The organism is Candidatus Amarolinea dominans, assembly GCA_016719785.1.
In the GTDB taxonomy this organism is placed as follows: domain Bacteria; phylum Chloroflexota; class Anaerolineae; order SSC4; family Amarolineaceae; genus Amarolinea; species Amarolinea dominans.
Window position 1 is genome coordinate 285963 of sequence record JADJYJ010000001.1, and the last position, 110794, is coordinate 396756.

Genomic DNA, 110794 nt, shown 5'->3' on the forward strand with positions numbered 1-110794 from the left:
GGCCCAACGCGCCCATTGTCCAGCCCGCAACAAGCTGGCGGAGTATGCCCCCAGGTAGCTCGGATAGCCTGCAAGAATTTCGTCGGCGCCTTGCCCATCCAGCAGAACCGTCGTGCCATCCTGGCGAGCAGCTCGCATGACGCAGTACTGGGCGTACATGCTGGTAGACTGAAACGGCATCTCCTGATGCCAGACCAGAGACTCCAGATCAGCCAACAATCCGGCGCCATCGGGATAAGTGTAGGTTGGCTTGACGGCACGAGTGCCAACCAGTGTCTTGACATAGCGCCGCTCGTCGTAACGCGCATCATCGTAGCACGCAGTATAGCTGCGCTGTGGGGTTAATGCCGTTCCAGCGGCATCTTGCCGAATCTCGTCCATCAGGACTGCGATCGTCGTCGAGTCCATGCCGCCGCTGAGGCACGTGCCGACCGGTACATCGCTCCGAAGGCGGATGCGGACTGAATCGGCTAGCAGCGCGCCGAGAGTCGCCACCTCATCCGCAGTGGCTCCCCGGCCGCTGGTCGGCACCGGATCAAGATGCCAGTACTGATGGGCCTGGGTTGAATCGGCGGTCATAATCATGGAATGGGCTGGCGGCAGTTCGTCTACATCCCTGAAAAAAGTGTGACGTGAATGATCCACCAGACCATAGACCAGGAAATCGCTTAGGACGGACCAGTTTGGCTGCATCTCCCTCGGAGTATATGTCTGAATGGCCTTGATCTCAGAGGCGAACACAAATCGGGTCGTAGTCCGATGGTAATAGAACGGCTTGATCCCGAAATGATCCCTGCTGCAAAACAGTTGGCGCTGCTCATTGTCCCAAAGCGCAAACGCCCACATGCCGTTGAAACGCGACACGCACTTCTGGCCCCACTGTCGGTATGCGGCGAGCATCACCTCGGTATCGCTTTGGGTATGAAACGTGGCCCAGCCCCTTCAGTTCCTCGCGCGGCTCAACATAATTGTAGACTTCACCATTATAGGCCAGCCACAGTTTGCCGGCCGCGCTCACCATCGGCTGATGACCAGCAGGCGAAAGATCCAAGATGGAAAGCCGACGGTGGCCAAGAACTAAGTCGAATACCTCGCCGGCAAACTCCTCAATTCGTGGCAGGCCAAGGCGTTGATCGGTGTCTTTGCCGCCGCATGACACGGCCCGTCCGGTCTGCGTGTTCACCAGCAAGTAACCTTCATCGTCCGGGCCGCGGTGGCGGATACTGGTCGTGGCGTTGCACCGCGGCCAGATCCACCGGCTTTCCATCGAGATACCAGACGCCGAAAATGCCGCACACGGGATTATTCGCTCCTCTGGACAATCAATAGGATCATGTCGTCACGGACTTGTGCCCGCTGGCCCGGCTCATGCGCAACATGCTCCGGACCTGCATTGGCGTGACAATGCGCAGTACGAAGGCAGCGGGGACAAACAAGGCAACTAAGACCAGCTTCACGAAAATACCCTCCCATAAGGTCCTAAACTGCAATTGGCTTCCAAGAACGATCAGTATAAAGGACAACCCAAAGACGCCCACGGCCGGACCGAAACGATAGGGAATCGGGTACAACTTTTGCGAGCGATAGAACAGATAAAGCGGTACGATGGCCTGAGATAGCAGCGTCGCAACAGCCGAGCCAACCTTACCCATGCGTGGCACGAGCAAAATGTTGAGAAGCACGTTTGCCATCGCTGCGACAACCACTGCTATCCCGGTAGGCGTCGTAACCTTGACAATGGCGAGGCCGACTCCGGCGATGTATCCCAGGCCAATGACCACGTAGCTGAATGCCAGGATACCCACGACCGGGCTGGCCCCGACGTATCGTTCAGTGGCAATCAGGCGAATCGCCTCGGGCGACAGCAACGCCAATCCCACGCTAATAGCCGACATCAGCCACGTGTAAGCCAGAAAGGTGCTGGCATAAACCGTGCGCGCATCGAGACGCTTATGGATGGACAGCGCAAAGGGTGCCCAGGCTTGTTGAAAAGCCCCAGTGGCCAGCGCGACCAGGGCCGCCACCGACATCCCTACCTGGTATAGTCCTACCTCAGCAGTGTTGGTGTAGTACTGCACGAAATAGCGATCGGCGAAGCTGACAACCCAATACGCCAATGCTGCCGGGATGAGAGGAAGTGCGTAACGCAGCATGGCGCGCAAACGCGTCCAGCGGAAGTAAGCCGGGCTTATCCAATCACGCAAAATCAGACCCGACACAATTGTGATGATAAACGCAGTGATGAGTTGCGCTCGATACACGCCCTCCAGTCCCCAGCGCAACATCACCACGAAGACAGCGGTGAGCAGGATGGTCAGCAGGCTTTGCCCCAGGGCAAAAGTCATTGTGGCCCACGGCCGGCGCTGCATGCGCAGCCAGTTGGTCACCACGCCGTTCAGAACAGACAACGGGAGTGCCAGGGCGGTCAAGCGAAAGTAGACGCTGGCCTCGCTGCGGCCTACGATTATCAAGCCCAGGCGATCTGAGACGGCAAAAATCGCTGCTGCAAACAGCACGGAAATGCCGATTTGACACCAGGCCCACGAAGCCAGGGTGGACTTGCGGTCGGCGGTATCCTCGGCGTCCCAGTACCAGCGGTGCGCCGAGTTGTCCAACGCCAGGACGACAAAGATCGCCACGACCGCCATCGTGGTGCTCACCAGGCTCATCACCCCGTAGTCCTCCGGCGAGAAGATGCGCGTGTAAAGCGGCACCAGAAGGATGCTCAGGAAACGGGAGATGATGCCGGATAAACCGTAAACCAAACTTTCACCGGCGAGCTGGCGGAGATATTTAAACATGGCGGCGTTTTTGCTCGATCAGTTCTTGATAGACGGTAACCAGCCACTGTGCGTATTTGTGCGCGTCATGATGCTCTTCGGCATAGACACGGCTGCGCTTACCAATCTCATAACGGAGCTGTGCGCTCTGCAACAATGGTTCCAACATCTGTGCCAAGTTATCTTGGTTTGCGTTGATAACGGGTATATCCATTGGCCAAAGCGGTACCGCTGACGGCTTGATATAACATACTACTGGCTTACCTAGCGCCATAGCCTCCGTCGCTGCTATCCCATAGCCGTTTCCATCCACAAACTGATCCAAGAATATGTCACATGTCTGTACCATCTCCAACGCTTGCGCACGGGGCACATTGTGGATCAAACGAAACTCAAAATCATACTGTGACTTGAGTGTTTCCACTGCAGCAAGGACGGCCGCAGTACCTTTCGCTACCTTGGCCGTTGGACTATGAGCCAGGATGGGATGCGGGTTATCCGGTGCCGGATAACGAGGCTGAAATTCTGACATGATGACTCGCCCGCGGCTCCAATAAACCTTGGCAAAGAGGCCAGGTTTAAGATACCGGCTGAACGGCTTTATCGCAAGACACGCACGCACCCCATGTTTGGCGAAGCACTCCTGACGAGTATAGGAAAGCGCGCGACTTTCAACTGAACGGTATTCATAATCCGGGCCGCGCCGGGCATAGTAAGGATTATCGCGTTCATCCTCTTCTGGAACGCGAATGTCCGAACCCCAAAACTCGACTATGCCAGGCTTGCCTAGCCAACGCGCCCATTTCAAATCCAAGGCTCTCGGCAAAGCAGGCAGGGCAAAATGCCAATGAATGACATCGCTGCGCCATATCTCGTAGAGAACCGAATAATCCCAGGCAGTCCGGCGAGTTATCCATTGCAAAGGCTTCTTGCGGGAGCCAAGCGAAAAGACTTGGATCCCCGTGGGACTCTGCACTATTGTACTGCCGAGCACCAAGCCACGGGCATCTACACCAACATCACGCAAGGCCCGCACCGTGATACTGATTTGAGAAGCGATATTCACAGGCAGATGAAGAACACGCATTGGGCTCAAGTCACTTGGCCTCTTGTGCAATCACATCGCCCAATGCGCCAGCAGATGCTTCTGCTCTGCCAGTTCACGGGCTGGAGAACCGAGGACAGTCGTACCGTCTGGCACGTCTTTAGTCACTAAAGATACTAAATCGACCACAGACATGCTATCACAACTTGCGCGTATGTAGCAAGTGCTCGAAATAGTACAACTATACCCATCGATATATGATACTACCCCACGTCCAACCGCTACCGATAGCCGCAAAAGCCAAAATATCGCCAGGCTTAAATTTGCCTTCTTCAAAAGATTCGTTCAAAACGATCGGTATGGTTCCCCCCGATGTGTTTGCGTAACGCTCCATACTCGTGCAAAACTTTGAGAATGGAACGCCAAGGAGTTGTGCGCTGTCCTGCAGGATTCGAATACTGGGTTGGTGGGGAATAATCCAATCAATATCATTGCACGTCAGCCCGACCTTTGATAGCGATTCAAGTATCGTTGCCGGTACCTTTTCAATCCCGTTTCTATAGACTTCTGCTCCATTCATCTCGAAATAGTGCTGCCCCATTTGAATAGTCTCTAGCGAAGCTGGTCGCTCGGAGCCTCCGCCTCTAACCGTGAACGCATCTTGTCCACGACCATCAGAGTGCAATGAATATGACAAAAAACCTTCATCGGGGCGGCCAGGGCCCAGAATTACCGCCCCAGCTCCATCCCCAAAAAACACACAATCTCGTCTAGTCCAGTCTGTAATCCGTGAAAAAGTATCTGCCCCTATAACCAATGCATAATCAACAACGCCTGTTGATACGAACTGCGCAGCTGTCGCCATGCCAAACAAAAAACCAGAGCAAACCGCAGCAATATCAAATGCAAACGAAGAGAAGAAGCCTAGTTTTCTCTGCACAATACACGCGGTTGACGGCGCAATGCGATCGGGCGTTGCCGTGGCAACGATAATTAGCCCAATGGACTCGGCGTTCCCACCCCACCGATCGATAGCTTGACGAGCCGCAGCAGCGCCCAAGTCTGACGTGCATTCACTAGAGAGGGCAATGCGACGTTCGCGAATGCCAAGTTTAGAATAAATCCATTCGTCACTCGTAGCAACTCTGGTTGCCAGATCGGCATTCGTAACGATTGTTGTCGGCACATACATGCCAGTGCTGAGAATTCTCGATGAACGCATGGTCAAGCGCCTCCGTTTACGCAAATGGCAATTATGGATTAAGAGTGTATCTATCTTCTAGCGGGATCTCGCCAACTATCTTTGCAGGCACACCGATAGCAATCACGAATGGTGGTAAACTCTTTGTTACAACAGCACCTGCTGCTACCAAAGTTTCTCGTCCAATTTCGATCTCAGGAAGCAAACGAGCACCAATACCAATTTTTGCACCAAATCGAATTACAGGGCCTGAATCAGCCACGCGATGGCTATCGTCCTTCCAGCGATGATCAGTGGGCACAACTGAATTATGCAAAGGCTTTGGGTTGTTTGCGGTAACGACACCTGGTCCAATGAACACCAGATCTTCAATGACCATGTTGCCGCCCAACTCACATAGAGAGTAGATCCTAGCTTGTTTACCAATATCAGTATAACCTTCGCACATAACATGGCTTCCAATGGTTGTGCCATCGCCAATAACGGTATTCTCACGCAATATCGTATAATTGCCGATCCAAATCTGGTTACCCAGGGCGCATGAACGATAAACAATCGCGCCAGTGCGAATTAGACAATCATTGCCTATCACAGTAGGATAATCTTGATAATACTGTTTGCGCCGCGTCATGCGAGCATAACCTATTTCAACATTGTTCTCGATTTGCGTTCCACTTCCTATTCTGGTCTCATCCCATACTGTTACATTGTCACCAATAACTACACTATCTTCAATCACAACATCTCGTCCAATCCGCACATTAAAACCAATAGAAACCTGGTTTCCAACTGAACTCCTATCACCTATTCGCACAAAATCATCTACTTTCAAGTCATGCCCGAGCATAACATCTTGCCCAAGACGAACTTCGTGATTGGCTTGCAACGGATTTAACGTGGTCATTTGCGCCTCGCTTTGAGTTGCCTACAAAAATAGGCCGCCATTGATAGAAATGATTTGCCCCGTTAGATAATCTGCGCCTGAGCCGCAAAGAAACTCGACGGTAGCAGCAACCTCTTGGCCCCGGCCCAATCGCTTCATTGGAATATTCATAGTAATTTGCTCTTGAACCTCTGCTGGTAGCTGCAGCATCATGCCTTCAGCAAAGTAGCCAAGTGCCAGGCAATTTACGGTTATCCCTGATTTGACCACTTCTTTAGACAAAGTCCGAGTAAGACCAAAAAGACCTGCTTTAGAAGCAGCATATGCAACTGTTCCAGGCACACCCAGCTGCGCAACTACCGAAGACAACAAAACGATCCGGCCCCAGCCCTGGCTACGCATCAAAGGCACAACATGCTTGCAACATAGAAATGCACCGGTCAAATTGACTGCAATAACTTTCTGCCAGGCGTCAAGCGACATCTTCCAAGTAATGGCGTCAATGGAGATGCCGGCCGCGCCTATCAGTATATCAATTCGACCAAATCGCTCCTGCGCTGATGCGACCATTGCCTGTACCGCTTTTTCATCTGAAACGTCAGCTTGTAGAACCGTCGTGTTGACATTCCACTGCGCTGACAGCTGTGAAGAAAGCTCAACAGTGTCCTCAAGACGGGAATAGTAATGAAGAACCACGTCTGCGCCATTGTGTGCCAGCTCATGGGCAATGTGGCGTCCTAATCCACTTGACGCTCCGGTAATCAATGCAACTTTTCCACGCAGCTCTTGGAACTCCATGTGCTTGCCTCTCTTAAGTTTTGTGCTGAGACGTTGGGAGTGATTATAATGCGCCGATAAGACTCGTTACACGTGTCTTGATGGACTGCACCAATTAACTAACCAACTGAGTGAGATCATCATATTTGCTATCAGAAGCGATCTCTTGTTTTGACATGCGTTTCAAACTAGTCGCCGCTTTCAGGCCGGCTGTATGCAACTCCACCACCGGACGCGGGCCTAACCAAGCCAAGGTATGAGCCATCCGGTGTGGTGTCAATTGAGATGCTGGATACACAAGTATCCCATTGCGTTGTAGTCCAGGCACGTCGATACAACCTGCAAATTGTATAATCACAGCGGACGGATTGATTTTTGCAATCATGTCAGCCGTCATGTCTCCATCCGGGCCAATGATCCAATCTGATCGAGTGTAGTCGGCTATAACAAGAGCATCAACGGCAGCTAAATCAATGTCCATCGTGTCTTTTAAGCTAGCTGTCATGGTAGCAGTTGCTCCTGCTTTCGTCAGCTGTCGCTCAATAACTCGGCCAAATTTGTCCGTACTTATCACTATGATTTTGCTTTTATGAATCTCGATTTGGACCTCGAACAACATTTTTAAACATAACCACCCGCTATAGTCAAAAACCTCCAACCCAGGAAAGTCTTCGTTGGTCGCCACTATTGGAATGCCACGAGCCCGACAGGCCTCAAGATCAACATCACCGGGGCGAAATTCCCAAGCTTCGCACATTAGCGACACAACCGCCGTCTGTCGCATCGCTGCGACAGCCTCAGCATCGATAGGGCGCACAAACCCCAAGTTAGTGACGATATCGGCCTCGGCAAACAAATCTGGCGTCCGCCGCGCGTGGATTTCCACCGCGTTGCTGACACCACACAAGATCTCGAACGCCCGCGTTTGAGCTATCACTTCATTAACGGTGGCAAAGGGTGAGTCACGTGTCACAGCGATGACGCGCTGCGCCCCAGCTAAGGCAGCGATGACTGGTGTCACAACATACGGTCCGCTGGCGGCTTCAGTCAGCACCGTTATATCTGTCAAGTTCAACTCGAAGAAAGAAATCGTGTCACGAATCAACTTAACCAAACGGACTGGATTGGCAAGCCCCGCCTTCCGCAGTAGCTCGACTGCTTCATCAGCAGCTTCCGCGTGGGGTTGAATCGCTATGCTCATGCCTTCATGGCCTGCGAGAGGGCGTGAACCACCTCCCGCTGCTCTTGCTCTGATAACCGTTCGTGCAACGGCAACGTCAGGGATCTCGCGAAGACCTGATCCGTCGCGGGGAAATCACCCACTCGATAGCCATAGCGGCTGCGGAAGTAAGTTGTGAGCGGCATATGCCAGGTGCCGATATTGGCCTCGATACCTTGACGCTTCAGATCCTGGATCAGGTCGCCTCGTCCCGCCGCCGCGTATTCAGGCAACAATGCTACGTAAGACTGGTAAACAGGTTGGCTGTCGGGACTCACGATCGGCGGCTGCAAGGACGTGTTGGCTAACAGCGCATCGTACCGAACAGCCAGGCGTCGTCGGGCTGCGATGATCCGATCCAGCTTTGCCATCTGGGTCACCCCCAGGGCAGCCTGAAATTCGGTGATTCGATAGTTGAAACCAGGCATGATGAAGTCGGCCGCTGGTGCATCGGGGGCTTGACCGTGATTTCGCAACGCACGCAGCTTGCGGGCCACCACAGGGTCATTGGTGGTAATCGCTCCGCCCTCGCCGGTGGTGACCGCCTTACGAGGATGGAAACTGAAGCAGCCCATGACGCCCCACAGGCCTGCCTGCTTGCCGTGCAGGGTGGCACCCAACGCACAGGCTGCATCCTCAATCACCGGCAGCCCATAGCGCTCCGCAAGCGCTATGATCGTGGGCATGTCGGCCAGTTGGCCGAAGGTGTGAACGGGCAGGATCGCCTTCACCCGGCGCGCGGTCTCAGGCGTTGCCATCATTCGGCGCAACGCATCATCCAGGCGAGCCGGATCCATATTGAATGTGTCCGGCTGGATGTCGATGAAGACCGGCTGTGCTCCGCACAACTCGATCACGTTCGCGGTGGCTGGCCAGGAATAGGTGGTGACAAGCACCAGATCCCCCGCACGGACATCCAAAGGCCAAGAGCGCGAGGTGCAATGCAGCCGTACAGTTACTGACGGCTACCGCGTGTTCGGCGCCGACATAGCGAGCCACGACTCCCTCAAACGTCGCGACGCGCGCCCCCTGAACCAGGAAGCCCGAAGCAACTGCCTCGCGCACTGCCAGCAAGTCATCTTCCTCAATGGAAGGAATGGTCAGCCGGATCATAGTCCCAGACTCCTGTAGTACTCGGCCGTGCGGCGAATGCCATCGTCCAGATCCACTTTCGCCTCGAATCCCAGCACATCGCGAGCCTTGCTCACCGATGGGATGCGTAATTCCACATCAGCGTAATCTTTGCGGGTAAAGACTATTGGCGAGCGCGACCCCAACACTCGGACCACCGCGTTTGCTAGACCATAAATGGTTACTACGGCCTTTTGATTGCCGATATTGAACGATTCACCAACCGCTTTGGGATGCTCCATGGCCAGCAACACGCTATCCGCCATATCATCCACATAACACCAGGCCCGAATCTGCGTGCCATCCCCATGGATTTCGATCGGCTCATCCTTCAGGGCGCGCTGGATGAAGATACGCAAAGCGCCTTCCCCTACCTGTCCTGGTCCATAGACGTTGAAGGGACGCACCACAACAGTTGGCAACTGCTTCTCGTGGAAGTAGGCGATAGCTAGGTGTTCTTCGGCTAGTTTGCTCACTGCATAGGTCCACCGGGCCTCGCCTACTTTGCCCATCACCGCGTTGTCCGTCTCAGATGAGCGGAAAGCCTGCTGCCCGAAAACCTCGCTGGTCGAGAAGCACACGACTCGCTCGCAATGCGGCAGCCGCATGGCCGCTTCCAGGACGTTGGCCGAGCCAACCATGTTGACCCGCATCGTCGTCACAGGGCTTATAATCACGGTGTCAATGCCCGCAATCGCGGCGCAGTGAACGACAATGTCTGCGCCGGTCATTGCTTGACACAACCTCTCGAAGTCAAGCACGTCACCCCGAATCAGCGTCAGATTGGGGTGGTCATGGTATGGTTTAGCCGCCAGCGAGTTGCGGGTCAGATTGTCATATGCCACAATCTGGTTGTTTTCAACTAAGCGGCCGATCAGGGTGGAGCCGATGAACCCGGCGCCCCCGGTGATAAAGATCGTCTTTCCAGAGATATTCATTGAGGCACCTGCATGAAGGAAGATAGAATCGGCACCGTTACCCAGGACGGCTCGCGGCCACCCGAATGACGTGCCAAGCGGAAACGCGTACTCAGACCAATAGCGCGATAGATTGATGACACCCGATCCGGAATTTGCGTGACATACTCCGATGATTGATTAGCATCCAACTCGCCATTCTCCCAAATAAACCAACGAGGCGCCACCAACAATGAGCGCATTTGATCAAAGTAGCGACACAAGCTGGTTTGCCAGACAGGCGAACGAGCCGCAATTGGATCCGCTGAAAAAAGCGTCAATTCCTCTAAAGGATTGGAGTAAACTAAGGCCGATACCCGCTTGTCAACAACAGTCGTGACAAGAGCGGCAACGCCTCCATAGGAGATACCATAGGCAGTAACCCTGGCTGGGTCCACATTTGGTAATCCCAGCAGGTAATCTACACCGCTCATATACAGCGGCGCCAAGTAATTCCAAATCGTACGCCGACCAGCAGACTTTGCCTCGATGACAGCAGCCCAGGGGTCAACCAACCCACTATTCACATAGGGTACGAATATTATATAACCGGCCCGTGCTAACTGATCGGCATACGCGTTTAGGTAGGGCTGTAACTCCGCTTCGAGACCAAACGGCCGATTGAGGCCGTAGTTCCCATCGAAGCTCAACACGGCGGGCATTTTTTCTGGCCCATTGATAGGTGTAGCCAAATAGCCGCCCAACTCCATATCCGGAAAACGTCCCTTGAAGCGCACCCATTCCAACGTGTAATCCGTGTTGCGCAAGACCGTCCTTCGCTCGATGACAGAGATCGGTTGCTGTGGTAACAGTTCGCCGGCTAATGATGCGACGACCTGTTGTCGCAAAGGCTCGACAGACTGGAGAAATGCGTCTACAGAACTGATATTGTAGGTGGGAACCACTGTCGGGCAAGGGCCAAGCTGTGCTAGATATGTGGCGATCTCTGCTCGCTGCGCGTCGTAAGCTTGCTGTGGATAGGGCCAATTGGCTGGCGGCGGCGGCGCGGCCACCTGGGTCGGCAGTGGCCTGCCTGCATACTGGAAGACCTGCCCCAACCACTGGATTGGAACCTGGACCGCCGCTGCTGTTTGCGTGTCGCTTTTCTTTCGTTGAACCAAAGAGTAGCGCCCAGGCTTTGATGCACCTGCGCAATTCGGTCATGAACTGACTGCGATACAAATACTGACTGACGAGCAAAACGCGGATCAGCGGGCGAGTAGGAGGACAACAGTGGCCGTGGCGCGATCAATGCAGCAAGCTCGGCCTGGCCAAAAGAGCAACCAAGTAAGCTGACCGCAGACCCATAGCTCACTTGGTCAGGGTTTGCATACAGAGCCTTTTGATCCAGGAGCGGATCCAACCAGATCGTGGCTGCAATGCGGTCATCCAGCGCGGATGTAACTCCCGCGAGGGTCGCCCCTTCCGCCCAACCCATCAACGCGATTTTGTCATGCGCTACCTGGGGCTGAGCCTGGAGAAAATCCACCGCGGCCATCACCTGGGGTACCAGCAGGCCGAAGGCATCCCCTTTACCTTTTGCGTTCAGCAGCGCGCCCCAGCGTGCAATCTCGTGCCAGGGGAAGAAAGGCCAGGTACTTGCCGCAGCGATGTCATCGCTGATCGAGGGGGCAAACACTGTGTAACCCGACTCCGCAAACGCAATTCCCGCGGTGCTCATCGGAGATGCCTCTGGATATCCCACAAACGACTCATCCCCTGGCAACCGCCAGCCAAAAAGTGTGTGTGGTGGCACACCGGCGCCGTGTAACAGAATGATGGCGGGCGTGGGATCGCTGGTACCCTGCGGTGTAGCAAGGAAACCGGTCACGGATACCCCTGGCAGACGGCCAGCAAACTGCACCCATTCGATGGAATAACGGTCACTCATAAAGAGCATCCGACGATTGACTATCTTGCCATTGGGCGCCTGGGGCATCGCCCCGGTACGGGCAACCAACTGCTCACGTAGCGCCTGCACGGAATGCTGGTAGTTGAGCGGTGAGGTGAAGTCCGGGTTCCACTTTGGCTGTGGACACTCGATCTGGGCAAGATAATTCCTCACCTGGTAATCCAACGCCGAGAGGTCTGTCCTGGAGGGCTGCCATTCAGGGATAGGCAGAGGCGTCGGCGTGACGACCTGGACTGGTGGCTGCGTGGGGAGCGGCGTGCGCGTTGGAATTGGTGTAAAGGTTGGGGGCGCCACCCAGGCTGTCGGGATTGGTTTGGCTAAGATCGCGTTACGCCGAATAAGACCGAAATCACCGACTGTGATCTCAATGAGCAGGAATAAGGCTGCCAGTCCGCCAAGAGGTATAGCCAATTTGATCCAACCGGACGCCTCGAAATATCTCTGCCCAAGTGATTGTCGTCTGGTTTGTTGGTTCCATGGGTCTGGTGTCATCGGCGGGGCACCAATTGTACAAGCTTCTGCACAATTTGGTCTGCTGCAAGCTCCGGCGGAGGCATCGAGGGCCGAACTACCGGGAGACCATACTCACCAATGGCACGAAGAATGCGTTCCTTATCGGCACCGACAAGGATGTTGAAACCGGCCTTCACCGTCTCAATCCACTCGGTCTCATCCCTCATTGTGATGCATGGCACACCGAGCCAGTACGCTTCTTTTGAATCCCGCCAGAGTCAGTCAAAATCAGGCTCGCCTGTTGTTGAAGAGCGAGCATGTCGAGGTACCCCACTGGCTCGATTAAACGAACCCCACCCCGTCCAACGTGTGTGATCGTGATGCCGTACTCTTGGATTTTCTGGCGAGTCCGTGGATGAACAGGAAAAATGATGGTCTCCCGACTTTGTGAAAACGCTTCAAGGATGCTGCGCAAATTGCTTTCGTTGTCAGTGTTATGGGGGCGATGCACGGTTGCTAACAGATACCGTTTCGGTTCCAACCCTAAATCCCGTAAGATAGTTGAGCCTTGGCGGGCAATCTCGGCGAACTGCAATACGGCATCGTGCATGGGATCGCCCACCAGATGCACTCCCCGTGTGATCCCTTCCCTCGCTAGGTTATCCACAGCGGTTTGCGTCGGACAGAAAAGTAGATCAGCGCAATGATCCGTTAACACCCGATTGTGCTCTTCGGGCATCTCCCGGTTGAGGGAGCGCAGCCCGGCCTCCACGTGCGCCAGCGGAATGCGTAACTTACAAGCCGCCAGTGCGCCGGCCAGCGTCGAATTGGTATCGCCGTAGACCAACACCCAATCCGGCTTCCCCTGCTCCATCACCTCTTCCAGCCGGATCAACATCTCGCCGGTCTGCCGGCCGTGCGAGCCGGAGCCTGCTTCCAGGTTGTAGTCCGGTTCGGGTATTTCCAGCTCTCGGAAGAACACTGCCGACATGTTGTCGTCGTAGTGTTGGCCGGTATGCACCAGGATTTCGGTGTGTCCGGCCGCGCGCAGCGCCTTGCTCACCGGCGCGGCCTTGATGAACTGCGGCCGCGCGCCGACTACAGTCAGTACCTTCAAGATGAAACCTTCCGAGACAATTCGAATGAAACAACAGCGTCCACAACCGCGGTGAGCATGACGTCAGTCAATTCGGGGTAGATCGGCAGCGCTAGCGTTTCGGCCGCCGCCCGTTCGCTGGCCGGAAAGTCGCCTGTCCGGTAGCCCAGATCAGCGAAACATTCCTGCACGTGCATTGACACGGGATAATAGATCTCCGTGCCGATCTGCCGCGCCTTCAGGTGCGCCATCAGCGCATCCCGCCGCGCGCTGCGGATGACGAACTGATTGTAGATGTGCCGGCCGTACCCGGCATCGTAAGGCAGGCTGACTCCTGCCTCCTGACTCCTGCCCTCTGACTCCTGCCCCTTGACTCCTGACGCCTCGCCATCATCCGTCGTTCGTCCTCCGTCGTCCGTCAATCCCGCTTCGGTAAACAACTTGCGATAGATCACAGCGTTGCGCTGGCGCCCTTCGGTCCAACTGTCCAGGTATTGCAGCTTCACCCGCAGCACCGCGGCCTGCAGCGCATCCAGCCGGAAGTTCCCTCCCACTATCTTATGATAATACTTTGGCTTGGCGCCGTGGCCGCGCAGCAGACGCACCTTCTCGGCCAGTTGGGGATCGTTCGTGGTCACCATCCCCCGTCGCCGCACCCACCCAGGTTCTTCGAGGGAAAGAAGCTGAAACAGCCCAGGTGACCGATGGAACCTGCCCTGCGGCCTTTGTACTCGGAACCGATAGCCTGCGCGGCATCCTCGATGACATACAAGTTGTGGCGCTGGGCGACCGCCATAATCGGGTCCATGTCCGCCATCTGACCGAAGAGATGTACGGGCATGATGGCCTTCGTGCGCGGCGTAATCGCTGCCTCGATGCCGGCCGGGTCAATATTGTAGGTCAGCGGGTCAATATCCACAAACACCGGCTTCGCACCCAGGCGGACGATGGATCCGGCTGTGGCAAAGAAAGTGTACGGCGTCGTGATCACCTCGTCGCCTGGCTTGATCCCGATCGCCATCAGGCTGACCAGCAACGCATCGGTGCCCGACGACACCCCGACGCCGTACTGGCACTGCGAATAGGCCGCCACTTCCCTTTCCAGCGCCTCGACCTCTGGCCCCAGGATGAAATACTGTGATTCCAGCACCCGATCTATCGCGACCCGTACCTCGTCCTTGATCGTTGCGTATTGGGCTTGGAGGTCGAGCAGGGGGACGGGAAGTGTTTGTTGAGTGGTCATTCTCTCTCCGTTGGACGCTAAGGTTGACAAATCGTTAGGGTAGTGGCCGATCGTCCGACCAATCCAGGCATCGCAACGCGCCCGGTTCAACCTCCTTGTAGCGCCAGCCGCTCTCCGGGCAGGCCATCATACCATCGGCGTCCGGTTTCGGCAAGCGGTACCCATGGCGGCTCATCCATCCCTGCCGGCGCGCCGGCACCCCCAGCATCAACGCGTAATCGGGCACGTCCCCCCGCACCACCGCGCCCGCGCCGATGAACGCGTAGCGCCCGATCGTTGCGCCGCACACAATAGTTGCGTTGGCGCCAATCGTGGCGCCGCGTCGCACCAACGTGCGTTGATACTGGCTGTGGCGGAGAATCTGCGAACGGGGATTGATGACGTTCGTGAACACGCACGAGGGGCCGCAGAACACGTCGTCTTCCAACTCAACGCCGGTGTAGAGCGAGACGTTGTTCTGAATCTTGACGTTGTTACCAATCACCACATCGTTAGCCACAAGCACGTTTTGCCCCAGGATGCAACGCTCACCGATCCTGGCCCCGGCCATGACATGACAAAAATGCCAGATCTTGGTTCCGGCGCCGATCTCGCACGGCTCGTCCACATAGGCGCTTGGATGAACAAAGTAGGGTTTGTCAGACACAGTCAAATGACTCCTCGTTGATCGTTTGTTTGCACCCTCGCTTATGCGAACGCCTCAATTGCCAGACTGACCGGCTCGCCATTGGTCACCAGGGAACGTTGAGCCGCCTGGAGCACCTTCAACACTCGCACCCCGCTCAGCCCGTCCGTCAACGGCGCCCGCCGGGTGACGATCGCGTCCAGGAATGCCTGACACTCCAAACGCAACGGCTCATCAGCCGGATAGGGCACTTCATGTCCATCACCTTTGACCGGAACAGGCTCGCCGTTGAGAATGTCCACATGTTGGTCGTAAAGCACCAGCTTCTTAGCGACATCGTCAAAACTTGCCATCTTGCGCGATCCGACCACTACAAGCCTCTGCTCTTTGAAGGGGTGGAGCCATGAAACGAAGATGTGCGCCCGCACCCCATTATCGAACAGCAAGTTGGTGATCGTCACGTCGGCGATATTGGGCTGGACGTAGCTGCCGCCGCATGCGACTACCTCGAATGGCATGTCGCCCATCAGCCGCAAAATGATCGCGATGTCATGCGGCGCGAAGCTCCAAAGGATATTCTCTTCACGGCGGATCTTGCCCAAGCTCAGGCGGTTGGAGTAGATGTAGCGTACCTTGCCCAGCTCGCCGTCCTGCACCAACTCCAGCATGCGTACTATTGCTGGGTGGTATTCCAACACATGGCCCACCATGAAGATGCGTCTCTGTCGCTCCGCCAGTCGCACCAGTTCAACGCCTTGCTCATAGGTCAGCGCCAGTGGCTTCTCCACCAACACATCCTTGTTTGCCTCCAAGGCTTGCCGAACCACTTCGTAATGCGTCTCGGCCGGCGTTGCAATGACCACCCCAGCTATGTCCGTATCCCAAACCTGGAGCGGATCGGAGAGCACAGGGATATCAGACACCAGCTTTTTTGCATTTTGGCGTCCAGCCTCAGTCACGTCACAAACAAGGCTCAATGCGCCCAGTTGTGCAAAGTTGCGCACCAGGTTCTTGCCCCAGTAGCCGCAGCCAATCACTGCGATGTTTGCTTCCGAGTTACGCATTCGGCTGATTCTCCCACAAGACCGCCATTGCCCACGGTGTGCCGCGTATCCACAATCAATCGCACCTGTCGGTAGATCGCCGGCCAATCGTAACTCGAATGATCGGTGACGATCACTGCGCAGTCCGCCGCAGTCAACGCCGTGTCCAGGTCGGGCTCGCCGGCCATCGCGAAGCCGTTATACCGGATGATCGGCACGTAGGGATCATGGTAATGCACATCGGCGCCCCGCTGCCGCAGCAGCTCGATCACGTCCAGCGCCGGCGACTCGCGCACGTCGTCAATGTCCTTCTTATACGCCACCCCCAGCACCAGCACATTGCTGCCCTTGAGCGGCTTGCCGGCCTCGTTCAGCGCATCCACCACCTTCGCCACCCAGTAGCGCGGCATGTCGCTGTTGATCTCGCCGGCCAACTGGATGAAGCGGGCGTTGTAGTTCAGCGTCTTCATCTTCCACGACAGATAGAACGGATCCAGCGGGATGCAGTGCCCGCCCACCCCCGGCCCCGGCGTGAACTTCATGAAACCGTAGGGCTTGGTCGCGGCCGCCTCGATCACTTCCCAGGGATCCAGCCCCAGCTTGTCGCACATCACCGCGATCTCGTTCACCAGCGCGATGTTCACCGCCCGGAAGGTGTTCTCCAGCAGCTTCACCATCTCCGCCGCCTGGGTGGACGACACCGGCACGATCCGCTCGATGAACCGCGGTTTGATCATGAATCTTGGAAAGAAGTTGGTCCTTCATCGAGTGACTTTTGTGTCATGCTCCAGCACAGCGAGTAACCGACTCACCGTAATCGTCGCAATTCCCCGTATCTCCAGTTGCCCCTGCAACTCCAGGTCACGTCACATCCTCATCGCGGCTGACCACGTGGGTCGCTCCGCCAGCCACCGCCGTCTCCAACACCCAATCGTCGTCAGGATCGCGACACAGGTGCAACATGCCTGAAACCGGAACCAACCGGGCCACAGCGGCCACACCGCGCACGTAGGCTTCAGCGTCATCCACCGTGGTCTGGCGCACCTTCATAATCCGCGGGCGGCGCAGTACTTCCAACAACTCCTCCAAGAGCGGCAAAGAACTGACGACCGTGAAACGTCCGGCTCTCCCAGCGCCAATCAAGCGCCGGGAAACCGTGCGGCGTCAGAAACGCCGACACCCAAATATTCGTGTCAACGACTGCGCTGACGGCCACGGTGTTCCTGGCGGACTTCGGCTCTAGCAGCCGTGATTTCGGCTTCGATCTCCGCCGGCGTGTAACTGCTTGGACGGCTATGAACCTCCGCCAAGAGATCGGATAGCGCAGACCAATTGGTCTGCCGGCGCGCTTCATCATTAGACTCAATCGCCCGCAGTCGCCGATATTCTTCGAAAGAAATCAGCACCGCCAATGGCTGACCTTCGCGCTCCAGGATGAGCGGACGCTGCAGGTCGGCCACGGCGCTGCCGTAAGCCACACTTGCTTCTGCGATCCGGTTTGCGTCTGTCATCAGTTCACTCCCCGAACACGCTATACCACCGACGCTGGCACGCAGATGATCGCCGACGGCATATCCTGCACATACGACTCGCCGCGGTTCAACGCGGCCACCTTGCGGCCGTCCACTTCGATGCCGACGACGGGGAAGCCCTGCTCGGCGAAGGCCACGGCCAGCGGCAGTCCCACGTAGCCCAGGCCGATGACGGCCACAACCGCGGTGTGATCATGAATCTTGGAAAGCAGTTGGTCTTTCATCGAGTGACTCTGTATCATCCTTCGGCCACGAATGGGTTTTTTGCCACGAATTTCACTAATTTTCACGAAGGGTTTTGATTCGTGGTAATTCGTGTCATTCGTGGCAGAGATTGGTTTTTTTGCCACGAATTTCACTAATTTTCACGAAGGGTTTCGATTCGTGGTCTGACGCTGCGTCAGGCGATCTCGGCGGTCAGCTCCAGGGGTTGCTCCGCGACCGGTGATACCGGGGTGTGCTTATGCACGCGCCAGATAGTGATCTCGGTGTCATCGAATGGCTTGTTACGCCAACGAAGGCTCATGTTTACCCGTATCGAGGCCAGGGGGTGCTGAAACTTCAAGCTCGCCCACGCTGGTTCAACGAACGACTTCTCAGGCGCTTCGATCCAACCGTGATCCCTCATGATGCGTCGAAACCAGGAGACTGTTTCTTCAAGTGACAGCGTCACCTTGAACATTCCGCTCAAGGCGTCATAGGTGGCGTCTGAACGGAAGGTGAAGCGCCATTCCGGATAGACAATCAGTTCGTGATTCTTGCCAAAACCGATAAGCGCTGTGTTTGGCGGCAAGGGAACATCGCTTGCCCAATCCTCGAATTCGAGACGCAACGAGACACCATCGTCATTGCGAGTGATTTGGCGAATACCGGTCAAAATACCCATGCGGCAATTCCCAAAGTTTCCATCAGCGCCCGAAGCAGAGTAACCGTCTCTGAAGTGACGCCATAACCCTGCATGCTACGCGCGACAACTTCTATCTCGCGCAACGCATCGAGGAAATTCTCAATCTGCGATGCATTCAACCTTTGCTTCTGCAAAATCTCTTCCAGCGACATGCCGGGATTCTTCTTGACGATCTGGCCGAGGAAGTTGTTGATCTCCTTGACCCAGTAGTTGACTTCTTCGGCCGTGTACGACCTTTTCTCGATCTTGCGTCGGTACTTGTCGTCATCCCCCGGCGGCTCGAAGCCCGGGAAGCCGCCGACACTGGCTCCGCCCAGCATCTTCGAGAGATGGCTGGCGGTCTGCCGCAGCAGTCCTTCCGTGCCCGGCGCCAGCGACGCCTGCGCAACGCTCGCCGGCGCCGATGCGGTCAGCTCCACAAGCAGCGTGTTGGACATTGCCATCAGACCAACGAGGGCTATCCCCACGACGACAAGCCACACCAGCGCGGGATTGAGCCGCGACGCTTCACGATCGAGAGAGTGATTCATGGATTTCTTTCTCTGCCACGAGTTTTTACGAATTGTTTTCCTGTTCGTGGTAATTCGTGGCATTCGTGGCAGAGATTGGGGTTTTCTTGCCACGAATTTCACTAATTTTCACGAAGGGTTTCGTGGTAGCGCACGTCCGCGCCTTTGTGGCGCAGCAGCTCGATGATGTCCAACGCCGGCGACTCGCGCACATCATCGCCGAGGGCCGATGGTTGATGGCTGATGGCCCTCCATCGTTCGTCGTTCGTCGTTCGTCAGCGCTGCCAGCCGCTCCGACGGAATATCCTGCACATACGACTCGCCGCGCTGAACCGCGGCCACCTTGCGGCCGTCCACTTCGATGCCGACGACGGGAAAGCCCTTCTCAGCGAAGGCCACGGCCAGCGGCAGTCCCACGTAGCCCAGGCCGATGACGGCCACGACCGTGGTGTGATCATGAATCTTGGAAAGAAGTTGGTCTTTCAAACCGTTATCTTTCTTCTCAGTAGACTTCATCGTGTGTGCCCAAAGCGAGAAGATGGATCGCGTTCTCCTCAGAGCTGGGATCGGCTACGAATTCAAAGAGAATACGATTGTCGTAGTCAACCGTGCATGCCCATGCTCCTGCCAGGCTACCCTTCAGCTTATGGCTGTGTAGCGAGGGATGGAATGGATCATCGGCAAGCTGGCGAAGGGTGATCCCGACCAACTGGTGTAGCTGAGGATTCTGGCGGATCGTTCGGCGCAACGTTCGAGTGAAATGCGGACTCCAGATCAGCGCTCTCACTCGTCCAACTCCTCCAACTCCTTCAGCAGATCTTCGGGAGTGCCTCGACGCACATTGCCGATCCGATAGGCTTCACGCGCTTCTGCGATCACGGTCGTGAGCTCGGCGCGACGATGCTGAATCAGTCGGCGCTTCACGATATCGACCAGCAACAGTTGGTCATCAACCGGCAGTCTTTCCACACCCTCAATTGCTTTCTGGAAAACGGATGAACCGATCGCTGTCTGCACACTCATTTGAGTACTTCCTTTCCGCCTGCTCCCAGTCCCCTGACCTCCGCCAGCCTGGCCGATGGAATATCCTGCACATACGACTCGCCGCGCTGAACCGCGGCCACCTTGCGGCCGTCCACTTCGATGCCGACGACGGGAAAGCCCTTCTCAGCGAAGGCCACGGCCAGCGGCAGGCCCACGTAGCCCAGGCCGATGACGGCGACAACCGCGGTGTGATCATGAATCTTGGTGAGCAATTGGTCTTTCATCGAGTGCTCTGGTACCATTCAATCGTCCGCCGCAGCCCGTCTTCAAAAGGGGTCGTCGCCTCAAACCCGAACACCATCTTCGCCCGGCTGGTATCCAGCTTCCGTCGCGGCTGGCCGTTCGGCTTCGTCGTATCCCAAACGATTCTACCATGAAATCCGCACAGGCGTGCAATCGTCTCGGTCAGGTCCTTGATGCTGATCTCGAACGCACTGCCCAGGTTCACCGGCAGGCTGTCGTTGTAGCGCTCCGCCGCCAGCAGGATCCCTTCGGCCGCGTCTGCCACGTACAAAAACTCCCGCGTCGGCGAGCCGTCGCCCCAGGCCACGATCTCCGGATCGCCCCGTTCCACCGCCTCGACGCATTTGTCGAAGATCCTCTTCAGAGAGCGAATCAGCGCCGGGATCACGTACGAGGTCTGCAGATCGAAGCCTGTCCTCAACCTTGTTGCTCCAGAAATTCGGCAAAGGCCAACATTTCGCCGCGCACCTGGGCCAAAGTCTCGGGCAGGTCTAGCACTAACTTCTCGATCTTGGTCGTCTCGAAATTGTACGCATACACATGACGCACCACGTGACGAAACCCTCGATAGCCATCCAGGCGATGATAAGTACTCTGGGAGATGACTGCCGGTCGTAGGCCGGACGTCTCAACGCTCATCTGGCGCAAGAGGACCTGGTGCCAGTTTTCGCCCTTTGGCTTTGCAGCATCAATGGTGGTAGCGATCAACTCGAAGATGCGCTCCAGTCCGCTGTAAAAGCCATGCAGGTTGAGCGCGACACCATCGAGATAGTAGTCATCCGCATTTCTCAGCGCACGTCCCCAGCCCTCCGTCACGCGCCCGGCGACTCGATCCAGTTCTGCAAGCTCATCTCGGATTCGCGTTGCCAGACGGAGCAGTCGTTCACTCACAACTCGATGCCCTCGCGCTCCACGGCTGCACGTAATGAGGGCCGGCAAGCATCAGGATCAACCAGGTCAACCCGGAAGATTGGACTGAGGCCAGTGATCGCCGCCACGGCGCCATAGAAACGTGCGGCCGGTATCCCCCAGGCAGCCAGGTCAATATCAGACCAGGGCGTGAACCAGTCGTCATGGATCAGGGAGCCGAAGACGGCCACTTTGACCGCGCCGTATTGATCCCGCAGCAGCTTGGCGGCTTGCCGTGCGACGCGCCAGGCTTGTTGACGACGACGTTCCGCGCGCCTCAACTGATCAGGGCCATGACCTTCAACCGCTTGACCTGGCCGATACGATCGCCACTGTTCGGGAGAGAGGTCAAGAGCTGTTTGTGCCATTATCGAGACCTCCGATACCATTCAATCGTTTGCCGCAGCCCCGTCTCGAACGGCGTGGTTGCCTCAAACCCGAACATCGCCTTCGCCCGGCTGGTGTCCAGTTTCCGCCGCGGTTGACCGTTGGGCTTCGTCGTGTCCCAAACGATTCTACCATGAAATCCGCACAGGCGTGCAATTGTCTCCGTCAGGTCCTTGATGCTGATCTCGAAGGCGCTGCCCAAATTCACCGGCAGGCTGTCGTTGTAACGCTCCGCCGCCAATAGGATCCCCTCGGCTGCATCTTCCACGTACAGGAACTCCCGCGTCGGCGAGCCATCGCCCCAGGCCACGATCTCCGGATCACCCCGCGCCACCGCCTCGACGCATTTCTTGATCAGCGCGGGGATCACATGCGAGCTGTCGGGATTGAAGTTGTCGCGCGGGCCATAGAGGTTCACCGGCAACAGAAAGATGCTGTTGAAACCGTACTGCTGGCGATAGGCTTGCGACTGCACCAGCAACATCTTCTTGGCCAGGCCATACGGTGCGTTGGTCTCTTCGGGGTACCCGTTCCACAAATCCTCTTCACGAAACGGCACCGGCGTGAACTTGGGATAAGCGCACACCGTGCCCAGCGCCACGAACTTGCTCACGCCGGCCTTCCACGCTTCGTGCAGCAACGGCGCGCCCATCATCAGGTTATCGTAGAAGAACTCGGCCGGATGCGCCCGGTTGGCGCCGATGCCGCCCACCCGCGCCGCAAGGTGCAGGATGATGTCCGGCCGCGCGTCCGCCAGCAAGCGCCGGATCGCGGTCAGGTCGCGCAGATCGTAATCCTCGATGCGCGGCACGAAGACCTCTCCAGCGCCGCGGGCCTGCAGCTTCTTGGCGATGACCGATCCCAGGAAGCCCGCGCCGCCGGTCACGACGACCGCTGGTTGCGCCAGAAGGTATTGCTGTCGGGCCAGGGTAGGGTTGCAGGTTCGCCATAGATGGTTGGCTGTTGGTTGCTCATGGCTGCGATGCCTTACGCCGCATCTCCATTCGGTCGAAATCCACGATCGCTCCTACCTCCAACAGGAAATCAAAGCCCAAGATTGCGTCAAACTCGTAACCATAGTCAGTATTGCCGGCTTGTATTACGAAGTTCGCCACGTGCAATTCCCCAACCGTAAGCGCATCCACATGAAATTCAACGACGCTTTCTCCACCCGCACCGATTCCTGTCATCTCGCGAATGCGTGCATTGGGTGGTGGTTGAATACCCTTTTCACGCAACCTATCAAACGGAAATAGTGTTCCGGCCGATCCTGTGTCCAATAGCACCTTGTCAAATCTCAGACTGACCCCACCATCATTGAGTGTGGCAGTTATCATGGGCAAGTTGTCAGCGATTCGTATCTTCATCACTTGCCCCTGATTCCGACCCAATACTGGAGCTTAATTTCTATTTTGTCATTGCTCGTGTGATAGACATACAGTCGTTGTGTTGGCGCTTTTTTGTGTAATGCGTTGTAATGCTCCCAAGCCTCGTAAAAATCAGTGTAGGCGTGAATAGGGGCCAACTCGTCAACAATGCGACGCCGATCTTCAGTTACATGTGATTCCACTGCCGCAAAGAGCAACCACTTGTCCGGGAACTGCTCACGGACTTCTTGCCATTTCATTTGATCCTCCAAACGCCGTAACCCACCCTCGAACGATGTTCTCGCTTCGAAGCCAAACCGCTCCCGCGCCCCTCGTAGCCTTTGGTCAGGAGGAACGTCGAAGCATGTCCTGAGTTGAGCCGAAGGGGGCCGCGTCCGGGTCGGTCTCGCCGGCCATCTCGAAGCCGTTGTGTTGGATGGTCGGCACGTAGGGATCGTGGTAGTGCATATCGGCACCCTTCTGGCGCAGCAGCTCGATCACGTCCAACGCCGGCGACTCGCGCACATCATCGCCGAGGGCCGATGGTTGATGGCTGATGGCTGATGGCCCTCCATCGTTCGTCGTTCGTCGTTCGTCAGCGCTGCCAGCCGCTCCGATGGAATATCCTGCACATACGACTCGCCGCGCTGAACCGCGGCCACCTTGCGGCCGTCCACTTCGATGCCGACGACGGGAAAACCCCTTCTCGGCGAAGGCCACGGCCAGCGGCAGGCCCACGTAGCCCAGGCCGATGACGGCGACGGTGGCGCTGTGATCGTGGATTTTGGTGAGAAGTTGATGTTTCATTCGAGTTACCATGCGGACGAAGCTTTCAGTCAACGTCCGCCAGTCACGACGACGCGCTGGTCACGCCAGAAGGTATTGCTATCGGGCCAGCTATTGAGCATGGGGTGAATCTCCTAAATCCTTTCAAATCCCTTCAAAAACCCTTCATTCGACCAGGGTGTAGTACGCGCCGCGTCCCTTACCCTGACGGATCAGCAACCCTCTATCAGACAAGTCCTTCAGATCCCGATAGGCTGTCACATCCGCAACACTTACCAGGGTTCGGTATTCTCCTGTTGTAATCCGCCCATGTTCACCCACACATAATACGGCTTCAACTTGCCGCTCGTTCAGGCTCTCTGCCCAGGCCGGTCGCGCCTTTATCTCCTGCATGAAGCGTTCACCAGGCCCGATCAACATCACCCGAAACTCGCTGCCTACTTCCTCGAACTGGGGGCGGGGTAAGCCGTGCTCTGTCATGGCCTGCGCTATGCGCCGAATGCCCGTGCCCAGCCGCTCGATATAGCGGCTGCCCAAATCCCGCAACACGCCAACAATGATGGGGTTGCGCTGTACGGATTGCGGCTCCAGCCGCCGCATCTTTTCTATGGAGACCCCCGGTGGCAGCGTCCCCGGACTGAAGACTTCGATGCGGTCGTCGAACATAAAGATACGGATGCTCTGCCCGCGCCGGCTGTAGTCCCGATGCACCACGGCGTTGACAATGGCTTCCCGCACTGCGGCCTGCGGATACTCTCGGTACTCCACACCGACAAAACCCTCGATGCGCCGCCCGATCTTCATGTGGCGGTAAATGAACTGCTCGGCGTCGTCCACCAACTGGTACAGAGGGCCATGCAGGTCGCGCCGGTCAATGTAACTGATCACGTCCGTGCCTTTGAAGCGTACACACGCTACTTCGGCTTGCCCAATCAGGCGTTGCGGATCTTCAGCAAAGAGCAGCACGCCGGCATGGGTTGGAATCCACTGCCCATCATCGCGTATCAGACAGCCCAGATTGTGCAGCATCTCCTCGGCTGACAGGCCCAAAGGTTGGCCGCTCGTCTCCTCGCGCCGCCGCACGTAGCCTGCAATCAACCGTTCCGACAGATCGGTCAGTTTCGCTCCCCGGCAGGCCAACGCCTCAAAGCCGCCCTCGCTGCCCTCGATGTAGAGCCGGCGGACTTCCTCATCCTGGGCCTCTCGATTGCTGGATCCTACGCGCACATAGGGGCGTGTCTCGCCATTGACCAGATAGGGCTTGTGCGCGCCTTGGAGACAGGTCACCGTCACGAATTCCATGCCCTGATAAGCGACAATTTCGATGCTTGGCATCACGTCCAAAGAACAGCGAGAACGCAGGATATTGACGATACCTTCCTCGATTCTCTGAGGGGCCATCACCCCGACCGGTCTTCCGGTTCCGTCCTCCACGCCAAACACGATGACGCCGCCCCGCGTGTTGTAGAATGCCGTGACCAGTTTCGCCAGATCAGACGAGGAGGGCATCTCTCGTTTGAACTCCAACGTCTCCCTTTCTTGTTGGCTGATCAACCGCTCGAATTCCTCAGGTGTCAACTCGGCTCTCCTGTGTCGAAGGTTCTGGCCCGGCGGATGATGCCGTGGCCCTCTCAGCCCTGGGCCAGGAAGAACTCGGTCATATAGGAGCGTCCTGGCCGGTGATGCCGGTGATGAGTGCAACCACGAATTTGCGGCCACGAATTTCACTAATTTTCACGAAGGGTTTGGATTCGTGGTAATTCGTGCAATTCGTGGCAGAGATTGGTTTTTTTGCCACGAATTTCACGAATTTTCACGAAGAGTTTTGATTCGTGGCAGGGAGGGTGTCGCGCTCAGCGCCCGTATCCCTGGAGATGCGTCAGGCGATCTCGGCGGTCAGCTCCAGGGGTTGCTCCGCGACCGGCGACCAGGGATGCTCGATGATGCGGCGGATGAAGGCGTCTGACACTTTTCGCTCTGGCCAGTCGCGCAAGCCAACCACAACGCGGACCTTGCTCGCTGGATGCTCAAAGTGCAGCGCCGCAGATGCAGGCATTCTGTAGCCTTTTTTCGGTCAGCTCGATCCAGCCGCATTTTGCCATTTCGCTCTGATACCAGGCGATTGCCGCGTCTAACGAGAGTGGAAAGATGAACCAGCCCACGACAGACTCGATGGTGCGGTCGGATTTGAGGATCAGATCCCAGTATGGATGAAAAGGACCTTCGCCTGTCTTAGCCACGGTTGTCTCTGCCGGTAAAGACACATCCCCAGGCCATTCGTCAAAGCGCAAGTGAATCATAACGCCACTATGCATTCGCTGGAACTTGCGAAAACTGTTAACTGCTACCATGGTACAACTCCCAGTATTTCCATCAGAGAATCGAGCGTCAGAACAGTTTGAGGGTTGACCCCATGACCCGACATGCCTTTGGCGGTATAATGGGCCTGTTGCAACGATTGAACAAACTCTCTGATCTGAGTCTGTGATAACCCCTGCCTTTCCAATAGCTCCTTAAGCGATAGACCGGGATTCCTTTTGGTGATCTGATTTAAAAAGTTGTTGATCTCTTTGACCCAACCGTTGAGGTCTTCAGCGCTATAGTCCTGGTCTTTGATCTTGCGGCGATATTTTTCGTCGTCATCAGGCGGCTCGAAGCCCGGAAACCCGCCGACGCTTGCCCCGCCCAGCATCTTCGAGAGATGGCTGGCGGTCTGCCGCAGCAGTCCCTCCGTGCCCGGCGCCAGCGACGCCTGCGCAACGCTGGCCGGCGCCGATGCAGTCAGCTCCACAAGCAGTGTGTTGGACATTGCCATCAGACCAACGAGGGCTATCCCCACGACGGCAAGCCACACCAGCGCGGGGTTGAGCCGCGACGTTTCACGATCGAGAGAGTGATTCATGGATTTCTTTCTCTGCCACGAGTTTTTACGAAGTGTTTTCTTGTTCGTGGTAATTCGTGGCATTCGTGGCAGAGATCAGGTTTTCTTGCCACGAATTTCACTAATTTTCACGAAGGGTTTCGTGGTAGCGCACGTCCGCACCCTTGTGGCGCAGCAGCTCGATCACGTCCAGCGCCGGCGACTCGCGCACGTCGTCAATGTCTTTCTTGTAGGCCACGCCCAACACGAGCACGTTACTGCCCTTGAGCGGCTTGCCGGCTTCGTTCAGCGCATCCACCACCTTCTCGACCCAGTAACGCGGCATGTCGCTGTTGATCTCGCCGCCCATTGTCGTTTGTTATACGGTCAGCGGCGCTCTCACACCCTGCGCTCCAGCGCCAGCGACCAACGACCACCGGCCGACCCTTCAACTTCGCTCAAGGTGGGCTGTAGGGCCGCGGCGACACGAATGGCCACCCGCAGGCCCTCACGGCGGAATAGTTCGCTTAGGTGCAAGGCCAGGTCATCCATCGCTGGCTGCCGGGCTTGAACCACAACTGTCGCATCAATCACATCCGGGTTGAAATGCACCACCCGGACGTCCTGAACTACTGATGGCCCGTACTCATCGGCAAAGGCATGTTCAAGCGCCCGGCGGAGCTCGCCGTAATCCACTTCCTGAACCACATACGGCACGGTCAATTCTCGCAGCTTCATAGGCTCACCCCCCGCTTCCGTAACTCCTCGCGACACGCCGTCAGTAACAATTCGGCATCGCTCACCGCGGCCAGCGCCTGTTGTCGTAGATCGCCCGGCGGATAGGGCGAATAGTCTACCTGATTGCGTGCTTCTCGCCATCGGCCGAGCATATCTCCGTATGGCCGGCCGAGGATCTGCCCCAACGCCGCCGGCAGCCGCTCGTGATCATCCAGATCGGCCCGCCGGACGTGCAGCACCACGGCTCGCGCGGCGTGATACATGGCATAATAGCAACGGGACACGATATGCGGCAGATTCAATGTTGCACTGGCATCCAGTTGTCCAGCAAAAGCCAGATACTCCTGCGCCTTGATCAAACGCTCTCTGACCAGTCGGGTGATCAGTTCGTCTACCTGTGCTCGCGTCAGATAGCCCAAGTCCACCAGGCGGTAAAGCAATACACCCTGGGAGGCAGTCAGGCGCTGAAGATCGTCCATCTGCTGCATATTCATACGTTGTGTCAAATTGCCGCGTACCGCGTATCCACGATCAGCCGCACCTGCCGCCGGATCGCGGCCCAATCATAACATGAATGATCCGTCACCACCACCGCGCAATCCGCCGCAGCCAGCGCGGCGTCCAGGTCCGTCTCGCCGGCCATCTCGAAGCCGTTGTGGCGGATGGCCGGCACGTAGGGGTCATGGTAATGCACAGCCGCGCCCTTCTGGCGCAACAACTCGATCACGTCCAGCGCCGGCGACTCGCGCACGTCGTCAATGTCCTTCTTTATATGCCACCCCCAGCACCAACACGTTGCTGCCCTTGAGCGGCTTGCCGGCCTCGTTCAGCGCATCCACCACCTTCGCCACCCAGTAGCGCGGCATGTCGCTGTTGATCTCGCCGGCCAACTGGATGAAGCGCGCGTTGTAGTTCAGCGTCTTCATCTTCCACGACAGATAGAACGGATCCAGCGGGATGCAGTGCCCGCCCACCCCCGGCCCCGGCGTGAACTTCATGAAACCGTAGGGCTTGGTGGCGGCCGCCTCGATCACTTCCCAGGGATCCAGCCCCAGCTTGTCGCACATCACCGCGATCTCGTTCACCAGCGCGATGTTCACCGCCCGGAAGGTGTTCTCCAGCAGCTTCACCATCTCCGCCGCCTGGGTGGATGACACCGGCACGATGCGCTCGATGAACCGCGGTTTGATCATGAATCTTGGAAAGAAGTTGGTCTTTCATCGAGTGACTTTTGTGTCATGCTCCAGCACAGCGAGTAACCGACTCACCGTAATCGTCGCAATTCCCCGTATCTCCAGTTGCCCCTGCAACTCCAGGTCACGCGTCACATCCTCATCGCGGCTGACCACGTGGGTCGCTCCGCCAGCCACCGCCGTCTCCAACACCCAATCGTCGTCAGGATCGCGACACAGGTGCAACATGCCTGAAACCGGAACCAACCGGGCCACAGCGGCCACACCGCGCACGTAGGCTTCAGCGTCATCCACCGTGGTCTGGCGCACCTTCATAATCCGCGGGCGGCGCAGTACTTCCAACAACTCCTCCAGGAGCGGCAAAGAACTGACGACCGTGAAACGTCCGGCTCTCCCAGCGCCAATCAAGCGCGCCGGGAAACCGTGCGGCGTCAGAAACGCCGACACCCAAATATTCGTGTCAACGACTGCGCTGACGGCCACGGTGTTCCTGGCGGACTTCGGCTCTAGCAGCCGTGATTTCGGCTTCGATCTCCGCCGGCGTGTAACTGCTTGGACGGCTATGAACCTCCGCCAAGAGATCGGATAGCGCAGACCAATTGGTCTGCCGGCGCGCTTCATCATTAGACTCAATCGCCCGCAGTCGCCGATATTCTTCGAAAGAAATCAGCACCGCCAATGGCTGACCTTCGCGCTCCAGGATGAGCGGACGCTGCAGGTCGGCCACGGCGCTGCCGTAAGCCACACTTGCTTCTGCGATCCGGTTTGCGTCTGTCATCAGTTCACTCCCCCGAACACGCTATACCACCGACGCTGGCACGCAGATGATCGCCGACGGCATATCCTGCACATACGACTCGCCGCGGTTCAACGCGGCCACCTTGCGGCCGTCCACTTCGATGCCGACGACGGGGAAGCCCTGCTCGGCGAAGGCCACGGCCAGCGGCAGTCCCACGTAGCCCAGGCCGATGACGGCGACAACCGCGGTGTGATCATGAATCTTGGAAAGCAGTTGGTCTTTCATCGAGTGACTCTGTATCATCCTTCGGCCACGAATGGGTTTTTTGCCACGAATTTCACTAATTTTCACGAAGGGTTTTTCTTTGCCACGAATTTCACTAATTTTCACGAAGTGTTTGGATTCGTGGTAATTCGTGGCAGAGATTGACTGCCGTACACTTTTTGAGAAGTTGAGAGGTTGACACTTCTGTAGTATGCTCTGGTTCCATCCCAGAACACGGAGCAAACTCATGAGTGACAACCTGAGGCGTTATCGTGCCATAAGACAGAGCATAAAGCAACTTTATCCCAAAGAACCCACCGGCAATCTCGCCCGCCATCTCAGTACCTTAGCCGATCTCATCAGTGGCATCGTCGGAAGCAAGTCTACCCACCTCCCCCAGGTCGCCAGCAAAGTGCCCGATGCCGCGAAGTTGGATAGTCGAGTCAAACGCTTCACGCGCTGGGTGAGCAACAATAACATTGACGCCGAAACCTGCTTCTTACCCTATGTACGGTAGTCAACGGTTGACAAAGAGATCGCTCTATGATATGATGATTTCAGAAAGGAGCAAAAATGTGTGCTTTGCTGAAACCATTATCGGTCCGCCAGGTGCTTTTGGGAAAAACAACCACCATCTTTACCCCGCAGGACTTCCAACGGATTTTTCACACCACCGGATCGAAAGCCAAATACTTCCTGGAAACATACACCCAGAACGGACTGTTCTTGCGGCTCAAGAAAGGGTTGTATACCTTGCAGAGCGATCTGCCGCCTGAGGAAGAGATCGCCAATCTCCTCTATCGCCCTTCCTACGTCTCGTTTGAGTACGCGCTGAGTACGTATAACATTCTCTTGGAAATGGCCTACTCCGTCACTTCGGCTACGACCCAGCCTACGCGTACCTTTCAGGTCGGCGAGCGGACCTTTTCATACTTTACAATCAAACGGGAAGCGTTTACCGGTTATATCCCCGTCAAGAGGGCGGAACGGACGGTCCTGCTCGCGGAACCGGAAAAGGCCCTCGTTGACTATCTCTACTTCGTCTCCCTCGGCAAGAAACCCAGAAACGACCGCCTGCGCACAACTGAGCTGGATCAACAGAAGATCCGTTTCTACGCCACCCTGTATCAAAGAACAGGGTTAGACAAACTCATCGAGGAAGTCTTATGATCGCCGATCACGTCCTCAAGTCGCTCGCGACCAAATTTCAGACAACGGAATTGAACGTCCGCCGCGAGTATTGCCAGCACCTGTTCCTTTCGTATTTCTACCAACAGCCGCTGACCGACCACATCTATTTTAAGGGGGGTACGGCTCTCAGAACGCTTTACAACAGTCCCCGCTTCTCAGAAGACCTCGACTTCAGCGCCTCGATCACCGATATCCGCGCGCTGGAAGAAGCGCTCTTAGAAACGTTGGCGGCCATCGCCCGGGAGAACATCAACCTCGATCTCACCGAGTCAAAAACAACCACCGGCGGGTATCTGGCGATCATCGCTTTTCTAACGAACCACGGCCCGCTTACGATCCAGCTCGAGATCTCCCTCCGAGAGGGGGAAAAGCGAGGCGAGGCGATGACAGTGGTCTCCGATTTGGTCCCTGCGTACACCGTCGTCGCGCTGGCCAGAGAGCAACTCGTTGACGAGAAGATCCAGGCGCTTCTCTCCCGCAAGAAAGCACGCGATTTCTACGACCTCTACTTCATCCTGCGCGCCAACTTGCTGCCGGCCCACCGGCGAGATGTCCTGGCGCAAGTATTAGAAACGACCAGGCAATCGAGAATTGACTTCCAGAGAGAACTGAAGGAGTTCTTGCCCAGAAGCCATTGGGCGATCATTCGGGACTTCCCCGCGCCCCTCGAGCGAGAGATCGCACGTTTCCTGTAATGAGGGGCACAAAATCTTTACGGTAGTGGCTGATCTTCCGGCCAATCCAGGCATCGCAACACGCCCGGTTCAACCTCCTTGTAGCGCCAGCCGCTCTCCGGGCAGGCCATCATACCATCCCCATGCGGCTTCGCCAAACGATGCCATGGCGGCTCATCCACCCGCGCTGGCGCGCAGGCACGCCCAACATCAGGGCATAGTCGGGCGCGTCACCCCGCACCACCGCGCCCGCGCCGATGAACGCGTAACGCCCGATCGTTGCGCCGCAGCGGCTCCCCTGCTGACTCGATTTCAACCAGGTCAACAGGGCGTTCTTCGATGACATCCTCCACCAGGCGCCAGGCATCCCAGTAATCAGAATTGCCGCCCACCCTGGCCGCCAGGTGGATGATCAGATCGGGCCGGGCGTCGTGCAGCAGGGCCAGCACCGCCTCGTGCTGCACCAAGTCGTAGTCCTGGCGGCGGGGGATGGAGATGTCGGCCGCGCCTCGCTCCCGCAGCTTCTCCACCACGAAGGAGCCGAGGAAGCCTGCGCCGCCGGTCACGGTGACGCGTTGGTTGCGCCAGAAGGTGGCGTTGTTGGGCCAGGATGGTTGTTTGGGCTGGGACGTCATCGCAGAGTGTCCGTTTTCAGTAATCTCAGCCTGTTTTCGACACCCCAATGGGTAGTAGGTCATCAGGCACTTGCCACAAGCCGTCGCGTAGAACGTTTGAGCGAAAACAGGACTGTTCCTACAGGTTGTGTGCGATTTGCCAATGACCACAAACTGTTGTATGGTGTTGTATGAAAACATCTGTTCTGTGTCGAAAACAGGCTCAGTGGGCCGGAACTGGCGAGATGCGATGCGCATCTACTCATGCCAATCCACCCCCACTTCTGATGGGTCATTTGCACCATATTATGCACCACAACGCGACATTATGCACCATCATCCTGCAACATATCGACTCCCTCTCTTGGTTCCCAATCGCTTTACCAAACCTGTTTCCACCAATCTCATTAAATCCCTCGATGCTGTATTCCTGGGCAGATCAAATACATTCTGATACAAACTGCTGGTCATCTCCAATCCATCATTGACCATCAGTCGCAGCGCCTCGATCTGCCGCTCGTTCAGTCCCAACGCTCGCAGGTTAGTCACTCCGGCCCGGGGAACCAGGCCCAGAATTTGGTCGCCTGGTCCCGGAAAGGTCGTCTTGAAAAAAGTGCCGCGCTCCTCGAACACGGGCTCTTCCAGGCCATGTTCTCGCATCAACCGCTTCATCTTTGTGATGCCGGTTCCGAATTGCTCCATTTCCCCGATATCCCGGAATCGGCGACACAGGGTCTCGTTTCGGGTGACGTGCGAGCCTTCCAACTCGCTGAGCGGGATCAGCGCCTTGCCCGGGCTCATCACCTCCAGCCGGTCATCGAATACATTGACTTGGATGCCGCTGCTGTGGTCATAATCCCGATGGGCCATGGCGTTCACCAATGCCTCCCGGATAGCGTCATACGGATACTCGGTCACTTGCGTGCTTTCGAATCCCACCACCTTCATCGCCGTGCGCGTGTTCCGCCGAATGAATCGCTCTGCCTCGTCTAACATCTCCGGCAGTGTTCCGCAAGCGATGAGCCGGTCAATGAAGGCCAATGTCGTCACGCCCTGGAAACGAGCCAACTTGACCTCAGCGCGTGGCAAGAAACGCTGTGGATTGCGGCCGAAAAAAAGCAGGCCAGTGTAGGTGGGCGCCAGTTCTCCGTCCCGTTCCCGTGCTCCTGCCAGCATTTCGGCAATCACTTTTGGCAATGAAGCGCCAGGTGGAGTCGCGTCGGGATAGGCCTCCTGGCGGCGCCGCAGAAAATCCTGTACCTTAGCCTCGTCCAAATCCTCATACGTCACCCCCTCTACCAATTGCTGGTCGAAAGGCAGGTGATGACGAGCGAGAAGCAGCCGTTCGTACTCCGCCCGGCTCATCTGCACATCGGCCGCGCCCACGCGCTTGTACGCCCGGCCTTGCACCAGGTGCGGTTTATCCTGGCTTTCAGGCACTGTCACCAGAATGATGATCTGTTCGCCCAGCTTTACAACCTCCACCGACGGGTAGAGAGTAGGGTCGGTGTTGGCGGTGATGGCCTGAACGACCCGCTCCTTAGTTTGGGCGCCCATCTCCACCCCTGAGATCGTGCCGTCATCCCTCACACCGAACAGCACGATGCCGCCGTCAGCGTTAGCCATGGCTGTCACGCTGCGAGCGCCTGTTTCCAGCTCGGCCAGCGAGCGCTTGAACTCCACTCGCTGTCCTTCACCCTGGGCAATTAAGTCGTGCAGGTTTTCAGGGAGCAAAGAGATCAATGCCATTCAATCGTACGCTTCAATCCGTGGCGAGAATCAACGTTTTCTTTGCCACGAATTACACTAATTTTCACGAAGGGTCTTGATTCGTGGTAAGTTGGTGTGATTCGTGGTAGAGATTGGGTCTTTTTGCCACGAATTTCACGAATTTTCACGAAGGGTTTGGATTCGTGGTAGGGTCTACTTTACGACTCGTTGGTGACCGAGCGAATTGGCGCCATAGTCGGACCGATTCTTACCAGGCCAGGGTCAATAGACTTCGTCGTGCGTGCCGAGGTCAACTAACACAACAGCATCTTCATTGCCGTCTGGGTCTGGCCCGAACAAGAAGATGATCCGGCAATCATATTCGACCCAGCATGCCCACAGTCCATCGAGGCGTCCCTTGAGCTTATGAGTCTTCAGCGTTGGGTGAAATGGGTCAGCCACAAGCTGATCCAACGTATCGAGAATCCTTGTTTGTAGGCCCCGGTCGTTGCGAGTTCGTCCCTTGAGCGCCCGACGAAAGCTGTTGTCCCAAACCAGCTTTCTCATGCTTCTAGTTCTCGACGCAGATCATCCACTGTCCCGTAACTGGCGCGGCGCTCACGAAACGCTTGCAGAGTCATCTGGGCATTTGCAGCGATCTCACGACGTCGCTGTTCAATCATTCTTCTGCGGATAATCTCGATGATCGCCTCTTGATCATCAGGAGGTAGGCGATCAATCACATCCAACGCGGCCTGAAAAGGTGTTACCGATGTTCCATTCATAGGACTAGCGCTCCGAATGCGTCAGAGATTGGGTTTTTTGCCACGGATTTCACTAATTTTCACGAAGATTTTTTTTTGCCACGAATTTCACTAATTTTCACGAAGGGTTTGGATTCGTGGTAATTCGTGAAATTCGTGGCAGAGATCGGGGTGTTTGGCGCCGGGGCGCCCCGGGGGGGGGGGGGGGCGGGCCGGGGGCCCCCGGGGGGGGGGGGGGGGGGGGGCGGGGCCGCCCCCGGGGGGGGGGGCGCCCCGGGGGGCCCCGGGCCCCGGGGGGGCCCGCGCTCCCCCCCCCGGGGGGCCCCGCCGGCCCCCCCCCCCCCGCCCCCCCCCGGGGGGGGGGGCCCCCCGGGGGGCGCCGCGGAGGCCCCCCCGGGGGGGGGGGGGGGGGGGGGGGGGCCGGGGGGGGGGCCCCCCCCGGGGCCCGGGGGCGGGGGGGGGGGGGGGCCCCCCCCCCCCCGCCGGGGGGGGAGGCCGGGGGTTGCCACGAATGACACGAATTTGCACTAAAGTCTCTCTGTTCGTGTCAATTCGTGCAATTCGTGGCGAGAGCTCCGTTTTGCCACGAATTCACGCTAAGATTTCCTTCATGTCAATTCGTGGGACCTGTCCTGAGCGCAGCCGAAGGATTCGTGGTTGGACTGCCGTAATTGGGTCATATAAGTAAGATGCTCCCTCGCTCCTCGAAGACGGGCTCTTTCGGGCCGTGCTATGGCCAATCGTCAGGAATCATCAACTAATCATCAACTAATCATCAACCTAATCATCAACCAGTATGTAGTAAGTCCCTCTTCCTGCGCCCCGCTTCTCGATTAACCCTTTTGTTGTCAGTTCTGACAACTCCCGATGGGCCATCTCATGGCTCACCTTGCTCTGAGGCTCGTAGCTGCTGTTCGTTCAGCCCTAACCGAGGGGCTTAATCGCCTCACTAATCGCCTCATTTTTTCACTAATCGCCTCATTGTGCTGCATATTCCTGGCTCCGTCCCTTTCCGGTCTCCCGCACCCACCCTGTCTCCACCAGTTTCCTCAAGTCTCGCGTCGCCGTTGGACGGGAGACGGCAAACATATCCCGATACGCTCTATTGCTCAACTCAACCCCTTCATTGACCATTAGCCGCAGCGCCTCGATTTGTCGTTCGTTCAGTCCCAGCTCTCGCAGATCAACCACACCTTCTTCGGGGATCAAGTTCAATATCTTCTCTCCAGGGCCGTAGAAGGTCACGGAGAAAAAGCTCTTCAAATCCTCGAAGATCGGTTCCGCCAGTCCATGCTCGTGCATCAGCCCCCGCATTTTCGTGATGCCCGTTCCCCATTTCTCGATGTAATAGATGTCGTACAAATAGTTGGCGATGAGCTTGTTGCGCAGGACGTGCTTGCGGTCGATATTCTTTATCGTGACTCCAGGTGGTAGAGAGCCGGGGCTATTGACTTCAATACGATCATCAAAGATCATGATACGCACTGTCGAGCCGTCCATGAAATAATCCCGGTGGCAGACAGCATTACAGATGGCCTCCCGCGTGGCTTCGTGGGGATATTCGCTGATCTCGCGGCGTTTGAAACCCACCACTTTGGCAGCCGTCCGAGTGTTGCGCCGAATGAAACGCTCGGCTTCGTCAATCATTTCTGGCAGCGTGCCCCGTAGATCAACGCTGTCAATGAAGTGTCCCATGGTTGTGCCCTTGAAACGGGCGATGCGCACCTCGCTGTGAGGGAAAAAGCGCTGCGGATCTCTGCCGAAAAAGAGTAGACCGCCTGCGGTCGGCGTCAGCTCGCCTTTCTCCTCGACCAGGGCGCCAAGATTAATCAGGGTTTCCCGTACTGAACTAGTAGGCGTCCTGATCCCACGCCTCTCAGCTCGCTGGCGGATGTACCATTCCAGTCTTGCCTCATCGAGATCGGCATGGGTTGCCCCTTTCACAAGCTGGTGGTCAAACTCAACCTGCTGACGCTGCAACAATAGCCGTTCGTACTCCCCCCGGCTCATCTGCACATCGGCCGCGCCCACGCGCTTGTAAGCCCGGCCTTGCACCAGGTGCGGTTTATCCTGGCTTTCAGGCACTGTCACCAGAATGATGATCTGTTCGCCGAGCTTTACAACCTCCACCGACGGGTAGAGAGTGGGGTCGGTGTTGGCGGTGACGGCCTGAACGACCCGCTCCTTTGTTTGGGCGCCCATCTCCACCCCTGAGATCGTGCCGTCATCCCGTACACCGAACAGCACGATGCCGCCGTCAGCGTTAGCCATGGCTGTCACGCTGCGAGCGCCTGTTTCCAGCTCGGCCAGCGAGCGCTTGAACTCCACTCGCTGTCCTTCACCTTGGGCAATCAAGTCGTGCAGGTTTTCTGGGATCAAAGAGGTCGCTGCCATTCAGTGGTACGCTGCAACCGTTCTCCCCCAGAATTGGGGGCAGGGGGGGCCGCGCCTCGCTCCCGCAACTTCTCCACCACGAAGGAGCCGAGGAAGCCCGCGGCGGCCGGTCACGGTGACGCGTTGGTCTTGCCAGAATTCGGGGCTGTTTGGCCACGCATTGTGCATTGGTACGGTTCTCCAGAGCAACTACGAATACGGTAACCACGAATTACACGAAGGCGACCAGGTCGGATGCTATCGCACTTGGTCCAGAAGTCGAAAATATTCGTCTCTGGATATTTTTGCTGTCTTCAGATTGTTGCGGATAATTGAAACCGGGACCTCATCATAGGTAGGAATCACAACCGGTCTCAGGACGCCTGGCTTGGTGTAGGCGCGGTGGCTTCCCTGTTGGTGTGCAAACTGAAAGCCGGTCGCCAAAAAGACCTTTTCCAGAAGTCTCCAGGGAACAGGTGTGATTCTCGCCATGCTCAGGCCGCAATCGGGGTGGAGTGCCGCTCCATGGCTACCCAAATGGGGCTGAACCATTCTCCCTGCTTAAACGCATAGCCAGATTCTTCCAGGATCTCGTCCAGGCTATCCATGGCGGCCGCCGTGGCCAAAAAGAGCTCAACGGCCTCATAGAGGGCTGCACGCGCCCCGGCTGGCGTCGGTCCTGAACTCATCACATCCAGGGGCATGGCATGCGCCACGAACTGCTGATCTTCCCTCCAAACCTGAATGGTATAGTCTATGTTCACGGTTTCTCCTTACCTGTCGCGATGCAAAGGCCTGCCCTGCGCCTGTCGCTTGTCTTGAGCCTGTCGCTTGTACTGAGCCTGTCGAAGTGAAGGGTTAGGGTAGCAGCAAATCGTTCCCAGTGCCACGAACTTTTCCACGCCCGCCACCCAACTCTCGTGCAGCAACGGCACACCCATCATCAGGCCTGTCCTGAGCCTGTCGATGGGTTGTCGTAGAAGAACTCAGCGGGATGCTCGCGGTTTGCGCCAATCCCGCCCACGCTGGTGGCCAGGTGGATGACCAGATCGGGGCGGGCGTCGTGCAGCAGGGCCAGCACGGCCTCGCGCTGCACCAGGTCGTAGTCCTGGCGGCGAGGGATGGAGATGTGGGCCGCGCCCCGCTCCGGTAGCTTCTCCACCACGAAGGAGCCGAGGAAGCCGGCCCCGCCGGTGACGGTGACGCGTTTGTTGCGCCAGAAGGTGGCGCTGTTGGGCCAGTCAGGGTTCATGTGATATGCCTGCCACGAATGGTTTTTTTGCCACGAATTTCACTAATTTTCACGAAGGGTTTGGTGGTAGCGCACGTCCGCGCCTTTGTGGCGCAGCAGATCGATCATGTCCAGCGCCGGCGCATTCACTTCGCTCTTTCACACCTTGCTCAGCAACTCGAAATACTCCTCACGCGTCATACCGACCGTACGCATATTATTCTTGACGATGTCCGGATCAATTTCGGCGTACTCGGGTATCACCACGGCGCGACGGGCTTTTGGACACACCAAGATATGATGTGAGCCTTCCTTGCGCTTGTAAAGGCATCCGTATAACTCAAATACCTTTACAAGCGTCTTCCAGTCAACAGGTGTGATTCTAGGCATCAAGCCACCTGAACGGCCTGACGTTCCAGGGCGACCATCTGAGATTGCGCAATGAATGATCCGTTCTGTCGCACATAGCCGCACTCGCTCAGGTAGTCATTCAACGTATGCATGGCGGTCATTTCTTGGCACTGGATATTGATCACTTCGAGTAAGTTAAGCCTGGCCTGTTCACGCGTCGGGCCCTGGGCCATGAAGTCCAATTCGGGACAGGTCGCCACAAACCACTTCCCCTTATCCCACACCTCGATAGTTATCTGAAGTTGCATCGCTGTTCTCCTGTCATCTCGCTTCTCTTGCGCGGCTGCCCATCACCATCCCAGTCACCCAACCCTACCCTGAGTGCAGTCGCCACCTGCCATATCAAAACACTGCGTGTCGTGTGTCAACGATCAGGCGCACGTGTTGCCTGATGGAGGCCCAATCATAGCACGAATGATCTGTCACCACCACGCACAGTCGGCCGCGGCTCAGTAGCCTGTCTCGCCGGCCATCTCGAAGCCGTTGTGGCGGATGCCCGGCACATAGGGGTCATGGTAGCGCACATCTGCGCCCTTCTTGCCACGAATTTCACTAATTTTCACGAAGGGTTTGGATTCGTGGTCTGACGCTGCGTCAGGCGATCTCGGCGGTCAGCTCCAGGGGTTGCTCCGCGACCGGCGACCAGGGATGCTCGATGATGCGGCGGATGAAGGCGTCTGACACTTTTCGCTCTGGCCAGTCGCGCAAGCCAACCACAACGCGGACCTTGCTCGCTGGATGCTCAAAGTGCAGCGCCGCGGATGCAGGCATTCTGTAGCCTTTTTCGGTCAGCTCGATCCAGCCGCATTTTGCCATTTCGCTCTGATACCAGGCGATTGCCGCGTCTAACGAGAGTGGAAAGATGAACTGACCGGCAATGGCTTCGACCGTGCGCTCCGGTTCGAGAACAATGCGCCAATAGGAATGCAACGGGATTTCATGGTTTTCCCCGACCCTAGCGATTGCGCTCTCTGCCGGCAGTGGCACATCCGTCGGCCAGTCCTCAAGCCGTAATCGGACCTGAATACCATCATGTAGCCGCTCGAACGGGCGTAGTCCACCTAGTATGACCATAAAGGCACCCTCAATGTTTTCAGCAGCGATTCAAGTATCTTGACCGTTTCGGGATTCACGCCGTATTCTGACAAAACCTTGGCTGTGTTGTGCGTGCCTTGAAGCGCTTCGACGAGCTCTCTGGTCTCAACCTGTGACAAACCCTGCCTCTGCAATATCTCCTCCAGCGACAAGCCCGGATTTTTTTTGACGATCTGCCCGAGAAAGTTGTTGATCTCCTTGACCCAGTAGTTGACTTCTTCGGCCGTGTACGACCTTTCCTCGATCTTGCGCCGGTACTTGTCGTCATCCCCTGGCGGTTCGAAGCCTGGGAAGCCGCCGATACTGGCCCCGCCCAGCATCTTCGAGAGATGGCTGGCGGTCTGCCGCAGCAGCCCTTCCGTGCCCGGCGCCAGCGACGCCTGCGCAACGCTCGCCGGCGCCGATGAGGTCAGCTCCACAAGCAGCGTGTTGGACATTGCCATCAGGCCAACGAGGGCTATCCCCACGACGACAAGCCACACCAGCGCGGGGTTGAGCCGCGACGTTTCACGATCGAGAGAGTGATTCATGGATTTCTTTCTCTGCCACGAGTTTTTACGAATTGTTCTGATTCGTGTCAATTCGTGTCATTCGTGGCGGAGATTGGGTTTTTGCCACGAATTTCACTAATTTTCACGAAGTGTTTTGATTCGTGGTAATTCGTGTCATTCGTGGTGGAGATTGAGTTTTTTTGCCACGAATTTCACGAATTTTCACGAAGTGTTTTGACTCATGGTCATCAATTCGGGCAGCCAGCTTCATCAGGGCCGCATTCGCGTCACCACGGCTTCATCACCCGCCTTGCATCACGGTCGGTCGTCAATCACTGTGCCTCTACTTCTGGCGACCACGGCTGAATCACGCTGCGCTGGATCATCGCCCGCGTCTGACACAGGTGGGGATTGCATCGGATGCTGATTTCCGCACTGACATCAGTTTCAGGGTGATGATAGCGCAGCCAAGCCCATGTCGGCAAGGTATGCGAGCGTTTCTCCTCCTGATAGCCGCGCTTTTCCATTTCGGCCGGATACCACGCAAAGACCTGTTCAATCGAGATCGGCATGATGAACCAACCGTTTACAGTCTCAACGGTTTTGTCCGGCTCAAGGTAAACTACCTGATAAGGCCACAAGGGCTTGCCATCCATTTCCACCGAGATTGCCCCTTCCGGCAAAGGAATATCCTGCGGCCAGTCCTCCATGCGCAGATGGAACTTGATTTGGTTGTAGCCCCTGACAATCGGGCGCAGACTGTTAGTCATTACCATGGCGCAACTCCCAGTGTCTTCATCAAAGTCTCAAGGGTTCTAACCGTTTCAGGTGTTACTCCATACCCCTCAAGAGCCTTAATCGTAGCGTGCGCGTTTTTCAGCCCCGTCAAGAAACTATCAATCCGTTCGGGTGACAAACCCGCGCGCTGCAGGATCTGCTCCAACGTCAAGCCCGGATTCTTGTCCGCGATTGGCCGCAGAAAATTATTGATCTCTTTCCCCCAGTAATTCGCCTCTTCTCCGCCGTACGATTGATTGCGAATCTTGTCCTTGTAGCGTTTATCGTCGTCTGGCGGTTCGAAGCCTGGGAAGCCGCCGATACTGGCCCCACCCTGCATCTTCGAGAGATGGCTGGCGGTCTGGCGCAGCAGTCCTTCCGTGCCCGGCGCCAGCGACGCCTGCGCAACGCTCGCCGGCGCCGATGCAGTCAGCTCCACAAGCAGCGTGTTGGACATTGCCATTAGACCAACGAGGGCTATCCCCACGACGACAAGCCACACCAGCGCGGGGTTGAGCCGCGACGTTTCACGATCGAGAGTGATTCATGGATTTCTTTCTCTGCCACGAGTTTTTACGAATTGTTCTGATTCGTGGTAATTCGTACTTGCATCACCCTAAATTAAGCTGCGCCGGCCGCCATTGCTTCAGCCGCACGTCGTCTGCCAGGTCGCGCCGGTCGTAGCGGTCACGATCAACGACTGCGATCTGGATTGCGCCGTGCTCGCGCAGCTTCGCCACGCCGTGCCGGCCCAAGCACCCCGCGGCGGCCGGTCACCAGCACGCGCGGGCTGTGCCGCAAGGTGTTGCTGGCGGGCCAGAAGGATTGCAGTTGCGGGTTTTGCGCTGGCGTCATCGTCTCGATGACTTCAAGCCAGTTGCAGCTCGCGTTCGACAGGCAGGGGGCAAAGCAGATACTCCAAGACTTCTGCTTGCATCCGTTCAATCTCCAACCTGTACCCGCTGCTGACCGCCTCGAACTCATCAAGACGCGCTGTTCTGCGCAATTGCGCCAGCCAACGCTGAAATTGCGCAATCCGCTGTTGGCTGATCTCTACTTCGTGATCATTGGATATCATGCTGGTACCACCTCGACAATGCCACGCTTCAAGCCATCTCGTTTGATCTGCCAATAACTGACGAAATCCTCGATCGTCTCACCAAACAGCAGACCTAGCCTGACCCAGAAGATGCTTGCCCCATAACGAGCTTGGGCCGTGGCATGATCAAACAACCCTTTTGCTTCAATGGGACAATGCCCTAAACGAAACTCATCGTCCATGACGAGGATGACATCAACATCATTTGGGTTCAGCTTGTCCGTCACGTAACTTCCAAACACAATCAGACGTGAAAGATGATCGGTTCGCTGCGCCAGAACGAAGATGTGAAGCAAGCGCCTGGTAACCAGTCTGCGCTGCTCCGAACCGTGGCCAAATCGCTCAACAACAACTTCCATCGTCGTACGATGCACGCCTGGTGGCAGATCACCCAACTCATTACTTGGCGGTAATTTCATGGACGTTTCCTGGCAAAAAAACAACTTCTGCGAGCTCGTCTCGGCTACGCAGCGCCAATCGGTCGCGAGCCGTTTGTGCCATCATAAGCCACTCCCGATTAATCACGGATCGGGCCCTTGCGGGCCTGGCGCTTCGCGACGCTGAACGAGCCGACACAAAGCCTGCCCTGAGCTTGTCGAAGGGCCGGTCACAACGACGCGTTGGTTGCGGCAGGTCAGGGTGCTGTTGGGGTATCTTCTCAGCGCACCCTTGCGGTCGCCCACGCGGGCAGGCTCACAAAACACCGGGAGTCAGCGTCAATTGATTGATCTTGGCAAAGGTCGAAAGGATGTCGCATATCTTTCAACATCGTTTTTCTTTTCGGTGCAAGAGCGCCCCAGGTCGCGTTCATCCGCGTGTCCGCATCCATCAATGAGAAGCTGCGTTCATTCGCGTCGCATTGCCGGGGCCGGGCAGGGGGCCAAAGCTCCGCAGTGCCGCCAGCGCGATGCGGGCAGCCAAAATAACCTGCGCTGGGCCGCGCCGGAGCGGAGCGCTGCAACGGGCGCGGACATGTGGGTTTCACACCGCACCGGGCGGCCGCCCGGTGCGGTCCTCAGGTCTGGAGAAGCGTATGAGGACCTTCTTGCCGCGCTCGGCGTTGAGGCGGATTCCGGCTTGGATCGTGCCGGGATCGTTTTCTTGGGCAAGAGGGTGCTATTATAGACTGCGGCGGCAAGAGAAGTCAAACTCAGACGCCCACTCCCTCAGGATAGCATTCCGAATTTGTGTGACCCTGTGGGAAAGCCCCTCTCGGCGAAGGCCACGGCCAGCGGCAGGCCCACGTAGCCCAGGCCGATGACGGCGACAACCGCGGTGTGATCATGAATCTTGGAAAGAAGTTGGTCTTTCATCGAGTGACTCTGTATCATCCTTCGGCCACGAATGGGTTTTTTTGCCACGAATTTCACTAATTTTCACGAAGGGTTTCGATTCGTGGTAATTCGTGTCATTCGTGGCGGAGATTGGGTGTTTTTGCCACGAATTTCACTAATTTTCACGAAGTGTTTTTGATTCGTGGTAATTCGTGTGATTCGTGGCAGAGATTGGGTGTTTTTGCCACGAATTTCACTAATTTTCACGAAGGGTTCTGATTCGTGGTCTGACGCTGCGTCAGGCGATCTCGGCGGTCAGCTCCAGGGGTTGCTCAGCGACCGGCGCCCAGGGATGCACGGCGATGCGCCGGATCAGGGCGGTGGTTTCCTGCTTATACGGCCAGTCGTGAAGACTGATCTCGACGCGGACGCCGGACACAGGATGCCCGAAACTAAGCTCGTGCCACCCAGCCGTTTGCTGATACCCGGTCAGGTCCGATTGCCAGCCCAGTTTTGCCATCTCGTTCACGAACCATTCAGCGGCTTCTTCCACCGGCAGCGACGTCTTGAACCACCCAACAACGACCTCCACCGTCCGGTTGGGTTCCAACACCAGGCGCCAGTAAGGCCAGAAAGGGCCATCTCCTGTTTCAACGACAGCCGCCTCTGCAGGCAAAGGCACATCCGCAGGCCATTCGTCCACACCCAAATGAGCCATGATGCCATCGTGAGTTCGCTGAAATGAAAGGGAGCCAGGCGCGCTTACCACGGAGAGACTCCCAGGGTGTTCATCAAGCCGGCCAAAGCCGCTGTCGTGGTTCCGCTGACTCCAATGCTTTCCATTCCTGCGGTGATCGAATGTATGTTTCGCAAAGCCCTGATGAATGCGACAATCTGTTCTGGGTTCAACCCTTGCTTCTGCAAAATCTCTTCCAGCGACATGCCGGGATTCTTCTTGACGATCTGGCCGAGGAAGTTGTTAATCTCCTTGACCCAGTAGTTGACTTCTTCGGCCGTGTACGACCTTTCCTCGATCTTGCGCCGATACTTGTCGTCATCCCCTGGCGGCTCGAAACCTGGAAAGCCGCCGACGCTGGCACCACCCTGCATCTTCGAGAGATGGCTGGCGGTCTGGCGCAGCAGCCCTTCCGTGCCCGGCGCCAGCGACGCCTGCGCAACGCTCGCCGGCGCCGATGCGGTCAGATCTACAAGCAGCGTGTTGGACATTGCCATCAGACCAACGAGGGCTATCCCCACGACGGCAAGCCACACCAGCGCGGGGTTGAGCCGCGACGTTTCACGATCGAGAGAGTGATTCATGGATTTCTTTCTCTGCCACGAGTTTTTACGAATTGTTCTGATTCGTGGTAATTCGTACTTGCATCACCCTAAATTAAGCTGCGCCGGCCGCCATTGCTTCAGCCGCACGTCGTCTGCCAGGTCGCGCAGGCCTGTCCCGGGTAGCCGTTCCACAGGTCTTCTTCCCTGAAGGGGATGGGGGCAAACTTGGGGTAGCCGCAAATGGTGCCGACAGCCACGAACTTGGGCACACCGGCCACGTAGGCCTCGTGCAGGAGCTGCGTGCCCATCATCAGGTTCTCGTAGAAATACTCGGCCTGATGGGTCAGGTTGGCGCCGATCCCGCCCACCCTGGCCGCCAGGTGGATGATCAGATCGGGTCGGGCGTCGTGTAGCAGGGCCAGCACGGCATCGCGCTGCACCAGGTCGTAGTCCTGGCGGCGGGGGATGAAGATATGGGCCGCGCCCCGCTCCCGCAGCTTCTCCACCACGAAGGAGCCGAGGAAGCCGGCCCCGCCGGTGACGGTGACGCGTTGGTTGCGCCAGAAGGTGTGGCTGTTGGGCCAGGTCCGACATGCGGGAAACCACCACCTCGTCCCCGCAATGCTTGAAGACGAGCTAGTATTCAATCACTGCTGCTATCGCCGCTACGATTGACCGCATGACTGAAGGAGAGACACTGCCCAGTTTCTGGACGAACCGTTGAGTATCTACCCCCCGTAGTTGCAGAGTATCAACCGCTGATATTTTCGTCAGTCCATTCGTGCTATCTGGCGCAACCTTCACGTGCCAGATATTCTGAGCAAGGTAATCCTTCCACTCAGTGAGCGGAGCCACCAATTTAATTGGCAACGCGCCTATGGCATCAGAACTGACAACGACAACTGGACGTGTCTTGCGAATCTCGCTGCCGATGGTTGGATCCAGGCTCACCCGCCAAATCTCGCCACGGTTAATACGCATCGCTGAAGTCTTCCATCTGCCATGCCTGCCGTTCTACTGCCGACTGCTCATAATATGTCACCATCTTTTCTGCTTGTTGTGCCATCAGGTGTCGTCGCTCGGCCAAAGGCAAAAGCATGAATTGGATTTGAGGAGACAATGGTTCAGCTTCTTTCTCCTCAACTAGACTAGCCAATAGATCGTAGGCCAGTGGTAGCTTCTTGACTGGCAGGCGCATGACTAGCTCTTGAACCTGAGAATAAGCGATTGTTAGCATGATTTACCTCCTACCTTTCAGCCTGCTTCCCCATGAATACGCACACTCACGCCCGATCTATGGCTCGCTGATGTGAAAATGCGGGACGCAGATGACGCTGATCTGAATTGATCTGCGTGATCAGTTGTTTCAGCGATAATCAGCGTCCGCTTTTCATCGTTATCAGTGTCCTCAATCGTGTCGCCTGTCCTGAAAATAAGGACATGGATGATACGGATTGTCAGGATTCACACAGATTGAAGCTGACTGCCCTACAGTGGGCCGCGTCGAAATCTCACGGCTACCGTTGATACAGGCGGCGCAGTTCCTCAGGCGTTTCCGCCCGACGCAGACCTGCATGCACGGCCTTGAGCACGCCGACATCCTCGATCTTGGGCACACCGGCCACATAGGCTTCGTGCAGGAGCTGCGTGCCCATCATCAGGTTCTCGTAGAAATACTCGGCCTGATGGGTCAGGTTGGCGCCAATCCCGCCCACCCTGGCCGCCAGGTGGATGATCAGGTCGGGCCGCGCGTCGTGCAGCAGGGCCAGCACGGCATCGCGCTGCACCAGGTCGTAGTCCTGGCGGCGGGGGATGGAGATGTGGGCCGCGCCCCGCTCGCGCAGCTTCTCCACCACGAAGGAGCCGAGGAAGCCGGCGCCGCCGGTGACGGTCACGCGTTTGTTGCGCCAGAAGGTGGTGTTGTTGGGCCAGTCAGGGTTCATGTGATATGCCTGCCACGAATGGGGGGGGTTTTTGCCACGAATTTCACTAATTTTCACGAAGGGTTCTGATTCGTGGTCTGACGCTGCGTCAGGCGATCTCGGCGGTCAGCTCCAGGGGTTGCTCCGCGACCGGAGTCCAGGGATGCTCGACCACGCGGCGGATCATGGCGGTGGTCTCTTGCCGATGATCCCACCATAAAAGACTTATTTCTACCCGAGCGCAAGTCTCGGGATGCTGAAAGCGCAGCAACGCTTTAGGCGGCATATAATAGCCTTCTTTGGGCCCGCGTATCCAACTCTGCTTCGCCAATTCAGTCTGATACCAGACAATGGCATCTTCAAACGAGAGCGGCAAGATGAAATATCCAACCAGAAGTTCAACCGTCTGATCGGGTTGAAGGAAAAAGTGCCATTGGGGGTGAAACGGTATTTCATGGTTTTCGCCCAAATGGACAATCGTGCTTCCCTCCGGCAAAGGCACATCCGACGCCCACTCATCGGGATGCAAAAAGATCAACAACTCGTCGCGGCGTCGCTTGATCGGACGCGGGCTAGGTGCTCTGATCATAGAGAAACTCCCAAAGTGATCAACAGAGATTTCAGCGTCTCTACCGTGATCTCATTCACGCCGTAACCTTCCATACTTTCGGCAGTGCTGTACGTCTGCTGTAACGCCTTGATAAAGTCGTCAATCTCCGCTGATGTCGAACCCAGCCTTTGCAGTATCTCTTGCAGCGTCGAGCCGGGATTCTTCTTGACGATCTGACTCAGAAAGTTGTTGATCTCTTTCGTCCAGTAATTCGCCTCTTCTCCGCTATACGATTGATTGCGAATCTTGTCCTTGTAGCGCTTATCGTCGTCTGGCGGCTCGAAGCCTGGGAAGCCGCCGACACTGGCCCCGCTCAGCATCTTCGAGAGATGGCCGGCGGTCTGGCGCAGCAGTCCTTCCGTGCCCGGCGCCAGCGACGCCTGCGCAACGCTGGCCGGCGCCGATGCAGTCAGCTCCACAAGCAGCGTGTTGGACATTGCCATCAGACCAACGAGGGCTATCCCCACGACGACAAGCCACACCAGCGCGGGGTTGAGCCGCGACGTTTCACGATCGAGAGAGTGATTCATGAATTTCTTTCTCTGTCACGAGTTTTTACGAATTGTTTTCCTGTTCGTGTAGTGTCCACTAACATCTTGAACAGTCCCGGCCGCGGCGCCAGCGGATCGTCGGGGCATTTTCTGCCACAAATGGCCATTAGCGACAGGGGAACACACATCGGATCGACCAAAATGGCGCGCTACGCTTTATGTTAAGTGTTTGACATGTTCGTGGACAGTACAAATTTGCGCTGCATTTTCATCCACGGTTGGCGCAGGGATCCAACGCATGAGCGTCTAGTCTGATTTTGAAAAATCTCATATAATCTCATATAATCTCATACACAGACTATGTGAGAAAGGATGTCTAGCTATGGATCAATTTGACCAACGCTTGCAACTGCTTCCGCCTACCATCCTAACCGCTATTGCCGAGATTGATGAGCTCAAAGGCCGGTGGATAGGCGGCGTTCAACTCAATCCCCAAACTTTAGCCCGCCTCAAACAGTCCGTGCTGGTCACGTCAACTGGCGCTTCAACCCGCATCGAAGGCGCCCGCCTCTCTGATGAAGAGATTGAAAAACTCATGCGTGGCATTGCCATCCAACGTTTTGCCGACCGCGACAGTCAAGAAGTAACCGGCTACTTTGAATTGTTACAGAACGTCTTCGAGAATTGGCAGGAACTTTCTGTGCGTGAAAGCATCATCAAGCATTTTCACAAAGAACTGCTCAAGTACGTTGAAAAAGATGCGTTGCACCGCGGCGACTATAAGAAAATCGACAACAAGGTGCATATGATTGATGCAGCCGGTCAATCGATCGGCATTCTGTTTGACACGACACCTACCTACCTAACGCCCACTGCCATGCAGGAATTGATTGCATGGACCACACAAGCATTGCAGACCGGCGCCTTTCATCCATTGTTAGTGATTGGCAACTTTCTGGTTGAATTCCTGCAAATTCATCCTTTTCAGGACGGCAATGGTCGCCTATCGCGTATTCTGACCAATTTGCTATTGCTCAAAGCTGGCTATCTTTACATGCCCTATGTCTCGCACGAAAAGCTGATTGAAGACAACAAACCAGACTACTACCTGGCCTTGCGCACTAGCCAAAAGACGCTCGGCTCTGAGCAAGAAAACATTGTTCCCTGGCTCACTTTTTTCTTAAAGATCGTCCGATTACAGTCACAGATGGCGGTTGCCTTACTCTCTGACGCAAATTTTGAGAAGACGTTGTCGCCCAATCAACTGGCAGTCTGGCGTTATCTGCAAACTGTGCCCGAAGCATCACCTTTACAGATTGTCCAACACACCCGAGTTGCTCGTCCCACGGTGAGTCAGGTCATAAACAAACTATTAGACCTGCAAAAAGTTGAACGGATAGGTCAGGGTCGCGCCGTGCGCTATCGCCTCGCACGTTCTGCTCCATGAGGTGTCCAGGGCGATGAAACCCATGCGGTAGGCAATCTCCTCAGGACAAGAGATCATCATGCCAAGGACGGAGATTCTTGCCACAGATTTCACTGATTCTCACGAAGTGTTTTGATTCGTAGTCTGGCGCTGGGTCAGGCGATCTCAGCGGCCAACTGGATGAAGCGCGCGTTGTAGTTCAGCGTCTTGAGCTTCCAGGAAAGATAGAAGGGATCGAGGGGGATGCAATGCCCGCCAACCCCCAGCCCCGGCGTGAACTTCATAAAGCCGTAGGGCTTGGTCGCGGCCGCCTCGATCACTTCCCAGGGATCCAACTCCAGCTTGTCGCACATCACCGCGATCTCGTTGACCAGCGCGATGTTCATCGCCCGGAAGGTGTTCTCCAGCAGCTTCACCATCTCCGCCGCCTGGGTGGACGACACCGGCACGATCCGCTCGATGATCGCCCCGTAGAGCGCCTCGGCCACCTCCCGGCAGGCCGGCGTGGTCCCGCCCACCACCTTCGGCGTGTTCTCCACCGTATACCGTTGGTTGCCCGGATCAATGCGTTCCGGCGAGAAGGCCAGGAAGAACTGCTGGCCGACCGCGCAGCGCTCGACCCCCATGGCCTGGCACAGCATCGGCAAGAGCAACTCCTCAGTCGTGCCCGGATAGGTCGTGGACTCCAGCACCACCAACATGCCAGGGTGGCTGATGGCCCTCCATCGTTCGTCGTTCGTCGTTCGTCAGCGCTGCCAGCCGCTCCGATGGAATATCCTGCACGTACGACTCGCCGCGCTGAACCGCGGCGACCTTACTGCCGTCCACTTCGATGCCGACCACGGGAAAGCCCTTCTCGGCGAAGGCCACGCCAGCGGCAGGCCCACATAGCCCAGGCCGATGACGGCCACGACCGCGGTGTGATCGTGAATCTTGGAAAGCAGTTGGTCTTTCATCGAGTGACTCTGTATCGTCCTTCGGCCACGAATGGGTTTTTTGCCACGAATTTCACTAATTTTCACGAAGGGTTTTGATTCGTGGTAATTCGTGTGATTCGTGGCAGAGATTGCGTCTTCTTGCCACGAATTTCACTAATTTTCGAATTGTTCTGATTCGTGGTAATTCGTGTGATTCGTGGCAGAGATTGGGGTTTTCTTGCCACGAATTTCACGAATTTTCACGAAGGGTTTTGATTCGTGGTCTGACGCTGCGTCAGGCGATCTCGGCGGTCAGCTCCAGGGGTTGCTCAGCGACCGGCGCCCAGGGATGCACCACGATGCGCCGGATCATGGCGTCCGTCTGCAGGATGTGCGATCGTGCTCGCAGATCAATCATGGCGCGGAGACTGGTGGTCAATTGCTCGAAGCGCAAAATCGCCGATTCTGCAAGTCGCGAGCTTTTGTCTGCTTGATATGCCCAATCCTGTTTCGCCATCTCAACTTGATACCAGGCAATCGTTTCAGAAAGCGCCAGGGGTATAATGAACCAACCAACGATTGCTTGAATCGTTTGGTCGTTCTTGAGAATCAAGTCACAGTAGGGGGAGAACGGCCCTTCACCCGTCTCCCCTAACATTACGCCCTGTGGCATTTGATTCATGCGTTTTCTTGGTTCGTGTCAACCGATTGACTATGGCTGCCCATCGCAGATTCTCCCAACTCCCCCACGATCGGTTTCGAGCACTCATAGAGCGTTTCAGGAGCGATATCAATGTCGCCAGGCCAAACGACTGTACCATATTCGACCCGCGCCCAACGAAACAGTGACCAAGTCGCCAGGGTTGTCCAGGGGCGGAGCGTCAACAAGGGAGTTGTATCGAATTGGCGTCTCTCTCCATTAGCATACTCAAGTTCCAGGGTAAAGTCTGGATAAGGCGCCACCTTCACGACATCAATCAACATCTTTTGTATTCCTACTGTAGTGGCGCGATCCTGAAAGGCGGCTCACCAGAGACTGCCAAATCCCAGTTGAGCAGGAGATCCTCGCTCAGCGCCCGTATCCCTGACGCTGCGTCAGGCGATCTCGGCGGTCAGCTCCAGGGGTTGCTCCGCGACCGGCGACCAGGGATGCTCGACGATGCGGCGGATCATGGCGGTGGTTTCTTCTTTATACTGCCACCATTGGATGCTTGCTTCTAACTGCACATGTGTCTCCGGATGCTGAAAGCGCAACAATGCCTTCTCAGACATTACGTATCCATCTTTTGATCCATTTGTCCAACCCAACTCCACCAACTTGGTCCGATACCAAGCAATGGTCTCCTCAAAGCCAAGCGGTACGACAAACCATCCGACTACCACTTCAATCGTCTTGTCGGGTTCCAGAACGATGCGCCAGTATGGATCGAATGGCCCCTCGCCCGTTTCGGCAACCCGCGTCCCTGGGGCAAGAGGAATATCTTTGGGCCATTCCTCCAGACGCAACCAAATTAGTAATCCGTTCTGTCGCCGCCGGAACTCGCGATAACTACCTAATAGCCCCATGTGGGAACCCTCAACTTTTCCATCAGCGTCTCTAGTCTCGCGACTGTTTCTGCACTCACGCCGGAGCCCTTCATTCCATCCGCTGTATAGTGTAGGTTCTTCAAGGCTCCGACAAAGTCGTCAACCTGAAACTCCGACAATCCCTGTTCCTGCAATATCTTTTCAAGTGACATGCCAGGATTCTTTTTCACGATCTGGCTCAGAAAATTGGTGATCTCTTTGGCCCAATCGTTGACGTCTTGAGCCTTGTAATCCCGCTCTCTGACCTTGCGCTGATACTCTTTGTCATCTTTCGGCGGTTCGAAGCCTGGAAAGCCGCCGACGCTGGCCCCGCCCAGCAGCTTCGAGAGATGGCTGGCGGTCTGGCGCAGCAGCCCTTCCGTGCCCGGCGCCAGCGACGCCTGCGCAACGCTCGCCGGCGCCGATGAGGTCAGATCTACAAGCAGTGTGTTGGACATTGCCATCAGACCAACGAGGGCTATCCCCACGACGACAAGCCACACCAGCGCGGGTGTTGAGCCGCGACGTTTCACGATCGAGAGAGTGATTCATGGATTTCTTTCTCTGCCACGAGTTTTTACGAATTGTTTTCCTGTTCGTGGTAATTCGTGTCATTCGTGACAAAGATTGGGTTTTTGCCACGAATTTCACTAATTTTCACGAAGGGTTTCGTGGTAGCGCACGTCCGCGCCTTTGTGTCGCAGCAGCTCGATCACGTCCAGCGCCAGCGACCGAAGAAGGTTGACTACCTCAAGCGCTTGCTTCCCATTCTTGGCGTGTCACACCGGCTTCATCCAGCAGACGCACGAGCAGGTCAACGCTGATGTCACCGCGATGCGGGTTCGGGACGATCAACCGGCGATCAGCGCGTACAAGGAACTCGTGGCGCCCGCTAGATAACGGACCCTCGAAGCCCAGTCGCAACATGCGTCGGATGAACTCACGACGCGACACCGGCACGAGACGTCCAGGCATCAGACGGCCACTCGCTGCGGAAGCCGAATTGCGACGTCGCCCAGGCTTGGCAACTCCATACCTCGAGCGATACTGAAGAGCACCCAATCCTCTAACGCCGCTGCCAGGCGCCGGCGGCAGTCCTCCAACGTCTGACCGACCGCCCAGACACCTTTCAAGGCCGGAATGTGACCGTAGTACGGCTCTAAGTCGTCAATCAATTCGTAGTGCGCAGATTCCAAAGCTGTGCCCAGATATTCTGTCAACATGTCGTCAGCTTCCTCCCGTTTGCCCTCGTCGCGATACAGGCTATTACTCCCGTCCTACCACATGTCGCGTATCTACGATCAACTCCATCCGCTGCCTGATCGCCGCCCAATCATACCACGCATGATCCGTCACCACCACCGCGCAGTCGGCCGCGGCCAGGGCGGCGTCCAGGGCGGTCTCGCCGGCCATCGCGAAACCGTTGTGGCGGATAACTGGCACGTAAGAGTCATGGTAGCGCACATCGGCGCCCCGCTGACGCAGCAGCTCGATGATGTCCAGCGCGGGCGACTCCCGCACATCGTCAATGTCCTTCTTATACGCCACCCCCAACACCAACACATTGCTGCCCTTCAACGGCTTGCCGGCCTCGTTCAGCGCATCCACCACCTTCGCCACCCAGTAGCGCGGCATGTCGCTGTTGATCTCGCCGGCCAACTGGATGAAGCGGGCGTTGTAGTTCAGCGTCTTCATCTTCCACGACAGATAGAACGGATCCAGCGGGATGCAGTGCCCGCCCACCCCCGGCCCCGGCGTGAACTTCATGAAGCCATAGGGCTTGGTGGCGGCCGCCTCGATCACTTCCCAGGGATCCAGCCCCAGCTTGTCGCACATCACCGCGATCTCGTTCACCAGCGCGATGTTCACCGCCCGGAAGGTGTTCTCCAGCAGCTTCGCCATCTCCGCCGCCTGGGTGGATGACACCGGCACGATGCGCTCGATGAACCGCGGTGTGATCATGAATCTTGGCAAGAAGTTGGTGTTTCATCGAATGACTCTGTATCGTCCTTCGGCCACGAATGGGTTTTCTTGCCACGAATTTCAACGTGTGATGTGAAATGCTATGCGTTGACGGTGTAGGTCGGTTCGTCGCAAGGCACAACGCAATGATGTCGCGCATGTTCGCCATCGGCAATCATATTTGCATTTCACGCCGTAACCAACTCAAAGCCTACAGGCTCAGGCAAGGGATGGTGTGCTTCTGTGTAGCACTCCTGTAGCAGATCGAGGACCTCTCGCCCGCGCCTGGCAGCTTCTTCGTATGAGTCACCATGCGTGTGCGCGGAAGGGAACTCCGGAAATGATACGACATACGCCCCATCCCCATCAGACCATTGGATCACCATGCTATAGTGACTAACCATCCCGGCCCTCCAATTTTCTCAACACCAAATCCACATCGCGCTGCTGATAAGGTTTCGCATCATCGCCATCGCTGCCAGATAGCACGACGACATCATCCAGGTGGGGATGCATCCAAACGGTGTGACTGCCTTTACCTGCCCGCCGGATGAATCCTGCCCTAAGCAGCGCTGCTTTCAGCTCGCGAAGTTTTATACAACAGCTTGTGGTCATTGGCAAATCGCATACAACCTGTAGGAACAGTTCTGTTTTCGCTCAAACGTTCTACGCGACGGCTTGTGGCAAGTCCCTTATGACCTACTACCCATTGGTGTGTCGAAAACAGGCTAAGTGGGCGAACTTCATGCGTTACTTCCCACTCCGCAATTAACCATTGATCTTGCTCACTGTCAAATATCACTCAATCGTCCGCCGCAGCCCATCCTCGAACCCGAACCGCTACCCTGGCCGCCAGGTGGATGATCAGGTCAGGCCGGGCATCGTGCAGCAGGGTCAGCGCCGCCTCGCGCTGCACCAGGTCTCCCCCAGAATTGGGGGGCAGGGGGGCCGCGCCGTGCGCACGCAGCTTGTCCACCACGAAGGAGCCGAGGAAGCCAGCCCCGCCGGTCACGGTCACGCGTTGGTTGCGCCAGAAGGTGGCGTTGTTGGGCCAGGATGGGGTTGCAGGTTCGACATGGGCGGCTGCGGGTCGGGCGTATTTAACGCTCATCCTGATCCTCACCCACCCGCGCCAGGCCTTCCAGAAAGTCCGCGAAGGCCAGCAGTTCAGCACGGAGTAGCTGCCATTCTTCATCGAGGCTCATCAATAGACCGCTCATCTTTTCAGGAACCAGATTCATCGTGTAGACGTTACGCACCAGGTGTCGAAAGCGGCGAAATTCGTCGAGCGCACGAACCCTTTGCTTGCCGACTACCGCAGGGCGTACACCTGAGACATCCTGCGCCATCAGTTCAATCAGGTCTCGATGCCAGGTCTGCCCCGTGGGAAGGTTGTGATCAATCCGTTGCGCTACCAGTTCGAACAGCCGCTCTATCCCTGAGTAAAAGCTGTGCAGATTCAAGGCTACCCCGTCCAAGTACATATCCTCTTCGGGCATTTGTCGAGATCTGGCCCAGCCTGTCAGCGAGCGTTGCACCACCCGATCTAGCTCCAAGACCTCACCCTGAATCCGCTCGGCCAGCAGTTGATAGGGTGACGTCACAGCTCTATCCCTTCGCGCTCGATCATACGTCGCAACGACTCCCCGGTCAATTCAATCTCAACCAGGTCAACCGGACGCTCTCCAATCACGCCTTCCACCAGTCGCCAGGCTTCCCAGTAATCACCAGGGGCTAACCCTTCGACCGCCATATCAACATCCGAGTCAACGGAGAACCAGTCGCTGTCTGCCAGGGAGCCAAAGAGTATCACACGACGCACGGCAAAGCGGCGCTTGAGCAATGCTGCGGCCTGGCGCGCAGTCGTTACCAGCCGTTCTCGCGTTCGCCGTTCTTCTGCTGTTGGTTTGGGCGGAGAGGGCGGACGTCTGGGTGCTTCCAGATAAGGCTTCCAGCCCTCTCGTGTAAGTTCTAGAGCGGTAGGCATGATAATCGTTCTCGTGCTGTCTGGCGTGATCTCATTAGGCTAAGAATAGCCAGGCCGGTGATCAGGTCAGGCCGGGCATCGTGCAGCAGGGCCAGCGCCGCCTCGCGCTGCACCAGGTCTCCCCCAGAATTGGGGGGCAGGGGGGCCGCGCCTCGCTCCCGCAGCTTCTCCACCACGAAGGAGCCGAGGAAGCCAGCCCCACCGGTCACGGTGACGCGTTTGTCTTGCCAGAAGGTGGCGTTGTTGGGCCAATCATTGCTCATCGTTGTTCAACCTCTACTCACCGGGCTGCCTCTCCCTTCACTTCGATGAGAAAGCCCTAACAAACGCTGTAGTACAGCGTCGACCTGAGCCAGGTGATCCTCATCTACCTGACCAATCCAGCGTATCAACGCCTCTTTGCTGACTGTGAAGATCAACCCCAACAGCGCCTTGGATGTCTCTGGCAAATTGGCTGTGCCCTTCGGCAACAACACATCCTCTGCATAGATAGCATCTACCTTGCGACTTGTCAGGGGCACAACGATCACAAACGGATAGCGTGGATTCCCATTCTCCACATCGTCCTGTAGGATCAGCACTGGACGCGCTTTGGCCACGCCTTCCGAATCTCTCTCATGCGGGAACGTGTACCCACGCAGCAAGTACACAGCGCCCCGACGCAACTTCGGATCAGGCAAGGAACGCCTCCCACTCTTCCTCCTCTTCACCCAGAGCCGCTTGCAGGGCCTCCATACTGTAGGGGGGCAACTCCTCGTGAATTTGCCGCAGAAGCAACGCTTGCTCACCGGCGTTATCGTCTGTCCAACTGACCATCCCAGGCATGCCCTGAGCAAAGCCAAAGGGTCGTCTCGGCTCTTGACGCAGGTAGCGCGTGTACCATGTCACCGCCTCCAGGATGTAGTCCTTCAGATTCATCCCACCCTGAACCAACATTGGTTGTACATCGGTCACCAGTTGGTCAGGCAGTACCATTTCAATGACTCTGGACATAGAAAATACCTCCACTTTTCCAACAGGGCAGGCGCCGCGTCCTACTGCGCCAGGTCGTACTCCCGTTTGCGGGGCGCGAAGATGTCTGCAGCCCATCGCTCTCGCAGCTTGTCCACCACAAAGGAGCCGAGGAAGCCGGCGCCGCCGGTGACGGTCACGCGTTTGTTGCGCCAGAAGGTGGTGCTGTCGGGCCAGTCAGGGTTCATGCGATGTGCCTGCCACGAATGGTTTTTGCCACGAATTTCACTAATTTTCACGAAGTGTTTTGATTCGTGGCGGGGTCTACTGTACGACTCGTACTCCGGATGCGTGCTGGATTCGCTGTTCAGACGATCCGAACACCCGTGTCCTGAATCACGCAAGCCAATGGGTTATTGATGTTGAAGTTCTCCGGGCTGAAAGCGCGCGGTTCGATACGGTCATCCATCTTGGCGGCAAGTTTCATCAGGGCAAGTTGTGCCACAAACAGATCATCACCAAAATCGGGCGAGATGATCGCTACATCAATATCGCTCCATGGGCCAGCCTGCCCACGGGCCTCTGACCCGTAGAGATAGGCCGCAGTGATGCGGTGCTGCTCACGAACTGCAGCGAGAAATTCTCCTACGCTGTGCTGGACGGCAACTGAGATCTCAGCCATCGCATCAACTCCTTGATCACGCTCATCTGCTGCGCCGTGTATTCGGGCGTACAGGCTTGACGAAAAGAACGTTTGAAATCGGGATACCTGGCTTCCAAATTGAAGGCAGTCACCGTGGTCAGTTTCTCCGAAGTCTCCTCATCAATGTCCAGTTCTGCGGCGCGGGCGAGACGCAGAAGATTGTGAAGAGGTGGTGCATGCTGTTGTTGCCTGAAGACATACTGCGCCTTCAGCGCCTTTTCGACAGCCAGATGGCCGAAAAAGAGTGCGTACGAGTAGTCGGCCTTGGCTATCAAATGATCAGCTACTTCCAGAGCTTCTTCAGCCTCCGTCATCCAGAAAGCGACAACCTTAGCAATATCCAATTCAGCATCTGATTTTGTTGACATATCCCAAAGCTCGCCTCGTTTAGATTTTTCACGAAGTGTTTTGATTCGCGGTAATTCGTGGCATTCGTGGCAGAGATTGGGGTTTTCTTGCCACGAATTACACTAATTTTCACGAAGTGTTTTTGATTCGTGGTAGTTGGTGTGATTCGTGGCGGAGATTGAGTGTTTTTGCCACGAATTTCACTAATTTTCACGAAGGGTTTCGATTCGTGGTAATTCGTGCAATTCGTGGCGGAGATTCCGTTTGCCACGAATGACACGAGTTCTCGCCAATCAAATCATGCCGCGTTCCGCTTTGTGCCCGTGCATCCGGGTTCTCCGTGGATCCATGCCCGCAAGTGTCTATGCGCCAGGTACAGGGGTGATCCCCAACCCTGACATCTGATGAATGTGCTCATCGAAGGCGAAGACGTGCGGTATCCCCAACCTTTGAGCCATCACCAGGATCGAACAATCCGTGCGGAGCAAGGGAATTTCGGCGAAAAGCTGATAGGCATAGTCTACATAACCCCGGTTGTAATACACGCGCACCTGCAGGCTGGTCTTACCCGTCAATTCGGCACGAATTTTCAAGAGGAATTGGTCGGGTGCAAATTCCTTGGTCTCTACGTTAGCCACCCGTTTGCACAAAGGGTCTGCCTGCAAGATGGCATTCAAAGTGCCCAGGATAGCTGGCAGAGACGTCACGACACCGTCTCTTGCCGCAGGCCCAGCCAACTCTCCAGCATCTCCCGAGCGACCTTCCAATCCAGCCAGTCATCTTCTTCTTGCATGATGGCCTGCCCCAGGGCCTGATGCTGTTGGGAAGGAAGCTGGCTCATTTCTAGAAGAACCGAGCGTTCGTGCAGATACTCGCCAAATCGCTCAAAGTGCATACCGTACTTGCGCTCAAAACGCGTCGCTTCCCGCTGCAACATGGCGATCTGGCGCAGGATGTAATCCCGCAGCAACTCCCGGATGGCTTGCTCCTCGGTCGTGAATATCTTGCGTCGAATCAAAGGCTCCATAACAACGGTCAAACTCGCACTCATTCCGATCCTCCTCTTCAAGATCTCCCGCGATCACGGCCAGGTCGCGGAGGGCATAGTCCTCGATACGCGGGACGAAGATCTCGGCCGCGTTGCGCGCCTGGAGCTTCTCGACGACAAACGAGCGAGAAAGCCGGCGGCGGCCGGTGACGGTGACGCGTTGGTCGCGCCAGAAGGTGTGGCTGTTGGGCCAGTCAGGGTTCATGCGCTATGCCTGCCACGAACAGGTTTTTTTGCCACGAATTTCACTAATTTTCACGAAGTGTTTCGATTCGTGGTAATTGGTGTAATTCGTGGCAGAGATCAGGTCTTTTTGCCACGAATTTCACTGATTTTCACGAAGTGTTCGGATTCGTGCTCCTGGCGCTGCGTCAGGCGATCTCGACGGCCAGCTCCGGCGGTTGCTCCGCGACCGGAGGCCAGGGAGGCGCCACGAATAATTACTCATGATAGATCTATTGCAGCGTCAGGATCAGAGTGCGCACGTTCAGGACCACGATCAACAAGCCCACCAGCAGCATGAACGGCCGGTGCGGCAGCCGCTTGGTCGCAAACGCGGCCAGCGGGGCGGCGATGGCGCCGCCGATCAACAATCCCAGGATGACCGTGCCATACTTGATGAATTCACCGCTGCCCAGCGCGATCACAAAGGTAATGGATTGCGCCAGGGTGACAAAGAACTCCGTGGCATTCACGGACCCTACGGTGAAGCGCGGTATGTTGCCGCGCCACTAGCGTGGAGGTGACGATGGGGCCCCAGCCGCCGCCGCCTACTGCATCCATGAACCCGCCGCCCAACGCCAGCGGCAGCAGCCAGGAACGCACTTCGCGCGGGGCCAGGCTGCGAAACGCCCGGAAGATGATGATCAAGCCCATGATGATCAGATAGACCGCCACGAACGGCTTGATGATGTCGCCTTCGAAGTTCGACAGGAGGTACGCGCCGATCACACCACCCAACACGCCGGGGATCAGCAGGTTTTTGGCCAGGTCGAAGTGAATGTTGCCTGCGCGCCAGTGCGAAAGGCCCGAGATGCCCGTGGTAACCACCTCGGAGGCATGGACGGCCGCACTGGCGAACTTCTGCGGCACTCCCAGGCTGACGAGAACGGTGGTGGAGCTGACGCCGTACGCCATGCCCAACGCGCCATCAATCATCTGGGCCACGAAGCCAACCAGGATGAAGGCCCAGATCGGGATATTCTGAATATCCATAATGAAGTTCTCCGAACCGGAACAGATTCAGGGTGTCGGCTGCTGATCGGCTGCCTGTCCTTCCAGCTCGGCCAGCAACTGGCGTAGTTTCTCGACCCCGATGATTTCCCACGTCACGCGCGCCACGTCCGGCAACGGTTCCTGCCACAGCCACTCCACACGCAGCCAGCAGCCCGGTAAAGCCTTTGTGTGATACGTGCCCTTCGTTCCAGCAAAAGCAGCGCGATACCGCCCATCCTCCCCCAGACAATAAAACTCGGCCCATCGCCGCAACGGGTCCAGCAGCCAGTACTCGGGCACACCGCCGGCCTCATACTCCACGAACTTAGCCCCCCGATCTCGCGCCAGGCTTTCCGGCGAGACAACTTCCACCACCAAGTCGGCCGGCCCGTCCAGATAAGTCTCCTGGAGTCGGTCCAGGTGTTCCTGGGCGACAAACAATAAGTCCGGTTCGCGGCCTTGTTTCATTTTCATTTGGAAAGGAGCGCTCAGCACCAGGCCCAGGTGATGTTGTTCGACAAACACCCCCAACACCTTTTCCAGGAACCCGATCAGCAGTTGATGTCGTTGCGACGCCGGACTGGTCATCACTACCTCTCCATCTACCCATTCGGCCAGGGTATCTTCATCCATCCAGGCCAGAAACTCAGCATAGCTTATCTTTGGGCGCGTCTGACGCCCGAGCCTTTGCCTGACCCCTTGCCATCGGTACGGCCGCTTTGCATATCCTACGGCCTGGGACGGCAGCGCTTCGGGGTATGTTTCCTTCACGATCGTCGCTGGTGAACCCGCCATCATACACCTCCCCACAACCCTCGAACGCTGATAGGGCGAGTCGTTCCTACTGCACTCCCCCCTCGATCGCCAACGACACCGGCTCGCCGTTCATCACCAGGGAGCGCTGCGCGGCTTGCAGCACGCTCAGCACCCGCAGCCCGCTGACGCCGTCGGTGAGCGGCGGTTGGCGGCTGCGCAGGCTCTCCAGGAAGGCCAGGCACTCCTGCCGCAGCGGCTCCGCATCGCTGAACGGCACCGCCTCGCCCTCGCCTTTGACCGGCACCGGCATGCCTGCTTCGATGTCCACGCGCTGATCGTAGAGCACCAACTGCTTGGAGACATCGTCGAAACTCGCCATCTTCTGGCTGCCCACGATGACCAGGCGCTGCTCTTTGAACGGGTGCAGCCAGGAAACGAAGATGTGAGCGCGCACGCCGTTGTCGAACAGCAGGTTGGTCACGGTGACATCGGCGATGTTCGGCTGCACGTAGTTGCCGCCGCAGGCCACCACCTGGAACGGCAGCTCGCCCAGCAGGCGCAGAATGACCGCCACATCGTGCGGGGCAAAGCTCCAGAGGATGTTCTCCTCGCGGCGCACCTTGCCCAGGCTCAGGCGGTTGGAGTAGACGTAGCGCACCTTGCCCAGGGCGCCGCTGCGCACCAGCTCCTGCAGGCGCACGATGGCCGGATGATACTCCAGCACGTGCCCCACCATCAGGATGCGGGCCTGCCGCGCGGCCAACTGCACCAACTCCGCGCCCTGGCGATAGGTCAATGCCAGCGGCTTTTCGACCAGAACGTCCTTGCCGGCCAGCAGAGCCTGGCGCACCAGGTCGAAATGGGTCTCGGCCGGCGTCGCGATCACCACGGCCGGCACGTCCGCCTGCCAGACCTCCTGCACGTCGGCCACAATGGGAGTGGCCGGCGCCAGTTGGGCCGCAGTGGCCCGCCCGGCTGTAGTAGCATCGCACACCAGGGCCAGCGCGCCGAGCTGCTGAAAATTGCGCACCAGGTTCCTGCCCCAATACCCACAGCCGATTACCGCAACGGTCATGATTCCCTCTCTTCCCTTCACTGTGTGATGATCTGGCTGGCCCAGGCGCGATTGGCCTGGTACCAGGCCGCCAACTGCGTGAACCCTTGCTCCAGGCTGGTTTGCGGCTGCCAGGCGAGGAGGCGCCGGGCCAGGCTGATGTCGGCCCAGGTGGCGGACACGTCGGCCGCGTGCGCCGGGCGGAAAATCAGCTGCGCCGGCCGCTGCACCAGGCGCTCCACCAGGCGAATGACATCCAGCAGGATGACCGGCGCGTCGGAGCCGAGGTTGATGACCTGGTAGCCGAGCGGGCGCAGGGCCGCGAGCGTGCCGCGGGCAATATCATCCACGTAGGTGAAGTCACGCGACTGCTGCCCGTCGCCGAAAATGGTCACCGGCCGGCCTTCGCTGATCCACTGCACGAAGCGCAGCGGCGCCATATCGGGCCGTCCGGCCGGGCCGTAGACCGTGAAATAGCGCAGCACGCTGATGTCCAGCCCGTGCAGGTGATGATAGGCGTAGCACAGCGCCTCGGCCGCCTTTTTGGACGCCGCGTAGGGCGACAGCGGGCGGGCGGTTGACTGATCCTCGCGGTAGGGCAGGTCTGTGCTTTGCCCATACAGGCTGGAGGAGGAGGCGAGCACGAACTTGGGAATGTCGAACTCGCGGCAGGCCTCCAGCAGGTTGAGCGCGCCGGTGACATTGGTCTCCAGGTAGGCCCAGGGATCGTCCACCGAGGACCGCACGCCGGCCCGCGCGGCCAGGTTGATGATGGCCGCGAACCCGCCGGCCGGGCCTGGCTGGCGCTGGCGCGCGGTCAGCAGGCTGCGCAGCGCGGGGCGGTCGCCGATGTCCAGGCGCTGAAAGACAAAGCCCGGCTGATGCTCGAGCTGCGCCAGGCGCCACGTCTTGAGGCGCGGATCGTACGCGTCGTTCAGATTGTCGAGACCGAGCACCGGTTGACCGGCCGCCAACAGGTGTTGGCAAACACGTGCGCCGATGAAACCGGCGCAGCCCGTGACGATGACCGGGGCCGGCAGTGGAAGATTCTGAGAAATGGGTGACTCCTGACTGGCGGTCGAAGGCAATGCACCGCCCGGCTGCCAGGCACTGGGCGCTGGCGGCCCCTGGTGAAACGAACAGGACAACGTAACGGCTCAGCGCAGGTGGACGCCCGTGCGGCATGTGCTCCAGGTGCAACTGCAAGCGCCGGCCCGCGGGTCGCCGTGGCCTGAGCAGATACGAACGAATGATCACGCGTCGGAGCGAAGGCTGCAACGAACACGCTGCTTGCCGGCTTCAGGCCGCAGACCGACCCAAAACCTCTATTAGCGTCAGTCCAAGACTAAAGAGAGACGTTCTTTCGATGCTGGCAGTTGGGATTTGAGGGGGGGCATACCGACATTGAGTTGCGATGACAGATCAGTGTCATGTCCCCCATGAGCGGATAGGCGGCGGCTCTGAAGTGTGACAGAGCCAACCGATCGTGTACGGTCAGGATTAGGCGGGCCATAGCAGACAAACATCAGGGGCCTGGTTACGTTTCATACCGGCTTTCGGAGGACTACTGCAAATCCTGCCGCGATCTCGGTGACTCGGGAGGCGCTGGCCATGAGCGGGCAAGCCTACGCAATCGTACATGATAACGCTGCAAGCATCGAAACGTTCTTGATCATCGGCCCGAGGTCATCGAGCCTATCTTAGAGCGCACCTCAGTCGCTTGTTTAGTTTAGCACAAGTCACGCCATCGGGCAAGTGCGGCCACGTTTGGAATTCCTGTTGCGCCTGAGTTGACCGTTCTTCGCCGGATGTTTTATAATAAGCCCGTTCGCCGGTCCCCCGCCAGCCCACCACAGAGGAGATCCACATGAGTTTACCCGCGCAGGGCGACCTGAAGACCCTGCTGAACCAACTGGCGGCCGATGCGACCGCGCTTGACGCAGCCATCGAGCGCTATTGGACGCAAGAGGGCGTGTCGCAGCTCGAGATTTTCATTGACCCCGATCTGTTCCAGTACATCCAACGCTGGTACGCGGAGTCGCGTGCCTTTGCCCAGCGCGTGGCCAATCTGCAGGCCGTCGCCAGCCAGCTCTAGCTCGATCTCACAAGGGCGGCGCACGCGTGGCCCCCACGAACGGATTCTTCATGATTACGGCCATCCTCATCACACTCATTTTGCTCATCATCGCCGGCCTCCTGGCCCTGGGCCTGGTCATCGTCTACGCCTGGGTGGTGCTGCGTCCCCTGGCGCAGCACCAGGGCAGCCTGCGCCTGCCCGGCCTGCAGGCCACGGTGGAAGTGCTGCGCGATCGCTGGGGCATCCCGCACGTCTACGCCGGCAGCGAGGCCGATCTGTGGTTTGCCCAGGGCGTGATTCATGCCCAGGACCGCCTGTGGCAGATGGAGCTGAGCCGGCGCGTGGCCCAGGGGCGCCTGGCCGAACTGTTCGGCAGCCAGGGCCTGGAAGCAGATCGCCTCAGCCGCACGGTGGGCCTGCAGCGCAGCGCCGCCCGTGAGCTGGCCGCGCTGCCGCCGCGGCCGCTGGCCGCGCTGCAGCGCTACGCGGATGGCGTCAACGCCATCATCGCCCGCCTCGGCCCGCGGCCGCCGGCCGAGTTCACCCTGCTGCGCTTCAGCCCCGAGCCGTGGACGCCGCTCGATTGCCTGGCCTGCGCCCGCGTCTTCGCCTGGAGCCTGAGCGGCAACTGGGAGAGCGAACTGCTGCGCACAACCCTGCTGGCTCGCCTGGGGCCAGAGCGCACCGCGGACCTGGAGCCGGAGCATGCGCCCGGCGTCCCCCTCACCGTGCCCGGCGTCGAAGGCTTGCAGCAAGTGGCCGGCCTCTTGCTCGGCCAGTACGATCAGATGCGCGCCTGGTTCGGGGCCGGTGGTCAGCCTGGCGCGGGCAGCAATGCCTGGGCGGTGGATGGCAGGCGCGCGGCCTCCGGCAAACCGTTACTGGCCAGCGACCCTCACCTGGCGGTGCAGATGCCCTGTCCCCTCTACGAAAATCATCTGGAGGTCACCGCGGCCGACGGCCTGCGCGTGACGGGCGCCAGCCTGCCCGGCCTGCCGGGCATCCTGCACGGGCACAACGCCGCCCTGGCCTGGGGGCTGACCAACGCGCCGGTGGACACGCAAGACCTGTTCGTGGAACAGCGCCACCCGACCGATCCCCGCCTGTTTCGCTTCCAGGAGGGTTGGGAAGAGGCGCAGGTATTGATCGAAACGATCCGCGTGCGCGGGCAGGCGCAGCCGGAGAGGCTGGAGATCATCAGCACCCGCCACGGGCCGCTGCTCAATGGGTTGCTGCCAGGCGCGGAGGGCGATTATCCTCCGCTGGCCCTGCGCTGGAGCGGGCATGAGGCGGGCGGGTTTGTGCATGCGCTGCTGGGCATGAACCGGGCGCAGACCCGGGCCGAATTCCAGGCCGCGGCGCAGCAATGGGCCACGCCGGCGCAAAACGTGGTTTACGCCGACCGCGAGGGCGCCATCGCCTCGCTGCTGGTGGGCCTGGTTCCGGCGCGCAGCCAGGGTTTGGGCCTGGCGCCCGCGCCAGGCTGGACCGGCACGCACGAATGGAGCGGCTGGGTGGCGGCCGATGCGCTGCCGCAGGCGCTCAACCCGGCGTCAGGATACGTGGTCAGCGCCAATCAGAAGCTGGTGGGGGACGACTACCCCTTTTTCCTGACGCTGGAATGGGCCGATGGTTTTCGCGCCCGACGCATTGCCGATGTCTTGCGCAGCAAACCGCGCCACACGCGTCGCGACTTCGAGGTGCTGCAAAATGACGTGCTCTCGCTGCCCGCGCAGCAGATGGTGTCTTACTTCAGCGTGCTCAACCCGGACGACCCGTGGGAACGCACCGCGCTGCGCCTGTTGGTCGAATGGAACTACCGCGCCGATCGCGACAGCGCCGGCGCCGCCATCTTTGCCCTCTGTCACGTCTATCTGCTGCAAAAAGTCTTTGGCGACAAACTCGGCCCCGCGTTCGCGGCCTACCTGGGGCAGGCGCACAGTGCGCTCTTCCCGCTGACCCCCTTCCTGGGCCGCGCCAGCCACCGTCTGCTGCAACTGCTCGAACAGCCGGACGCCTATTGGTTTGCGAATGGCGCCCATCCCCGCACCCGCGATGAGCTGTTGCAGGAAACCCTGACGCAGGCGGTCAAAACCCTGCTGGAGACGGTGGGCGACAATCCGCGGCGCTGGCAGTGGGGACGCCTGCATCAGGCCGTCTTCCGCCATCCGCTGGGCGAGACGCGCCTGGGCTGGCTCTTCAGCCGCGGACCGGTTGCCGTGGATGGCGATGGCGCCACCGTGGCCCAGAGCGCGTTCCCGCTCAAGATGCCCCTCGGCTTCGTCACCGTGGCTTCGGCCTACCGGCAGATCATTGATCTCGACAATTTCGATCAGAGTCTGAGCGTACTCAACGTCGGCCAGTCGGGTCAACCCGGCAACCGGCACTACAGCGACCAGATCGAACCGTGGCGCGAAGGCGAATATCACCCGCTGAGTTGGAGCCGCGCCCAGGTGGAAGAGGTATTGGAACGAAAGTTGATCCTGGAGCCGTAAGGCGCCGTCTGCTTTCGTTCCGCCGAAACGACGCGAGAGGCGTTCCTGTAGGTCCGGTCTCCTGGCCGGACGATGTTGGACGAGAGAAGCAAGCTCCGCGGCCGACGGCGTTGTCACGCCAGAGACGTGACCTACGGTTTGCGCCTGACTTGGACTTGGCGCCCCGGGCCTCGTGCCTTCCTGATTATCTGGGACAGGAGCGCGCCGGGTCTACGAGGCGGCCAAAGTCGCGTAGTTCGAAGTGGAGATGCGGGCCGGTGGAGTTGCCGGTGGAGCCGACCGCGCCGATGACCGCGCCTTTCTCCACCACATCGCCGGGCTGCACGTAGTAATTGCTGAGGTGAGCATAGAGGGTGACATAGTCATTGTTGTGATCAATGACCACGCGGTAGCCGTAACCCTGGCTGTTCCAACCGGCCAACACCACGGTGCCATTGTCGGCCGCGGTGACCTCAGTACCGGCTGCCACAGCCAGGTCAAGGGCGCGGTGGCGCGCCTGATCGAAACCTTGTGTCATGCGGGCGCCGGTCAGCGGCCAGGCGAAGTTGCCATCGCCGTAGGGCCACACGCCTTGCCAGTAAAAGCCATCGGGCGTGACGTGCGTGCCATCCGGGGGATGGGCCGGATCGAACGGCAGCGCGGACAGGTCCCAGCGCGGCAGACTGCGCCGCGGCAGGGCAATCAGCGGCTGCTCCACCCCCTCGCGCTGATACACCAGCAGATGCTGGCCTGTCATCAGCAGGTGGGGCGGCTGGCGCAGCGCGTTCCAGGTGATCTCCACGATGCTGTCGGCCGTCACGCCGTAGAGGGTCGCCACATGGTCAATGGTCTCCCCCATTGTGACCTCGTGGCAGATGGTGTTGAGCGCGGGGATGGTGATGGTCTGCCCGGCGCGAAAGTTGTAGGGGTCCGGCGCATAGGGCGCGGTGGCGCAGGCCAGGCTTTCGATATTGCGGCCGAATTCCACCGCCAGGCTCCAGGGCGTGTCGTGCAACTGCACCACGTAGGTGAAGGTCGCGGTAGAAATCACCGAGTGGCCGTCCGTTTCATCCGCCGCCGCGACGGCGGGCGTTGGCGTGACTTTGATGCCACGCAGGCGCTCGCCCCATGTCCCCGACCTCGGTGTGGGGGTGCCGGCCGCGGCCAGCGCTGGACGCGAAACAGCCGGGCCGCTCAGCCACAGGGCCAGCAGCCAGGCAATGCTCAGGGGCAGAAGCAGTGACAGCCTGCGCGTCCGTTTCACCATAGTAGCCAGATTATAGACACAAACCCCACTTCCTGTCAAGCATCAGGAATGAGAATAAGATGAAGGTTTCATGAAAAGAAAACGCCTACTTCACTCATTCGCACGCAGCCGATAGCCCACGCCCGGTTCGGTGAGGATGTAATTTGGCCGGGCAGCATCCGGTTCCAGCTTGTGCCGCAGGTTGCTCATGTTCACGCGCAGCAGATGCGTCTCGGTCTGATAGGCCACCCCCCACACCTGGCGCAGCAGTTGGCGATGCGTCAGAACCTTCCCCGCATGCGTCACCAACATGCGCAGCAGCTCATACTCCTTTGGAGTCAACTGCACCTCGCCGCCGGCCACAGTGACCAACCGTCGGCCCAAGTCAACGGTCAGTTGCCCAACGGTAAATACCGGTTCTCCTGTCGGCGCCGTTCCACGACGCAGCGCCGCCCGCATACGCGCCAACAGTTCGCCCATACCGAACGGCTTGGTGACGTAGTCGTCAGCCCCGGCATCCAGCGCCTCGATCTTGGCGGCTTCCTGCTCCTGCACCGTCAGGATGATGATGGGAGTCTGTGTCCATTCGCGCAGCCGCTGCGTGACTTCGATGCCGTCCAGGTCGGGCAAGCCCAGGTCGAGAATCACCAGGTCGGGATGGTGCGCGGCCACGGCCAACAAGGCCTCGCGGCCGTTGGACGCTTCCAGGACGACGTAGTCGTGCGCAGACAGAGAAACGCGTAGAAAGCGGCGAATAGCCTGCTCGTCATCCACTACCAACACGCGCGGTCCACCGTCGCTCATTCTGCCTCATTCCTCCTTCCCAACGTCATTCCCACTGCCCTTGCCGCTGCTGCTCTGTTCGCAAGGCAGCGCCATGGTGATGATCGTTCCACCGCCCGGCCGATTCTGCGCCCAGATACGGCCGCGGTGCGCCTCGACGATGCCCTTGCAAATCGCCAGGCCCAGGCCCGTGCCGCTTACTTCCCCTGGGCGATGGACGCGGTAGAACTTGTCGAAGATTCGCTCCAGGTCTTCTGGCGGCACGCCAACGCCGCGATCGGCGACCGCGATCTCCAGCGCGCCGCCGGTCGAACGAACCGTCACTTCGATGGGCGTGTTGTCGGGCGAGTATTTGAGTGCATTGTCCAGCAAGTTGCCCAACACCTGGACCATCAGGACGAAATCCATCGGCGCCAGCACCGGGGGCGCATCCACGATCACCGGCCGATTCGCCAGCCTTCCCTGCAGCCGCTCGAGGGTGGCGCTGATCACCTCTTGAACGTCGCAAGGCTCCTCCACCGCTTTCAGCGCGCCGGCCTCGATCCGGGTCATGTCCAGCAAATTGCCCACCAGGCGATTCAGGCGCTCGGCCTCCTCGCGCGCCATGACCGTCAGGCTGTGCCGCGTCGCCTCATCGAGCCTGGCGCCGTCCTCCTCCAGGCTGGTAAGAGCGCCGGTGATGGACACCATCGGTGTGCGCAAATCGTGCGAGATCGAGTTCAACAGGGCCTGCTGAAGCTCCTCGGTAGCACGCAAGAGTCGGGCCTGCCGCGCTTGTTCGGCCAGCTCGGCGCGTTCGATGGCCAGGGCAGATTGGCTGGCAAAGGCTTCGAGCAAACGCCGCTGCTCTGGCGCCAGGGATGAGCCTGGATCGGTTGGTTTCACGCCCAAGACACCCACCACACCACGCACGGTCTTGAGGGGCATACAACGCAGTTCGGCGGCCGGGAGGGTATCGGTCCCGCGGCCGGCCGGTTGTCCGTGCTTGAACGCCCATAAAGCGACAGTCAGCGCGTTCTCTTTCAGCGTCAGGCCTGGGCTGAACGCGCGCGGCTGCAGTGAATCACCCACGGGCAGCAGAATGACGCCCTCGCGACCGAACGTCTCACCGACGTGGCGGATGACCGCCTGCAGGATGTCATCCAACCCACCGGCCGCAGCCAGATCACGGCTGAGTTCGTAGAGCGCGACGGCCTGCAGCTCGCGGCGCTGCGCCGCTTCGGCCTGCTCGCGTGAGCGGGCCGCCAGCGAGCTGATGACCAGGCCGACGACGAACAGTCCGATGAAGGTGAAGATATACTCCGTATCGGCCACGGTCAGGGTGAGCCGCGGTTCGATCAGGAAGAAATCGAACGTCAACACCCCCAACACTGATGCCAGGATTGCCGGCCCGCGGCCCAGGTAGATGGCAGCGATAACCACCGCAGCCAGGTAGAGCATGACCAGGTTGACCGGCGAAATCACGCGATGGATCGGTATGCCGAGCAGCGTAACCGCGCCGACAAGCGCGGCGCTCCACGCGTAGCACTGCCAGGGGCGATGCGGCCGCCACGGTGCAGATGCAGCCGAAGGTTTGTTCTCGACTTCTGAGCTGATGATATAGATATCTATGTTGCCGCTCTGCGCGATCAGGCGATCCACGATGGAACCACGCAGGTACTCGATCCAGCGCGGGCGCAATGGTTTGCCTACGATGATTTTGGTGACGTTGTGTCGCCGCGCATAATCCAGGATGGCATTTGCGACGTCCTGGCCTGGCACGGTGAACGCCTTGCCGCCGAGTTCTTCGGTCAACTGGAGGATGCGCGTGACCTGCTCTGCGCGTGTTTGCGGCTGGCGTGCGTTGCCCGGCGTCTCCACGTGAACAGCGAACCACTCGGCCTTCAATTCGTCGGCCAGGCGCCGCGCGGCGCGCACCAACCGCTCGCCCAAGGGGTGCGAACTGACACAAACCAGCAACCGTTCGCCCGCTGGCCAGGGGCCGGAGATCGCGCGGGTCTGCATGTACGCGCGCATCTGCTCATCTACTCGGGCCGCGGTGCGGCGCAGGGTCAGCTCGCGCAAGGCTGTCAGGTTGCCCATCCGAAAGAACTGCTGGATCGCGCGTGCGGCCTGTTCGGGTACGTAAACTTTTCCCTCTTGCAGGCGCTGCAAAAGCTCCGGCGGCGGCAGGTCTACCACCTCGATCTCGCTGGCCGCGTCCAGGATGCTGTCTGGCACCTTTTCGCGTACCGTAATGCCGGTGATCTGCGCCACCACATCATTCAGGCTCTCCAGGTGCTGGACATTCAGCGTGGTATGAACGTCAATGCCGGCTGCCAGCAGGTCCTGGATGTCGAAGTAACGTTTGGGATGGCTCGAGCCGGGCGCGTTGGTGTGCGCCAACTCGTCCACCAACGCGAGTTGGGGCCGCCGCGCCAACACAGCCTCCACGTCCATCTCGGGTAGTGTGGCTCCGCGATAGGCAACCTGTAGCCGCGGGATGACCTCGAGCCGGGCAACCAGCGCCTCGGTTTCCGGCCGGTTGTGGGTCTCCACGCAGCCGATCACGACATCTATGCCTTGGGCAAGACGCTGGTGCGCAGCTTCCAGCATGGCGTATGTCTTGCCGACACCGGCCGCGTAGCCCAGAAAGACCTTCAACTTGCCGCGCGCCTGGCGCGCCTCCTCCGCCTGTACGTGGGCCAGGAGATCGTCAGGGTTGGGGCGGACGTGTTCTTCAGACACAGGTGTCCTCTGCGGGCGATTGACGATGGCGTCCGTCTCTCGCCTCGGATTGATCGTCTGGGGGTATCTTCTCAATTTGTAGGGGCGCACCCTTGCGGTCGCCCACGCGGGCAGGCGCAAGGCCATGCCCCTACCCCGGATTATCGAGAAGATACGTCTGGGGCCTATTCTACCCCATCCAGCGCCAGGTTCAACTTCAGCACGTTGATGCGCGGCTCACCCAGGAATCCCAACTGGCGGTCTTCGGTGTGCTGCGCCACAAGTTGCACGACAGCTTCGGCGGTGAGGCCACGCGTCCGCGCCACGCGCGGCGCCTGGTAGAGCGCCGCCGCGACGCTGATGTGCGGATCGAGGCCGCTGGCGGAGGCGGTCACCAGATCGCCCGGAACCGCCTGGATGTTGCCTGGGTCGGCAGCACGCAGCGCGGCGATGCGCGCGTGAACGGCTTCCAACAGCATGGGATTGCTCGGCCCGAGGTTGGAGCCGGATGACGCCGCCGCGTTGTAGGGAAACGGCGCCGTTGCCGATGGGCGGCCCCAGAAATACCTGGGATCATCGAACGACTGGCCGATCTGCGCCGAACCGACGATCCGACCATCTTGCCAGATGAGGCTGCCGTCGGCCTGAGACGGGAATATCACCTGGGCCAGGCCGGTCACCGCAAGCGGGTAGACGATGCCGGTCAGGAGAGTACACAAGGCCAGCAGCACAGCCGCCGGCCGAAACAGGGTTTTCATCATTGTGGACCTCTTCCATGATGCGCCAAATGCGCCATAGTAGAAACGTTGCATGCAACGTCTCTACTATGCTAACCTCAGAAATGCCAAAAACATGTCTATCAGCTTGATACCGACGAACGGCGCAACCAGCCCGCCCACGCCGTAAATCAACAGGTTGTCGCGCAGCAGTTGCGCGGCCGGCGCCGGCCGATAGGCCACGCCGCGCAGCGCCAGCGGGATCAACGCGATGATGATCAGGGCGTTGAAGATCACCGCCGACAGGATGGCGCTGGTCGGGGACGTAAGGCGCATGAAGTTGAGCGCGGCCAGCGCCGGGTAGGTCGAAGCGAACGCGGCCGGGATGATGGCGAAGTACTTGGAGACGTCGTTGGCGATGCTGAACGTGGTGAGCGCGCCGCGCGTCATCAGTAACTGCTTGCCGATCTCCACGATCTCGATCAGCTTGGTCGGGTTGCTGTCCAGATCCACCATGTTGGCAGCCTCGCGCGCCGGCTGCGTGCCGGTATTCATCGCCACCGCCACGTCGGCCTGGGCCAGCGCGGGCGCGTCGTTCGTGCCGTCGCCGGTCATCGCCACCAGCCGGCCGCCGGCCTGGTACTCGCGTATCAGCTTGAGTTTCGCTTCGGGCGTCGCCTGCGCCAAGAAGTCATCCACGCCCGCTTCCGCGGCAATGGCGGCGGCCGTCAGCGGGTTGTCGCCGGTGATCATGATCGTCTTGATACCGATTCGCCGTAGTTGCGCGAAACGTTCCTTCATACCGCCCTTGACGATGTCCTTCAGGTGGATGACACCCAACGCCTCGCCATTGCGGGCCACCACGAGCGGCGTGCCGCCAGTGCGTGCAATCTCGTCCACGGCGGGTCTCAGGTCGGGCGGCACCGGCCGATCGAAACCCAGGATGTATGTCAACATGGCGTCGGGCGCGCCCTTGCGAATGTGTGTCCCATCCAGATCCACGCCGCTCATGCGCGTCTGCGCCGTGAAGGGGATGAAGTGCATACCCTCAGGCGCCTCGGGTCCCGCGCCGACGGTGCGGCCGCGCAGGCCGTACTGTTCCTTCGCCAGCACGACGATACTGCGGCCCTCCGGCGTCTCGTCAGCCAGCGAGGAAAGCTGCGCCGCTTCGGCGAGGGCGCGCGGATCGGTGTGATTCACCGGGATGAACGCCACCGCCTGGCGGTTGCCGAGCGTGATCGTGCCCGTTTTGTCCAGCAGCAGCACGTCCACATCGCCGGCTGCTTCCACGGCGCGGCCCGACATGGCAATCACGTTGCGCTGGATCAAGCGGTCCATGCCGGCGATGCCGATGGCCGAGAGCAGGCCGCCGATGGTAGTCGGGATGAGGCAGACCAGCAGGGCAATCAGCACGGTGATCGTGACCGGCGTGCCCTGACCGGCCGCCGCGACGCTGTACACCGAATAGGGCAGCAGGGTTGCGCACACGACCAGGAAGATGATCGTGAAACCGGCCAGCAGGATGTTCAGGGCGATCTCGTTCGGCGTCTTCTGGCGCTTCGCGCCCTCCACCAGGCTGATCATGCGGTCGAGGAAGCCCTCGCCGGGGTCAGCGCTGACGCGCACCAGGAGCCAGTCTGAGAGCAGACGCGTCCCACCCGTGACGGCGCTGCGGTCGCCGCCGGCCTCACGGATCACGGGCGCGCTCTCACCGGTGATCGCGCTCTCGTCCACCGACGCAATGCCGGCGATCACCTCGCCGTCGGCCGGGACGGTGTCGCCGGCCTCGACCAGGACGCCATCGCCACGGTGCAGCGCGGCCGAGGAAACAGATTCACATTTATAGGAAGGACGCTCCGCAAGCGCGCCGTTCGTGGCCGCCCGCAGCTCACGGAGGATCGCATCAACAGGCTGCGACAGCTTCCTGGCCTGAGTCTCATGTCGTGTGCGGCGCAGCGCTTCGGCCTGGGCCTTGCCACGCCCTTCGGCCACGGCTTCAGCGAAGTTGGCAAACAGCACGGTGAACCACAGCCAGATCGCGACGGCGCCGATGAAGGCTGCGGGCGCTTCCCCGCGGCCGAACAGAGCCTGTATCCAGAGGAGCGTGGTGAGTACGCTGCCCACTTCCACCACGAACATGACGGGATTGCGCACCATCAAGCGCGGATTCAGTTTGACAAACGACTCCAGGATGGCGCGTTGGTACAGCTCACGCCGCATGGGAGTCTGTTTCTTGAGTTGGGTAGTCATTGCAATACCTATCTTACTAGCGGCCAAAGACCATGAGATGCTCGACAATCGGCCCAAGTCCTAGCGCCGGGATGAAGCTAAGCGCGCCGACGATCACGATGACGCCAATCAGCCACGCGATGAAGAGCGGCGTGTGCGTGGGCAACGTCCCCGCGCCCGCGGGAACTTTCTTCTTGCTCACGAGCGAGCCGGCAATCGCCAGGGCTGGGATCGCCAGCCAGTAGCGTGAGATCAGCATGACGATGCCGAGCGCCGTGTTGTAGAACGGCGTGTTCGCGCCTAAGCCGGCGAAGGCGCTGCCGTTATTACCGGCCGCCGACGAAAAGGCATAGAGCACCTCGCTGAAACCATGCGCCCCAGGGTTGAAGATGGTGGCAATGCCGCCAGGAGCCAGAACTGCCACTGCGGTGCCTATCTTCGCCGCGAGGATCGGAATCAGGAGGATGAGCGAAGCCATTTTCATTTCGTAGGCTTCAATTTTCTTGCCGAGGTATTCCGGCGTGCGGCCGACCATCAACCCGGCGACGAACACCGCGACGATGACGAACGCCAGCATTCCGTACAACCCGGAGCCGACGCCGCCATAGATGATCTCACCTAACTGCATCAGCCACATCGCCACAAGACCGCCCAACGGCATGAAGGAGTCGTGCATCGCGTTGACCGCGCCGTTCGACGCGGCTGTTGTGGCCGTCGCCCAAAGCGCAGAACTGGCAGCACCGAAACGCACCTCCTTGCCTTCCATGTTGCCGCCGGGGTTGGCAGCACTTTGCACCTGGTCAACGCCCAAGGCAGCGAGCGCCGGGTTGCCGCTCTGTTCCGCCCAGACAGCTACCGCGACCAGCACGACAAAGATGATCGTCATGGCAGCCAGCACAGCCCAGCCCTGGCGCGTGTCGCCCACCATCTTGCCGAAGGTGTAGCACAGCGCCGCCGGAATCAGCAGGATGGCAAGCATCTCCAGGAAGTTGGACAGCGGTGTGGGATTCTCGAACGGGTGCGCCGAGTTGACGTTGAAGAAGCCGCCGCCGTTGGTGCCCAGTTGCTTGATGGCGATCTGTGAAGCCGCCGGGCCGACGGCGAGCACCTGTTCCGTCACCATATTGCCATTGGCGTCTATCGCGGGCTGCAACAAGGCCACATTTTGATAGGGATTGAAGGTTTGCACCACGCCCTGCGAAACGAGCACCAGGGCGAGCAGGATCGAGAGCGGCAGCAGGATGTAGAGGGTCGAACGCGTCAGATCAACCCAGAAATTGCCGATCGTCTGCGCCGTATGACGGGCAATCCCGCGAGCCAAAGCAATCAGCACGGCCATGCCCGTCGCCGCGGAGACGAAATTCTGCACGGTCAGCGCCAGCATCTGCGTGAGGTAGCTCATCGTCGTTTCGCCGCCGTAGCCCTGCCAGTTGGTGTTGGTAGCAAAGCTGACCGCGGTGTTGAAGGATGAATCGGGCGACACCGCCGCGAGTCCCCTGCGGGTTGAACGGCAGGATACCCTGGAGCCGTTGCAGCAGATAGACAACCAGAAGACCCAGCAGGTTGAAGACCAGCATCGCCACGGCATACGTCTTCCAGGTCATCTCGGCATCGGGGTTCACCGCCGCGGCGCGATAGGAGATGCGCTCGACGGGCGCCAGCACGGGGTGAAGAAACGTCCGCTGACCGCCATACACGCGCGCCATGAACCCGCCCAGCGGCTTGACGAGCAGCAGCAGGACAACCAGATAGACAACAGGTAAGAGCCAATCCAAAGTACTCATCCGAATTTCTCCGGTTTCAACAGAGCCACGAACAGATAGACCAACAGCGACAGCGTGATCAGACCGACAGCCACAACCATCAGGCTCATGCGTCACCTCCCTTCAGCCATTCGCACATCCACACGAAAGCCCAACTGGCGGCGAAGAAAGCCAGTGCAAGGCCCACGAACGCGAGATCGCTCACCGAGACACCTCCATGATGTACCCCAACCATCCATTCACACCCAGCGCGGCTTATGCTACTCGACCTGGTAGGGTACGTCGGTCACTACGATGTTCTTCTTGAACAGCAGCGCAAATCGCAGGAAAGTCGCAGTCTGCATGTGCAGCAGGTTATGCCACCAGTGCTTCGGTACGAACTGGGGTACGACGATCGTGATGCGTTCGTTCTGCTGGCGCCGGCTGGCCACTTCTTCGATGTAAGCGAGCAGCGGTTCGTACATGACGCGGTAGGGTGAATCGAGAACCACCAGGCGGATTCCTTCACCCCAGGTCGCCCATTTGTCCTTGATGCGCTCGGTTTCGGTCGGCTCCACGGAGACATGGACGGCGGTCAAATCATGGGACAGCATGCGGGCATAGTGCAGCGCTTCAAGGGTCCCCTGGTGGACACCGCCGATGGGAAGGATGACGCGGTGACGAAACGAAGGCACGCGCGGTTGGTAGTTTTCCAGCGAAAGCTGCTTCGCCAGGCGCTTGTAGTGCGCATGGATGCGGAAAAAGATGAAGACCAGGGTGGGCGTCAGGAAGATGACGATCCAGGCGCCATCCCTGAATTTGGTGACGGCGAAGACGATGACGACGACGGCGGTGCAAAAGGCGCCGAAGGCATTGATCACCATCTTGACCTGCCAGCCCGGTTGGTAGCGCAGCACGGACCCCGGCTCGTTCACCTCCTGACCGGGAGACAAATGGCCGGCTTTCCACCACCGCCGGGCCATGCCAACCTGCGACAGCGTGAAGGAGAGGAAGACGCCGATCGCGTAGAGCGGGATCAGGGCGGTGACGCTGGCGTTGAACGCAATGATGAGCAGACTCGCAACCAGTGCAAGGGCCACGATGCCATACGAGTAAACCAACCGACTGCCTCGCAAGGTGAGCTGACGGGGCAGGAAGCCGTCGCCGGCGTGAAGGGCAGCCAACCGCGGGAAGTCGGCAAACGATGTGTTGGCGGCCAGGACCAGGATCAGGGTGGTGGCGGCGATGAGGCCCAGGTAGAGAGGGCCTTGTCCATTGAACACGGTCCGGGCCAGCTGCGAGATGACTGTCTCTCCTCCTCGGAGGGCACGGCGGCCATGACGCGCGAGAGGAAGCTGATGGCGAGGAACAACGTGGCTAGGATGGCCGCCATCCAGATCAAGGTGATGCCGGCGTTGCGGCTGCGCGGCTCGCGGAAGGCCGTGATGCCATTGGAGATCGCCTCGATGCCGGTCAGCGCGGCCGTGCCGCTGGAGAAGGCATGCAGGAGCAGGAAGGGGGTCACGACGCCCAAACCGGTTTCCAGCACCGCATGGGGGGGATTGCTCACGGTTCCCAGCGTCCCAGAGAGGGCGCGGAACAGGCCAACGCCAACCGTGGCAAACATCATCACGATGAAGAAGTAGGTGGGCAAGGCGAAGGTCGCGCCGGATTCCTTGACCCCGCGTAGATTGATCAACATGACAACAGCGACCAGGGCCACTGCGAGCGGTACGCGATAGGGAAACAGATCTGGAAACGCAGAGGCAATTTGCGCGACGCCAGATGAGACGGACACCGCCACGGTCAAAACGTAGTCGGTGAGGAGGGCCGCGCCGGCGGTCTGCGCGGGTAATTCGCCCAGGTTATCGCGCGCCACGATGTAGGCGCCGCCGCCGCCGGGGTACGCGTGAATCGTCTGCTCGTAGGACACAGTGACGATTACCAGCAGGGCGGTGATGGCGATGGCGATGGGAAAGACGTAACCGAGCGCCAGCGTGCCGGCCGCCGCCAGGATGATCAGGATTTCCTGGGTGGCATACGCGGTGGACGAAAGCGCGTCGGAGGCGAACACCGCCAGGCCCACGAGCTTGCCGACCGTCTGATGCGGCAGGTCAATGCTACGCAGGGGTTGGCCGATGAGCCGTACCCAGATGGACTTTTGCGGGGCGATGGGCGCTTCTGTGCGCTCGATGACGGTGTAGCCCTTACTCGAATCAAGTCGTTGGTTGTTTAGCATGAAAAGAAATCCTGGGATTTGTCGGAGATGACAACAGTGTACTCAGGAGCGCGTCAAAGAGGAGACAAGAAAGAGGGTGAACAGGTCAAGAAAAGGTCAATTGAATTACTGAACCCACGGATGGTGTAACGTGAACCCTTGTGCTACAATTCGTGATAGGTTGACTCAACGAGAATGGAGCTTTGATTCGATGTCTTCGGAGGCAATCCATGACCGGGAAAACTCTTCTGAAAGCTGATCCGCTCCCCTGGCTGCTGGCCGAGAATGGGCCGGGCGTGCGCTACCTGGCGCTGCGTGACCTGCTCGATCGGTCGGCCGATGACCCGCAGTTGGCGGAGGCGCCGCGCCGCACACCGCGCCAGGGCCGATTGCCGCCGTCCTCGCACAGATGGACGCGGCCCGGCTTTTGGGCCGAGCCTACCCCGGTTACTATCCCAAGTATCGCGGCCCGTCTGGGCAGTCATCTTGCTGGCGCAGTTGGGCGCTGCGAGCAGTGAAGATGAGCGCATCGGCCGGGCCTGCGCCTACCTGCTGGATCACGCGCTGACGCCCGGCGGTCAGTTCTCGGTCAACGGCGCGCCCTCCGGCACGGCCGATTGCCTGCAGGGCAACCTCTGTTGGGCGCTGCTGGAGCTGGGCTGCGCCGATTCGCGGCTGGAAGCCGCCTTCGACTGGCTGGCGCGCAGCGTCACCGGCGAGGGGATCGCACCGCTGGAGGAGAAGAATGCGCCGGTCCGCTACTACGCGGGCAAATGCGGGCCGGACTTCGCCTGCGGGTCGAACAACAAGCTGCCGTGCGCCTGGGGCGCGGTCAAGGTGATGCTGGCCCTGGGGCGCTGGCCGGCCGCCAGGCGAACACCGCCATGGAACGGGCCATCGGCCGCGGGATCGCCTTCGCTGGGCACAGACCCCGCCCTGGCCGGATACCCCAATGGCTGGGCCGAGAAGCCCAGCAGCAACTGGTGGAAGTTCGGCTTTTCCCGTTTTTACGTCACCGATCTGCTGCAAAACGTCGAAGCGCTGGTCGCATTGGGTTACGGTCACGACCGCGCCTGGCCCACGCGTTCGATGTGATCCACTCGAAGCAGGATGCCGCGGGGCGCTGGCCGTTGGAGTACGACTACGCCGGCAAGACCTGGACCGACTTCGGGGCCAAAAAGCAGCCCAACCCGTGGGTCACACTGCGTGCGCTGCGGGCGTCGAAGGCGGCGGCGCGGGGGTCAGGTCATCACGCACCGCCTGCTTGAGCAGCAGGCCGATACGATTGATGATCAGCCTGCTGGCCGAAGGGATCACACTGGATCGCCCCGGTCAGGAAGCGCTCGTCGTTGTAGACGGGGACGATCACCGACACCTGTTCAGTTGCGCGCCATTTCCCATCCTGCGATGGTGCGCTGAGCCAGGTCGAAGCGCACGCCGATCAGGTAGACCGGCTTGAGGCTGCCCAGGTACGGCTCGGCGTAGCCTTGCCGCCGGATTTGGGCCAGCGCGTCGGCCGGGGTTCCTTCCAGCTTGAACTCGAAGATGAACACCCCTTCGGCCAGCTCGACGATCGCGTGCCGGCCTGACCCCTGACTGGAGCGCAACCTCCACGCCGGTTTGCAGCCCCAACAGGCGGAACACCAGGTAAAAGACGGTCTGGTAATAGCGCTCCTGGGGCATCTGGATGTCATAGGGGATGCTGGCGAAGAAGGCGCGCAGGATGGCGAAGGCCTGATCGAAATCGGCCGCCTGCAGCGCCTCACGCAGCCGCCACAACTCCGCTAAGCCGCGCCGATGTCAGATGGTGTGAACGCAGCCAGCAGGTAGGTCAGGAAGGCGTGCTCGACTTCGTAATTGGGGTAGCCCAGGCGATAGAGGCGGCTGGTCGGATCGTAGCGCTTGATGGTCAGGTAGCCGGTCTGGTAGAGCAGCGGCACGATCGGCAGCTCGTCCAGATCGTAGGCGCTGAAGGCCAGGTCGCTTGAGTCGCGGTTGCCCAGCTCGCGCACGTCGTAGCCGCGCTGCTCGATCAACTTGATCAGGAAGGTCGGCGTGCCCGTGTCGAACCAGAAATTGCCGAATCGCTTCTGGCTGAGCATGAGCCACAAGGAGAAGGGGTTGTAGACCGATTGGCAATCGGCCGCAAAGCAGAAACCGTTGTACCAGTTGCGCACCTGCGCCAGCAGCGCATCGAAGGCAACCTGTTCCTGATCGGCCATTTGCGCCAGATAGCCGGTCGCATGGTCGAGCAGTTCCGCCTCGGTCACGCCGAGCAAGGTCGCAAAACGAGTGTCCAGGCTGATGTCCTCCAGGTTGTTCAATCCCGAAAAGACGCCGACCTTGCTGAATTTACTCACACCGGTCAACATAACGAAGCGAATGTGGGCGTCCATGCCCTTGATGACGCCATAGAAGCCGCGCAACACTTCGCGCACGCGGCGCGCCTCGGCCAGGTCGTCCAGGTGATCGAGCAGCGGCTTGTCGTACTCGTCTACCAGGATCACGACGCGGCCGTCGCCCGCCAGCCCCGACCAGCTCGCGCAAGCGCTTGAGGTGGTCGCCCGGCCCCAGCGCGATGCCGGCCCGTTCCCCCAACTCGCCCAGCATCTCGGCCAGCACGAGCTTGAGGTGCTCAGCGTTCTCGGCGCGATAGAGGCTGAGATCCATGCGGATGACCGGGAAGGGCTGCCAGTCGTAGGGCTGGTCGTCGAGCCACAGCCCGCGGAAGAGCGGTCGGTTGCCGCGGAAGATCTCCTCCAGGGTCGAGATCAGCAGGCTCTTGCCGAAGCGTCGCGGCCGCGCCAGGAAATAGACGCCCGAGGGGTTGCGGATCAGCTCGTAGATCCAGCGCGTCTTGTCCACATACAGATAGCCGCCTTCGATCAGCTTGCGAAAGCTCTGGATGCCGATGGGCAACAGTTTGAGCATCATTGCACCTCCTCCTGAACCGCGTCGAACTCGTCAATGATCAACCAGCCTCCATCTCTGCTGCCGCCTCACGAAAGAGGGTGGTCCTGCCCGTCTGCCGCGCCGCGTTGAGGGTGAGATAGCGCCCCAGGGAGATTATAGCATCTTCGCCCCGCTGCTGGCAATCAGAGCCGCGCGGTAACTGCTCAGCCAGGCAGTGAGAATGGTCTCGATAGCGCCCGGAGTGCCCCCCTGCCCCCCAATCCTGGGGGAATGCGTCTCCCCCCAAAGTTGGGGGGTCGGGGGGCAGGTCAAGGCGGGCTGATCCATGTTGTACCGTGGACAGCCAACGCCGCGTCCAGGGCCTGGCTTCCCTGCGCCAGGTATGCCAGGGGCAACACGGTGACGCGCTCGGCCAGGGGATAGGGGCGCTCACCGGGATAGAGGACGATCAGGTGATCGAGCGCCAGGTCCGTCAGCGCGCTGCGCATGGAAGGGGTGAGCCGCGGCGTCCATGCGCTTGCACTCGACGCCCACGCGACGGCCACCAGTGAACAGCAGCAGATCAAGCTCTGCGCCGGAGTGCGTGGCCCAGAAGTAGGCCTCGTCCGGATCAACCGCCTTGATGACCTCTTCGATCACATAGCCCTCCCACGAGGCGCCGCTCTTGGGATGCAGCCAGAGATCACGTTCCTCGCGCAGGCCCAACATCTGGTGCAGGATGCCGGTATCCCGAAAATAGAGTTTGGGTGACTTGATCTGCCTCTTGCCCAGGTTGACGAACCAGGGCCGCAGCTGGCGCACCATGAAGGCGCCCTCGAGCAGATCGAGGTAGCGCCGCACCGTGGACTCGCTGACCTCGAAATTGCGCGCGGTTTCGGCGGCATTCCAGACCTGGCCGTGGTAATGGGCCAGCATGTTCCAAAAACGAAACATGCTGGCCGCGGAAATGCTCACGCCCAACTGTGGCAAGTCTCGTTCCAGAAAGGTTTGGATGAAGTTCCGGCGCCAGGCCAGGCTGTCAGCGTCCGATGCAGCCAGGAAAGAGAGGGGGAAACCGCCGCGCTGCCAGTGGCGCATTTGCATCTCGACGCCGACCTCGGCCAGGCTGAAACCGGCCATGCGGATGATCTCCAGCCGGCCGGCCAGTGTTTCTGATGATTGGCGCAGCATGGCGGGCGAGGCGCTGCCCAGGATCAGGAACGCGCCGGGAGGGGCGTGCGATCGCAGAGCACGCGCAACAGTGGAAAAAGCTCGGGCCGGCGTTGGATTTCGTCAATCACCACCAATCCGGTCAAACCCTGCAAGGCGGTCATGGGCTGGTCGAGCCGGGCCAGGCTGATCGGGTCTTCCAGGTCAAAGTAGTTCATTGAGTCCGCGGGGACGAACTCGCGGGCCAGGGTCGTCTTGCCGCATTGGCGCGGTCCGATGAGCGCGACGACCCGGCTGCGCGTCAGCGCATGTGTGATATCTTGCTGTAATTGTGGTCGTGGAAAAATCATGGCGTCATTATACCCTGAAAATCCGTCTTGTCAAGGCGGATTTTCAGGGTGTTTCTCTGATCTCACTCGTACCGGAAGCGCGCCACCCCTACCGCGAAGAAGATGGCGGCAAAGCCGAGCAGGACGCCCACCTCCGGCAGCACCCCCATCACGCCCTGCCCACGCAGCAGCAGATCGGTCATGCCCTGCATGGCCCAGGTGGTGGGCAGCACCTTGACGGCCGTGCGCACCGTTTCTGGGAACAGCTCGATGGGATACCAGCACCCGCCCAACAGGGCCATGACCATGCCCAGCATGATGCTCAGGCCGTTGGCCTGGCTGGCTGTCTTGACGAAGGCGCCGAGCATGGCGCCCAGCGCGGCCGCGGCCAGCGTCGAGGCGATCATCACCAGCGCCAGCCCGGCCGGCTGATCCGCCCAATTCACGCGCAGGACAACGACACCGAACAGGATCAGCAGGGTCATCTGCACCAACGCCCAGAAGACGTTGCCCAGGATGGAGCCGAGCAGGAAGGCGCCCTTGCCGGTCGGCGTGGTCAGCAGACGGCGCAGGGTGCCGGTCTGCCGCTCGAACGCGAACGCGGCCGAGATGCCGATGAGCGGGATGAAGACCCAGGTGATCAACTGCCCGGCCGAGGAGTTGGCGGCCGGGTCGTACTTGACCGGGTCCGCGGTGCTGGCCAGGACCGGTTCGAGGCGGTCCGGCGCCTGCGCCATCAGATCCTGGGCCGCGACCAGGGCCGCGTCGAAAAAGGCGCTGCGACCGGCCTCGTCTGCGAAGGGCCGCAGGCGCTCCGCCTCCGCCACGGCCTGGCGACCAATGCTGACCGCGCTGCCCAGCCGGTAGAGCACGGCCTGCACCGAGCGGCCGGCCGCCGCGCCGTTGAGATTGTTGGGCAGTTGGCGCAGGTCGAGGACGATCTCGCCCGTCTCCAGGGCGGCCAGGTCGCAGTTGGCCGGGATGACCAGCAGGGCCGAGGCGGCGCGATCTGCGAACGCGGCCTCCCCCTCCGCCAGGGTCACCACTTCAGGCCGCACCGACTCCGATTTCGCCAGCTCCGCGATGATCTGCTGCGAAAGGGGCGACCCGGCCTGGTCGGCCACCAACAGGTGGATGCGGTTGTCGGCCGGCGCGCCCGTGCCGCCGGCCAGAATGAAAGTGAAGACGATGGGCAGGATGAGGAAAAAAAGCAGTTCCGACCTGCTCGCAAAGCGCAGCAAGGTGTCTTTCCAGATGATGCTCAAAATTTTCATGACGACTCCCAACTCATTTGCTTCTCACCTCAGGCTTGCAGCAGCGAGCGGCGGTTGAACAGGGCGATGGCCGCGGCGGCCAGGACGAGGCCCATCACCAGCAGCCCCAGCAGGGGCCGGCCCAGATCGGCCAGGGTGCCGCCCAGGCCCAGGGTGGTGAAGCCATCCAGCCCCCAGGCGTTGGGCGTGACCCTGCTGAGCCATTGGAACCACGATGGCATGATGTTGGTCTGCACGAAGCTGCCGCCCAGGATGCCGAAGGTGAGCATGACAGCCGTGCCGACGGCGGAAACCTGGCCCGGCGTCTGCGCCAGCGCGGTGATGAGCATGCCCCAGCCCAGCGCGCCGAACACCGCGGCCAGGATGAGCACCAGCAGGCCCAGCGGGTCGCCCCAGCGCAGGCCGAACAACAGCGAACCGGTGAGGATCAGGATGAGCATCTGCAAGACGCCGGTCAGATAGGCGCCGAACAGTTTGCCGAGCAGCGCCTGGGCGCCGGTAGTGGGCGAGATGAGCAGCCGCGCCAGCGTGCCCTGCGCCTTTTCGGCCAGGAGCGAGCGGCCGCCGTTGGTGACGGTGAACATGAGGAACAGGAGCGCCATACTCGGCGCCATGTAGGCCATCGGGTTGAAGGGCTGCTGTTCCTCGCCGCTGGCAGAGAACTGCAGCCGGATGAGCGGCTCGGCTGCAGACGCTGCGGTCTGGCGCTGGCCTACGGCCACGGCGAAATCCTGCGCCTGGTCGGGCGCGATCAGACCGGCGGTCAGCGCCTGCACGACGATCACCTGGCCGGCCACGCGGCCCGTCTCCACGCGACTGATGAACCCTTCGACGATGGCCTGGATCACCCCGGCGCTCACCGGCCGGCCGGGGTTTTTATAGACTTCGATTTTCACCGCCTGCCCGGACGGCGTCTGACCGCTGCGGGGAATGATGCTGTCGCTGAAGCCCGCGGGTACGATGACCGCCGCGGCCGCCTGGTCCGCATCCACCTGGCCGCGAGCTGCGGTCGCATCCGCCGCCAGCGTGGGCAGCAGCAGCCCGGCCAGATCTTCAGATCGGAGCAGGTCTGCCAGGGCCTGGCCCAACTGGCCGTCGTCCTGGTTGACGACCAGCACCGGGATGGCCGCCAGCCCGCTGGTGCTGCTGCGACCCATCTGGCCGGTGACGAAGCCCAGGCCGATGGTCAGCAGAAAGGGCGCGAGGAGCATAAAGGTGAGCGCGGCGCGGTCGCGGAAGATCAGTTTGACATCTTTGAGACCGATGAGGATGAGCTTTTTCATGATCTGGCTCCCTGGTCAATCGCGCAGGCCGCGGCCGGTTAGCTGGAGGAACACCGCTTCCAGGTTCGGCTCGCGCATGTCAATGGAATGAATCTTGATGCCGCGGTCGTTGGCGCGCGTCACCACCGGCGCCAGGATTTCCTCCGCCTGGTGTGTAGTCAGCGCGATCTCGTGATCGGTGACGTTGACCTGCAAAACGCCTGCAATGGGGCGCAGCGACTGCGCCAGCGCCTCGGCGTCTTCGTCCGCGCCGACGTGCAGGACCAGGGTCTCGTTCTCGCCCACCTGGCGGGTCAGCTCGGCCTGGCTGCCCAGGGCGATCAGTTCGCCGTGGTCCATGATGCCAACCCGGTGCGAAAGCTCCTGGGCCTCCTCCATGTAGTGGGTGGTGTAGAGGATGGTCATGCCCTGGCGGTTCAGCTCCTTGACCGAGTCGAGGATGGCGCGGCGGGACTGCGGGTCAATACCGACGGTCGGCTCGTCCATGAAGAGCAGCCGGGGCTTGTGCAGCAGGCCAACGCCGATGTTGACGCGGCGTTTCATGCCGCCGGAGTAGGTCTTGACGCGCTCTTTGGCGCGCCCGGTCAGGCCGATCTGCGCCAGCACCTCGTCCACGCGAGCGGCCAGCGCCTTGCCGGCCAGGCCGTACATCTGGCCCCAGAAGACCAAGTTTTCGCGGGCGGTCAGGTCGTCGTAAAGGGCCAGTTCCTGCGGCACAACGCCGATAGCCCGGCGCACATCCATCGGACTGCGGGTCACGGAATGGCCGGCGATGACTGCATCCCCGCGGGTGGGTGCGTAGAGGGTGGAAAGCACCGAGATGGTGGTGGTCTTGCCTGCGCCGTTGGGGCCGAGCAGGCTGAAGATCTCACCCTCCTGGACCGCGAAGGAAATGCCTTTCACCGCGGTGAAGTTGCCGTACTGCTTGACCAGTTCATAAACTTCGAGAATTGGAGACATATGTATCCCGTCCTTCACGTCGAAGACGTTGTTCCTGCCTTGTTGAACGCCGCCGCGACGATCTCCTGCGCCTCGCTGAAGATCAGCTTGAGGTGCTGCGCGCCGCGGAAGCTCTCCGCATAGATTTTGTAGATGTCCTCCGTGCCCGACGGCCGGGCCGCAAACCAGCCGTTCTCAGTGACCACCTTCAAACCGCCGATTGGCGCCTGGTTGAAGGGCGCACGGGTCAGCCTGGCAACGATCCGCTCGCCTGCCAGGTCCTGCGCGGCGACCATGTCTGGCGACAGCCGTTCCAGCGCGGCCTTTTGGGCCGGCGTGGCGACGACATCGGCGCGTTCATAGACCGGGCTGCCGAATTGCGCGGTCAGGTTCCGGTAATGCTCGCCCGGATCGCGGCCTGTCACCGCGGTGATCTCGGCCGCCAACAGGTCGAGGATGATGCCATCCTTGTCGGTGGTCCACACGGCGCCATCCTGACGCAGGAAGGACGCGCCCGCGCTCTCTTCGCCGCCGAAGCCAAAGGAGCCGTCCACCAGGCCATCCACGAACCACTTGAAGCCCACGGGCACCTCACACAACCGTCGGCCCAGGGAGGCTGCCACGCGGTCAATCATAGAACTGGACACCAGCGTCTTGCCCACGGCCGCGTCCGCTCGCCAGCCGGGCCGGTTCTGGAACAGATACCAGATGGCAACGGCCAGGTAGTGGTTTGGATTCATCAGCCCGACGCTGGGCGTGACAATGCCATGCCGGTCCGCGTCCGTGTCGTTGCCGAAAGCGATGTCGAAACGGTCCTTCAGCCCGATCAGGCTCGCCATGGCATAGGGCGACGAGCAGTCCATGCGAATTTTGCCGTCCTTGTCCACGGTCATGAAGGAGAAGGTAGGATCTATTCTTGGATTGACCACGGTCAGGTTCAAGCCGTAGGTCTCCGCAATCGGCTCCCAATAGGCCACACTGGCGCCGCCCATAGGATCAGCCCCGATCCGAAGGCCAGACGCGACGATGGCCGGGAAGTTGATGACGTGGCGCAGGTCCGCCACGTAGGGGGTGATGAAATCGTAGAGGTGCGTGGTCCCGGCTTTCAGGGCGCGAGCCAGCGGCATGCGCTTGACGGCGCGCGCTGTGTCCTGCAGGATCAGGATCATTCTGCAGAATCTCATTGGCGCGGGTCTGTATCGCCTTCGTGACGGTGGTGTCGGCCGGGCCGCCGCTCGGTGGGTTATACTTGAAGCCGCCGTCGTCCGGGGGATTGTGCGAGGGTGTGATGACCACGCCGTCGGCCAGTCCGCTCGTCCGGCCGCGGTTGTGGGTGAGGATGGCATGGGAGATGACCGGCGTTGGGGTGTAGCCGCGGTCCGCATCAATCATGATCTCCTGCTCGTTGGCGGCAAACACCTCGATCGCGCTCATCAGCGCCGGCTCCGACAGGGCGTGCGAGTCCATGCCGATGAAGAGGGGGCCGGTGATGCCCTGCGCCCGGCGATACTCACAGATGGCCTGCGAGATCGCCAGGATGTGGCTTTCGTTGAAACTGCCCTTGAGGGACGAGCCGCGGTGCCCGGAGGTGCCGAAGGCCACGCGCTGCGCCGGGTTGGCCGGATCCGGCTCCCCGGTGTAGTAGGCCGAAATCAGGCGCGGCACATTGACAAGGGTCTCGGGGGGGGCCGGCTTGCCCGCCAGCAGGTGTAAGCTCATAGCGAAGCTCCTTTCTCGCTTAGAAATAGAGTCAACAGGTTCATCCCTTCTCTCCGGGAATCGAATCTTCAACTTCCAACCCGAAACCGCTTGATCGCGTTGATCAAGCCATTGGTGGAAGCATCGTGGGTGCATACATCGCCCTCGGCCTGAAGCTCCGGCAAGATGGCCGTGGCGAGCTGCTTGCCCAACTCAACGCCCCACTGATCGAAGGAGTTGATATCCCAGATCGCGCCCTGCGTGAAGATCTTGTGCTCGTACAGCGCGATGAGTACACCGAGAACGGTCGGCGTCAGCTTCGGATAGAGCAAGGAGTTGGTCGGCCGGTTGCCGGTGAAGGTCTTGTGGATCGCCAGCCTGTCCAGCTCTGGCCCGGGCTGCCGGCCCGCGGCTATCAGCTCGGCGCGGGCCTCCGCCGTCGTTTTGCCCTTCATCAGCGCTTCGGTCTGGGCCAGGTAGTTCGAGAGCAGGATGGAATGATGATCGCCCCGCGGGTTGTGGCTTTGGGCCGCGGCCAGGAAGTCGCACGGGATGAGTTTGGCGCCCTGGTGGATCAACTGGTAAAAGGCATGCTGACCGTTGGTGCCGGGCTGCCCCCAGATGATCGGGCCGGTCGTGTAGTCCACCCACTCGGCATTGCGGGTGACGCCCTTGCCGTTGCTCTCCATGTCGCCCTGCTGGAAGTAGGACGGAAAATGCACCAGGTATTGGTCGTAGGGCAGAATGGCGTGCGACTGGGCGTCGAAGAAGTTGTTGTACCAGATGCCGAGCACGCCCAGGATCACAGGCAGGTTCTGGCCGAACGGGGCCGACCGGAAATGTTCGTCCACCGCGTGCGCGCCGGCCAGCAGCGCCTCGAAGTTGTCCATCCCCAGGTAGAGCGCAATCGAGAGGCCGATCGCCGACCACAGCGAGTAGCGGCCGCCCACCCAGTCCCAGAACTCGAACATGTTCTTCGGGTCAATGCCGAACTTCGTCACCGCGGCCGTGTTGGTGGACATGGCCGCGAAATGCCTGGCCACCGCGGCTTCGGCCTGGGCGGGTGCAAGACCTGCCCCTACGGCCGCGGCCAGGAACCAGGCCCGCGCGGTCCCCGCGTTGGTCATCGTTTCCTGGGTGGTGAAAGTCTTGGAAGCCACCAGGAACAGCACGGTCTCCGGGTTGACGAGTTTCAGGGTTTCGACCAGGTCGGTGCTGTCTACGTTGGAAACGAAATGGACGCGCAGAGGCGGGCCTGACGACCGCCCGCCGTAGGGCTTCAGCGCCTCACAGACCATCTTAGGCCCCAAATCCGAGCCGCCGATGCCGATGTTGACGATATCGGTGATGGCCTGGCCGCTGTAGCCGCGCCACGCGCCCGACCGCACCGCCTGGCTGAACTCGCGCATGTGCGCCAGCACCCGATTGACCGCAGGCATGACGTCCACGCCATCCACCAGGATCGGCCGGTTGGCGCGATTGCGCAGGGCAATGTGAAGCACCGCGCGCTTTTCCGTGTTGTTGTATTTTTCACCGGAGAACATCGCTTCGATCTTCGCTTGCAGGCCGGCCTGGCGTGCGAGATCGAGCAACAGCGCCATCGTTTTTTCGGTGATGCGATTCTTGGAGTAATCGAGCAGGATGTCGCCCAGCCGCAGCGAGAAACGCTCGCAGCGCTGCGGATCCTGGGCAAAGAGGTCCCGCATGTGACGATCGGCCATCTCCCTTTGATGCGCAGCCAATGCCTGCCAGGCAGGCAATTCTTTGAGTACAGGCATACTTGCCACCTTTACATCCTGAGCAGTTACGCTCTACAGCAGTCCTTCCGCGATCTTCACCACGTTTTCCACCGTGAAGCCGAATTTCTCGAAGACCGTGGCCGCGGGGGCCGAGGCGCCAAAGCGGTCAATGCCCAGCACACGGCCCTGTGAGCCAACCCAACGATGCCAGCCCATCGTCACACCGGCTTCCACCGCCAGCCGCGCCGTGATCTCCGGCGGCAGCACCGCGTTCTGATAGGCGGCGTCCTGCTCGCCGAACAGCTCCCAACTGGGGAACGAAACCAGGCGAACTGTGACGCCCTGTGCAGCCAGGCGCTGTCCGGCCTCGACGATCAGGCTCACCTCCGAACCGCTCGCCATCAGGATGATCTGTGGTTGGCCCTCTCCCAGGTCGGCCAGCACGTAAGCGCCCCTGCGCACACCCGCGGCCGGCGCGACGACGGACCGATCCAGCGTAGGCAGGTTCTGTCGGGTCAGCACCAGGGCCGTGGGGCGGTGGCGATTTTCGATGGCGATCTTCCAGGCCTCGCGCGCCTCGTTGGCGTCCGCGGGGCGCAGGGCCGTCAGGTTGGGGATGGCCCGCAGCGCGGCCATCTGCTCCACCGGCTGGTGGGTGGGGCCATCCTCGCCCACGCCGATGCTGTCATGGGTAAAAATGAAGATGGCGCCCAGGTGCGAAAGCGCAGCCATGCGCAGCGCGGGGCGCATGTAATCGGAGAAGACCATGAACGTCGCGCCGAAGGGAATGACGCCGCCGTGGTAGGCCATGCCATTGACCACCGCGCCCATGCCGTGCTCGCGCACGCCGAAATGCAGGTTGCGTCCTTCGCGGCAATCAGGGGCAAACGCAGGGCTGTTGTTCATCCAGGTGACGGTCGAGGGCGCCAGGTCGGCCGAGCCGCCCACCAGGTCAGGAAGGCGGTCGGCCAGGGCGTTGAGCACCTTGCCAGATGAGGCGCGCGAGGCGAGTCCTTTGGCATCGGGCGGGAAGACGGGCAGGGTGTCGGCCCAACCATCCGGCAGTTGGCCGGCCAGGCGGCGCTCGAGTTCAGCGGCCAGTTCGGGGAACGCGGCGCGGTAGGCTGCAAACTTCTGCTGCCACGCCTGTTCCAGCTCGGCGCCGCGTGCCGCGGCCTGGCGGAAGAAGGCCAGGGCCTCATCGGGTACGTAGAAGCGGGGTTCCTGGGGCCAGCCCAGGTTGTCCCTGGCCGCATTCAGTTCTTTGTCGCCTGGCGGCTCGCCATGCGCCTTGGCGGTGCCCTGGCGGGTGGGCAGCCCGTAGCCGATGATGTTGCGCACCACGATGAGCGAGGGCCGCGGGTCCGCTTTGGCTGCCTGGATGGCCCGGTCAATGGTCTCCACATCCAGCCCGTCGGCCACAGCCTGGACATGCCAGCCGTAGGCCTCGAAGCGCTTGCCGCGGTCTTCGGTGAACGCGATCTCCGTGGAGCCTTCGATGGAAATGCGGTTGTCGTCGTAGAGGTAGATGAGCTTGCCCAGGCCCAGGTGACCGGCCAGCGACGCGGCCTCCGCGGCGACGCCTTCCATCAGATCGCCATCGGTGACGATGGCGTAGGTGTAATGATCAATGATTTCATATCCCGGCCGGTTATAGACCTTGGCCAGGTGCGCCTCGGCGATAGCCATGCCAACGCCGTTGCTCAGGCCCTGCCCCAGAGGGCCGGTGGTGGCATCCACGCCGGGCGTCAGGCCGTACTCCGGGTGGCCGGGCGTCAGGCTGTCCCACTGGCGGAAGCGCTTCAATTCGTCCAGCGGCAGATCATAGCCGGTCAGGTAGATCAGGCTGTACAGGAGCATGGAGCCATGCCCGCCGGACAGGATGAAGCGGTCGCGGTTGGCCCAGGCCGGGTTGGCCGGGTTGTGGCGCAGGTGGCGGGTCCAGACTGCGTAGGCCATGGGCGCCGCGCCCATGGGCAAGCCCGGATGTCCCGAATTGGCCTGCTGAATGCCGTCCGCAGAAAGGAAGCGAATGGTATTGATAGCTAATGCTTGAAGTTCTTTGGTTTCCTGCATGACAATCCTCACGAATTTAGATATCGCTCCCATTATCGCACGGGGATGCCTGACAGTCAAAGCGCCTGCATTCACCTTTGTCATCGTCGGCAGGAAACAGGATCTTCAGAAAACGCCCCTGCCCATCTCCGCCTTCGGCGCAGATGGGCAGGGGCGAGGAGTCTGCGTCAAAATTAACGGTGGACGAGATGGATCACCCGGCGCAGGCCAGCGCCTCCAGCACGGGCAGGCCGAAGCCTTCGTAGAGCGATGGGAAGACGAACACCTCGGCCAGGCTGTAGAGCGCCGGTTTGTCGGCTTCATCCACCCAGCCGGTGAAGATGACGCGGCCCGCGATCCCCAGCTCGGCGGCCAGGGGTCGCGGGTCGGGCGCAAACGCGCGGTCGTGCGCCGGCAAGCGCCCCGCAATCACCAGCATCACGTCGGCGGGCAGCGCGGGCAGCGCCTGGGCAAACGCGGCCAGCACTGCGCCGACGTTCTTGCGCGTGTCGAAGCCGCCCATGTAGAGCACGAAGCGCAAGGGCAGCCCGTAGCGGGCGCGCACCGCAGCCAGCCGGGCCGAGTCGCTGATGCGCCGGAAGTCCGCGCCGGGCGCCAGGTAGGTCACGCGCACGCGCGCCGGCGGGATGTGCAAGTGTTCGATGATGTCCTGTCGCGAGGCTTGTGAATCGGTCAGCACCAGGCGGGCGCGGCGCGCACTGCGGCTGACCAGCCAGGTGTAGAGCCGCTGCCGCGGGCCGCCGCGGTAGGCCGGCAGCCGCAGTGGGATCAGATCATGGATGGTGACAACTAGCGGGCACGGCGTCCACAGCGGCGCGGCCCAGTAGGGCACGTGCGCCAGCGTCGCCTGCCATTGACGGCACGCGCGGGGAAAGCCGATCTGCTCGAACCAGAGCTTGGCTAAATTTTCGCCGCGCAACCAGGACGGCGGCGCGGCCACGATCACCTGCCAGCCGGGCGGCGCGGTCAGCGGCCGCGGCGCGGCCAATCCCCAGGCGGCAGCCGGCGCGACCTGGGGAAGCTGCTGCGCCAACTGCTGCACATACTGCCCGCTGCCGGTCGTTTCCTGGCCCCAAAACCAGGCATTGAGCAGCACGCGCGCCGGGCCGATTTGCCCGTCACCTGCGCTGCTCATGGCGCGGCCGGCGCAAGGGCCGGGTCTGCGGCCAGGTCAATCCAGGTTGCGCCGGTCACGGCCTGCAGCTCAGCCGGCGTCAGGCACAGCATGGTGCGGTCGTCGCCGCCCCCGCCGTAAACCACATCCCAGCGCGCCACCGCGCGGTCGAGTAGAACCGGCACGCGGCTGATGTGGCCGAAGGGCGGCACCCCGCCGACCGGATAGCCCAGGACGCGCAGCACCGTGGCCGCTTCTGCCAGCTTGATCTGCTTCTTGCCCACGCCGAAGTGCGCGGCCAGCGCGCGGCGGTCCACCAGGTCATCCCCGCTGGCAATGACCAGCCACGCCGCGCCCTGCACCTCGAACAAGAGCGATTTGATGATCTGGCCGGCTGCGACGCCCAGCGCCGCGGCCGCGGCCGGGACGGTGGGTGTATCCACGGCCATGGGAATCAACTCAGCGGCCAGGCCCGCGTCCCGGATGAACGCGGCCAGGTCGAGCGGTGTAAGATACGGGTGAATCATAGGACCAGATCCAAGACCTCCGAAGTATGCGTTTGCGGCCTGCACAGTCTGCAAGGTGAGACTTCCGAAGTTTGCGCGACTGCGGAAGTCTATCAGACTTCAGATGTGCGCGCCACTTTCGACCCAGGCATCGGCCATGCGGCGGTCGTCTTCCAGGCGCAGCGCCTGCGCCACGCCTTCCAGGGTCACGACACGGGCGGCCAGTTCGCGCAGCAGTTCCATGGTCGGGTCGGGCAGGCGGTTGTGCTGCAGGTCCTCGTGCGCGGGTTCGGGCAGGGGGTCGCCGTTACGCCCGCGCACGCGTCCGGGCACGCCGGAAACCACGGAGCCGGGCGGCACATCCTTGACGACGACCGCGTTGGCGCCGACGCGGCTGTGCGCGCCGATGCGAATTGGCCCCAGGATTTGCGCGCCGGCGCCGACCACCACGTGATCCTCCAGGGTGGGATGGCGTTTGATCTTCTCCCAGCTCACGCCGCCCAGGGTGACGTTGTGGTAGAGGGTGACATGGGCGCCGATCTCGGCCGTTTCGCCGATGACGGTGCCCATGCCGTGGTCAATGAAGAAGCCCGGGCCGATCTGCGCGCCCGGGTGAATCTCGATGCCGGTTACCGCGCGCGCCACGTGGCTGACCCCGCGGGCCAGCAGCCGACGCTTGCGCTGCCAGAGCCAGTGCGCCACGCGATGCAGCCACACCGCATGGAGACCGGGGTAGAACAGCACCACTTCGGTCACGCTGCGCGCGGCCGGGTCACGGGCAAAGATCACCTGAATGTCCTGACGAAGTGTTTCGAGCATGTTCTTTTTCCTCATCCCCCCCCTACCCCCCTTCTCCTCTCCGCGGTGCGGAGAGGAGAAGGGGCCGGGGGTTGAGGAGAGGCCGCGTTACTGCAGGTCGGCATACAGCACCGAGCTGAGATAGCGCTCGCCGTAGGAGGCGACCACGGCCAGGATGCGCTTGCCGGCGTTTTCCGGGCGCTGCGCCAGGCTGACCGCGGCATGCACGGCCGCGCCCGAGCTGATGCCGACGAGCAGTCCTTCTTCCTGCGGCAGGCGGCGGGCCATCGCAATCGCTTCGTCATTGGTCACGCGCACGATCTCATCAATCAGGTCGGTCTGCAGCACACTGGGCACGAAGCCGGCGCCGATGCCCTGAATCTTGTGACTGCCGGCCTTGCCGCCGGAGAGGACCGGGGAGGCGTCTGGCTCGACCGCCACGATGCGCAGATGCGGCAAGCGCGGCTTGAGCGCCTGACCCACGCCGGTCAATGTGCCGCCGGTGCCGACGCCGGAGACGAAGATGTCCAACTGACCGTCGGTGTCGCGCCAGATCTCCTCGGCCGTGGTCAGCCGGTGAACCTCCGGGTTGGCGGGGTTGTCGAACTGCTGCAGCATCAGGTAGCGTGGGTTAGAATCCAGGATTTCCTGCGCCTTGCGGATCGCGCCGGGCATCCCCTCCGCGCCCGGGGTCAGGATCAGCTCCGCGCCAAACGCGCGCAACAGCTTGCGCCGTTCGATACTCATCGTGTCCGGCATCACCAACAGGCACTTGTAGCCTTTGGCCGCGGCCACCAGCGCCAGGCCGATGCCGGTGTTGCCGCTGGTTGGCTCCACCAGGATGGTGTCCGGGCCGATCTTGCCGGCCTTTTCCGCCGCGGCGATCATGCTCTTGGCGATGCGGTCTTTGACGCTGGCGCCGGGGCTGAAGAACTCCAGCTTGACCAGCACTTCGGCCGCCGCGCCGCCCGTCACCCGGTGCAGGCGCAGCAGGGGGGTGTTCCCGATCAAATCGGTTACGTTGTTGGCAATGTTCGACATCGTTCGATCTCCTCTGGCTTGGAAGTTTCTGAAAAACAGGCTTGGAAATAAAAAGGACTCATCCCGGCGCCAGGCCGTGCGGATGAGTCCTTTTTCGTCGCCAGACGGGTCGCCGCCCCAGAAGGGCGTCAGTCCGTCAAGCGACTGTCATATGATATGAAAATGTCAGCGCCGTCCTCGCGCCTCACGACTCATCGCTCGCACGCAATAATAGCGGGGTGCCCGGCCGAGACCGGTACACGCCCGCTTGCAACACGAGCAAGTGGAGAACCAAAACAGAAAATGCGGCTTGGACGTTCGCGTAAACATGGGGCAAAGTGTAACCAAGCATGGCTGATTTGTCAAATCGTCTTGACGGCTGACGGCCGTTCGATACAGAGGGCGATTTTCTCTGGTATGCCTGTTCGTGTTACAATGAGATAAGAGTCGAGATGATCGTTCAGATAGGGTAGGAGATTAGGCATCCGATGTCAGCGGTATCCCAAACCATCCAAACCGAGACTGCAGCCCCACCCATGACGGCGAGACACGCCAACGGCAACAGCAGACCAGGCGCCCGGTCCGTAGCGCAGATTCGCGCTCTCTTGCAGGCGCATCGGGTGAGATTGGCGCAACATTACCACGTGTCATCCATCGGGATATTTGGCTCATATGCATTCGGGCAAGCGAACACCCAAAGCGACCTGGACATTCTGGTCGAGTTCTCGCAAACGCCGAATCTTTTTCAGATGATGGACCTGGAAGATGATTTGTCCAATTTATTGGGTATCCCAATAGACCTTGTGACTCGCAGATCACTCAGGGGCGAGATCGGGAGACGAATCCTGGCGGAGGTTGTTCCGGTATGACTGCTCACGAGGGGGGGGGCGCCGGGAGGGGGGGGGGGGGGGGGGGGGGGGCGGCGGGGGAAGGCGGGGGGGGGCGGGGGGGGGGGGGGGGGGGGGACCGGGGGGAGGGGGGGGGGGGGGGGGGGGGGGGGGGGGGGGGGGGGGGGGGGGGGCTCCGCGGGGGCGAGGGGAGTTTCCGCCGGATGAATGTAGGAGATTGATGTATGATTCAGCCGATTACAGAGCTGACCGCCGCGCAGTTGCGCCGTCGAATGCAATTGACCAGCCTGCCCTTCACCACCACGGCGGACGCGCCTGAGCTCAACGAGATCATCGGCCAGGAACGCGCCACCCGCGCGATCGAGTTCGGCATCGAAATCCCTTACCAGGGCTACAACATCTTTGCCATGGGGCCGGTGGGCGCGGGCAAGACCACGATCATCACCGGATTTTTGCAGCGCAAAGCCCAAACACGGCCTGTACCCCACGATTGGGGCTACGTTCACAACTTCAACGACCCAGACCGTCCTCACGCCCTGCGTTTGCCCCCGCGCGGCGGCGCCGGTGTGCGCGCTGAGGTTGACCAGCTTCTCAACCAAGTGGCCGAAACGCTGAGCAAGGCCTTCACCAGCGAACAGTACGCGGAACACCGCGGCGCCCTGGTGCATCAGTTGGACCAACAGCGGGCCGACCGCCTGCGCCAGCTCGATCAGTTCGCGCGCGAGCAAGGCTTCGTGTTAGTACGCCTGCCTATGGGGTTGATGGTTTCACCGCTCAAAGACGGCCAGGCGATGTCGCAGGAGCAGTTCGAAGCCCTGAGCGAGGAAGAGAAGCAGGTCTTTCACACACGCGAACCGATAATCCAGGATGCCCTGGAGCGCACGATGCGCCAGGTGCGCGAAATCAACGACGAGGCAGAGGTGCGCCTGACCAACCTGGACCGCGAGATTGCAGCAGTGACCACCAAGCCGCTGTTCGACCGCGTCGAGGCCGCCTACGCGGACTGGCCCGATATCACCGAATTCCTGAGCAGCGTCCATACCCACATCAGTGAGCACACCGACGACCTCAGGCGCCCGGCTGAGGCAGAAGAAGAGTCGGAGGGCGCGCAGGGCGGCGCAGAGGGCGAAAGCGCCCAGCCCTCGCTCTGGTTTCGCCCGGCCGCCGGGTCGCCGTATGATCGCTACCGCCTGAATGTCATCGTGGATAACAGCGCGCTCACCAACGCGCCGGTCGTCCTGGAGACCAACCCCACGTATCTCAACCTGATCGGCCGCGTGGAGATGCGGGCCGAATATGGCGCGCTGGTCACCGATTTTCGCCATATCAAGGCTGGGGCGTTGCATCGGGCCAACGGCGGCTACCTGGTGCTCGATGCGCGCAGTCTGCTGCGCCAACCGCTGGCCTGGGAGGCGCTCAAGCAGGCGCTGCGCAATCAGTGCATCCGCATCGAAGAGATGGGCCAGCAGATGGGCGTCCTGGCGACCGCCAGCCTGGCGCCCGAACCGATTCCGTTGGATGTCAAAGTGGTGCTCATCGGCGACCCCTCCACGTATTACCTGCTGTACGAGTACGATGAGCAGTTCGAGAAACTGTTCAAGGTGCGCGCCGATTTTGCCGTGGAAATGGCGTGGACCGCGGAGAACGAGCAGAAGATCGCCCAATTCATCCGCAGCCGCTGCGAGGAAGAACATCTGCCGCACTTCGACATCAGCGGGGTGGCAAAGGTGATGGAGTACAGTGGCCGCCTGGTGGAGGATCAGCGCAAGCTCACCACCCGCTTTGCGCATGTGACCGACATTGTGCGCGAAGCGGCCTTCTGGGCGCAGCGCGCCGGTCACACCCTGGTGACGGCCGCCGATGTGGATAAGGCGATTGACGAGCGGGTCTATCGCTCCAACCAGTTCGAAGAACGCCTGCGCGAGATGATCGCCGACGGCAAGATCATGATCGCCACGCAGGGCGCCATTGTCGGGCAGATCAACGGCCTGGCCGTGCTGCAGTTGGGCGATTACAGTTTTGGGCGGCCCAGCCGCATCACCGCACGCACCTATGAGGGGCGGTCGGGCATTGTGAGCATCGAACGTGAGGCGCGGCTCAGCGGCCGCATTCACGACAAGGGCACGCTCATCATCACAGGGCTGTTGGGCGGCCGCTATGCGCAGGACAAACCGCTGAGCCTCAACGCCAGCATCACCTTCGAGCAGGCCTATGACAGCATTGATGGCGACAGCGCCTCCGCGGCCGAGTTGATTGCGCTGCTCTCCAGCCTGGCCGACGCGCCGATCAAACAGTCCCTGGCTGTCACCGGCTCGATCAACCAGCACGGCGAAATCCAGGCCATCGGCGGGGTCAGTGACAAGATCGAGGGCTTTTTCGAAGCCTGCAAGGCGATGCCTCCCGGTCTCAGCGGCGAGCAGGGCGTGGTCATCCCCGCCAGCAACGTATCGAACCTGATGCTCAAAGAAGATGTGGTGACCGCGGTGGCCGCCGGGCAATTCCACATCTACCCGGTGCGCACCCTGGATGAGGCGATCGAGCTGCTGACTGACGTACCCGCCGGTGAGCGCGGGGCCGAGGGCGCCTACCCGCCAGACACCATCAATGGCCGTGTGGACCGTCGCCTGCGCCAGTTGGCCGAGCAGTTGCAGCGCTTTGGACGCCCGCCGGCCAAAGAGGGCCATTCGAAATCGGCGCGCGAGCCGGAAAAACAACCTCCGCACGAGCCTGAGCTGCCAACGGATGAACCGGAACCGCCGCGGCCGCAAACGACCGCGCGGCGGCGCCACCAACCGCGACCGCCCTGGGCGATGACCCCATGAATCGCGCGGATGACGAACCCCGCCATCAGGCGCGATTTCAATCGCTACTCGTCATCGAACACGCGACGGTCATGACCCCGTGGCTGCGGCTCGACGACCACAGCGTCTGGCTGCAAGGCGGTCGCATCACCGCGCTGGCGCCAACCGCTGAACTGCCGCCGCCGGCCAACGCCACATGCATTGCGGCCGAGGGCCTGATAGCAACCCCCGGCTGGCTGGACCTGCAGTGCAACGGCGGCTGCGGCCATGACTTTACGCACGACCCCTCTTCCCTGTGGACGGTGGCCGCCCGGCTGCCGACCCATGGTGTGACCGCCTTCCTGCCCACCATCATCACCGCGGCTCCGGAGGTCGTGACCCACGCGCTGGCGATCTGGCGCTCTGGGCCGCCGTCCGGTTGGCGCGGGGCGCGGCCACTCGGACTTCACCTGGAAGGGCCATTCCTGAATCCGGGCAAGAAAGGCGCCCATGATCCCGCGTTCATGCGCCAGCCCAGCCTGGACGCCATCGCCGGTTGGACACCGGCCAACGGGGTGCGCCTGGTGACGCTGGCGCCCGAACTGCCGGGCGCACTGGCGGTCACCGCGGCGCTGCGCGACCGCGGGATCGTCGTCAGCGCCGGCCATTCGCTGGCCAGCTTCGACGAGGCGCAGGCTGGCTTCCAGGCCGGCGTCAACATGGGCACCCATCTCTTCAACGCCATGCCCACCCTGCAATCGCGCGCGCCTGGCCTGGCCGGCGCCCTGTTGACCACCGCGGGTGTTGTGACCGGCCTGATCGCTGATGGCATCCATGTGCATCCGGCCCTGGTGCGCCTGGCCTGGCAGTGCAAAGGCAGCCAGGATCTGGCCCTGGTCACCGATGCCATGGCGGCCCTGGGTATGCCGGACGGCGTCTATCACCTGGGCGGTTACGAGGTCACGGTCGCGCAGCAGACGGCGCGCCTGGCCGATGGCACCCTGGCCGGCAGCGTCCTCGCCCTGGATGTGGCCCTGCGCAACCTGGCGGCCTTCAGCGGTTGTTCGCTGCACGAGGCGCTGCCCACCATCACCAGCACGCCGGCCCGGCTGCTTGGCCTGGACAGGCCGGAGGCGAGCGCCGCGGCCGGTCTGCCCGGCACCCTGGGGAGCATTCGAGCGGGCGCCGCGGCCGACCTGACCCTGGTCACGCCACAGGGCGAGGTAGTCATGACCATCGTCGGCGGTGAAATTTTCAAGGCCGCCGAATGAATTCGGGGCGAAGGGAGCCGCCGAATGAATTCGGGGCGAAGGGGCGTTCCGCCGCAAGGTCGGCCTGCGCCGACCAGCATCGCGTCCACGCAGGTGGACGCCCGGCGGCACGCCCTTTAGGCGCGATTTCAATCGCTCTGGCACTCTGGCACGGAGGCACGTATGAGCCTGCACAGTGAGATTTGCGAGCAGCCGCAGCGCCTGGCGGACCTGTTGGTCGGGCAGCGCGGCCAGGTCGAACGGATCGCGGCCGCCATTCGCGACAGGGATGTGCGCTTTGCCTTTCTGGCCGCCCGCGGCACGTCAGACAACGCCGGGCGCTATGCGATGTATCTGTGGGGCGCACGCAACGGGCTGCCGCTGGCCCTGGCCGCGCCCTCGCTGTTCACCTTTTACCAACAGCCGCCGCGTCTGCGTGATGCCCTGGTCGTTGGCGTGTCGCAGTCGGGCCAATCGCCCGACATCGTGCAGGTGCTGGCGGAGGGGCGGCGGCAGGGCTGCCTGACGCTGGCAATCACCAACGCGCCGGCGTCGCCGCTGGCGCAGACGGCCGATTTTGTGCTCGACATCCAGGCCGGGCCAGAGCACGCGGTGGCCGCGACCAAGACCTACACCGCCGAGCTGATGAGCATCGCTATGCTGTCGGCCGCGCTGAGCGATGATGCGGCCGCCTGGCAGGAGCTGAGGGCGGTTCCGAGCTGGATAGAAACGGTTTTGCAGCAGGATGAGACGCTGCGTGATCTGGCGCGGCGCTATCGTTTCTTGCAGCAGTGCGTGGTGATCGGCCGCGGCTATAACTACGCCACCGCGTTCGAATGGTCATTGAAGCTCAAGGAGTTGACCTACGTGCAGGCGGAGCCTTATTCGGCGGCCGATTTTCAGCACGGGCCGATGGCGATGATCGAGCCGGGCTTTCCGGTGCTGGCGGTGGCGCCCAGCGGTCGCATGGCCGCGTCGCTGCTGGAATTCATCACCTACCTGCGCCGCCAGCAGCAGGCCGATTTGATGGTGCTGTCGGATCAAGCGTCCAGCCTGGCCCTGGCGCAGGCGCCGGTCAGCCTGCCGGCGGGCATCCCCGAATGGCTCAGCCCCTTGGTCAGCATCGTGCCGGCGCAGCTCTTTTGCTATCACCTGACGCGCGGCAAGGGATTCGATACCGAACAGCCGCGCAGCATCCATAAAATCACGGAAACGCGCTAAGAAACCACCGCCCGGGGGAGCGGCGGCCGGTCGGCGTCAGGCCGACCTTGCGGCGGGACGCCCCTTCGCCCCGAATTCATTCGGCGGCGCCGGCCGGTCGGCGTCAGGCCGACCTTGCGGCGGGACGCCCCTTCGCCCCGAATTCATTCGGCGGCGGCGGTTGCCTGCAGAGTTTCCAGACGAGGAGTTCATCATGCAGCTCGAGCGAATTGCATTGCTGCCACTGCCGCCATCGCGGCTCTCACCCGCAGAGCAGTTGCGCGTGGCCGGTCATCGGGTGACGCCGCAGCGGGTGCTCTTGTTGCGCCTGCTCGAAGAGGCCAACGAGCACCTGGATGCCGAGTCGTTGTACCAGCGCGCCAGCGCGGAGGATGCCTCCATCAGCCTGGCCACGGTTTACCGCACGTTGGCGGTGTTCAAGAAACTGGGGCTGGTAGAACAACGCTATTTTGCGCGTGCTCACAGCAAAGAATACTACGAGCCAACCCGGCGCAGCGAGCACTATCACTTCACCTGCACCAACTGCGGCCGCGTGATCGAGTTCAGCACCCCGCTGATTGCGGAGGTCAGCCGCGCGGTGGGCGAGCGCCACGGGCTAAGGGTGACGCACGCCTGCGTCTGCTTCGAAGGGCTGTGCGACGCCTGTCAGGGCTGAACCGGCGCCGGTTGGCGCGGCGCGCATCAGGCGCGATTTCAATCGCCGGCCGTATCTTCTCAATTTGTAGGGGCGCACCCTTGCGGTCGCCCACGCGGGCAGGCGCAAGGCCATGCCCCTACCCCGGATTATTGAGAAGACACCGCCGGTCCGCCATCAGGGATAAGCCCTGTGATACATGGCGCGTGTGGCCGTCACCCGGAAACCCACCCCCTCGTACAGACGCACCGCGCCGGTCAGATTGGCCGCATCAACGTGCAGCCCCAGGCCGGGATGGCCCAACGCCGCGCCGGCCTGCAAGGAGGCGATGAGCAGGCCGCGGCCCAGGCCCTGCTGGCGCCAGGGTCGGCGCACCGAGAGCATACTGATCCAGCCGTGCTGATTTCCCCGCCGCGCCGCGGCGTCTGGCCCCATGTCGTTGATGGCGACGCCTGCCACCTCATCTCCGTCCCACACCACGAAACTGGCATCCGCATTGGCCCGGCCCTGCGCCTGCCGGTGCATGAACTCCGCGAATGGCATCTCAGCATGGTTCCAATGATCGGCAAAGGCTTCGTTGAGCGCCCGCCAGATCGCCTCATCGGCCCGTCGTTCGCTCCAGGTGCGCAGGGTCAAATGGGCCGGCAGCTCCAGCGCCGGCAGTGGTTCGGCCAGCGACCGCCGCATCTCGAAGAAGTAGCGCAGCGGCGTCATGTCAAACCCGCTGAACAGCGCCTCGACGCCCGTTTGCGTGGGGAACGCGCGGCCCGCCATGATCACCGGGCGGTTCAGTCCGGCTGAAACGGCCTGCACCCGCTGCCAATGCTGCTGCAGCAAGGCGCGGCCAATCCCGCGGCGGCGCCAGGCCGGATGAACCGCGCCGTCGGTCAGGTAGAAGTAGCCCTCGCTCCCGTCGCGCTGCATGGCAAGGACAAAGGCCACCACGCCCGCCCCTGGCATGACGGCCACGAATTGATCCTCCGGTCGCCGGACCGGGTCCGCCAGGTGAAAGCGCAGATCGGCCGCGGTCGTGTGCTCCGGCGTGCTGTCGGCCACCTCGGCCGCCTGCATGGCCCGCAGCGCCTCCTCGAAATCAGGCTCGACAAACGGGCGGATGACAAAAGGCATTGTTTGACTCATGGTCGGTTACACCATCTTCTGATAGAGATCGAACTGTTTGCTAACGGCCATGCCGGCGCGTTCGTAGAGCCGGGTAGCGCCGGTCGGATTGCTGGCGTCCACGCCCAGCCCCACCCAGGGGCGGCCCCGGCGGTAGAACTCGCCGAATGCCTGCTGCAAGAGCGCCTGGCCCAATCCCAGGCGGCGCCACGGGCGTCGCACCGAGAGAAGGCGCACCCAGCCCCCATCAAGTTCAGGAAAACAGAGCGCCGCGCCCGCGATTTCGGCGCCATCCTGGGCCAGAAACCAGAGCGTGGGGTCCAGGTTGCTGCGCTCCAGGTTCCAGGCGGCCCATTCCTCGAAAGGCGAGTAGGCGTGTTCCCAGTGATCTGCGAACGCATCTTCGACGGCCGCATGTACGGCGCGGGCATCGGCCGCAAGATCGAAGGGGCGCAGGGTGATGTTGGCCGGCCAGGCGGGCGGGGCCGGCGGCGCGGTCAGACCGATTTCCATGCGCCAGAAGTGGCGCACCACCTCGAAACCGTTCGTTTCCAGCAGGCGCTGCATGAACGGCTCCTCGTCATGCACGATCCCCTGCCTGAGCTTGATCGCCGCGCCCGGCGGCGCGGCCGCCACATGCCCGGCCACGCGGGCCTGGGCGCGATCGAAGAGGGCCAGGCCGACCGCCTGCTGTTCCGGCTCGTCCAGGGCCGGATGCACATACATGTCGGAATCGAGACGGCTGTGTGGTTCGCGCAACCAAACCTCGCCATAGCCCACCAGGCGGCCATCGGCCAGCGTGGCAACCCAGGCATCGGTTGCCGGGTTGAAGCGGGGCTGCTGCCAGTTGGTACGCAGATCGTCTTCGGTGGTATCGGGAACACCGAGCACGGCCACATCGAAGGCGATGATGAGATCAAGCACCGCCTGAAAATCGCTTGGCTGCACGGGGCGCAGTTGAAACTCGTGGTTGTTCATGATTCAATCCTGACTCGCTGCTTCGTTCATGATCAGCGTATAACTGCGATAACGTCCTTCGGTGATGGCGCCGGTACTCAGCGCAGCCTTGACCGCGCAGCCCGGTTCGCTGAGGTGAACACAACTGTTGCCGAATTGACACTGGCCCAGGAACGGGCGCATCTCCGGGAACAGAAAGTCCAGTTCCACATCGTACTCATCCAGACCCCACAGGCCGAACTCTTTGACTCCTGGCGTGTCCACCACCCGGCTGTCATGATCGAGGTCGAAGATCTCCAAGTGGGTCGTCGTGTGGCGTCCCTTGCCGGTGCTCTCGCTGATCTCGTTGACGCGCAGGCCCAGGCCCGGCTGCAGCACGTTGAGCAGGCTGGTTTTGCCCACGCCCGACTTGCCCACGAAGACCGAGAGTTTACCCTGCAGCGCGGCGCGCAGATCGTCCATCCCCACACCCTGGCGTGCGCTGGTAATCACCACCGGGTAGCCCAGGCGTCGGTAGACATCCACATCGGCCAGCAGGGTATCGGTTTCCATCAAGTCCGCCTTGGTGATGCAAATGAGCGGCCGTAACCCTTCGGCCTCCGCCACGATCAGGTAGCGGTCGAGCAGGTGCCAGGTGGGGTGGGGCTGCGCGGCCGCGAAGATCATCACTACCTGGTCCAGGTTAGCCGCGATGACCTGCGCCTGCTCCTTGCTGCCGGCCGCCGGGCGCACGAACTTGTTGCGCCGCGGCAGCACCTCGACGATCATGCCTCTGCCGTTGCCGGCATCCTCGAAGCGCACCACATCGCCGACCGCGACCGGGTCGAGTTCGCGAATATCCTTGACCTCCTGCACACTGCGGTGCCCCAGGGACGAGCGATCGGCCGTGGGGTAGACCAGGCGCTTACGCAGCTTGGACGACAGCGTGCAGGAGACGATCTGATCGTCTACTTGCAGGTAGTAGGCGCCCAGTTTTTTCTTGAAGACGACGCCGGTGAGCGGCGAGGCGTCCTGGGGGAGGCGCAGATCTGTGTGCGCTTTTGGTTTTGGCATAGGACTCCATTCAGCAACGGGCATCGGGTTACCCATTGCGGTGCAGCTTACCGGTGCGCTTGGCGTAATGCTCGGCCCAGCGGAAGATGCGCAGACCGGCGGGGATGGTCAGCAGGCCGATGACGAGCAGCGGCCAGATGTAGGGCCACAGGCTGCCGGTGGCCGCGCCATCCAGCAACGTGGCGCGCACGCCGTCCAGCACGTAGGTGGCCGGCGAGAACTTCGACGCCACCTGCAGCCAGGCCGGCAGCACATCCACCGGGTAGTATACACCGGAGACAAGCAGAAGCAAGGCGATGATGACATGCGTCATCTGCGAGCCGCGCTCCGGGAAGAGCAGCGGCAGCACCGCGCCCACAATGCTGATTCCGATGAACGAGAGGCTGCCTGCCATCAACATCACCGCAGCGCCCGCCAGGTTGGCGTTGGCCAGGCGAATGTCAAAGAAGAGCAGCGTCGCACCCAGGATGACGGCCGTGTGAAACAGGCTGTAGACCACCGCGAAGGCGGTCTGGCCGAGCATGTGGGTGACGCGCCGAATCGGCGCCATCAACGTATACTCGATCGTGCCCTCCCAACGCTCCATACCGACCACGTCGGTGACCCAGTAGAAGACCGACGAGAGATAGCGCCAGACCAGGGTCCCGATCGCCAGGTAGACGACCAGGAAGTGGCTGTCAATGCCTTGCCCGCCCAGCTTCTCCATGCCAAAGCCGATGTAGCTTACGGACAGAGAATTGACAATGGAATAGACCAGCCAAACCAATTCCCAGGCCCAGTAGCGTCTGACAATAAAGAAATTGCGCTCGATAAAGGCATAACTGGCCTTTACTTCAAAAGCGAGTGTGCTCATGTGATACCTCCTCCAGGTGCAGTCGCCTGCCACTCGTCGCGCAGGATGCCCATGAAGACTTCATCCCAGCGCCGGCCTTCACGCAGGAGGGCGGCGCGACCAATCCCCTCGACCGCGAACCCGGTCTTTTCGTACGACCGCCGGGCGCGTGCGTTGTAGGCAAACACGCTCAGGGTGAGACGCTGCAAGTTCAGCTCGGTGAACGCATAGCGTTGCATGATGCGCATCGCATCGCTGCCGTAACCTTGCCCCCAACAATCCGCTTCACCGATGCCGATGCTCACCCAGCCGGTGCCATGCATCCACTGGATGCCGTTGACGCTGACGAAGCCGATCGGGCGGTCGTCAGCCAAACGATAGATCATGAACCAGTATTCGTCGAGCGACCTGCGCTGTGCGTCGCGCAGTTGATCCTTTACCAGGTCCTCCTTGACCACGCCGGTCAGCCAGGGCCGCACCGGGTCAGCATCGAGCAGACGCCGATACTCGGCCTGGCGTGACCAGGCGGCGAAGAGGGGGGCGACCACTTCGGGGGTAATGGGGCCTAAGCGCACCTTATCGCCCTCGAACAGACGCGTGCTCTGCAGCGCGGGCAGCCGGGGAATGTCCGCGCCGGGCGCATCAATCCGCGCCACCCCGCCGACATCGGGCAGTCCGCGGCGCCACTCGTCTTGCAAAATGCCGTAGTGCAACCGATCGTAACGCCGGCCGCCGCGGTTGAACGCGTCGCGCAGGCGCACATCCAGGCTAAAGGCCGCTTGGGTGAGCAGGCGCTGCGCAGCCACATTGTCCCCCGGCGCCATCGCCGCCAACCGCTGCAGGTTCAACTCATTGAACGCGTAGTGCAGCGTCAGGCGCAACGCTTCGCGACCATAGCCGCGCCCGCGGTCCGCGGCATCACCGATGCCCAACTGCAAGGCAGCGCTCTGTTGCGACCACTCGATCCAGATGAGCTTGCTGAAACCAATCAGCCGATCATCGGCGCGGGCGTGGATCGTGAACCAAAACTCGCGATCCCCTTGCTTGCGCGACTCCTCGTACCTCTGCTTGATCTGCCCCGGCGTCAGCGGATAGGCCGACTCGGAGCCTAACAGGTGCATGTAGTCAGCATCCTGTGTCCAACGTGCCTCCACCTCCGCATCCCTGTCTGGGTCCGGCACGGCCAGGTAAATCAGTTCGCCATCAAAAAGCGCTTGATTCATGGTTGATCGTCTTCCTTTCTGTCTGTTCTCTGTCTGTTCGTATCTTTCCCAACGTTTGCCATCCCGCCAAGCAGGCGCGCATGGCGCTCAGGCGGCTTGGCTCTCAGCGGCGCCGTGCAGAGCAGCGAGCAACGCCGAACGCGGGGATTGCCCTTCAGCGCAGGGGGGAGTCCAGGGCGTTGGGCCTGCGCGATCAGTCGGTCGCACCGCGGTCGCGCAGGCCCCCCACAGTCTCATGATGACATCCCCCTCACAGGGCGCCGTGGACAGACAAACACTACAAAACGTACTGGGCATCATGCGACTTGATCCTCCGTCACGAGCTTCTTGCCGGTCAACTGCAAGAAGACTTCCTCCAGGCTCGGCACATGACCGTTGGTCTGCGGGATTCGCTGCTTGAGATTAGCCGGCGTATCCAACGCCACGATGTTGCCGCCGTCAATGATGGCGATGCGATCACACAGGATATCCGCTTCCATCATGTCGTGCGTCGTCAACAGGATCGTGGCGTCGTGCGTGTCGCGCAGTTCACGCACAAAGGCCTGCACTTCCCGCTTCGAACGGGGGTCGAGGCCGGTCGTTGGTTCATCCAACAGCAGCAGGATCGGGTGCGTCAGGAATGCCCGTGCAATCGCGACCTTCTGCTGCATACCGCGTGACATCTCTTCCATCGGCTGGAAGATGGCCTTCTCCTCCAGGCCCAGGCGCAGCAGGATACTCTTGGCCTGGGCGCGGGCAGTACTGGCTCCTACGCCATAGAGCCGCGCACCGTAGAGCAGGTTCTCCATCGGCGAAAGCTTCTTGAAGAAGCTGGCTTCCACCGAGACCCGGTTGAGCAGGCGCTGCGCCGCCATCGGGTCTTTGACCACATCATGTCCAAAGACATTGATCTGGCCGCCGTCAGGGATGAGCAGCGTGGCAATCAGGCGAATCAGGGTGGACTTGCCGCTGCCGTTTGGCCCCAGCACCCCAAAGATCTCTCCCCGCGGCACACTGAAGCTGACTCGGTTGACCGCCACCGTCTGCTTCGATTTGCCATCGAGATGCCCGTTGGTTGCACCGCTGCTTGTGGCCTGGCCGTTGGAACGTTTCCTGAACGGGAGCGCAAAACCGGACCCTTGTTTGCCAAACGTCTTCAGGGCGCCGTCAACCTGTAAAGCTGGTTCGAAACTCATAAGTTCCTCCTCGTATCTCAAGGGCGCACACCTAAGCCCCTCCACCGCACCATTTTGTTGAACCACAAGCCGCTCTCGACCGGGCAATAAGAGAGCCGTGGAGATGACCCCACGGCTCTGGTCGCGCTGATGCGCGGGCATCAGCCAACAAAAAAGCCGTGGAGCGAGACGTTCGCCCACGGCCTGGATGTACTTAACACGAATCTTGTGTTATGTCAACCTGACAGAGGGCGCACGTCGAACGCGCAGAGCAACATCACCGTCACCGGTGATACGGACACGATAAACGATCGTGCGGACGATAGTCATGCGACTCATCAACGTACACTGCCCCTTTCGTTAAGATGACTGTTCAGGAAATTGGTGATTTTATTTTCCAGAACCGTAAGAGAGATTCTAGCATAACCGCCCGCAGGTTGTCAAACTGGACACGGTGAAAAATTCGTGGGGCATGCGTGTTCTTGCGCTTGCCTCTCACGAAGCGTGCGCGTAACGGGCGGCATGACCCCGTCGTCAGACAGGCTGGCGACGGGGTCATGCCGTTGCATGCGTGCTGCGCGCCCCATGTCAAACACCCGGTTTGCACCCAGTAGCATAAGCCCCCCCATGAAACATCTTTCCACCGAAGGGCGCCCACGGTAGGCACCCGCCGAAAAGAGATAGAAAGTTATCCACTCATGGCAGCGTGGCCGCTTATTATCGCTTTGCGTGAATCTCGAATCTCAGGAGAATACGACTATGTTTCCAGTACGCACATTGCAGGCCCGCAGAGTCTGCACCATTTGCTTTGTTTTCGCCTTGCTGATAACGGCCCTTCCGGCCGGGCAGGCGCTTCCGGCCGCGGCCGCGACAGGGGTGATTTCTTCAGCGCCGTCTGGCGGCGATCCAGAAACGCCCATTCATGCCAGGTTGTTCCTCCAGGCGCCAGCCACGCTCGGTCAACCGGCCACACTGACCTGCCAGGTTTCCAGCACGCAGGACGCCCCCGGAACCACGGCACAGATTGAGTTGCCTGGTAACGTCACGCGGAGCGTGGGTAGCCTGACCTGGCAAGGTGATCTGACCGCCAATCAACCGGTTGAGATCGCAGTCACCGTTGTCTTCACCGCGCCGGGCGATACCGCCATTCTGTGCCGCGCCCTGCACACGGTGGATGCCAGGAACAGTTGGGGAGACCTGGCCGCGCTCTATCTCTCCGTCAGCGCGGACGAGATCAAGGCGGGCTTTGCGCCGATCCCGGTGAGCGAGCGCGTGCATAACGGCGGCCTGCAGCGCGCGGGCGATGGTCGCCTTCTGGCAGATACGCCGGCATCCTATCCGGATCCCAATCGGATCGTCGCGCCGCCGCCGGCCAACAACCCTTTGCCGCCGCCGGCCGCACCCGCCGCACCCGCTGCACCGGCGCCTTCGCCAAATCCCAAAGATCAACCACAGTCACCGCCCGCAGCGCCCGCGGCGCCGCCAGTCCTGCCCGCAGCGCCGGTCAGTCCAGAAGCGGCCCTGGTTCCGAACTCCTTGACCGTGACCGGCAATTGGGCCTATTACGACCGGGACGACAACTACGTCGGCGCGCTGGAGATGCTGGTCGAGCTGGTGCGCGGCGATAACGGCGGGCACCTGGCCTATTGTTTCACCGACCTGAGTGGCAATTACGCGTGTGGGCCGGTGAGCAACCCCGGTGGGGTGGGTGTGCGCACCCTGCTGCGCTCCTGGACTAATTACAACCCCAACGGCGACATTCTGGCCGTCGTCAACCCCGACTATGGCACTACCAATGCCATCGGCTTCACCTTTCCGACGCAGAGCGGCGTCGTCGTTTTCCCTGACGGCACGCATGACATTGGCGCCTGGTTTGTCTTCAACGGCAGCAACTACGAGCGTGCCTACTGGACACAGCGCGACCTGAACGAAACCTGGCGTTTTGTCTATTTCACCGGTGGCGGGGGCACTTCCGGCCCAACCACTGTGCAATGGAAGATTGACAGCACCGACGGCACCTACTACAACCCCGGCGGCAACGTTCACCTGATGGGGGTTGATCCACTGTCACCCCTGGGCGTGGTCGCCAAGCACGAGTACGGACACAACATCATGTACAACATCTATGGCAACTACATGCCGCCCAACCCGAACTGCAATCCGCACACGATCCCGGCTGCCCTCAGCGCTGGCTGCGGTTGGACGGAAGGCTGGGCCGAGTTCCTGACGTCGGCCGTCAACAACAGCCCCACGTTCTACTGGCCGAGCGGCGCCAGTCTCGACCTGGAATACCCGACCTGGGGAACGTTTGGATGGGACAACGGCGACTGGCCTGAAGGTCGCGTCGCCGGCGCGCTGTGGGACATCTACGACGCCAACAACGACGGCGATGACACCTATTCCGATGGCGCCTTTGTGAATCTGTGGGACGTCTCGTACAACGCCAACGACAACGTGATGGCCGACTTCTGGTATCACTGGTTGGTGCGTGGGCACAGCAACGTAAGCTGGGGGCCGATCATGGACCTCTACCAGAACACGATCAACTACCGCGGCGGCCCCTTCAACGACGATTTTGCTTCGGCGTGGGGCATCGGCTCGGTGCCCTTTGCTTGGAATGGGTGGAATACGATCAATGCGACGACACAAGGCAACGACCCACCGACCACGTGTGCGTCGGGCTCGTATCCCAGGCAATCGCGCAGCGACTGGTACAGCTACACACCGCCCATCACCGGCAACTACAACATCAACACGATCGGCAGCAACTACGATACCGTTGTCGCGGCATGGACCGGGTCGTGGGGTTTCCTCACCAGCCAGGGCTGTGACGACGACGCTGGCGGGAATTGGACCTCGTCATTGAACGTCACGCTCTACGGCGGCGCCACCTACTATATTGAAATCATGT

General features: G+C 60.3%; 124 protein-coding genes and 14 pseudogenes (2 of these 138 only partly in view). 15 read left to right on the top strand and 123 right to left on the bottom strand.

Annotation, left to right across the window (positions count from 1 at the left end):
• The 44 genes and pseudogenes from asnB to IPM84_01560 all read right to left on the bottom strand — a co-directional run.
• A protein-coding gene (asnB, locus tag IPM84_01345) for an asparagine synthase (glutamine-hydrolyzing) (protein ID MBK9091429.1) crosses the window boundary here: on the bottom strand, positions 1-900 show its 5' portion. The gene continues 711 nt to the left of window position 1, outside the view; the window shows 900 of its 1611 coding nt (coding positions 1-900); its start codon is at positions 898-900; the stop codon falls past the left edge of the window.
• Positions 818-1183, bottom strand: coding sequence for a hypothetical protein (locus IPM84_01350; GenBank protein MBK9091430.1), 366 nt, complete (start codon positions 1181-1183; stop codon positions 818-820). Before IPM84_01350 ends, asnB begins: the two co-directional genes overlap by 83 nt.
• Positions 1184-1331: 148 nt before the next feature.
• Complete coding sequence (locus IPM84_01355; protein ID MBK9091431.1) at positions 1332-2801, bottom strand: oligosaccharide flippase family protein; 1470 nt, start codon at positions 2799-2801, stop codon at positions 1332-1334.
• Positions 2794-3876, bottom strand: a complete 1083-nt coding sequence (locus IPM84_01360) for a glycosyltransferase (protein ID MBK9091432.1) — start codon at positions 3874-3876, stop codon at positions 2794-2796. The genes IPM84_01355 and IPM84_01360 overlap by 8 nt, the downstream gene beginning before the upstream one ends.
• Positions 3877-4066: 190 nt before the next feature.
• Entirely contained in the window at positions 4067-5047 is a 981-nt protein-coding gene (locus IPM84_01365) for a ketoacyl-ACP synthase III (protein MBK9091433.1), read from the bottom strand.
• A 31-nt stretch (positions 5048-5078) separates the two neighbouring features.
• Positions 5079-5930 carry a hypothetical protein gene (locus IPM84_01370; protein MBK9091434.1) on the bottom strand — a complete coding sequence of 284 codons (852 nt, stop codon included), beginning with the start codon at positions 5928-5930 and terminating at the stop codon, positions 5079-5081.
• Positions 5931-5951: 21 nt separating this feature from the next.
• On the bottom strand, positions 5952-6707 hold the full coding sequence (fabG, locus tag IPM84_01375) for a 3-oxoacyl-ACP reductase FabG (GenBank protein MBK9091435.1): 756 nt from the start codon (positions 6705-6707) through the stop codon (positions 5952-5954).
• A gap of 94 nt (positions 6708-6801) precedes the next feature.
• A complete protein-coding gene (locus tag IPM84_01380) occupies positions 6802-7887 on the bottom strand; it encodes a hypothetical protein (protein MBK9091436.1) in 1086 nt (361 codons plus the stop codon).
• Positions 7884-8801, bottom strand: a complete 918-nt coding sequence (locus tag IPM84_01385) for a DegT/DnrJ/EryC1/StrS family aminotransferase (protein MBK9091437.1) — start codon at positions 8799-8801, stop codon at positions 7884-7886. The genes IPM84_01380 and IPM84_01385 overlap by 4 nt, the downstream gene beginning before the upstream one ends.
• Positions 8802-9014: 213 nt before the next feature.
• The gene (locus tag IPM84_01390; GenBank protein ID MBK9091438.1) at positions 9015-9974 is read right to left on the bottom strand and encodes an NAD-dependent epimerase/dehydratase family protein; all 960 of its coding nucleotides are present in this window, start codon (positions 9972-9974) and stop codon (positions 9015-9017) included.
• On the bottom strand, positions 9971-10759 hold the full coding sequence (locus IPM84_01395) for a dienelactone hydrolase family protein (protein ID MBK9091439.1): 789 nt from the start codon (positions 10757-10759) through the stop codon (positions 9971-9973). The genes IPM84_01390 and IPM84_01395 overlap by 4 nt, the downstream gene beginning before the upstream one ends.
• 161 nt (positions 10760-10920) lie before the next feature.
• Complete coding sequence (locus IPM84_01400) at positions 10921-12396, bottom strand: dienelactone hydrolase family protein (GenBank protein ID MBK9091440.1); 1476 nt, start codon at positions 12394-12396, stop codon at positions 10921-10923.
• Positions 12393-13474 (bottom strand): annotated as a pseudogene (wecB, locus tag IPM84_01405) (UDP-N-acetylglucosamine 2-epimerase (non-hydrolyzing)). The gene IPM84_01400 and the pseudogene wecB overlap by 4 nt, the downstream one beginning before the upstream one ends.
• Positions 13471-14696 (bottom strand): annotated as a pseudogene (locus IPM84_01410) (DegT/DnrJ/EryC1/StrS family aminotransferase). The pseudogenes wecB and IPM84_01410 overlap by 4 nt, the downstream one beginning before the upstream one ends.
• 34 nt (positions 14697-14730) lie before the next feature.
• Positions 14731-15342: an N-acetyltransferase gene (locus IPM84_01415; protein MBK9091441.1), complete on the bottom strand. Its 612-nt coding sequence runs from the start codon at positions 15340-15342 to the stop codon at positions 14731-14733.
• A gap of 41 nt (positions 15343-15383) precedes the next feature.
• Positions 15384-16385, bottom strand: a complete 1002-nt coding sequence (locus tag IPM84_01420) for a Gfo/Idh/MocA family oxidoreductase (protein ID MBK9091442.1) — start codon at positions 16383-16385, stop codon at positions 15384-15386.
• The gene (locus tag IPM84_01425; protein ID MBK9091443.1) at positions 16355-17101 is read right to left on the bottom strand and encodes a nucleotide sugar dehydrogenase; all 747 of its coding nucleotides are present in this window, start codon (positions 17099-17101) and stop codon (positions 16355-16357) included. Before IPM84_01425 ends, IPM84_01420 begins: the two co-directional genes overlap by 31 nt.
• A 124-nt stretch (positions 17102-17225) precedes the next feature.
• Positions 17226-17507 carry a putative toxin-antitoxin system toxin component, PIN family gene (locus IPM84_01430; GenBank protein ID MBK9091444.1) on the bottom strand — a complete coding sequence of 94 codons (282 nt, stop codon included), beginning with the start codon at positions 17505-17507 and terminating at the stop codon, positions 17226-17228.
• 50 nt (positions 17508-17557) lie between these two features.
• Complete coding sequence (locus IPM84_01435) at positions 17558-17875, bottom strand: hypothetical protein (GenBank protein ID MBK9091445.1); 318 nt, start codon at positions 17873-17875, stop codon at positions 17558-17560.
• 20 nt (positions 17876-17895) lie between these two features.
• On the bottom strand, positions 17896-18120 hold the full coding sequence (locus IPM84_01440; GenBank protein MBK9091446.1) for a hypothetical protein: 225 nt from the start codon (positions 18118-18120) through the stop codon (positions 17896-17898).
• Between the two features lie 176 nt (positions 18121-18296).
• The gene (locus tag IPM84_01445; GenBank protein ID MBK9091447.1) at positions 18297-18782 is read right to left on the bottom strand and encodes a hypothetical protein; all 486 of its coding nucleotides are present in this window, start codon (positions 18780-18782) and stop codon (positions 18297-18299) included.
• Complete coding sequence (locus IPM84_01450; GenBank protein ID MBK9091448.1) at positions 18770-19333, bottom strand: hypothetical protein; 564 nt, start codon at positions 19331-19333, stop codon at positions 18770-18772. The genes IPM84_01445 and IPM84_01450 overlap by 13 nt, the downstream gene beginning before the upstream one ends.
• Before the next feature lie 192 nt (positions 19334-19525).
• The gene (locus IPM84_01455; protein ID MBK9091449.1) at positions 19526-19828 is read right to left on the bottom strand and encodes a hypothetical protein; all 303 of its coding nucleotides are present in this window, start codon (positions 19826-19828) and stop codon (positions 19526-19528) included.
• Positions 19815-20099 carry a type II toxin-antitoxin system mRNA interferase toxin, RelE/StbE family gene (locus IPM84_01460; GenBank protein MBK9091450.1) on the bottom strand — a complete coding sequence of 95 codons (285 nt, stop codon included), beginning with the start codon at positions 20097-20099 and terminating at the stop codon, positions 19815-19817. Before IPM84_01460 ends, IPM84_01455 begins: the two co-directional genes overlap by 14 nt.
• Complete coding sequence (locus IPM84_01465; GenBank protein ID MBK9091451.1) at positions 20096-20335, bottom strand: hypothetical protein; 240 nt, start codon at positions 20333-20335, stop codon at positions 20096-20098. The genes IPM84_01460 and IPM84_01465 overlap by 4 nt, the downstream gene beginning before the upstream one ends.
• Positions 20332-20580 carry a hypothetical protein gene (locus IPM84_01470; GenBank protein MBK9091452.1) on the bottom strand — a complete coding sequence of 83 codons (249 nt, stop codon included), beginning with the start codon at positions 20578-20580 and terminating at the stop codon, positions 20332-20334. Before IPM84_01470 ends, IPM84_01465 begins: the two co-directional genes overlap by 4 nt.
• Positions 20577-21038, bottom strand: coding sequence for an NAD-dependent epimerase/dehydratase family protein (locus tag IPM84_01475; GenBank protein ID MBK9091453.1), 462 nt, complete (start codon positions 21036-21038; stop codon positions 20577-20579). The genes IPM84_01470 and IPM84_01475 overlap by 4 nt, the downstream gene beginning before the upstream one ends.
• A complete protein-coding gene (locus IPM84_01480) occupies positions 21017-21490 on the bottom strand; it encodes a hypothetical protein (protein ID MBK9091454.1) in 474 nt (157 codons plus the stop codon). Before IPM84_01480 ends, IPM84_01475 begins: the two co-directional genes overlap by 22 nt.
• A complete protein-coding gene (locus IPM84_01485) occupies positions 21487-21876 on the bottom strand; it encodes a nucleotidyltransferase domain-containing protein (protein MBK9091455.1) in 390 nt (129 codons plus the stop codon). Before IPM84_01485 ends, IPM84_01480 begins: the two co-directional genes overlap by 4 nt.
• Positions 21876-22802, bottom strand: a complete 927-nt coding sequence (locus IPM84_01490) for a GDP-L-fucose synthase (GenBank protein ID MBK9091456.1) — start codon at positions 22800-22802, stop codon at positions 21876-21878. The genes IPM84_01485 and IPM84_01490 overlap by 1 nt, the downstream gene beginning before the upstream one ends.
• A 64-nt stretch (positions 22803-22866) precedes the next feature.
• A complete protein-coding gene (locus IPM84_01495) occupies positions 22867-23262 on the bottom strand; it encodes a retropepsin-like domain-containing protein (GenBank protein MBK9091457.1) in 396 nt (131 codons plus the stop codon).
• Positions 23262-23522 carry a hypothetical protein gene (locus IPM84_01500; protein ID MBK9091458.1) on the bottom strand — a complete coding sequence of 87 codons (261 nt, stop codon included), beginning with the start codon at positions 23520-23522 and terminating at the stop codon, positions 23262-23264. The genes IPM84_01495 and IPM84_01500 overlap by 1 nt, the downstream gene beginning before the upstream one ends.
• A gap of 85 nt (positions 23523-23607) precedes the next feature.
• Positions 23608-23787 (bottom strand): hypothetical protein, encoded by a 180-nt coding sequence (locus tag IPM84_01505; GenBank protein ID MBK9091459.1) that lies wholly within the window; start codon positions 23785-23787, stop codon positions 23608-23610.
• Positions 23760-24069: pseudogene (locus IPM84_01510) on the bottom strand (hypothetical protein). The gene IPM84_01505 and the pseudogene IPM84_01510 overlap by 28 nt, the downstream one beginning before the upstream one ends.
• Before the next feature lie 144 nt (positions 24070-24213).
• Positions 24214-25626: a putative DNA binding domain-containing protein gene (locus tag IPM84_01515; GenBank protein MBK9091460.1), complete on the bottom strand. Its 1413-nt coding sequence runs from the start codon at positions 25624-25626 to the stop codon at positions 24214-24216.
• A gap of 449 nt (positions 25627-26075) precedes the next feature.
• A complete protein-coding gene (locus IPM84_01520; protein MBK9091461.1) occupies positions 26076-26399 on the bottom strand; it encodes a hypothetical protein in 324 nt (107 codons plus the stop codon).
• Positions 26393-26950, bottom strand: a complete 558-nt coding sequence (locus IPM84_01525; GenBank protein MBK9091462.1) for a hypothetical protein — start codon at positions 26948-26950, stop codon at positions 26393-26395. The genes IPM84_01520 and IPM84_01525 overlap by 7 nt, the downstream gene beginning before the upstream one ends.
• A 100-nt stretch (positions 26951-27050) precedes the next feature.
• Positions 27051-27278: a hypothetical protein gene (locus tag IPM84_01530; protein MBK9091463.1), complete on the bottom strand. Its 228-nt coding sequence runs from the start codon at positions 27276-27278 to the stop codon at positions 27051-27053.
• Between the two features lie 29 nt (positions 27279-27307).
• Positions 27308-27646 carry a hypothetical protein gene (locus IPM84_01535; GenBank protein ID MBK9091464.1) on the bottom strand — a complete coding sequence of 113 codons (339 nt, stop codon included), beginning with the start codon at positions 27644-27646 and terminating at the stop codon, positions 27308-27310.
• A complete protein-coding gene (locus IPM84_01540; protein ID MBK9091465.1) occupies positions 27643-28140 on the bottom strand; it encodes a hypothetical protein in 498 nt (165 codons plus the stop codon). Before IPM84_01540 ends, IPM84_01535 begins: the two co-directional genes overlap by 4 nt.
• 8 nt (positions 28141-28148) lie before the next feature.
• A pseudogene (locus IPM84_01545) lies at positions 28149-28839 on the bottom strand (nucleotide sugar dehydrogenase).
• Positions 28840-28863: 24 nt separating this feature from the next.
• Complete coding sequence (locus IPM84_01550) at positions 28864-29286, bottom strand: putative toxin-antitoxin system toxin component, PIN family (GenBank protein ID MBK9091466.1); 423 nt, start codon at positions 29284-29286, stop codon at positions 28864-28866.
• A 13-nt stretch (positions 29287-29299) separates the two neighbouring features.
• Positions 29300-29617, bottom strand: coding sequence for a hypothetical protein (locus IPM84_01555; protein ID MBK9091467.1), 318 nt, complete (start codon positions 29615-29617; stop codon positions 29300-29302).
• A 21-nt stretch (positions 29618-29638) separates the two neighbouring features.
• A complete protein-coding gene (locus IPM84_01560) occupies positions 29639-29863 on the bottom strand; it encodes a hypothetical protein (GenBank protein MBK9091468.1) in 225 nt (74 codons plus the stop codon).
• Positions 29864-30089: 226 nt separating this feature from the next.
• Between IPM84_01560 and IPM84_01565 the strand changes: the two genes are divergently transcribed.
• From IPM84_01565 to IPM84_01575, 3 genes are read left to right on the top strand one after another with little or no spacing between them, the layout of a single operon-like run.
• Complete coding sequence (locus tag IPM84_01565) at positions 30090-30359, top strand: hypothetical protein (GenBank protein ID MBK9091469.1); 270 nt, start codon at positions 30090-30092, stop codon at positions 30357-30359.
• Positions 30360-30415: 56 nt separating this feature from the next.
• Positions 30416-31012, top strand: coding sequence for a hypothetical protein (locus tag IPM84_01570; GenBank protein MBK9091470.1), 597 nt, complete (start codon positions 30416-30418; stop codon positions 31010-31012).
• Positions 31009-31728, top strand: coding sequence for a nucleotidyl transferase AbiEii/AbiGii toxin family protein (locus IPM84_01575; GenBank protein MBK9091471.1), 720 nt, complete (start codon positions 31009-31011; stop codon positions 31726-31728). Before IPM84_01570 ends, IPM84_01575 begins: the two co-directional genes overlap by 4 nt.
• 17 nt (positions 31729-31745) lie before the next feature.
• Here the strand turns inward: IPM84_01575 and IPM84_01580 are convergent.
• The 27 genes and pseudogenes from IPM84_01580 to IPM84_01710 form a co-directional block, all read right to left on the bottom strand.
• Positions 31746-31996: pseudogene (locus IPM84_01580) on the bottom strand (N-acetyltransferase).
• Positions 31938-32342 carry an NAD-dependent epimerase/dehydratase family protein gene (locus tag IPM84_01585; protein MBK9091472.1) on the bottom strand — a complete coding sequence of 135 codons (405 nt, stop codon included), beginning with the start codon at positions 32340-32342 and terminating at the stop codon, positions 31938-31940. Before IPM84_01585 ends, IPM84_01580 begins: the two are co-directional and overlap by 59 nt.
• 315 nt (positions 32343-32657) lie before the next feature.
• Positions 32658-34070: a putative DNA binding domain-containing protein gene (locus tag IPM84_01590; GenBank protein ID MBK9091473.1), complete on the bottom strand. Its 1413-nt coding sequence runs from the start codon at positions 34068-34070 to the stop codon at positions 32658-32660.
• Positions 34071-34313: 243 nt separating this feature from the next.
• The gene (locus IPM84_01595; protein MBK9091474.1) at positions 34314-34598 is read right to left on the bottom strand and encodes a type II toxin-antitoxin system YafQ family toxin; all 285 of its coding nucleotides are present in this window, start codon (positions 34596-34598) and stop codon (positions 34314-34316) included.
• Positions 34595-34816: a hypothetical protein gene (locus IPM84_01600; GenBank protein MBK9091475.1), complete on the bottom strand. Its 222-nt coding sequence runs from the start codon at positions 34814-34816 to the stop codon at positions 34595-34597. Before IPM84_01600 ends, IPM84_01595 begins: the two co-directional genes overlap by 4 nt.
• A gap of 957 nt (positions 34817-35773) precedes the next feature.
• The gene (locus IPM84_01605; protein ID MBK9091476.1) at positions 35774-37189 is read right to left on the bottom strand and encodes a putative DNA binding domain-containing protein; all 1416 of its coding nucleotides are present in this window, start codon (positions 37187-37189) and stop codon (positions 35774-35776) included.
• Between the two features lie 237 nt (positions 37190-37426).
• On the bottom strand, positions 37427-37660 hold the full coding sequence (locus IPM84_01610) for a type II toxin-antitoxin system HicA family toxin (GenBank protein MBK9091477.1): 234 nt from the start codon (positions 37658-37660) through the stop codon (positions 37427-37429).
• Between the two features lie 2 nt (positions 37661-37662).
• A complete protein-coding gene (locus IPM84_01615; GenBank protein ID MBK9091478.1) occupies positions 37663-37932 on the bottom strand; it encodes a hypothetical protein in 270 nt (89 codons plus the stop codon).
• A 9-nt stretch (positions 37933-37941) separates the two neighbouring features.
• Positions 37942-38420, bottom strand: a pseudogene (locus IPM84_01620) (NAD-dependent epimerase/dehydratase family protein).
• 138 nt (positions 38421-38558) lie between these two features.
• Entirely contained in the window at positions 38559-38789 is a 231-nt protein-coding gene (locus IPM84_01625; protein ID MBK9091479.1) for a type II toxin-antitoxin system HicA family toxin, read from the bottom strand.
• Complete coding sequence (locus IPM84_01630; GenBank protein MBK9091480.1) at positions 38789-39058, bottom strand: hypothetical protein; 270 nt, start codon at positions 39056-39058, stop codon at positions 38789-38791. Before IPM84_01630 ends, IPM84_01625 begins: the two co-directional genes overlap by 1 nt.
• Before the next feature lie 346 nt (positions 39059-39404).
• Complete coding sequence (locus IPM84_01635) at positions 39405-39884, bottom strand: hypothetical protein (protein MBK9091481.1); 480 nt, start codon at positions 39882-39884, stop codon at positions 39405-39407.
• Positions 39872-40435 carry a hypothetical protein gene (locus tag IPM84_01640; GenBank protein MBK9091482.1) on the bottom strand — a complete coding sequence of 188 codons (564 nt, stop codon included), beginning with the start codon at positions 40433-40435 and terminating at the stop codon, positions 39872-39874. The genes IPM84_01635 and IPM84_01640 overlap by 13 nt, the downstream gene beginning before the upstream one ends.
• 293 nt (positions 40436-40728) lie before the next feature.
• Positions 40729-41172, bottom strand: a complete 444-nt coding sequence (locus tag IPM84_01645) for a hypothetical protein (GenBank protein ID MBK9091483.1) — start codon at positions 41170-41172, stop codon at positions 40729-40731.
• Positions 41166-41630 (bottom strand): hypothetical protein, encoded by a 465-nt coding sequence (locus tag IPM84_01650; GenBank protein ID MBK9091484.1) that lies wholly within the window; start codon positions 41628-41630, stop codon positions 41166-41168. Before IPM84_01650 ends, IPM84_01645 begins: the two co-directional genes overlap by 7 nt.
• Before the next feature lie 236 nt (positions 41631-41866).
• The gene (locus IPM84_01655) at positions 41867-42028 is read right to left on the bottom strand and encodes a hypothetical protein (GenBank protein MBK9091485.1); all 162 of its coding nucleotides are present in this window, start codon (positions 42026-42028) and stop codon (positions 41867-41869) included.
• Between the two features lie 13 nt (positions 42029-42041).
• A complete protein-coding gene (locus IPM84_01660) occupies positions 42042-42251 on the bottom strand; it encodes a hypothetical protein (GenBank protein MBK9091486.1) in 210 nt (69 codons plus the stop codon).
• Entirely contained in the window at positions 42248-42691 is a 444-nt protein-coding gene (locus IPM84_01665) for a hypothetical protein (protein ID MBK9091487.1), read from the bottom strand. The genes IPM84_01660 and IPM84_01665 overlap by 4 nt, the downstream gene beginning before the upstream one ends.
• Positions 42692-43438: 747 nt before the next feature.
• Complete coding sequence (locus tag IPM84_01670; GenBank protein MBK9091488.1) at positions 43439-43585, bottom strand: hypothetical protein; 147 nt, start codon at positions 43583-43585, stop codon at positions 43439-43441.
• 259 nt (positions 43586-43844) lie between these two features.
• A complete protein-coding gene (locus tag IPM84_01675) occupies positions 43845-44264 on the bottom strand; it encodes a hypothetical protein (GenBank protein ID MBK9091489.1) in 420 nt (139 codons plus the stop codon).
• A gap of 44 nt (positions 44265-44308) precedes the next feature.
• Positions 44309-44866 (bottom strand): hypothetical protein, encoded by a 558-nt coding sequence (locus IPM84_01680; protein MBK9091490.1) that lies wholly within the window; start codon positions 44864-44866, stop codon positions 44309-44311.
• Between the two features lie 98 nt (positions 44867-44964).
• Complete coding sequence (locus IPM84_01685; protein ID MBK9091491.1) at positions 44965-45450, bottom strand: NAD-dependent epimerase/dehydratase family protein; 486 nt, start codon at positions 45448-45450, stop codon at positions 44965-44967.
• Between the two features lie 13 nt (positions 45451-45463).
• A complete protein-coding gene (locus IPM84_01690; protein ID MBK9091492.1) occupies positions 45464-45808 on the bottom strand; it encodes a type II toxin-antitoxin system PemK/MazF family toxin in 345 nt (114 codons plus the stop codon).
• Entirely contained in the window at positions 45798-46064 is a 267-nt protein-coding gene (locus tag IPM84_01695) for a hypothetical protein (GenBank protein MBK9091493.1), read from the bottom strand. The genes IPM84_01690 and IPM84_01695 overlap by 11 nt, the downstream gene beginning before the upstream one ends.
• A gap of 280 nt (positions 46065-46344) precedes the next feature.
• Positions 46345-46770 carry an NAD-dependent epimerase/dehydratase family protein gene (locus tag IPM84_01700; protein MBK9091494.1) on the bottom strand — a complete coding sequence of 142 codons (426 nt, stop codon included), beginning with the start codon at positions 46768-46770 and terminating at the stop codon, positions 46345-46347.
• 88 nt (positions 46771-46858) lie between these two features.
• The gene (locus IPM84_01705; protein ID MBK9091495.1) at positions 46859-47338 is read right to left on the bottom strand and encodes a hypothetical protein; all 480 of its coding nucleotides are present in this window, start codon (positions 47336-47338) and stop codon (positions 46859-46861) included.
• Positions 47335-47889, bottom strand: a complete 555-nt coding sequence (locus IPM84_01710) for a hypothetical protein (GenBank protein MBK9091496.1) — start codon at positions 47887-47889, stop codon at positions 47335-47337. Before IPM84_01710 ends, IPM84_01705 begins: the two co-directional genes overlap by 4 nt.
• Before the next feature lie 343 nt (positions 47890-48232).
• Here IPM84_01710 and IPM84_01715 point away from each other — a divergent pair, with 343 nt between their 5' ends.
• A complete protein-coding gene (locus IPM84_01715; protein MBK9091497.1) occupies positions 48233-49297 on the top strand; it encodes a Fic family protein in 1065 nt (354 codons plus the stop codon).
• Between the two features lie 134 nt (positions 49298-49431).
• On the opposite strand, the pseudogene IPM84_01720 reads toward IPM84_01715, so the two are convergent.
• The 25 genes and pseudogenes from IPM84_01720 to IPM84_01840 form a co-directional block, all read right to left on the bottom strand.
• A pseudogene (locus tag IPM84_01720) lies at positions 49432-50232 on the bottom strand (nucleotide sugar dehydrogenase).
• A 256-nt stretch (positions 50233-50488) separates the two neighbouring features.
• Positions 50489-50875, bottom strand: a complete 387-nt coding sequence (locus IPM84_01725; GenBank protein MBK9091498.1) for a hypothetical protein — start codon at positions 50873-50875, stop codon at positions 50489-50491.
• Positions 50872-51177: a DUF2442 domain-containing protein gene (locus tag IPM84_01730; GenBank protein MBK9091499.1), complete on the bottom strand. Its 306-nt coding sequence runs from the start codon at positions 51175-51177 to the stop codon at positions 50872-50874. The genes IPM84_01725 and IPM84_01730 overlap by 4 nt, the downstream gene beginning before the upstream one ends.
• Positions 51178-51288: 111 nt before the next feature.
• On the bottom strand, positions 51289-51759 hold the full coding sequence (locus IPM84_01735; protein ID MBK9091500.1) for a hypothetical protein: 471 nt from the start codon (positions 51757-51759) through the stop codon (positions 51289-51291).
• Positions 51747-52292 carry a hypothetical protein gene (locus tag IPM84_01740; GenBank protein MBK9091501.1) on the bottom strand — a complete coding sequence of 182 codons (546 nt, stop codon included), beginning with the start codon at positions 52290-52292 and terminating at the stop codon, positions 51747-51749. The genes IPM84_01735 and IPM84_01740 overlap by 13 nt, the downstream gene beginning before the upstream one ends.
• Before the next feature lie 217 nt (positions 52293-52509).
• Positions 52510-52734, bottom strand: coding sequence for a type II toxin-antitoxin system HicA family toxin (locus IPM84_01745; protein ID MBK9091502.1), 225 nt, complete (start codon positions 52732-52734; stop codon positions 52510-52512).
• The gene (locus IPM84_01750; protein MBK9091503.1) at positions 52734-52982 is read right to left on the bottom strand and encodes a type II toxin-antitoxin system HicB family antitoxin; all 249 of its coding nucleotides are present in this window, start codon (positions 52980-52982) and stop codon (positions 52734-52736) included. Before IPM84_01750 ends, IPM84_01745 begins: the two co-directional genes overlap by 1 nt.
• 43 nt (positions 52983-53025) lie before the next feature.
• The gene (locus tag IPM84_01755; protein MBK9091504.1) at positions 53026-53721 is read right to left on the bottom strand and encodes a nucleotide sugar dehydrogenase; all 696 of its coding nucleotides are present in this window, start codon (positions 53719-53721) and stop codon (positions 53026-53028) included.
• A gap of 188 nt (positions 53722-53909) precedes the next feature.
• Positions 53910-54125 carry a type II toxin-antitoxin system HicB family antitoxin gene (locus IPM84_01760; protein MBK9091505.1) on the bottom strand — a complete coding sequence of 72 codons (216 nt, stop codon included), beginning with the start codon at positions 54123-54125 and terminating at the stop codon, positions 53910-53912.
• Positions 54118-54336 carry a type II toxin-antitoxin system HicA family toxin gene (locus IPM84_01765; GenBank protein MBK9091506.1) on the bottom strand — a complete coding sequence of 73 codons (219 nt, stop codon included), beginning with the start codon at positions 54334-54336 and terminating at the stop codon, positions 54118-54120. The genes IPM84_01760 and IPM84_01765 overlap by 8 nt, the downstream gene beginning before the upstream one ends.
• Positions 54337-54523: 187 nt before the next feature.
• Entirely contained in the window at positions 54524-54832 is a 309-nt protein-coding gene (locus IPM84_01770) for an NAD(P)-dependent oxidoreductase (GenBank protein MBK9091507.1), read from the bottom strand.
• Entirely contained in the window at positions 54822-55325 is a 504-nt protein-coding gene (locus IPM84_01775; GenBank protein MBK9091508.1) for an antitoxin, read from the bottom strand. The genes IPM84_01770 and IPM84_01775 overlap by 11 nt, the downstream gene beginning before the upstream one ends.
• Positions 55322-55708, bottom strand: a complete 387-nt coding sequence (locus IPM84_01780) for a DNA polymerase (GenBank protein MBK9091509.1) — start codon at positions 55706-55708, stop codon at positions 55322-55324. Before IPM84_01780 ends, IPM84_01775 begins: the two co-directional genes overlap by 4 nt.
• A gap of 149 nt (positions 55709-55857) precedes the next feature.
• Positions 55858-55971, bottom strand: a pseudogene (locus IPM84_01785) (NAD(P)-dependent oxidoreductase).
• Positions 55972-55977: 6 nt separating this feature from the next.
• The gene (locus tag IPM84_01790) at positions 55978-56388 is read right to left on the bottom strand and encodes a type II toxin-antitoxin system PemK/MazF family toxin (GenBank protein MBK9091510.1); all 411 of its coding nucleotides are present in this window, start codon (positions 56386-56388) and stop codon (positions 55978-55980) included.
• On the bottom strand, positions 56381-56701 hold the full coding sequence (locus tag IPM84_01795; protein ID MBK9091511.1) for a hypothetical protein: 321 nt from the start codon (positions 56699-56701) through the stop codon (positions 56381-56383). The genes IPM84_01790 and IPM84_01795 overlap by 8 nt, the downstream gene beginning before the upstream one ends.
• Before the next feature lie 41 nt (positions 56702-56742).
• The gene (locus IPM84_01800; protein MBK9091512.1) at positions 56743-56907 is read right to left on the bottom strand and encodes a hypothetical protein; all 165 of its coding nucleotides are present in this window, start codon (positions 56905-56907) and stop codon (positions 56743-56745) included.
• Between the two features lie 119 nt (positions 56908-57026).
• A complete protein-coding gene (locus IPM84_01805; GenBank protein ID MBK9091513.1) occupies positions 57027-57341 on the bottom strand; it encodes a nucleotidyltransferase domain-containing protein in 315 nt (104 codons plus the stop codon).
• Positions 57305-57730, bottom strand: coding sequence for a HEPN domain-containing protein (locus tag IPM84_01810; protein ID MBK9091514.1), 426 nt, complete (start codon positions 57728-57730; stop codon positions 57305-57307). Before IPM84_01810 ends, IPM84_01805 begins: the two co-directional genes overlap by 37 nt.
• Positions 57731-58072: 342 nt before the next feature.
• A pseudogene (locus tag IPM84_01815) lies at positions 58073-58189 on the bottom strand (PIN domain-containing protein).
• 224 nt (positions 58190-58413) lie between these two features.
• Positions 58414-58761, bottom strand: a complete 348-nt coding sequence (locus tag IPM84_01820) for a hypothetical protein (GenBank protein MBK9091515.1) — start codon at positions 58759-58761, stop codon at positions 58414-58416.
• A gap of 452 nt (positions 58762-59213) precedes the next feature.
• Positions 59214-59973 (bottom strand): annotated as a pseudogene (locus IPM84_01825) (sulfite exporter TauE/SafE family protein).
• Between the two features lie 27 nt (positions 59974-60000).
• Complete coding sequence (locus IPM84_01830) at positions 60001-60768, bottom strand: Uma2 family endonuclease (protein MBK9091516.1); 768 nt, start codon at positions 60766-60768, stop codon at positions 60001-60003.
• Positions 60769-60814: 46 nt separating this feature from the next.
• The gene (locus IPM84_01835) at positions 60815-61804 is read right to left on the bottom strand and encodes a Gfo/Idh/MocA family oxidoreductase (GenBank protein ID MBK9091517.1); all 990 of its coding nucleotides are present in this window, start codon (positions 61802-61804) and stop codon (positions 60815-60817) included.
• A gap of 17 nt (positions 61805-61821) precedes the next feature.
• The gene (locus tag IPM84_01840) at positions 61822-62823 is read right to left on the bottom strand and encodes a GDP-mannose 4,6-dehydratase (GenBank protein MBK9091518.1); all 1002 of its coding nucleotides are present in this window, start codon (positions 62821-62823) and stop codon (positions 61822-61824) included.
• Positions 62824-63650: 827 nt separating this feature from the next.
• Here IPM84_01840 and IPM84_01845 point away from each other — a divergent pair.
• Both IPM84_01845 and IPM84_01850 read left to right on the top strand, forming a co-directional pair.
• Positions 63651-63878 (top strand): hypothetical protein, encoded by a 228-nt coding sequence (locus IPM84_01845; protein ID MBK9091519.1) that lies wholly within the window; start codon positions 63651-63653, stop codon positions 63876-63878.
• Positions 63879-63928: 50 nt separating this feature from the next.
• Positions 63929-66355 (top strand): penicillin acylase family protein, encoded by a 2427-nt coding sequence (locus tag IPM84_01850; GenBank protein MBK9091520.1) that lies wholly within the window; start codon positions 63929-63931, stop codon positions 66353-66355.
• Positions 66356-66539: 184 nt separating this feature from the next.
• Here IPM84_01850 and IPM84_01855 read toward each other — a convergent pair whose 3' ends face one another.
• From IPM84_01855 to IPM84_01890, 8 genes and pseudogenes are all read right to left on the bottom strand, one after another.
• Positions 66540-67601: a M23 family metallopeptidase gene (locus IPM84_01855; protein MBK9091521.1), complete on the bottom strand. Its 1062-nt coding sequence runs from the start codon at positions 67599-67601 to the stop codon at positions 66540-66542.
• Between the two features lie 90 nt (positions 67602-67691).
• Positions 67692-68384: a response regulator transcription factor gene (locus IPM84_01860; GenBank protein ID MBK9091522.1), complete on the bottom strand. Its 693-nt coding sequence runs from the start codon at positions 68382-68384 to the stop codon at positions 67692-67694.
• Positions 68385-68390: 6 nt separating this feature from the next.
• The gene (locus tag IPM84_01865; GenBank protein ID MBK9091523.1) at positions 68391-71216 is read right to left on the bottom strand and encodes a sensor histidine kinase KdpD; all 2826 of its coding nucleotides are present in this window, start codon (positions 71214-71216) and stop codon (positions 68391-68393) included.
• Between the two features lie 38 nt (positions 71217-71254).
• Positions 71255-71827 (bottom strand): potassium-transporting ATPase subunit KdpC, encoded by a 573-nt coding sequence (gene kdpC / locus IPM84_01870; protein ID MBK9091524.1) that lies wholly within the window; start codon positions 71825-71827, stop codon positions 71255-71257.
• A gap of 66 nt (positions 71828-71893) precedes the next feature.
• Positions 71894-74035: a potassium-transporting ATPase subunit KdpB gene (gene kdpB, locus IPM84_01875; GenBank protein ID MBK9091525.1), complete on the bottom strand. Its 2142-nt coding sequence runs from the start codon at positions 74033-74035 to the stop codon at positions 71894-71896.
• Between the two features lie 16 nt (positions 74036-74051).
• Positions 74052-75798 (bottom strand): annotated as a pseudogene (kdpA, locus tag IPM84_01880) (potassium-transporting ATPase subunit KdpA).
• Positions 75795-75887 carry a K(+)-transporting ATPase subunit F gene (gene kdpF, locus IPM84_01885; protein MBK9091526.1) on the bottom strand — a complete coding sequence of 31 codons (93 nt, stop codon included), beginning with the start codon at positions 75885-75887 and terminating at the stop codon, positions 75795-75797. The pseudogene kdpA and the gene kdpF overlap by 4 nt, the downstream one beginning before the upstream one ends.
• A gap of 150 nt (positions 75888-76037) precedes the next feature.
• Positions 76038-77995, bottom strand: a pseudogene (locus tag IPM84_01890) (APC family permease).
• A gap of 209 nt (positions 77996-78204) precedes the next feature.
• Here IPM84_01890 and IPM84_01895 point away from each other — a divergent pair.
• From IPM84_01895 to IPM84_01905, 3 genes are read left to right on the top strand one after another with little or no spacing between them, the layout of a single operon-like run.
• Positions 78205-78492, top strand: a complete 288-nt coding sequence (locus tag IPM84_01895) for a hypothetical protein (GenBank protein MBK9091527.1) — start codon at positions 78205-78207, stop codon at positions 78490-78492.
• On the top strand, positions 78461-79069 hold the full coding sequence (locus IPM84_01900) for a hypothetical protein (protein MBK9091528.1): 609 nt from the start codon (positions 78461-78463) through the stop codon (positions 79067-79069). The genes IPM84_01895 and IPM84_01900 overlap by 32 nt, the downstream gene beginning before the upstream one ends.
• Entirely contained in the window at positions 79066-79242 is a 177-nt protein-coding gene (locus IPM84_01905; GenBank protein ID MBK9091529.1) for a hypothetical protein, read from the top strand. Before IPM84_01900 ends, IPM84_01905 begins: the two co-directional genes overlap by 4 nt.
• A gap of 111 nt (positions 79243-79353) precedes the next feature.
• Here IPM84_01905 and IPM84_01910 read toward each other — a convergent pair whose 3' ends face one another.
• From IPM84_01910 to cysK, 13 genes and pseudogenes are all read right to left on the bottom strand, one after another.
• A complete protein-coding gene (locus IPM84_01910; GenBank protein ID MBK9091530.1) occupies positions 79354-79581 on the bottom strand; it encodes a PD-(D/E)XK nuclease domain-containing protein in 228 nt (75 codons plus the stop codon).
• A gap of 177 nt (positions 79582-79758) precedes the next feature.
• Positions 79759-80481, bottom strand: coding sequence for an AAA family ATPase (locus IPM84_01915; protein ID MBK9091531.1), 723 nt, complete (start codon positions 80479-80481; stop codon positions 79759-79761).
• Between the two features lie 714 nt (positions 80482-81195).
• Positions 81196-82386, bottom strand: a pseudogene (locus tag IPM84_01920) (ATP-binding protein).
• Between the two features lie 62 nt (positions 82387-82448).
• Positions 82449-83639 carry an ABC transporter permease gene (locus tag IPM84_01925; GenBank protein ID MBK9091532.1) on the bottom strand — a complete coding sequence of 397 codons (1191 nt, stop codon included), beginning with the start codon at positions 83637-83639 and terminating at the stop codon, positions 82449-82451.
• Between the two features lie 29 nt (positions 83640-83668).
• The gene (locus IPM84_01930) at positions 83669-84922 is read right to left on the bottom strand and encodes an ABC transporter permease (protein ID MBK9091533.1); all 1254 of its coding nucleotides are present in this window, start codon (positions 84920-84922) and stop codon (positions 83669-83671) included.
• A gap of 15 nt (positions 84923-84937) precedes the next feature.
• On the bottom strand, positions 84938-85882 hold the full coding sequence (locus IPM84_01935) for an ATP-binding cassette domain-containing protein (GenBank protein MBK9091534.1): 945 nt from the start codon (positions 85880-85882) through the stop codon (positions 84938-84940).
• Positions 85883-85896: 14 nt separating this feature from the next.
• Positions 85897-87580 (bottom strand): annotated as a pseudogene (locus IPM84_01940) (alpha-D-glucose phosphate-specific phosphoglucomutase).
• Between the two features lie 68 nt (positions 87581-87648).
• Positions 87649-89337 carry a glucose-6-phosphate isomerase gene (gene pgi, locus IPM84_01945; protein MBK9091535.1) on the bottom strand — a complete coding sequence of 563 codons (1689 nt, stop codon included), beginning with the start codon at positions 89335-89337 and terminating at the stop codon, positions 87649-87651.
• A 33-nt stretch (positions 89338-89370) separates the two neighbouring features.
• Positions 89371-91374, bottom strand: a complete 2004-nt coding sequence (tkt, locus tag IPM84_01950; protein ID MBK9091536.1) for a transketolase — start codon at positions 91372-91374, stop codon at positions 89371-89373.
• Positions 91375-91567: 193 nt separating this feature from the next.
• Positions 91568-92509 carry a glycosyltransferase family 4 protein gene (locus IPM84_01955; GenBank protein ID MBK9091537.1) on the bottom strand — a complete coding sequence of 314 codons (942 nt, stop codon included), beginning with the start codon at positions 92507-92509 and terminating at the stop codon, positions 91568-91570.
• Complete coding sequence (locus IPM84_01960) at positions 92506-92937, bottom strand: YbaK/EbsC family protein (protein MBK9091538.1); 432 nt, start codon at positions 92935-92937, stop codon at positions 92506-92508. Before IPM84_01960 ends, IPM84_01955 begins: the two co-directional genes overlap by 4 nt.
• Positions 92938-93114: 177 nt before the next feature.
• A complete protein-coding gene (cysE, locus tag IPM84_01965) occupies positions 93115-93813 on the bottom strand; it encodes a serine O-acetyltransferase (protein ID MBK9091539.1) in 699 nt (232 codons plus the stop codon).
• 87 nt (positions 93814-93900) lie between these two features.
• Entirely contained in the window at positions 93901-94833 is a 933-nt protein-coding gene (cysK, locus tag IPM84_01970) for a cysteine synthase A (GenBank protein ID MBK9091540.1), read from the bottom strand.
• A 515-nt stretch (positions 94834-95348) separates the two neighbouring features.
• Here cysK and IPM84_01975 point away from each other — a divergent pair.
• From IPM84_01975 to IPM84_01995, 5 genes are all read left to right on the top strand, one after another.
• Positions 95349-95681, top strand: coding sequence for a nucleotidyltransferase family protein (locus IPM84_01975; GenBank protein MBK9091541.1), 333 nt, complete (start codon positions 95349-95351; stop codon positions 95679-95681).
• Positions 95682-95884: 203 nt separating this feature from the next.
• Positions 95885-98482, top strand: a complete 2598-nt coding sequence (locus IPM84_01980) for an AAA family ATPase (protein ID MBK9091542.1) — start codon at positions 95885-95887, stop codon at positions 98480-98482.
• Complete coding sequence (nagA, locus tag IPM84_01985; GenBank protein MBK9091543.1) at positions 98479-99711, top strand: N-acetylglucosamine-6-phosphate deacetylase; 1233 nt, start codon at positions 98479-98481, stop codon at positions 99709-99711. The genes IPM84_01980 and nagA overlap by 4 nt, the downstream gene beginning before the upstream one ends.
• A gap of 162 nt (positions 99712-99873) precedes the next feature.
• Positions 99874-100911: an SIS domain-containing protein gene (locus tag IPM84_01990; protein ID MBK9091544.1), complete on the top strand. Its 1038-nt coding sequence runs from the start codon at positions 99874-99876 to the stop codon at positions 100909-100911.
• Positions 100912-101104: 193 nt separating this feature from the next.
• On the top strand, positions 101105-101566 hold the full coding sequence (locus IPM84_01995; GenBank protein ID MBK9091545.1) for a transcriptional repressor: 462 nt from the start codon (positions 101105-101107) through the stop codon (positions 101564-101566).
• Between the two features lie 156 nt (positions 101567-101722).
• Here IPM84_01995 and IPM84_02000 read toward each other — a convergent pair whose 3' ends face one another.
• From IPM84_02000 to IPM84_02025, 6 genes are all read right to left on the bottom strand, one after another.
• Positions 101723-102673 (bottom strand): GNAT family N-acetyltransferase, encoded by a 951-nt coding sequence (locus IPM84_02000; protein MBK9091546.1) that lies wholly within the window; start codon positions 102671-102673, stop codon positions 101723-101725.
• 18 nt (positions 102674-102691) lie between these two features.
• Positions 102692-103642, bottom strand: a complete 951-nt coding sequence (locus tag IPM84_02005) for a GNAT family N-acetyltransferase (GenBank protein ID MBK9091547.1) — start codon at positions 103640-103642, stop codon at positions 102692-102694.
• A gap of 3 nt (positions 103643-103645) precedes the next feature.
• Positions 103646-104674, bottom strand: a complete 1029-nt coding sequence (gene rsgA / locus IPM84_02010) for a ribosome small subunit-dependent GTPase A (GenBank protein ID MBK9091548.1) — start codon at positions 104672-104674, stop codon at positions 103646-103648.
• A gap of 28 nt (positions 104675-104702) precedes the next feature.
• Positions 104703-105527 carry an ABC transporter permease gene (locus IPM84_02015; GenBank protein MBK9091549.1) on the bottom strand — a complete coding sequence of 275 codons (825 nt, stop codon included), beginning with the start codon at positions 105525-105527 and terminating at the stop codon, positions 104703-104705.
• Positions 105524-106729, bottom strand: coding sequence for a GNAT family N-acetyltransferase (locus tag IPM84_02020; GenBank protein ID MBK9091550.1), 1206 nt, complete (start codon positions 106727-106729; stop codon positions 105524-105526). The genes IPM84_02015 and IPM84_02020 overlap by 4 nt, the downstream gene beginning before the upstream one ends.
• Before the next feature lie 296 nt (positions 106730-107025).
• Positions 107026-107904: an ABC transporter ATP-binding protein gene (locus IPM84_02025; GenBank protein MBK9091551.1), complete on the bottom strand. Its 879-nt coding sequence runs from the start codon at positions 107902-107904 to the stop codon at positions 107026-107028.
• A gap of 738 nt (positions 107905-108642) precedes the next feature.
• Between IPM84_02025 and IPM84_02030 the strand changes: the two genes are divergently transcribed.
• On the top strand, positions 108643-110794 hold the 5' portion of the coding sequence (locus tag IPM84_02030; protein MBK9091552.1) for a hypothetical protein. It continues 656 nt past the right edge of the window; 2152 of the gene's 2808 nt are visible here — the first part of the coding sequence; it begins with the start codon at positions 108643-108645; its stop codon lies beyond the right edge, outside the window.

What these genes read in the sequence shown, in the direction of transcription:
- IPM84_01355 (MBK9091431.1), bottom strand. Translation starts at nt 2,801, where the DNA reads ATGTTTAAATATCTCCGCCAGCTCGCCGGTGAAAGTTTGGTTTACGGT.
- IPM84_01365 (MBK9091433.1), bottom strand. Translation starts at nt 5,047, where the DNA reads ATGCGTTCATCGAGAATTCTCAGCACTGGCATGTATGTGCCGACAACA.
- IPM84_01370 (MBK9091434.1), bottom strand. Translation starts at nt 5,930, where the DNA reads ATGACCACGTTAAATCCGTTGCAAGCCAATCACGAAGTTCGTCTTGGG.
- fabG (MBK9091435.1), bottom strand. Translation starts at nt 6,707, where the DNA reads ATGGAGTTCCAAGAGCTGCGTGGAAAAGTTGCATTGATTACCGGAGCG.
- IPM84_01380 (MBK9091436.1), bottom strand. Translation starts at nt 7,887, where the DNA reads ATGAGCATAGCGATTCAACCCCACGCGGAAGCTGCTGATGAAGCAGTC.
- IPM84_01390 (MBK9091438.1), bottom strand. Translation starts at nt 9,974, where the DNA reads ATGAATATCTCTGGAAAGACGATCTTTATCACCGGGGGCGCCGGGTTC.
- IPM84_01400 (MBK9091440.1), bottom strand. Translation starts at nt 12,396, where the DNA reads ATGACACCAGACCCATGGAACCAACAAACCAGACGACAATCACTTGGG.
- IPM84_01420 (MBK9091442.1), bottom strand. Translation starts at nt 16,385, where the DNA reads ATGCGTAACTCGGAAGCAAACATCGCAGTGATTGGCTGCGGCTACTGG.
- IPM84_01425 (MBK9091443.1), bottom strand. Translation starts at nt 17,101, where the DNA reads ATGATCAAACCGCGGTTCATCGAGCGGATCGTGCCGGTGTCGTCCACC.
- IPM84_01435 (MBK9091445.1), bottom strand. Translation starts at nt 17,875, where the DNA reads ATGACAGACGCAAACCGGATCGCAGAAGCAAGTGTGGCTTACGGCAGC.
- IPM84_01440 (MBK9091446.1), bottom strand. Translation starts at nt 18,120, where the DNA reads ATGAAAGACCAACTGCTTTCCAAGATTCATGATCACACCGCGGTTGTG.
- IPM84_01445 (MBK9091447.1), bottom strand. Translation starts at nt 18,782, where the DNA reads ATGGGTATTTTGACCGGTATTCGCCAAATCACTCGCAATGACGATGGT.
- IPM84_01450 (MBK9091448.1), bottom strand. Translation starts at nt 19,333, where the DNA reads ATGAATCACTCTCTCGATCGTGAAGCGTCGCGGCTCAATCCCGCGCTG.
- IPM84_01455 (MBK9091449.1), bottom strand. Translation starts at nt 19,828, where the DNA reads ATGAAGTCTACTGAGAAGAAAGATAACGGTTTGAAAGACCAACTTCTT.
- IPM84_01465 (MBK9091451.1), bottom strand. Translation starts at nt 20,335, where the DNA reads ATGAGTGTGCAGACAGCGATCGGTTCATCCGTTTTCCAGAAAGCAATT.
- IPM84_01470 (MBK9091452.1), bottom strand. Translation starts at nt 20,580, where the DNA reads ATGAAAGACCAATTGCTCACCAAGATTCATGATCACACCGCGGTTGTC.
- IPM84_01485 (MBK9091455.1), bottom strand. Translation starts at nt 21,876, where the DNA reads ATGGCACAAACAGCTCTTGACCTCTCTCCCGAACAGTGGCGATCGTAT.
- IPM84_01495 (MBK9091457.1), bottom strand. Translation starts at nt 23,262, where the DNA reads ATGAAGATACGAATCGCTGACAACTTGCCCATGATAACTGCCACACTC.
- IPM84_01500 (MBK9091458.1), bottom strand. Translation starts at nt 23,522, where the DNA reads ATGAAATGGCAAGAAGTCCGTGAGCAGTTCCCGGACAAGTGGTTGCTC.
- IPM84_01520 (MBK9091461.1), bottom strand. Translation starts at nt 26,399, where the DNA reads ATGGTAGCAGTTAACAGTTTTCGCAAGTTCCAGCGAATGCATAGTGGC.
- IPM84_01525 (MBK9091462.1), bottom strand. Translation starts at nt 26,950, where the DNA reads ATGAATCACTCTCTCGATCGTGAAACGTCGCGGCTCAACCCCGCGCTG.
- IPM84_01530 (MBK9091463.1), bottom strand. Translation starts at nt 27,278, where the DNA reads ATGGGCGGCGAGATCAACAGCGACATGCCGCGTTACTGGGTCGAGAAG.
- IPM84_01535 (MBK9091464.1), bottom strand. Translation starts at nt 27,646, where the DNA reads ATGAAGCTGCGAGAATTGACCGTGCCGTATGTGGTTCAGGAAGTGGAT.
- IPM84_01540 (MBK9091465.1), bottom strand. Translation starts at nt 28,140, where the DNA reads ATGAATATGCAGCAGATGGACGATCTTCAGCGCCTGACTGCCTCCCAG.
- IPM84_01555 (MBK9091467.1), bottom strand. Translation starts at nt 29,617, where the DNA reads ATGACAGACGCAAACCGGATCGCAGAAGCAAGTGTGGCTTACGGCAGC.
- IPM84_01560 (MBK9091468.1), bottom strand. Translation starts at nt 29,863, where the DNA reads ATGAAAGACCAACTGCTTTCCAAGATTCATGATCACACCGCGGTTGTC.
- IPM84_01565 (MBK9091469.1), top strand. Translation starts at nt 30,090, where the DNA reads ATGAGTGACAACCTGAGGCGTTATCGTGCCATAAGACAGAGCATAAAG.
- IPM84_01570 (MBK9091470.1), top strand. Translation starts at nt 30,416, where the DNA reads ATGTGTGCTTTGCTGAAACCATTATCGGTCCGCCAGGTGCTTTTGGGA.
- IPM84_01575 (MBK9091471.1), top strand. Translation starts at nt 31,009, where the DNA reads ATGATCGCCGATCACGTCCTCAAGTCGCTCGCGACCAAATTTCAGACA.
- IPM84_01585 (MBK9091472.1), bottom strand. Translation starts at nt 32,342, where the DNA reads ATGACGTCCCAGCCCAAACAACCATCCTGGCCCAACAACGCCACCTTC.
- IPM84_01590 (MBK9091473.1), bottom strand. Translation starts at nt 34,070, where the DNA reads ATGGCATTGATCTCTTTGCTCCCTGAAAACCTGCACGACTTAATTGCC.
- IPM84_01595 (MBK9091474.1), bottom strand. Translation starts at nt 34,598, where the DNA reads ATGAGAAAGCTGGTTTGGGACAACAGCTTTCGTCGGGCGCTCAAGGGA.
- IPM84_01600 (MBK9091475.1), bottom strand. Translation starts at nt 34,816, where the DNA reads ATGAATGGAACATCGGTAACACCTTTTCAGGCCGCGTTGGATGTGATT.
- IPM84_01605 (MBK9091476.1), bottom strand. Translation starts at nt 37,189, where the DNA reads ATGGCAGCGACCTCTTTGATCCCAGAAAACCTGCACGACTTGATTGCC.
- IPM84_01610 (MBK9091477.1), bottom strand. Translation starts at nt 37,660, where the DNA reads ATGGCGAGAATCACACCTGTTCCCTGGAGACTTCTGGAAAAGGTCTTT.
- IPM84_01625 (MBK9091479.1), bottom strand. Translation starts at nt 38,789, where the DNA reads ATGCCTAGAATCACACCTGTTGACTGGAAGACGCTTGTAAAGGTATTT.
- IPM84_01630 (MBK9091480.1), bottom strand. Translation starts at nt 39,058, where the DNA reads ATGCAACTTCAGATAACTATCGAGGTGTGGGATAAGGGGAAGTGGTTT.
- IPM84_01635 (MBK9091481.1), bottom strand. Translation starts at nt 39,884, where the DNA reads ATGGTCATACTAGGTGGACTACGCCCGTTCGAGCGGCTACATGATGGT.
- IPM84_01640 (MBK9091482.1), bottom strand. Translation starts at nt 40,435, where the DNA reads ATGAATCACTCTCTCGATCGTGAAACGTCGCGGCTCAACCCCGCGCTG.
- IPM84_01645 (MBK9091483.1), bottom strand. Translation starts at nt 41,172, where the DNA reads ATGGTAATGACTAACAGTCTGCGCCCGATTGTCAGGGGCTACAACCAA.
- IPM84_01650 (MBK9091484.1), bottom strand. Translation starts at nt 41,630, where the DNA reads ATGTCCAACACGCTGCTTGTGGAGCTGACTGCATCGGCGCCGGCGAGC.
- IPM84_01655 (MBK9091485.1), bottom strand. Translation starts at nt 42,028, where the DNA reads ATGACGCCAGCGCAAAACCCGCAACTGCAATCCTTCTGGCCCGCCAGC.
- IPM84_01660 (MBK9091486.1), bottom strand. Translation starts at nt 42,251, where the DNA reads ATGATATCCAATGATCACGAAGTAGAGATCAGCCAACAGCGGATTGCG.
- IPM84_01665 (MBK9091487.1), bottom strand. Translation starts at nt 42,691, where the DNA reads ATGAAATTACCGCCAAGTAATGAGTTGGGTGATCTGCCACCAGGCGTG.
- IPM84_01670 (MBK9091488.1), bottom strand. Translation starts at nt 43,585, where the DNA reads ATGAAAGACCAACTTCTTTCCAAGATTCATGATCACACCGCGGTTGTC.
- IPM84_01675 (MBK9091489.1), bottom strand. Translation starts at nt 44,264, where the DNA reads ATGGCTCATTTGGGTGTGGACGAATGGCCTGCGGATGTGCCTTTGCCT.
- IPM84_01680 (MBK9091490.1), bottom strand. Translation starts at nt 44,866, where the DNA reads ATGAATCACTCTCTCGATCGTGAAACGTCGCGGCTCAACCCCGCGCTG.
- IPM84_01690 (MBK9091492.1), bottom strand. Translation starts at nt 45,808, where the DNA reads ATGCGTATTAACCGTGGCGAGATTTGGCGGGTGAGCCTGGATCCAACC.
- IPM84_01695 (MBK9091493.1), bottom strand. Translation starts at nt 46,064, where the DNA reads ATGCTAACAATCGCTTATTCTCAGGTTCAAGAGCTAGTCATGCGCCTG.
- IPM84_01700 (MBK9091494.1), bottom strand. Translation starts at nt 46,770, where the DNA reads ATGAACCCTGACTGGCCCAACAACACCACCTTCTGGCGCAACAAACGC.
- IPM84_01705 (MBK9091495.1), bottom strand. Translation starts at nt 47,338, where the DNA reads ATGATCAGAGCACCTAGCCCGCGTCCGATCAAGCGACGCCGCGACGAG.
- IPM84_01710 (MBK9091496.1), bottom strand. Translation starts at nt 47,889, where the DNA reads ATGAATCACTCTCTCGATCGTGAAACGTCGCGGCTCAACCCCGCGCTG.
- IPM84_01715 (MBK9091497.1), top strand. Translation starts at nt 48,233, where the DNA reads ATGGATCAATTTGACCAACGCTTGCAACTGCTTCCGCCTACCATCCTA.
- IPM84_01725 (MBK9091498.1), bottom strand. Translation starts at nt 50,875, where the DNA reads ATGAATCAAATGCCACAGGGCGTAATGTTAGGGGAGACGGGTGAAGGG.
- IPM84_01730 (MBK9091499.1), bottom strand. Translation starts at nt 51,177, where the DNA reads ATGTTGATTGATGTCGTGAAGGTGGCGCCTTATCCAGACTTTACCCTG.
- IPM84_01735 (MBK9091500.1), bottom strand. Translation starts at nt 51,759, where the DNA reads ATGGGGCTATTAGGTAGTTATCGCGAGTTCCGGCGGCGACAGAACGGA.
- IPM84_01745 (MBK9091502.1), bottom strand. Translation starts at nt 52,734, where the DNA reads ATGCCTGGACGTCTCGTGCCGGTGTCGCGTCGTGAGTTCATCCGACGC.
- IPM84_01750 (MBK9091503.1), bottom strand. Translation starts at nt 52,982, where the DNA reads ATGTTGACAGAATATCTGGGCACAGCTTTGGAATCTGCGCACTACGAA.
- IPM84_01755 (MBK9091504.1), bottom strand. Translation starts at nt 53,721, where the DNA reads ATGATCACACCGCGGTTCATCGAGCGCATCGTGCCGGTGTCATCCACC.
- IPM84_01760 (MBK9091505.1), bottom strand. Translation starts at nt 54,125, where the DNA reads ATGGTTAGTCACTATAGCATGGTGATCCAATGGTCTGATGGGGATGGG.
- IPM84_01765 (MBK9091506.1), bottom strand. Translation starts at nt 54,336, where the DNA reads ATGACCACAAGCTGTTGTATAAAACTTCGCGAGCTGAAAGCAGCGCTG.
- IPM84_01770 (MBK9091507.1), bottom strand. Translation starts at nt 54,832, where the DNA reads ATGAGCGTTAAATACGCCCGACCCGCAGCCGCCCATGTCGAACCTGCA.
- IPM84_01780 (MBK9091509.1), bottom strand. Translation starts at nt 55,708, where the DNA reads ATGCCTACCGCTCTAGAACTTACACGAGAGGGCTGGAAGCCTTATCTG.
- IPM84_01795 (MBK9091511.1), bottom strand. Translation starts at nt 56,701, where the DNA reads ATGTCCAGAGTCATTGAAATGGTACTGCCTGACCAACTGGTGACCGAT.
- IPM84_01800 (MBK9091512.1), bottom strand. Translation starts at nt 56,907, where the DNA reads ATGAACCCTGACTGGCCCGACAGCACCACCTTCTGGCGCAACAAACGC.
- IPM84_01805 (MBK9091513.1), bottom strand. Translation starts at nt 57,341, where the DNA reads ATGGCTGAGATCTCAGTTGCCGTCCAGCACAGCGTAGGAGAATTTCTC.
- IPM84_01810 (MBK9091514.1), bottom strand. Translation starts at nt 57,730, where the DNA reads ATGTCAACAAAATCAGATGCTGAATTGGATATTGCTAAGGTTGTCGCT.
- IPM84_01820 (MBK9091515.1), bottom strand. Translation starts at nt 58,761, where the DNA reads ATGAGTGCGAGTTTGACCGTTGTTATGGAGCCTTTGATTCGACGCAAG.
- IPM84_01830 (MBK9091516.1), bottom strand. Translation starts at nt 60,768, where the DNA reads ATGGCGGGTTCACCAGCGACGATCGTGAAGGAAACATACCCCGAAGCG.
- IPM84_01835 (MBK9091517.1), bottom strand. Translation starts at nt 61,804, where the DNA reads ATGACCGTTGCGGTAATCGGCTGTGGGTATTGGGGCAGGAACCTGGTG.
- IPM84_01845 (MBK9091519.1), top strand. Translation starts at nt 63,651, where the DNA reads ATGAGTTTACCCGCGCAGGGCGACCTGAAGACCCTGCTGAACCAACTG.
- IPM84_01850 (MBK9091520.1), top strand. Translation starts at nt 63,929, where the DNA reads ATGATTACGGCCATCCTCATCACACTCATTTTGCTCATCATCGCCGGC.
- IPM84_01855 (MBK9091521.1), bottom strand. Translation starts at nt 67,601, where the DNA reads ATGGTGAAACGGACGCGCAGGCTGTCACTGCTTCTGCCCCTGAGCATT.
- IPM84_01860 (MBK9091522.1), bottom strand. Translation starts at nt 68,384, where the DNA reads ATGAGCGACGGTGGACCGCGCGTGTTGGTAGTGGATGACGAGCAGGCT.
- IPM84_01865 (MBK9091523.1), bottom strand. Translation starts at nt 71,216, where the DNA reads ATGGCCTTGCGCCTGCCCGCGTGGGCGACCGCAAGGGTGCGCCCCTAC.
- kdpC (MBK9091524.1), bottom strand. Translation starts at nt 71,827, where the DNA reads ATGAAAACCCTGTTTCGGCCGGCGGCTGTGCTGCTGGCCTTGTGTACT.
- kdpB (MBK9091525.1), bottom strand. Translation starts at nt 74,035, where the DNA reads ATGACTACCCAACTCAAGAAACAGACTCCCATGCGGCGTGAGCTGTAC.
- kdpF (MBK9091526.1), bottom strand. Translation starts at nt 75,887, where the DNA reads ATGAGCCTGATGGTTGTGGCTGTCGGTCTGATCACGCTGTCGCTGTTG.
- IPM84_01895 (MBK9091527.1), top strand. Translation starts at nt 78,205, where the DNA reads ATGACCGGGAAAACTCTTCTGAAAGCTGATCCGCTCCCCTGGCTGCTG.
- IPM84_01925 (MBK9091532.1), bottom strand. Translation starts at nt 83,639, where the DNA reads ATGAAAATTTTGAGCATCATCTGGAAAGACACCTTGCTGCGCTTTGCG.
- IPM84_01930 (MBK9091533.1), bottom strand. Translation starts at nt 84,922, where the DNA reads ATGAAAAAGCTCATCCTCATCGGTCTCAAAGATGTCAAACTGATCTTC.
- IPM84_01935 (MBK9091534.1), bottom strand. Translation starts at nt 85,882, where the DNA reads ATGTCTCCAATTCTCGAAGTTTATGAACTGGTCAAGCAGTACGGCAAC.
- pgi (MBK9091535.1), bottom strand. Translation starts at nt 89,337, where the DNA reads ATGCCTGTACTCAAAGAATTGCCTGCCTGGCAGGCATTGGCTGCGCAT.
- tkt (MBK9091536.1), bottom strand. Translation starts at nt 91,374, where the DNA reads ATGCAGGAAACCAAAGAACTTCAAGCATTAGCTATCAATACCATTCGC.
- IPM84_01955 (MBK9091537.1), bottom strand. Translation starts at nt 92,509, where the DNA reads ATGAGCAGCGCAGGTGACGGGCAAATCGGCCCGGCGCGCGTGCTGCTC.
- IPM84_01960 (MBK9091538.1), bottom strand. Translation starts at nt 92,937, where the DNA reads ATGGCCGTGGATACACCCACCGTCCCGGCCGCGGCCGCGGCGCTGGGC.
- cysE (MBK9091539.1), bottom strand. Translation starts at nt 93,813, where the DNA reads ATGCTCGAAACACTTCGTCAGGACATTCAGGTGATCTTTGCCCGTGAC.
- cysK (MBK9091540.1), bottom strand. Translation starts at nt 94,833, where the DNA reads ATGTCGAACATTGCCAACAACGTAACCGATTTGATCGGGAACACCCCC.
- IPM84_01975 (MBK9091541.1), top strand. Translation starts at nt 95,349, where the DNA reads ATGACGGCGAGACACGCCAACGGCAACAGCAGACCAGGCGCCCGGTCC.
- IPM84_01980 (MBK9091542.1), top strand. Translation starts at nt 95,885, where the DNA reads ATGATTCAGCCGATTACAGAGCTGACCGCCGCGCAGTTGCGCCGTCGA.
- nagA (MBK9091543.1), top strand. Translation starts at nt 98,479, where the DNA reads ATGAATCGCGCGGATGACGAACCCCGCCATCAGGCGCGATTTCAATCG.
- IPM84_01990 (MBK9091544.1), top strand. Translation starts at nt 99,874, where the DNA reads ATGAGCCTGCACAGTGAGATTTGCGAGCAGCCGCAGCGCCTGGCGGAC.
- IPM84_01995 (MBK9091545.1), top strand. Translation starts at nt 101,105, where the DNA reads ATGCAGCTCGAGCGAATTGCATTGCTGCCACTGCCGCCATCGCGGCTC.
- IPM84_02000 (MBK9091546.1), bottom strand. Translation starts at nt 102,673, where the DNA reads ATGCCTTTTGTCATCCGCCCGTTTGTCGAGCCTGATTTCGAGGAGGCG.
- IPM84_02005 (MBK9091547.1), bottom strand. Translation starts at nt 103,642, where the DNA reads ATGAACAACCACGAGTTTCAACTGCGCCCCGTGCAGCCAAGCGATTTT.
- rsgA (MBK9091548.1), bottom strand. Translation starts at nt 104,674, where the DNA reads ATGCCAAAACCAAAAGCGCACACAGATCTGCGCCTCCCCCAGGACGCC.
- IPM84_02015 (MBK9091549.1), bottom strand. Translation starts at nt 105,527, where the DNA reads ATGAGCACACTCGCTTTTGAAGTAAAGGCCAGTTATGCCTTTATCGAG.
- IPM84_02020 (MBK9091550.1), bottom strand. Translation starts at nt 106,729, where the DNA reads ATGAATCAAGCGCTTTTTGATGGCGAACTGATTTACCTGGCCGTGCCG.
- IPM84_02025 (MBK9091551.1), bottom strand. Translation starts at nt 107,904, where the DNA reads ATGAGTTTCGAACCAGCTTTACAGGTTGACGGCGCCCTGAAGACGTTT.